The organism is Corynebacterium pseudotuberculosis, assembly GCF_002155265.1.
In the GTDB taxonomy this organism is placed as follows: domain Bacteria; phylum Actinomycetota; class Actinomycetes; order Mycobacteriales; family Mycobacteriaceae; genus Corynebacterium; species Corynebacterium pseudotuberculosis.
Window position 1 is genome coordinate 2,187,637 of sequence record NZ_CP021251.1, and the last position, 115,343, is coordinate 2,302,979.

The following is a 115,343-nucleotide window of genomic DNA, read 5'->3' on the forward strand; positions in this document are numbered from 1 at the left end:
CGAGGCCGGCAAAAGGCTCATCTAGCGCGATGACGCGGGGGTTCCTAGAGAGGGCGCGGGCTAAGGCTACCCGCCGCTGTTGTCCGCCGGAAAGCTGATGCAGGCGCTTTGCGGCAGTATCCACGGTCAAGCCCACGCTGTGCAGAAGCCCTGGTACATCCGCTGTGGGGGCCAGCTCGGTAAGCATCGTATGGACCGTCATAAGTGGCGGAAGCTCTGCACCTGGGTCTTGTCCGACAAAGGCAACTTGTTCACGGCGAAAGCGCGCAAGTTCAGCAGCCCTTAGGCTTATGGGATCGACTCCGCATACAGAAAGCTTTCCAGTCACCGTAGATCCGGCTGGCACTTCACCGATCAAAGCAAGCAAGAGAGTGGTCTTTCCACATCCGCTAGGGCCAATGAGTGCTGTGATGCTGCCAGCTTGAGCCTGTACCACAGTGGCAGGAACGAGCTCGATAGCGCCCAGCGTCACCTTAATGTCTGCTTGGATAAGAGGACCGCTTGTTTTCATTGTCACCGGGCCTCCTTCTGCTTTATTAAAGCCATAACCGCGATAGACGCCACTGCAAGCATTGCCGCCGGGGCCAGTACGGCAAGGGGATTGAGCGTGATGCCCCCGGCATTGTCACGCACCATCGCGGACCATGCAAACTCGCCCAGCTTGGCGCCAACGCCAAGGAAACTTGCTACAGCCAATAAGTGCAACGCCTCCACAACTCTCAGCCCCCATACTGAACGCAAAACTGTAGATATGTTGGGGAGGATGTCGCGCATAATCACGGAGATATCGGAAGCCCCCGCATTACGCGCAGCTTGGACATAACCAGAATGAGCTACCGGGTACGCCGCAGCAGCGATCACTCGCGCGGCGTAAGGTGAGCCAACTGCCACGGCTACTACCACTAAAAGCCAGAGGCCAGAATTCGGATAGAGCACAGAAACAAGGAGCAATACTATAACGGCCGGAACGAGTATCGTAGCGTCGGCGCAGGTCTCTACAACAAATCCCATTTTTGGCCTTAAGACGCCAAAACATCCCACGATGGCTCCCACCACAGTGGTTAACGTGCCCGCTGCCAAGGCCGTGAGGATAAGCGCTTGCCCTCCGTGTAATACAGCGCTAACTACGCTACGTCCTAGATGATCAGTACCCAGCAATGCGCCGTTTCCTGCTGTATCAAAAGGCAGTCCCGCCGCCGCATTTGGAGTGGGAAGCTGAAAAAGCTGGGCAACCAACGGCCCACATATAGATATAGCTAATACAAGCAGCGCAAATATTTTTCGTGTCATACATTCACTTTCGGGGTGCACACGATTTTGAGAATATCCGCCATCGTCAGTAGGAGGAGAATAAGCGCACCAGTAGCCGCAAGGACTGCAAGAAGCACAGAAACATCGCGCTGAGAAACTGCAGTGGCAACGAGTAATCCCACACCCGGATGATTAAAGAGTGCCTCTACTGAGACTGTGCCAGCAATTAAAACGCCCGCCGATGTTGCCATTGAGGTAGCAAAACTAGGGATTGCCAGCGGTAATACGTGCCGTCGTAACAGGCTTGTGCCCGTGACACCAGCAAGCATGGCACTTTGTACGGGTCGAGTGGCGGTGGCGTCGATAAGCGCTGCGCGTAACACTCTGGAATTCCATGCTACCTGGGGTATTACAAGTGCTAGCACGGGTAATATGTACATGGTCGTCGAGCTGGGTAGACCGCCGTCGATAATCGTCACGGCCGGCAGCACGCCCAGCCCTAGCGCAAACACTGCCACCAAAAAGACACCGATCACAAATTCTGGGAGCGCAATGATGCTTGTCGACGCCCACTCTAGTGTGCGAGACATCCCCGACCGCGGTGACCTCTGAACCCACCAGATAGAAGTGAGAATCGATAAGACCGCGGTGAGGATAAAAGCAATTCCCGTTGTGGTTATGGTTACCGGCAAAGCCGTGGCCAAGAGCTCAACAATAGGTCTGCCATGAACGGATACCCCGAAATCACCAGTCAGGGCATGCCCTAGCCAGTACAAAAATCTTGTCGCGGGGGGCCGATCCAGCCCCAGACTTTGCTCAAGGCTAGCGATAGCCTCAGGAGTACGGTTTGCGCCCAGGAGGGCAGCAGCCGCATTACCTGGAAGTTGATCGATAGCAAAAAAGACAAGACCTAAAACCACGAGCAATGCACCCGCGCGAATAGCGAGCCGTGGGAAAAGCCAGTCACAAGCACGGGAAACTGCTTTTGGCACGCTTTAAGCCTTCTTTACGGTTTCTAGGAGAACACGTCCATAGCCGGGAGCTTTAGGCAAACCGGATAGGCCCTTGGCCGCAATATCCACGCCGTCTGAGGCTCCCCATACCAGGTAACCACCACGCTCGAATTCAATCTTTTGGAGTTTTTTGCTGAGCTGATCAATCTTTGATTGATCGGTAGACGCCAGCAATTCAGCATAAACCGCATCGAACTCAGCATCATGGAAGTTGGACTCGTTTGATTTAGCTGCACCGTTGAGCACTTTTCCAGCGAAGAAGAGCACTGAATCATTGGTTCCCCAGTAGCCGCAGTATAGGTCCGCTTTAGTCCAGGTGTTGTCATAAAATTGGCCAGATTCCTGCTGCACCACTTTAATCTGCACGCCTATCTCACCCAGTTGTTCAGCAATAACTTTCATAGCTTCAACTTGACCAGGCGCCTCTGGAGTAACAAAAAGATCATATGTTTTAGAGGTATCAAAGTGGGCTTGAGCTAGCAGTTGCTTTGCTTTTTCTACGTCACGGTGGCGCATCAGGGAAGAATCAATATTAGGGTCACCGGTACCCAGAATGTCATACGCAACAGTGCCGTATCCCGATAATGCTCGCTGTACTACCTGCTCACGGTCAACACCCAACCGCAGCGCTTCACGGACTTTCGGATCAGCAAAGGGACCGTCAGAGGTGCGCATAATCAGTGGGATTACGGAGTCATGGGAGCGCTTAATAATCTGCACATTTGCGTTGTTTTCCGCAGACCGTGCTGCAATAGGCCCTACGGCTTGAGCAAGATCAATTTGCCCAGCAAGCAATGCATTAGTCATCGCTGTGGTGTCTTCAAAAGGAACCACGTGGACTTCCTCAAAGCCGGCAACCGTGCCATGGTAGTCGTCGAAACGCTGCAGCTTTGCAGAGCCGTTATCCCAGCTCATCAGCTTAAATGGCCCTGATCCTACAGGCTTTTCTGGTGAGGACCCCTCCTTCATCACAAAGGTCATCAAACGCGCAAGCATAGGCAGTTGACTGTTAGGGGTCGCCGTCTTCATCTGCACGGTGCGCTCGCCAGAAGCAACGATGGACTTGGGATCCACGGGGAGCCTAAAGCCGTTGGCCTCATCTGAAAGCATCTTAGTCAGCGACCACACCACGTCCTTAGGGGTGACCTCTGAACCATCATGGAATTTTGCGCCATCAGCGATAGTGAACTCCCACTCCATCGGATTGAGCTGTTTCCACTGCTTCATCAGACGCGGGGCAACAATTTTGTCTTCACCAGGGACGGTTAGAGCCTCCCAGATAAGGGAGCAAATGAGCATGTCAGAATCATTTGGCAGCAGTTTATAGGGGTCACGCTGTGCGCTTGCAGCCTTACCCAGTGCGCCAACCTTAAGGACCTTTCCTGAGGCCTCCGAAGTCTTCTCGGACGAGCCATTGCCTGAGGTGTTGCCCGAGGTGCAGCTTGCTACAGCAAAGGTACCGAGACCGAGCGCCGCAACGCTGGTTAAAAACTGGCGACGAGAAAGGTTGCTCATTTTCCACCCTGATTATTTCGAAATTACGACAAGTATTTTTAATTTGACTTAAAAGAACCGGAAATCATCTTCCCATGTTCAGAATGACCTGGCAAGGCTGTCCTAAATCTACCCGTCTCACCAGCAAAGTTGGAAATAAATCTCATTTAAGACTTTACGCATAGCTCTAAAAAGGTTAGCCTCACCTCCATGCAAAAAATCTTTATGGATGAAGCACTATCGCACCGATTAATTAAATCCGCTGACGAGCTCGCAGCAGTCTCATCAGTTAATGATCCCGAATCTGCCGCCGCTATCGATGCACTTCTCGAGGGTGAACTCGCCGATCTCCGAGACGTCATCTGCCCCGATCCGCGTCAACACGCTACCCTCATCGCTGGGCTCCCCTTCCCCGCAGTCAACGGGCCCACCCCTGCTTCATGGAAAGAATGCCGTGGCAAGGTCCGCACGTGGCGATTCATGCTTGCCATAGTGACATCCGTCGTGGGACGCCCCTTCGGATGGCTCGGCCAACAAGAAGGCCGGCTCATCACAGATCTCGTGCCAACCAAAGGACAAGAAGCACAACAGGTGGGCGCGAGCAGTAGCACTCCCCTCACGCTGCACACCGAAGATGCTTTCCATCCCCGGCGTTCTACCCACTTTGCATTGTTTGGACTCCGTAATCCCAAAAAAGTTGGGACAACTTTAGCCCCTCTCGATCAAGCATGGAAACATCTAGATTCGGATTCTCGTAAGGTCCTCATGACTCCCGGCGCGGTGATTCTGCCCGATGATTCTTACTCTGATTTTGAAAACTCCGCCCCGGAATCCATGACCGCCGTCTGGGAGCGCGAGCATGGCTTAGGATTGCGCTTTGATCCCTCTTACACGGATCACTCAACTGGGTCACAGCGTTGGTGGCGAGCCTATGAAAAACTCGCCGCAGCACTCGATTCAGTAACGTATTCAGTGCCCATCGCACCAGGACAAATAGTGATTATTAATAATGACACCTGCGTGCATGGTCGTGTTCCCTTCACTGCAGACTACAACGGCACTGATCGTTGGATGCTCCGTATTAATATGATGGAACAGGATACCCAGCGCTTGAGCTCTGAATTAGCGGAACCAGGCTATGGGCAACAGATCCGTTGCATCGATGGGCAGGTCCTATGATCAGCTCACTCCGTATACTCCGCAACGCGGACCTCTCTCATGTTGCAGTCGCTCCCCAATCAGTTCTCAACGCCGTACGCACTGCTCTCACAGAGCTGGGGCATGGAGCCGCCGAATGCCCCGAAAAGATCACGGTCAAAGTTCCCACAAGCGTGAACTATTCAATGCTAGGCCGCAGCTCAGCATTGTCCACTGTGGGATTTAAAACATCTTTTACCCACTGGGGGCCACACAACGCAGAGGGACACCGCGAAAAATCGTACGCAACCACCCTCACGCTTTATGACGACACCACTGGTGCGCCTATCGCCATGATGGATGGTGCTCCTATCGGCGCGTTAAGAACTCCTGCTGTATCTGCAATTTTGGCGCAAGCAGTCGGTTGCAATCCCACGACCGCACTAGTTATCGGCTCAGGAGTCCAAGGGCAGCAAGCTGCGCCCTTCCTTATCACGGAATTTCCCGCATTGTCCCGGCTCATACTCTCTGGAAATCACCCAGAAGGTTTGGAAAAGGCAAAGGATCTTGCGCTCAAGACAGCGGCAAGATTGGGAAGGGAGATCGTCATTGATCTGGTCCGCGATCCTGCACCAATAGCATGCGAATGTGACCTTATTATTGGGGCAGCCGGGCCCGATACCTCAGCTGTGGTTACTGCACATGATCTCAAAGAAAATGCCACCGTTGTGGTTGTGGGCTACGGCATCGATGCCAGCGTATGCCATCAAGCAGAGCGGGTTGTCACTACAAGTAAGCAGCAGATGTATCTCACCGGAACAGATTTTGCAGATGCTCAGGGCATTATGCCGGAAGTAACTGCAGAGCTCCCCGCGCTTTTGGCGGCACAAACCCCCTTGCGGGCGTCGTCAGGCATTACTTTCTGTTACAACAGCGGCCTTGTCCTTACAGACATCGCAGTAGGTTCTGTCTTTGCAGCCGCAGCCATAGAACAAAACCTCGGAGTGGAGGTGGATCTGTGGTAGCTGCCCCCCTGTGCCGTATGCCAATCCCACATTGGCAGGAAGAATTAGCACACTCATCAACATTGGAAAGCATCGCCCATGCCGCCCGCGGTCCCTTCCACGTTCTGTATCCGCAAAATTTCACGGATACAGCGAGACTCTGGCTTGATACCGCCGCAGATACGGGAATCACCTTTGGGCTGCGATTTGGCAAGAAGTCCAACAAAGCTGGATGCTTTGCGCGGAACCTCGCCGATTTATACGCGCAGGGGAACAACGCTGGAATCGACGTTGCCAGCACCGATGAACTACGTGCTGCACTATGCGCAGGACTGCCTGGAGAACAACTCGTGGTTACGGGTCCTACCCCTACCGCTGAACTCATCCGGCTGGCTTCTTATCACGGCTCTCTTATCACGATCTCCCGCCCCGAAGATATTGACGTTATAGCCGGGACCATCTACAACATAAAGCCAACAAAAAGTCTCAGGATACTGCTCCGTCTTAGCTCGGATGGTGTACATACGCGCTTTGGCATGAGCCTCGAACAAAGTTACGCCGTGGCACAGACGTTGGAGTCTGGTCGCTATCAAGATCTTCCATTAGACATCGCTGGTGTGAGTTTTCATTGCAATGGCTATGACCTAGACGAGCGCATCCGGATGGCCCATAAGGCGACAGATGCTGTGCTAAAACTCCGAGAATGGTCTTCGGCCTCCATCGTATCTATCGGTGGTGGTTTTCCCACGTCGAGTATTTCTCCGGAGTTATGGAACGCCGTGACCGAGCAACTTACGCCTTCTATGTTTGTCACCGGCAGAGTTCCTGGCGATCAATATCCGTTTGCCGCAAATTGCGCAGGCGCAGAAGCACTCCGCTACATCTTGACTCAAGGAACAACGAGCCTGAAAGATAAGGCGATTTCTCATGGAATCACGATATTGGCTGAGCCGGGGAGAAGCTTGTGCCAAGCAGCCGGAGCAAGCTATTTTCCAGTGCTTTCATGCCACGAACTCCCTAATACTGAAGGAAACGTAACCGTTGTAGAAGGCACCAGTCTTAGCTTGTCTGAGCAGTGGTTTGACTCAGAGTATTACCCGGACCCATACCTCATCCGCGCAGGCAAGATCCTAAGCCAAGGTAATCCCACTGATTCCGCTGTAGCAGGGTCTACTTGTTTGGATAGCGATTATCTGAGCAGAAGATTTATCCGTTTCCCAGATCGCCCCCAACCCGGCGATATCCTGGTTTATCCCGATACTGCGGGCTATCAAATGGATTCCAACGAGTCCTCGTTTCATGGCAAAGAGCCTCCCAAAAAGTTTGTCTTTTCCACCACCCCACACCATCACTTCACTGAGGATTTTTCATGACCAACACCGTTGTTACCCGCGTATCACAGCTCATCGGAAATACCCCGCTATTCGAGCTCGTAGCCACGCCTTCAGGAAGCCGAGTGCTGCTCAAACTCGAGCAGTTTAACCCATCAGGAAGCGCAAAAATTCGCATGGCCGAGTCCATGATTGACGCAGCAGAGGCTGACGGCAGACTCCAGGCTGGAGGTACGATCGTAGAATCAACCTCAGGAAACACTGGACAAGGCCTGGCTATCCTTGCGGTCGAGCGCGGTTATGAATTTGTGGCTGTCGTGGATAATCACTCCTGCAAAGACAAACTCAATGCCATGAGTGCAATGGATACCAAGCTCGAATATGTGGCTGCAGAAGGTGATGATGCGCTTGCCACCTCGGCTCGCGAGGATTATGCCGAAGAACTGGGACAACAACCCGGATGGGTATTTATGAAGCAGCACGATAACGAGGCCAACTCCAAAGGCTACTACCCAGCCGCAGACGAAATCATAGAAACATTGGGGCATTGCCCGTCTCACCTGATTAGTGCCGTAGGCACAGGTGGAAGTCTCTTCGGTGTTACGGAACGCCTTAATGAGCTGGGCTATCGACCACACACAATAGGAGTAGAACCTGAAGGCTCTATCGCCTTTGGTGGCCCGGCGCATGATTATCGACAATCAGGCACCGGTACTCCCGAGGGAGCCGTTATCGGAACTGCAGTGCGCTATGATCTACTCGATCTGGGAGCAAAGGTCTCTGATATCGCTGCCTTTGCAGCTTGCCGGACAATAGCAAAACACACTGGACTCTTACTCGGAGGATCTGCCGGTGGTGCCGTTGTTGCCGCACTAGAGTTGCTTCCTACATTGCCTGCTGGCTCCACATCAGTAACTATGGTCTGCGATGGCGGCGAAAAATACTTGGATACTGTTTTCAATGACTCGTGGATGCGATCGCATAACCTGCTCGATTCCGACCTTGAGGAACAAATCTGGAAGCATATAACGACGTTGCGTGAGGGTAGAACTCCCACTCCTCTCAAACTCACCCGTATCTCTTGGTCAAAGGAAAAAACGTGCGTCTAATTAGCTCTGGTTCACAAGATCTCAGCTCTTTACACAGACAGCTTCTCCGGCTTTCACTCCCGTTAGCGGGAACCCAACTGGCCAACATTGCGTTATCCGCCACAGATACCATCGTGATGGGCTACCTCAGTGTTGCAGCACTAGCAGGTGGCGGCCTGGCCGTGATCTGGTTTAACCAAATTCGCACGATGGCAGTCGGGCTTCTCACTCCCCTGGGAAACCGTATCGCGCAAGTTCATGCACAATATGAGCAAAACCCCAGCAGTGAATTGCAGCAAGACATCCGCAACCTCACACGTACAGGGCTGTTCTTGGCAACGGCAAGTGGCATCATCGGTGCAATTCTTCTGGTTCTGATTAGCTACGCGCTACCGCTCTTTGGCCAGCCGTCAGAAGTTACCGACGCCGCTATCCCCATGATGTGGGCCTTAGCCCCTGGGCTTATTCCGTGCTTGTGGTTCCAAGTGTCAAGGCAATTTTGTGTAGGCCTAGGCAAACCACAATCGCTACTGGGAATTACTCTCGCAATGGTAGTTGTCAACGCCTTGCTAAACTTCGTTTTTGCCTTTGGGTATGGGCCTTTCCCAGAGCTTGGTCTCGTAGGTATTGGGTTATCCACAACGCTCGTGCACTGTGCATCTGCTGCGGCCTATTTTGTTTTAATCAACAGAAATCCTGAAATTAACGAGTTCCATGCCATCGACTTTTGGCGTCGCGACGCAACCGCCTTCCGTTCCCAACTCCTTCCGCAGCTGCGTACTCAACTGCGTTTAGGTGCTCCGGTCTCAGCCACGTATGGCGCGGAAGCCGGCATGTTCTCGGTCTTAGCCCTCATCATGGGGTCTTTCGGCGCAGATGCTCTTGCGGCTCACAATGTTGTGTATCAAGTTACGTTCATCGTTTTCCAAATCGGAATCGGTTTTTCCCACGGAAGCTCAATATTAGTCAGCCGTGCATACGGGCTTCACGACATCCCACTCTCCCGCCGTATCGGACTACAAGCGCTAACCATCATGATGGTCGTGGTTTCTGTGGCTGCGATTTTCTTCCTTTTCACTCCCGAACTAGTACTCCGGCCATTCATGCGTGATGCGACCCCCGAGGCGCTGGCGCTCGCCGTGTCTTTGCTGATGATCGGCGCGCTCATGGAGTTTGTAGATACTGGACAAAACCTGGCTATCGGTGCTTTGCGCGGTATCAATGACACGTCAACAGGGCTCAAGGCCTCACTCTTGGGCTATTGGGTTGTAGGACTTCCCGCTGCTTTAGCCTTTGCCTATGGGTTTGATCTCGGCCCCCATGGAATCTGGTGGGGTTTAGTCACTGGGCTAGCAACGTCAGCGTTCCTTTTATGGGCCACCTTCCTGCGGAAAACCCAAGATCCAGAAAGTAATAGATTAAGTACTTAGCAAGTATCCATAACCCAAGATTGGTAGCTGTCCTTTTATATCAGGGATAGCTACCAATCTTTTTGTTCCCATCACCCCAAAAAATTACGTCTAAAACCCCAACACATTTCAGCTAAAAAATTACCATTTGAGCTGGTACAGGCCATATATTTTTCTTTTTTTCGAACAATCCATCGTAAGTCGCGCAGCCAATGTCACGGGGGCTTCATATCTTCTATATCAGATAAGCACCGCAGTCCAGAATCTTGCGGAAACCGCGACCTATACCTTCCGCGGATACTGTGCTTGCGGTGCTTGTCGCCCCTCATAGTCTGATGTATTCCCTCATAGTTCATATTCAAAGGAGCAATGATGCCCGAGCCCACCCCTCAGCCAACGCATAACCCGTACCCTCAACAACTCCCCGCAAAAAAGAAAGGCGGGTGCTTTAAGTGGGGCGCCATCGTGGGAGGCTGTCTTCTCGTTCTTCAAATTGCTTCCATGCTGGGCGACGGCGATAGCACCGATATCTCTGCGGTATCCCCCACAACTCAGCAGCAAGCCATAAAAAACATCGCTGCGGCTCCACAGGAAACCAAGGCCGCAATTACTCCTTCGCCCGCCAACGCTGCAACTACTCCCAGCGTCCCTCGTGAATTCAAAAATGCATTGCGCAGCGCCGAACAATATTCAAAACTCATGCATATGTCTAAGGCCGGTATTTATGATCAGTTAACATCTGAGTACGGGGAAAAGTTCAGCGCGGAAGCCGCGCAGTATGCAATTGACACGATCAAAGTCGATTGGAACAAAAACGCGCTGGAGTCAGCAAAAAATATCAAGATTCTATGGCGATGTCTTCTGATGCAATTTACGACCAATTAGTCTCCGAATACGGAGAAAAATTTACCCCTGAGCAGGCCAATTATGCTATTAGCAACCTTCCACAATAAGATGTGTAGGTGAGGTAGTAGCCCGGTATAGAGCCACCTTGTCCAGACAATAGTCTTTTGGGCAAGGTGGCTCTACCATTTACCTCATGTTGTACGCTTCTTCCGCGTCTTCTGCGGAGATTATTTTGGTGTCTGAAGTAAACCAGACCGACACACTTGTGTCCTTCGTATGGATCATGGCAGCCGCACTGGTAGCCCCGCTGATTTCCTATGCCACTGGAAAACGTATCCCCGCCGTCGTGCTTCTTATTGCCTTCGGATGTCTCATCGGCCCCCACGTGCTGGGGCTAGCATCTGAAGCCGGAGGCGTTGGATTAATCAAAGAAATCGGCCTAGGCATGCTCTTCCTTCTTGCCGGCTATGAGATTGATCCGGAAACGCTCCGAGGAAAGGAAGGACGCTCCGGCCTTTCCACGTGGATTATTTGTGCGGTGTTGAGCTTTCTCGGAGCTTTTGCCATCTTGGGCTTTGATAACTCTTCCACAGCAATCGTGCTTGCCATCGCAGTTACCTCCACAGCGATCGGGACGCTGCTACCGATTATGAAGCAACAGAACCTGCTTAACACTCCTGTGGGATCCTCCCTTATGATCCACGGAGCGATCGGAGAGATTGCGCCTATTCTGGCTATGGCTTTATTGCTATCCGCTCGCTCAACCTGGATGACCGCCGCTGTCTTGTTTGCGTTCTTCCTCGTAGCCATAGTGGTAGGGATTCTCCCCAAGACCGTTAAATTATTTCTCCCGTGGATGGGACGGGCAATGGTTGATGGAGCTGGGTCAACCAACCAGACAGTCCTTCGTCTCATCTTGTTAATGCTGGCCATCCTGATGGCTGTTGCAGCAGTTTTTGAATTAGATGTGGTGCTTGGGGCCTTTGCAGCAGGGTTTATCCTGCGACAAATGGTCCCCCAAAAGTATCGAACAGCGTTAGAACAGCGCCTAGATGTTGTTGGCTATAGCCTGCTTATACCCGTATTTTTCATTTGCTCGGGTATGTCCATCAACCCTGCGGCGGTAGCAGAAAAACCCTGGTTCCTCCTGGTTCTTATCCCGCTCATCTACATCACGCGCGGCCTTCCAGTCTTCCTCCGGGAGATGTTCTTTAGTACTGGCTCAGGACTTAAAGACTGGAGAGAAAAATTGCAGCTGAGTTTGTTTGCAGCAACTGCCCTACCAATCATCGTGGCAGTTACGGAAGTCGCCACGGCTTCCCACATTTTGAGTCATGAGAATGCATCGATCATGGTAGCTGCCGGCTCTATTACGGTTCTTCTCTTTCCTCTGCTTGCGAGTCACCTTAAGCCAGCAAAAGCTTATATGGAGTCAGAGCAACAGGGCCCGGATGCCTCACGGCCCTAGCTAGGGCCCACTTCTAGCGGAGAAAAGCTACCTCGATTTATAAAACCCCTCGTCCTTCATCGCCTAAGGTGTTACTGTAGTTAAAACTATTGCCTGTAGCATCAAAATTCACCTCATGAGGTTTAAACACACCCAAAAGCCTCACTTGTATCATGTGTCCGAGTTTTGCTGCCGCCTGCATCTCTCCAATCGACCCCAGCACTTGCGCGCTGTTTTAAAGACAGGAAAGTCATTTAGCATGCCCAATTTTGATACTCCTATTTCCAGACGTAGGTTCCTCAAGGCATCCGCTGCACTCATGAGTGGCGCTGCTGCACTGGCCGTAGCGCCTACCGCCTCTGCTACACCCGGCCCAATCGTGGGTACCGTCATCGATTTTGCTGCCGGAGTTCCCCGTGCACACGACATCAAAGCGGCAGGCCATATTGGAGCTGTTCGATACGTCTCTCAACGTCGTCCCGGTACCGAAGGTTGGATGCTCGGCAAGCCGGTCACGCTTGCAGAGACCAAGGCAAATGCTGATTTAGGACTCGCCACTGCGTCCGTTTATCAATTTGGTAAGGATGCCACTGCGGACTGGAAGCAAGGAGCCGCCGGTGCAGTAGTCCACGCCCCACAAGCTATTGCGCTCCACATCGCTGCAGGCGGCCCTAAAGGACGCCCCATCTATGTGGCTATTGACGATAACCCAACGCGCGCCCAATACGACCATCAGATCCGCCCATATTTGCAGGCTTTTGGTACAGCCCTTAACGCTGCTGGATATAGCCTCGGCATCTATGGCAACTACAACGTCATCGACTGGGCTCTTGCTGATCGCCTTGGTTCTTTCTTCTGGCAGCATGATTGGGGTTCCAATGGCCGGATCCACCCACGCACTACGATCCACCAAAAAGCTGGGTATGCAGGAAAAATCTCTGGGGTTGGAGTAGACATCAACAACGTGTACGCATCGGATTGGGGCCAGTGGGTCCCCGGCGTAGCCCCGGCAGCACCGCCTGTATCTCCAGGAAACCCGGCCCCTGTAGTACCTGGCCTCCCCGATCTTCAGCAGCTCTCATCTCAACTTCCTGCCAATATTCCTACGCCAAGTCAAGCGCAAATTAATGCTGCGCTGGACTTGATCAAAATGTTTAGCCCTCGCTAGGAAAGACATGAAGCGGCGACCTTGTACGAGGTCGCCGCTTAGCTATTTTCCCAAGAATTGGTGTTGAACCAGATCAGTCAAGTCTTTTTGTGTTCCCACCACAGCTGCCGCTACAACAAAATCAGAGCCAAAAGACACCGAGGAATGCAGTTTAGCGTCGTTTGACCAGCCAAGTTTGGTACCTTTCACCCCAGGGAGCGTGTACGTACCAAAATCCTGCACGGTACCGTCGCTCGCTTTGTTTGCAACAGATCTCATGGCGGAAAGAACCTTAGACTCGGGATTCTCCCTTAGCAGTTGCACAATAAAATGAACCACATCATACGTTGAGGTATATGAGTAGCCCCAACGCCCAACAGTTTTTGTGGCCTCTAAGCCGTATTTCCGGGCTGTTGCATCTATGCATTCCGGATAGGCGTCGAAAAGCTCGTCCGCTATGTCATCGTCCGATTTTTGGATCATCCGCACAGCTTTTATTCGTTCTCTGCGCGATCCATGCTCAAAAACATAGTCGGCGATATTACAGCTTGCTCAGGCTCAGCGCCGGACGTGCGGTTCTTTCTGCCGCAGTCCCACGATGCTCGCCTGTACGCACATTCACATATGTCACTTGATCCCGCAGCCAATCAACGCCCGGCGATTGCAATGGCTCCGCCGTATCAAATACCAGCGAAGCACGGGGAATACCTGCTGCTGAGGCCTTTGGCTGGCCTAGAGAGGCAAGAGCCGAATCACCAGAAGGTCCCTCCCCCGATACGAGGGGAAGGGACACGAGAGCCGCCGTGGAAACAACTAAAGGCAGATACTTCCACCGTGGTAGATACGGCGCGCAATACTCTCTCGCACCCGAATCACTATCCATGCGGACAATAATAGTGTCCGACGCTGATCACTCAACGCCGGACACCACCAGATACCCCGAACACCGCGGCAAGCTCTGGTGAGGACTCACCACGGAGGTCTAAAACGGAAATCCGTTAGTTTACGGGGACGCGACTAGGTTCGGGACTAGTGATCCACTGGGGCTTCAACGCCCACGCCGGTGAGAGAGCGAACTTCCATCTCCGCCTGCAAGTCATCAAAGTTATCGGGCTTGCCCACCAAAGTTCCGATATAACCAGCCAGGAAGGCCAGCGGGATCGAGACGATACCCGGGCTGGTGAGCGGGAACCAAGCAAAGTCAACACCCGGGATCATCGACGTAGGCGACCCCGATACTGCTGGGGAGAAGACAATCAGCAACAGCGCTGCACCGAGCCCCGTGTAGATCGAGGCAATGGCACCTGTGGTGTTGAACTTCTTCCAGTACAGCGAGTACAGAATGGTTGGCAAGTTTGCCGAAGCAGCGATAGCAAAGGCAAGAGAGACCAAGAAGGCCACGTTTTGCTGCATTGCCAGGATGCCCAGAGCGATAGCCGCGACACCAATAACGATGACAGTGATGCGAGAAACACGCACTTGCTCTTCCTCGGTGGACTGTCCGTTGCGAAGCACCGCATCATAAATATCGTGGGCCACCGATGCAGAAGCTGTGATAGCCAGGCCAGCTACCACGGCGAGAACCGTAGCAAAGGCAACTGCAGAGATTAAGGCCATGAAGACAGGACCTGCGAGTTCTAGAGCCAGGAGTGGGGCTGCCGCGTTAGCCGTACCCGGCGCGGACATAATGCGGTCAGGACCAACGAGAGCAGCTGCACCGAACCCGAGAACCAGAGTCATCAAGTAGAAAGCGCCGATCAAGACGATTGCCCAGGTGACTGAGCGGCGCGCCTCCGTTGCGGTAGGAACCGTGTAAAAACGCATCAAAACATGCGGAAGGCCAGCGGTTCCCAGGACCAACGCAATACCCAATGAGAGGAAGTCAAGTTTGGAGGTTGCAGTAGCGCCATATTTCAGTCCTGGTTCCAGAATCTGAGAGGCGTCGTAACCTTTCTTGGCCAAGTAATCGGAAGCTGCGTGTGTGGAAACAGCCTGATCGAAGAGATTTGAGAAACCACCCTTTACCATGACAAAAACCAGAACCGTCATGATGGTCACGCCACCGACAAGGAGCACCGCCTTGATCATCTGGACATAGGTGGTGCCTTTCATGCCGCCGATCAAAACATAGACGATCATGATAACGCCCACGACGGCAACCACGATCGACTGCGCTGCCTTGCTGTGCAGATCAAGAAGCACGGAGACCAAGGCACCAGCGCCGGCCATCTGGGCAATCAAATAGAAGAGGGAGACAAATAAGGTGCCAAAGGCCGCAGCCACGCGAACTGGCTTCTGCTTAAGTCGGAAGGAAAGAACATCGGCCATAGTAAACCGGCCAACGTTACGCAGTGGCTCTGCAACCAGGAGCAAAGCGACGAGCCAAGCAACGAAGAACCCAATGGAATAAAGGAACCCGTCATAACCGCTGAGTGCAATAGCCCCGACAATGCCTAAGAAGGAGGCAGCCGAAAGATAGTCGCCCGCGATAGCCAGGCCGTTCTGTTTTCCGGAAAATGTTCCGCCACCGGTGTAGAAATCGGAGGCTTCTTTTGTGGTTTTTCCGGCACGCAGCACAACAGCCATCGTAATCACGATAAAAGCGACGAAGACAACGATATTAAGGACTGGGTTTCCCGCAGACGATTCCGCTGCTACATACGAGGTAGTCATGGTTTAACCCTCCATTTCTTCGCGAATCGCACGTGCACGCGGCTCGATGTTCTTATTTGCGTACTTGATATAAATCCACGTGATCACAAAGGTGGTCACAAACTGCGTTATTCCTAGAACCACTCCTAGGTTTATCGAGCCAACTACTTTCGTCCCCATAAAATCTGGAGCATAGGTAGCTGCAATGACGAATACGAGGTACCAGACGAAGAACGCGATGCTCATCGGGAAGGTGAAGGAACGATACGTTCGCTTCAATTCCTTGAACTGGGGGCTCACTTGCATGGCGCGAAACTCTGCAGCAGTTGGCTGCCGTACGCCATGCGCCTCAGTTGGTGCACTCATCTCGAATGCTCCTTTCCTCTGAAGTGTTCGGGGGTTTCAGACGTTGAGAGTCCAACCCGTGAGAGGCGGGTCACAAACTCAATGGGTAAAAGTTACCCAAGTCACAAGATATTTGGATAGTGAATTTCCTGAACCCGCTCTTTTTTACTGCACAGCAGCTACCCCCTAATGAGACTTACTGCAGTAATGCCTTCACAGTTCCACCCCCAAATTTGAAGCAGTCAGGATTTTGCAAATTTTGTTAATCACACATCCGCAAGTTTTCGCGAGTTTTATCTCTGCTATTTCGCCTTCCCAAAGACATATCTCACCAAGATTCGCCATCATTTTTCCGGCAACAAAAAAGACAGGCTCACTATAGGAGCCCGTCTTTACACAGCATTTCAATGTTTATCCCAGCTTTATCGCCCCTTAAATTGGGGAACTCGTTTCTCCAGTCTCGCCTGTCGTGCTTCCCGCATATCCTGGCTAGACCAACACTGGGAAAATAAGGATTGCGAGCGCTCATCCAGCGAGTAATTAGCTTCCCCCTGGTTAAGCGCCGACTTGAGCTACCGTACAGAAAGAGACGCCAATCCGGCAACTTCATGAGCAAAAGCAACTGCTGCAGCATGGTCGCCCCGGATTGCAACAAAACCACTAGACAGAGCCGCATCCGGGGTCAATGATGCACCGGCAAGCAACAAATTCCTAGCAAAAGCACCGCCACAGAGTTTTTGAGCACGCCCTATAGTCCATCCATCCAGCGCAAACCCCAAAGAAACAGCGGGGACTTTAAACCATGCAGACTCTCCAACAACACGGAGATCACACGCCAAAGCAAGCTGCATCCCAGCACCTACCGCAGCCCCTTGCACATTAGCTATTATCGGCACCTCTGCCTGAATAATCGAATGCAACATAGCAAAGAGCGCATCATGGAAACCGGCGCCATACACCGCCCCATCCGAGGAATGTTCCCCACCTTCTCGCACAGACGACCCCAGATCAGCACCTGCGCAAAAGGCTCGTCCTACTCCGCTAATCATGATCGCACGCACTGATGCATTATCGACGGCCGCAGCAGAAGCTTCAGTCACGGCGTGTGCGATAGCTCGGCACATATCACCCGAAAGAGCGTTCCGGCGATCATCTCTATCCAAAACGATATGACGCACAAAACCATCGGAGGATACCTTGACAGTTTCTATCTCTTTCAAAGCCCGCGAGGCATCATCGTCTCGAGTTTGTTCAAACAATCCCGTCTCTCCTCTTCCCGACTTTTCACCTTCACAGCACGTATCTGGCGAGCACTTAAAAATACCTAGCCTTTTAAACCTGGCCATTCGCGAGGATCAGGAAACAGCCTCCCACCAGTCTCATCCAGTGCAGTCAGCGCCTTGAGTTCCTCCTCGTTGAGCTCAAAATCAAAAATATCAATATTTTCACGCTGCCTATCGGGGTGAGCAGACTTAGGAACAACTGAGCACTCCAGCTGAACGAGCCACCGCAGGATAACCTGAGCGGGAGACTTGCCATGGTTCTTCGCAATCGCGACCACCGTAGGTTCACTCAAAGATTCCCCGCGCCCCAATGGTGACCATGCCTCCGTAAGTACCCCAAGCTTGCGATGAACCTCTCGTTGATCAGGTTGAGAAAATCCCGGATGCAATTCAACCTGGTTCACTGCAGGAGCAATCCCCGTCTCGCGGGTTACCTCTTCAAGCACTTCAGGGTGAAAATTAGCCACAGCCACCGATCGCAGTTGTCCGAGGCCTTGCAGTTTTGCCACGGATTCAAACGTCTCCACATACAGCCCCTTCTGCGGACACGGCCAATGAACCATATAGCAATCGACATAGTCGAGACCAAGTCTCGTGAGGGAATCTTGGAATGCGCGCTGCACCTTATCCGCGCCATGCATGTCATTCCATGCCTTAGTGGTGATAAATAGCTCGTCTCGAGTCACATCACCGGAAGCAATCGCATCATGAATAGCTCGCCCCACCTCCTGCTCATTTTTATAAAGCGCGGCGGTATCTATATGGCGATATCCCAAATCAATTGCGGTACGCACTGCAGTGACGGCACCCTCGCCACGCAACTCCCACGTCCCGAGACCAATAACAGGCATCTCGGTGGCATCATTGAGCGTCACGGTAGGAACGGATTGTGCATCAATCATCATCATTCACCTCTCAGGAGTGGCACAAGCTCAAACGTTAAAGACGTTAATCAGCGGCTCACCAGAGGACCGCCCGTTTAGCGTCGCAATACTGCCTTGAAGCCGATCTTAGGGAAAACCTCGAGTCTTCGCTTAGCATCCATCCAATCTTTAGCGCATCCAGAGCCAATTACCATGACCTAATCGATCGCCCTCTTTCCAATGCTTTTACCTATATTTTTTGACATTCATCTCAGCCTTTAAAAACTTTCTTGACAATAAAACCCCAGTTCAAGACCCTACTTTTTCAACATAGCGCCATTAAAGCAATGGGTAATATATATACAATTCTCAGTTTTCGCTACAATGTATCCAACAGCTATCGCGCACGCGCATACTGTCTTACTAACCACAACCCTGGTTAGGCCTTTAATAGGTAATTTCCACGAAAGGAAAAACATGTCTCGCACATTGGCACTCCGCGCTGCAGTAGCACTGGTCGGAGTTTCAAGCATCGCAGTCCTGAGCGCTTGTTCAAGCTCGACAACAACAAAGGACTCCGCAGACAAAGCCATGACTTCCGCGGCTTCTACAGCATCCAACTCACATGCTTTTGCCACCGCCGAGCTCAAGAATCAATCCGGCGAAGGTGTAGGCATGGTCGAGTTCTCCAAGACCGCCGCGGGCACCAAAATTACAGTAGATGCTAAAGGTCTTACCCCTGGCTTCCATGGCTTCCACGTTCATGACAAGGGGGTCTGCGAAGGTAACTTTAAATCTGCCGGCGGACACCTTCACGGTAAGAACCAGCCACACGGTGATGGCTACCACCCACATGCAGGCGACCTTCCTTCCCTGCTGGCTAACGCAGACGGCACAGCGCATCTTGAGGTAGTTACAGATGCTGTTGATGAGGATCTACTTTTTGGCGCAGATGGCACCTCCCTGATTGTTCATGAAGGCCGCGACAACTACGCCAACATCCCACAGCGCTACGCCCCTAACGGCCCAGATGAGGAGACTCTCAAGACCGGCGATGCCGGCGCACGCTTTGCCTGTGGTGTGATCACCAAGAAGTAAAACTTCTCGCCTCGCGTTCTGCCCCAGCAGCAAGCCCGTGTACAGGACTTCCCCGTTCTCATGTGTGCACGGGCCTTCGCGTACCCAATCCCATTCCGCTGCTGCTTCTATCACCCCCGGTAAATTTTTGCCTGTATTCACGTCTCCTTTCCTTTTTAAAACCGTTATCGTGGTCACATGACGCGCACATCTGCACACCAGTTGATTACTGATGTTTTAGACCACAACTCTTTTTGTTCTTGGGATACTCCCCCACGTTATGGAAAAATTTCCGCAAGTTATCAGCAGGCTCTGGCTAACGCATGTGAAAAATCTGGTGTAGATGAATCAGTTATCACGGGAGAAGGGACCGTCCACGGGCATCGTGTCGCCGTTATTCTCAGCGAATTTTCTTTTCTCGGTGGTTCTATCGGCGCGGCCACCGCGCGCAGAATCATCAATGCCATCAATCGTGCTACTGCTGAGCGTCTCCCTCTTCTGATTTCTCCGTCTTCAGGAGGAACACGGATGCAGGAGGGCACTCCGGCTTTCGCGCTTATGGTGTCCATCACCACTGCGGTCTATCGCCACAAAGATGCGCATCTTCCGTTTTTGGTGTATTTGCGCAACCCCACCACCGGCGGAGTAATGGCTTCGTGGGGATCCGCGGGGCATTTTACTTTTGCCGAACCAGAAGCTCTCTTGGGTTTTCTAGGCCCCCGGGTGGTAGAGCTCACCACAGGAACACCGATCCCCAAAGGGATCCAATCTGGAGAAAACCTTGCGGCTAAGGGCGTTATAGATGGAGTAATCTCTCCCCAGCAGCTGCGAGCAGCGCTTAATAAGATAGTTAACGTACTGCTCATCCCATCCACTAACAGCAGCCATTCTCACCCCCCAATTTCCAAAGAAATCCCCATCCCCAGCGCTTGGGAAGCTATCACAGCTACCCGTAAGAGAGACCGCCCCGGGATTCAGGCATTGCTCTCTGCGATAGGTGATGCAAATTATATTGAGTTATCCGGAAGCGGCGACGGAAGGATCTCGCCGTCCGTTGTCGTCGCGTTAGCCCGAATTGAAGGGCGTACGGTGGTGATTGTTGGGCAAGACAGGCACTCGCAGCCCCCTTTCGCAGACTCTCAGCTGGGAACAGAAGCCTTAAGATTTGCCCGGCGGGGCATTCAACTAGCGCACGATCTCCAATTACCGCTACTTTCAGTCATTGATACTCCTGGAGCCGAGCTTAGTGCTCATGCTGAAGAAACCGGTATGGCCGGTTCAATTGCACGCACGCTGGGAGAAATCGTCTCCGTTGATGTTCCCACGGTCTCCGTTATTTTGGGCCAGGGGTGTGGTGGAGGGGCACTAGCGCTGCTTCCTGCAGATAAAGTTTTGGCTTCTAGCCATGCCTGGCTGAGCCCGCTGCCTCCCGAAGGAGCATCTGCCATTATTTATCGCGATATTGACCATGCTCCTACGATGATGGAAGAGCAGGGGGTCTCCGCCTTCGCATTAGCAGCAACAGGCATCGTCGACGCAATCATCCCCGAGTTGCCAGACGCAGCTGACGAACCTCTTTTGTTCTCTGAACGGGTACTTCGTAGTATCTCCGACGCCTTCACAGAACTACAACTCGCACCCCAGAGGGTAGGAAGAGAACAGCGCCTACGCCACTATGAAAAGCTTGCCGACGCCCTCAGCTAATACCCCATAAACAAAACCGCGCTGTCTCTTAAAACAGCGCGGTTTTGTGTTTTCAGCATCTATGCAGAAGGGATTACCCAACGTTGAGCAGGTCAATCATAAACACCAACGTACGTCCGGACAATGGGTGTCCGCCGCCCGCTGGGCCGTACGCTGCCTCTGGCGGGATGGTGAGCTGACGACGCCCGCCCACTTTCATCCCAGGGATTCCTTCTTGCCAGCCTGCAATCAGACCAGACAACGGAAATTCGATGCTTTGACCACGATCCCACGAGGAATCGAATTCTTGGCCGGTTTCAAAGTCCACACCCACGTAGTGAACCTCGACGAGTCCACCAGGCTGCGCTTCCGGACCATCACCTTCGACGACGTCAAGGATGACAATGTCCTCTGGCGCCGGACCTTCGGGCACCTCAATCTGGGGCTTTTCCATGGATCTCTAACTCCTAGGATCGTTGAATGGGGATGACTCGGGTTTCACGTTTGCCTCGACCATCTGAGGACAGGACGAGACACGCGAAAACCGAGCGCGTTTATTCCACTTTACTGGGAATTCGCGCGCTCGGCCTCAACATGCAGCTCAGCAACCTTTGTTGCTAGCGGGTTATGCGTCGCTTAGCGCTGTTCACGTGGCGTCACTTTGCGCAAAGTCTCGCCGGTGTAGATCTGACGAGGACGGTTGATCTTAGTAGTGGTTGCCAGCTGTTCACGGTACTGAGCGATCCAGCCTGGGAGGCGACCAATGGCAAACAGTACGGTGAAGAAGTCCGTTGGGAAGCCCATAGCCCGGTAAATTAATCCAGTGTAGAAGTCCACGTTGGGGTAAAGCTTACGGGAGACAAAGTAGTCATCAGAAAGCGCAATCTCTTCCAGCTTCATAGCCAGATCCAGCAACTCGTCGCCGCCTAGGTGCTCCAGGATCTCATGTGCAGTTTCTTTAACGATCGCAGCACGCGGATCGTAGTTTTTGTATACGCGATGGCCGAAGCCCATGAGGCGAACGCCTTTTTCTTTATTCTTCACGCGGTTCATAAAGTCGGTCGCATCGCCGCCGTGATTCTGAGCGATATCGTCCAACATTTCCAACACGGCTTGGTTCGCGCCACCATGGAGTGGGCCAGAGAGTGCGTTGATGCCACCTGCGATAGCAACGAACATGTTTGCCTGCGCAGATCCAATCATACGGACTGTCGATGTGGAACAGTTTTGCTCATGATCCGCATGCAGGATAAGAAGTTTATCCAGGGCCTTAGCCACAACTGGATCGACCTCATAGGGTTCTGTGGGATAACCGAACATCATGCGCAGGAAGTTCTCACGCGCATTGAGAGAGTTATCTGGGTATAGGTACGGAGCGCCTTTAGAGGCACGATATGCATACGCCGCGAGCATCGGAACCTTAGCCAGCAAACGAACCGTTGCTTTATCAAGCTGAGCTTCATCCAATGGATCCAGCTGATCTTGATAATAGGTAGAAAGAATATTCACCGACGATGCAAGAACCGACATTGGGTGGGCATTCCGTGGGAAGATATTAAATTGTGCTTTGAAATCCTCATCAAGGAGGGTGTGGTGGCGGATCTCAGAGTTAAAGCTGTGGAGCTCATCTAGGGTAGGAAGATGGCCTTTAATGAGCAAATAAGAAACCTCATTGAAAGTCGCGTTCTCCGCGAGATCCGCAATGTCATAGCCGCGGTGGCGCAAAATACCGTTGTCGCCGTCAATGTACGTAATTTTCGACTCGGTCGAACCGGTGCTGACGTAACCGGGATCGAATGTAACGAGACCGGTCTCAGAGAGCAGTTTGTCTAACACAACGCCGTCGTTACCCTCGGATGCGTGAATGAGATCCATCTCATACTCGCCACCCGGGTAGTGGAGTACAGCTTTGTCTTTGTTGTCAGTAGCCACAGCTTCCCTTTCAATTTGTACTTAAATTAACACGCCTATTCAGGTGTAGAAGGACGCCGCATTAATCGTTCAAGACGAGACGCCGTTGCCCAAAACTATAATCTTTTCGGACTTTTAATATCAGCACGGTGTCTCCTTATACGACGGCTGGAAGGTATTACTACCCCCATTCAACACGTAGTGTCCATCGGGAAAGCATCCAAATAGGTGCGGTTTAACACACCTAGTTAGAGCAATCTAGCGCTAGGTTCCATCACTTCTTTCATGAAATAACTTCACCCATCCCAGCCGATCATCAGCCAACAACTGAATATATAAAGTTGATTTTATTCATTACCTCATTAATAAAGATATTGGCTAGCTTTACAGCTTTTCGGTCGAGCACTTCACAGCTTAGCAAATTTTGTGACTCACCCTACATCGAAGCATTTCACCCCCAACAACAACCCCTAACATGCTGCAAAAATCACTTAATACACCCCCTAATTCAACCCCACCCCACCACACGGCTGCAATGATGCAATTTGCTAATCATTAAACCTAATTATCAACAGAAAAGATCTAGTAATTTATGCACATTATCGGTACTATTCCGACTAGCTGTGACATTCAACTCACATGATTCCGTGAGATGCCAAGGCAGCTTCCAATCTTTAGAAAGCGTGAGCATGAGCGAGTTCCCCGTATTACCTAGTGACCTTATCCCCAGTGACCCCAGATTCGGATGCGGACCATCAAAAGTCCGCACAGAACAACTCCTAGCGATCACCGAAAAAGGTCGCACTGTTATGGGAACTTCACACCGTCAACCAGCGGTTAAGAACGTCGTGGGCAATATTAGGGAGGGACTCGCATCACTGTTCAACCTCCCCGATGGGTATGAAATCATCCTTTCTCTCGGAGGCGCCACTGCTTTTTGGGATTGCGCCGCCTTTGGCCTGATCCAATCCAAATCCGGACATCTAACATACGGTGAATTCTCTGGAAAGTTTGCCACTGCAGCAGCCAAAGCCCCCTGGCTGCAAGACCCCACTATTATTTCCGCAGAACCCGGCGATGCCCCAACCCCCGTTGCCTTAGATGGCTGCGACGTCCTAGCCTGGGCACATAATGAAACTTCCACGGGAGCTATGGTTCCGGTAGTTCGCCCAACTGGCTCTGAAGGGCAGTTAGTAGTTATTGATGCGACCTCAGGGGCAGGAGGACTTCCCGTAGAACTCGACCACGCTGATGTTTATTATTTCTCACCTCAAAAATGCTTTGCATCCGACGGCGGACTCTGGTTCGCGGCTATGAGTCCAGCGGCTTTGGAACGTATCCAAAAGATCAATTCTTCCGACCGATTCATCCCGGACTTTTTAAATCTGCAAACAGCCGTGGATAATTCCCGCAAAAATCAGACTTACAATACACCTGCCGTGTCTACTCTGCTCATGCTAGAGCAGCAGGTTCAATGGATGAATAACCAGGGTGGTTTACCTGCCATGGTGCAGCGCACAACGGCTTCTTCCGATGTCCTTTATCAATGGGCCGAGGCCCGCCTGGAAACAACTCCTTTTGTTGCCGCACCAGAAAAACGCTCTCTGGTCGTAGGAACCGTTGATTTTGATGATTCCATCGATGCCGCACAAGTGGCTCGGATTCTCCGCGCACATGGGATACTGGACGTCGAGCCATACCGTAAGCTTGGACGCAACCAGCTACGGGTCGGTATGTTCCCCGCTATCGAGACTTCCGACGTGCGAATTTTGACATCCGCAATCGACTACATCTTGGATAACTCACTCGCTCTTGCTTCATAGCAGCAGCTCTCCGGGGAGGGCGTCGAAAAGCCTAACCACGCAGCCCCAAACACCCTAGCTTTCCTATGCATCCCCACAAGCATTCGCCCCACATGCCGGCCAAGCGCCGGCCTTTGGGGGCGTTGCTGCGTTAAAGTAGAAGATGGTTATGTCCATCATCACAGCAAAGGAGTACTGATGCAGGAGCTCGTTCTCATACCAAGCGAGTCCACGAAGACATCTCTTGTCTTCCACGCCGCTGAGTCCCCTGAGGATCAGTACTTCCTCGTGGTAGACGACTCCTTGCGCGCGGCTCTGCTAGGAAAAACCTCCGAGGACTCCTCCCCTATGCCTGCGCCCCCGGACAGCGCTGCAGATAATGCTGAAACAGATTCCCAAGTGGATAAGGTAGAGCCTCCTTGCGAATCAGAGGAAGCGCACCCTGCTGATAATGCTGTAGCTTCCATAGCTCCAGGCGCAAACGGGCAACGAGAACTGCGCACCAAGGAAATGGATCCCCGACTCTCCACACCATTAGCCATGCGGCCACGAGAAATCCAGGACCGCATCCGTGGAGGGGCAACCGTGGCCCAACTCGCAGAGGAAAACGGAGTCACAGAGTCTCGTATTGAGCCCTACGCTCATCCAGTCTTATTAGAGCGCGCACGCATCGCGGATATGGCTAAGCAATCGCATCCCGTACGCGATGATGGACCGGCGCGTCTTACATTATGGGAAGTATTGGCCACGGCTTTTGCGGCTCGCGGCCTTGACCTATCCACAACGCAATGGGATGCCTATCGCGATGCATCCGGCCAGTGGATTGCTACGGTGTCCTGGAAATCTGGGGTCAGCGATCTCACCGCTGAATGGTCTTATCATCGCAATAGCATGTCTTCCACCACCGCGATCGCTCGAAACGGGATTGCTGCAGACCTCATCGACCCCGATTTTATCCAACCTGTGCGGACCATCTCCCCCGTGGGAAGGCCACGTGCAGTCGATGTCTTTGAAAACACCCAAGACTTCGAGCCAACCAAGGAAAAACACGCTGAATCAGATATAGAAAAAACGCGTGATGATCTTCCCCCAGTCACAGAAGTACAAGAGCCCCACCGAGAAGTCTCCGCTCAAGACTCCTTAGAGGTTTCTGGAGAAGAATTCCTCCAGCATCCGGACCAACAGCCCAAGGCTCCCTCTAAACGTCGCCGCAAAGCTGTAACTCCGCATTGGGAAGATGTTCTGCTTGGTGTACGCACCAATACAAAACGACCTCGCTCTTAGTCATTCCCACTCCGTTTTATCGCTTTCCCTGTTTATTTCTTTGCGTTAAGGAACGGTTCTTATGAACGCACCCGATTATGGAGATCCCTCAACTCCGCGTCACGACGCCGTAGTGACGTTGTGGTTTGTCACAACCGCAGACCCCGGCGCGGTCATAGCAAAGCAGCCCCGAGCCGACCGGGGGTTTGGCCGAAAGCTGTTAGCCCAACTCAATCCGCGCTGGCCGATTACTCCCATCGGTCAGTTTTCTTTGAATCGTTCGGCTCAGGCTTCCCCACAAGAATTTTATATTGCAGGTTTTGAGGGGCTTTCGATCATCCAAACAGGTGTAGCAGACGCCACTAGGCTATCCGAGCTTAATCCAAAGCTTCATTCTTGCATCCCCGCGGCAGATGTCTACGCCTTTGCTATCAATGAGGAAACTGGGCTAGGTGCTTTTGCACATTGGACTGGCGATACCTTGCGACGGTCCTTTTCCGCCCGCAGAGAACGAGTGTATGAGGACTTAGGGCTTCCAGAGCCCTTTGAAAATCCCTATTGGGCAGGAGAAAAAGCAGAGGACAGTGGAGGAATTACTCTGCCTTTCTGGCCAATTGAATTGGTGCGCGAGGCTCAAAGACAATGGCTCGGTTTTGATGTAGAAGGGGCATCTGACATCAATGTGGCGGCCTTTGCGATTGATGGAAGGCCTGAGCCGAAGCTTGTGGATCATCCTTCTGATCAGAAAAAGAGCATTCAGTCTTTAGTCACTACGGCGTCTTCCAAACTCGGTTTGGGAGAGTCTCGGAGTGACTATGACGACTATGAACAGCATGGCTCCGAGCCAACGGTCGCTGCAGAACTGGCTCGTTACGCAGAGGTATCAAAGGATGTGGCCCAGAACCTCGCCGTTACAGCGGGAAAAAAGATTCGGGTATTTTCTCATAAGCTAGCTGAGAAGCTGCGTCATACCGACCGCCCTTAATTATCTAAGCGACCTGTCACGCTCATAGAAAGCAATCGCTGCAGAGGTAGCAAGGTTAAGCGAGTCGGTTCCAGGTGCCATAGGTATACGAGCTCTCACATCAGTTGCACGCATAGCGTGTTCGGTTAGCCCAGGACCTTCGGCGCCCACCAAGAGCGCCACTTTGTCATACGGCTGCCCGGTAGCGTCGACAAGCGCATCAGCAAGGTGCACGGCCTCAGGGTGCGGCGTAAGGGATACCAGGTGAAAGCCAGCCGCTTTTAGTCCCTCTAGTTCTCGCTGCCACGTGGTTCTTTTTCCGCCGAAATGCGCAAATGGTGTTCGAAGCACGTGCCCCATGGAAACACGTACTACCCGGCGGTAGAGAGGATCTGCGCAACCATTGCCAAACAAGATGGCGTCAACGCCCATTCCTGCAGCATTACGGAACATCGATCCGATATTCTCATGGTCACCTACCCCCTCGAGTATCGCAACGGTACGCGCTGTAGACACTGCTTCTTCAATGGATAGCCCCGCCACGCGGTCAGCCGCCGCAAGCAGTCCCCGGTGCATGTCAAAGCCAGCCACACTCGCCAATGTTTCCCGGTCCAAGGAGTAGACGGGGATGTCCCGCACCAGCTCGGCCATCGCCGGATCGCTAAGAAACGACTCAAGTTTGGCGGGAAAGCCAATAAGACACCGAACAGGAAAACGCGACTGTAAAAGCCTGCCAACCACCAGCGGCCCCTCAGCGATAACCAGGCCTTTGCCGCCAGGAAGATCTGGTCGATTATCGGAATGATTCAGGTCTCGAAAATCATCCAGGCGCGTGTCTTCAGCGTCTGCGATGTGCACGATGTTAAACGCCGGTGGAGTTGGTTGTTCAGTCACACATTACATGTTAAAGCAAGGCTCCCGATCGGGCAGAGATATGCCGCAATCGGGAGCCTCAGAGGGACAAAGCTATCCCCTAACGATTAGCCAAGAGCCGACATGATCGGGTCTATGGAGAAGTACACCACGAACAACGCAGAGACCAACCACATAATCCAGTGGATTTCTTTGGCTTTGCCTGCAAATAGAGTCATCAGTGTGAAGGCAATGAATCCTACACCGATACCATTAGCGATCGAATAGGTAAATGGCATGATGACGATGGTAAGGAAGGCAGGAAGAGCAATGTTGAACTTTGTAAAGTCAATCTCGCTCACCTGTCCGATCATCATCGCGCCAACCACAACAAGAACAGGTGCAGCTGCTTCAATCGGCACTACCTCATACAACGGGGTGAGGAACATTGCCAGTAGGAAGAGAAGGCCGGTTACCACGTTAGCCAAACCAGTACGAGCACCGTCTGCGATGCCAGCAGCAGAGTCAACGTAGACCGTCGCGGAGGACGCCGAGGCACCGCCGCCGATAATTGCGCCTGCGCCCTCAACAACCAGTGCTTTCTTCATATCTGGGAGTACACCATCGTCGTTGACCAGGCGTGCCTGCTTTCCCAGCGCTGTCATAGTACCCATCGCATCAAAGAAGTTAGCCAGCACGAGGGTAAACAGCAGCAAGGTAGCAGCCAGAACGCCAACTCGGGCAAAAGCCCCAAAGATAGAAACGTTACCGATGAGAGACAGGTCTGGTATTCCACCAAATCCCTCTGGGATCATCGGGATTGCTAGGCTCCAGCCCCCGGTGGGATTGTTCACGGAAGAGCCCGCACCAGTCAGGGCCTCTACGATCATGCCGATAATCGTGGTTGCCACGATGCCGATAAAAAGGCCACCACGAATGTTGCGGATTACCATGAAGCCACAAATCAGCAGGCCAATGATAAAGACAAAAGTGGGCCACGAAGCAATCGAACCATTAGTGCCCAACCCAACCGGGACGGTAGTGTGCGCGGCATCTGGAAGGCGGCGTACAAAGCCGGCGTCGACAAGCCCGATAAGCGCGATGAACATTCCGATACCAACGCTCATGGCGGCGATCATTGGCTTGGGAATGGCATCGAACACCGCCTGGCGGAAACCGGAAATCGCCAGGATGACGATGATCACACCATCGAGGACTACTAGCCCCATTGCTTCTGACCAGGTCAGCCCCTCGGTTGCAACCATAGAAACCGCGACAAGGGTGTTAATGCCAAGGCCAGCTGCGATGCCAAAGGGATACTTGGCTATAACGCCAAAGAGAATCGTCATTACGCCGGCCACAAAGGCAGTAGCTGCGGCCACCTGCGGAATACCAAGTACCGTTCCCTCGGAGTCCGGACTCGTCCCTAGGATGAGGGGGTTAAGGATGATGATGTAGGCCATCGCAAAGAACGTGACCACGCCTGCACGAACTTCGGTTCCAATTGTTGAGCCACGCTCACTGATCTTGAAATAGCGATCGAACGCGCCGCGAGACTTCTCCGTCTGTTTCGGCGCTGCTTGATCAGAAATAGGCATAGAAGCCATCTGATTCGCTCCAAATGTGTAAAAGAGGGATACCTCGGAAAAACTTCCGCAAAAAGATATTCCCACTCAGGAGCAATTCGATCAAACCGAAAATAGCCGCCACACAGCGTTTTCATCCCCGCAATGAGTTATTTTTGTCGTTTCTTTCATCCCCAAAGGGATAAAATTTGCGGTAAAGCCGCTGCCCAGGGGTGGGGGTTAAAACCACCATATTTATTGGTTAGCACCAGATGGAAAAATTTCTGGTTTTTCATCATCAAAGGGGCTATTTTCCACTACTCCAAGTGGCTCAGCAGGAGGCGTATCGGTATGAGCGCCGCACCCATAAGTCGTATGCACCACGCGTCCATCCGCTGAATATTCGTTAACACATACGCCAAAATCTTTTCCTACAGGCTCTGCAAGCGGAAAATAAAACGCACATCCGCCACAATTGTGCACGGCTTTTCTTGCATACTCCGACGAGGGGCCAAAGGCGCCGTCCTTCCACCGTTCTGAGGCAGTCTGAATTCCCACCTTTGTCAGCTTCTTCAGCGTCCCAAAATCATAGGCGGCCTGATCCGAATCATCAGTGAGGCGGGGATCATCTGGACGGGGTGGCATGAAGTCATTTGGGCCGAGGTCTCCCGGTTGAACCCGTTGGTGGTACGGAACCCAATCAGGCGCCCGTAAGGCTTCTTGTCCAGGTAAAAGAGCAAGTTCGCTTACAGTCACCCAGCGAGAACCACTCGCGCATGCGAGTACCACGTTCCATTCCCACCCGTTATACCCGGGTAGGTCGGCAACAAAACGATGTGTCGCGGAGGTTTCATTAACGTTTCTTACCCCAATGTGGGCTCCGACTTCGCCCTCCCCCAGTTCTTCTAGAGCATGTCGTGCGATTGAAAGCGCCTTGGCACTCAATAACGGGCCGGACTGGCTATTTTTAGTATTACGTCTGTTCGGCACTCCTCTATTATCCAGTATCTACCCACAATCAACACATTGAGGGCACAATAACTGCCATGCGATTGCACCGTTTCGCCCGCGCGATGAGTTCCTTTAGCCCCCTGCTGGCTCAGATACGACGACCACATACTCTGCATAAAAACAGAATCAGTATCAAGGTTTTTTCGGTTGGTTTTCTATCCATCACATTCGGTATTACGGCGTGTGCTTCTCCCCCTAAGCCTTCTCAACAATCCGAAGAACTATTAGAGCGCCCAGTGGAGCTGCAAGCCGAAATAATCTCGCGCCATGATTTCGACGCACAATCTTTTACCCAAGGACTCGAAGTAGACGGCGAGGGGTTAGTCGTGGGAACAGGAGGATACGGAACTAGTTCGATCTACCGGACTTCTGTGGACAATATCCAGGCAACACGCACACAACTTCCCGAGTCTTTTTTCGGTGAAGGCATTACGGTAACTAAAGGAAGTTCACGGAAAATATGGCAGCTTACATGGAAAAATAATGTTGCAATCCAACGAGACCCGGACTCCTTAGAAGAAATCACACGGGTAACGTATCAGGGCGAAGGTTGGGGGTTATGCGCGTTTTCAGATCGCTTAATCATGTCTGACGGCACAAGTGATCTACGCGTTCTCAACCCCGTGACTTTTCAAGAGATAAAACGAATCCCCGTTCGTATGATCAACGCCCAGGGACGACCTATGCCAGTAGAAGGAATCAACGAGCTGGAATGTGTTCCTTCCGGCCCAGGAGCACAAACCGATACCGTTTATGCAAATAGGTTCTTGTCCACAGACATTTTAGGCATCGATGCAGCCAGCGGGAGCGTCAAAAAGCTTATCGACGCCTCCCGTATTCCTAACAACGCCCAACCGGATATTGACAACGTACTCAACGGCATCGCCCATATACCGGGTACAGACAATTTTTATATCACTGGCAAACGCTGGCCTGATCTCTATCGTGTCCGGTTTGTCCACCACGTGTCCCCGTAATTCTCCAGGAGAGGTAATATTGCTCACCATGGCTAGTCGCAAAACTCGACGCAGAAACCTCATCCAGATTGCTGCCCTTATCGCGGCCGTAGCAGTAGTGGTGGCAGGGTCGATAGCATTCCAAACTTGGTGGAATAAACGTCCGGAAAAAGAACCACGTGATATCGCGATCGAGTTTTCCTCCCCCACAGCTAGCCAAGAGGTTTTCCCTTTTAGCATCTGCGAACCAGGCGTCGAATGCCCGGAAAACTCAGTTCCAGTTATAACTATGAGCGCGGATCAGGAACTTACCGTTAAAGTTCCACCACAAGTTTCCGACCACGACTGGTCTTTATTGAAAATTTACGATGATCCCGCCGCAAACGATCAGTCCTTTTACGCCGCACACGACGCGAACGAGATAAAAGTTTCGGGTTCGGCATCCTTGAAAAAGGACGCTCAGTCTCTTGCAAAACTTGTTGTCGTGGAGGTCTCTTCAGTACTGATCGGCCATGACGATAAGGGCGACGAGACCCCTTACACCGTTACCTGGTCTGTACACGTCACGGTCACTTAAAAACTTCTAAATGCACAAAACCGACTATAAAGGCATCCGTTTCTTTATAGTCGGTTTTGCTTGTGTGCCTAGGAATCGAGTTCCTTTGCCACCGCACGCAGGATTCCAGCAATCTGTCGGCCATCTTTACGCTCTGGGAATCGCCCGCTTCTCAGGCTGGGCTGCACCTTAAGTTCCAAAATGGTCACAAGGTCCGACACCATGCCGTGAAGTTCTTCAGGACTGTGTTTGTGTCGATGCTGTGGCCTACGGGTCTTGGGAGTCTCAAGAATTTTTATACGCAATGCCTGGGGTTTCTTCCCCACAGCCGCAAAATCAAACTCAATCCGCTGACCTTTTTCAAGCTTATCGACGCCCGCCGGCAACACATTCTTACCTACGTAGCAGTCTTCGTCTCCAGGATTAGAAACGAATCCGTAGCCCTTTTCGGGGTCGTACCACCGAACTCTGCCAATCGGCACGACAAGACTCCTTCCATATTTTATCTACATGATCCTCATGGTTATCTTGCGATATTCGCACACAAAACCGCAGCAAATCACGCAATTAAACACTCAGAGTCAAGTATGACAGGTACCTAGTTTCACTGACTCCCTTATCAGGCGTTATGCACTGATCCGAGATTTATCGCACGTTTTCCGCTGGATTTAACAATAAAAGAAACCACCGCAACTGATTGTTATTCCTCAGATGATGCGGCGGCCTATGCACTGTTTTTCCTAGGGAAAATCCGAGACAGTAAACTTCAAAGTATAGCTCATTTTAGAGTCCACTCAATACCGTGTCACATCTACCTCACGCGGCCACAATAAAAACAACGATAAGGTGCAGATTTCCGCAAAACGCCTCATTTTTCACCCACTGTGAGAAAAAATTTCTTCCTCGCAACAACATGCAATGACCAGGCTTTTTTCAAAAACTCACCCGGATTTTCGCCACCAAAAAGAAAGAAAAACGTGACACAACCGTTATCAACCAGTACCGTGGTCAATCGAGCACCGCGTAGGCCACCGTCCGATATCTTCGCCAGCCCCTGTCTGGATATCGAGCCGGTCTACGCACAAGGTGCAGAGGAATTGCCCGTTCGCGGTTGAGCTCTTGAGCCCAACCAACTACAAACAACTCACTCAGCAGACAGGGGCTCGTGGTTAACTGCCACGCTCGATGCATATAAATCGAGCGTGTGGTTCCTTCCGCCAAACATGGTTGTCCAAAAACGGACTACGCCACACGTTTTGCGCTTATCACGATTACTCGGCGGCACAACGAGAGGAAACTTTCTTTAATGGCACGTCACGCTCGTAAGTCCGCTTCTGCACTGGCAAAGATTGCAGCTTCCACTGTCGCAGTCGGCTCAGCAGCCACCTTGTTCGCCCCCGCAGCATCCGCTGCGCCAGATTCCGACTGGGATCGTCTTGCAGGCTGCGAATCCGGTGGTAACTGGGCAATCAACACAGGCAACGGCTACTACGGTGGCATCCAGTTCTCTGCAAGCACGTGGAAAGGCTTCGGCGGTGGACAGTACGCACCAACCGCAGATAAAGCTACCCGCGAGCAGCAGATCGCCGTCGCAGAAAAGGTTCTTGCTTCTCAGGGCTGGGGCGCATGGCCCTCTTGTTCTGCAAAGCTAGGACTTAACTCAGCACCAACGCCGCGTGACTCTGTCGCATCTGCGCCAGCGCCGCTGCAGCAGATCGTTGACGACGCTCAGAATTACGCAGCTGCTTCCGGCCAAAACGCCGATAAGCTTGCCGTTGATGCTGTATACAAGGCCGTCAAGGATCGACTCGCTGGTTACGGCATCGGAGTTCATCCTGAAATCGACGCCTTCTACCAAGCAAACAATAACAACTTTGATGCTTTCTACCAGGCAAATCGCCAGGTAATTGATACCGCCATGGGTATGTAAAATACATCTCAAAGATAGGTCCCGCTACCGCTGAGTTATTCAGCAGCAGCGGGACCTATCTTTTGCAGGAACAGACACAATACCGGTCCCCCCTGGTCTGAAAACAAGCCTTGGAGACAAATACGGCGCCTTCTCTTGTTACACAAGGAAGACGCCGTACGTAGTGGAGCTACAGACTATTTATTCACCCGGGTATAAGGATGGACATAACCGGTCTCTTCTGCAGGAACAGGTAGTTCAATGTCGCCCCACGGGCTATTAGCACCGGCGACTTTAGCCACAAGCTCGGTCACAGCGTGCCCGCCGCCCGGGACGTGCGCAGGCCAGCCCGGATCAACGTATCCTTTTTTCTCCATGTTTGCCATGTGCCCTATTGTTTCAAACTTTAAGGGTAAAAGTCATCTGAAAGAGCAACTAAACTGGAATACCATCATGTGCTCTTCTCCTGCCCCTTATAAGTGGCCCATCAATTTCCGGGAGTGGCTAAGTTCACTCAACGAAGAAAACCTCACGGTCATCCTGAAAAATAGGCCCGATGTCACCCATCCAATTCCTCCCGGAATATCCTCATTAGCTGCCCGTTTACAGTTGAGAGCTTCATTGGCACGTGCGTTGATGTCCCTCAATGCATTTGAGCTTTTGACGCTTGAGGCAGCCAGCTTCCTTGGCGCAGAACTCGAACCTGTGATTGCCCCCAATCTGGTGGATGCACTACGTCAATATCTTGGCGCGCAGACCCCAGACAATCTTGATCTGCTCGTCGAAGAAGCTGTTTCTGAGCTTTTATCGCGCGCACTCCTGTACGGTTCCACCGTATCTTTTAAAGTTGTTCCTGAGGCAATAAATGCCCTCCCCACTGGATGGCAGTTATTTGGGGTAAGAGCGCAAGAAGAAACTGATTTCCAGCACGCCTTGGCTTCAGTCGATGAACGTGACAGGAAGGTCCTCAACACTCTTGACCAATCCGGCGGTACGGGAATAACAAAGGATGCTGCCCCTGATGCTGATCCTCAACGACCAATACCTAGGATGATCGCACAGGGGCTCCTTATACGAATTGACGATACAACCGTCCGACTCCCTATGCCCGTGAGGTATCTCCTCAGAGGCCAACAGCCACCGCTCATTCCTGTGCTGCCGAACCCCCGCGTGGAGTTCTCTGCGTCCAGCAAAAATGATGAGAACAGCGCTGGGAATGGTCTAGAGATAGTACGTCTCATGAGGATACTTCTGCGTGGCCTCGGGCATGATCCCATGCCGCTTTTAAAAGATGGAGTTCTGGGAGTGCGCAGTGTCACTGCACTCACCCGGATTCTGGATTCCAACGAGCTCACGGCTCTCCGGGTCTTGTCGCTGGCGTTGTCCTGCAACTTGGTCGCCCGCGGAGTGCCGGACCCGCTTCCTAGCGACGACACAGGAGGCGACTATCTTTGCCCCACCCACCACGCCGATACCTGGCTCGTTTCTCCGCTATCTCACCAATGGTCGCAGTTAATATACGGTTGGTATTTTCATGGGACCTTGCGCCCCTGGGTAGTCAATACCCTGGACGATAGGGGAAAGCCTCAACGCTTTCTTTCTCCAGCCACGTGGAATGAAAAGCTACCGACGCTGCGCAAATTAACGCTGAGTACTGCAGCACAGCATTGTACGTCTTCAGGCATTTCTGATCATTCACTCCGCGCGAATATTGGCTTTGCCGCCCCACTGCGGGTGTCTAGGGTCTCTCCTGAACATATTGACCAGCTTATTGCAGAAGCCCGTTGGCTCGGCGTACTCACTGCGAATAATGGCACTACTTCTGTGTTGGATGCCTTGGTCAAAGAAACTGAAGCTACTGCGCTTTCGCGCCTTGATCAGATAACACAATCATTAACTCCGGCAGAAGTCACGCAGCTGATCCCACAGGCCGATATGACGATCCTCGCACCAGGTCCCTTGCCTCAGCTCCTTATGCAGGAGATGACCCTCGTGGGAGAGGCTGAGTCGATGGGTTTAGCTAGCGTCTATCGCATCACGGAATCAAGCATACGGCGTGCATTAGATGCAGGGCGTACGCCTGAAGAGCTCACGGGTTTTCTCAAAGCCCATGTCCTTGGTGAGCTTCCGCAGTCTATTGCATACCTCATCGCTGACGTTGCGCGTCGTCACGGCTCCTTAAGAGGCGGGCCCGCTATGAGTTATTTACGATGCTCCGATGAGGCTTTGTTACTAGAGGCAAGTAGAACGCCCGCTGCAGAAATAATTGGGCTTAGACTCATCGCGCCCACTGTCGCTGTGTCACAGGCCCCTCTGGTTCGAGTACTCCAAGCGCTGCGTGAGGAGGGCTTCCATCCCGTTGCTGAAGATGCCAACGGCATCAGCATCGATATTCGCCCCGCCCCCTCTCGTGTGTCCGCGACTCTTCCTCAACAGCATCCAGATAAAGACAATGAATCACACATTGCCGCTGCCATAGCTTCTATTCTTCGGCATGATGCTGCCAAGGAAGCCGCGGCGACGGGCACAAAGGCTACTGTCCATGATTCAGGAGTCCTAAGCGCATTACAATCGGCGATCCGCGCTAAACGCACAGTCACACTGGGTTTTGTAGACAAGCATGGCCAAGCGGCGCAAAGAGTGGTCACCCCTATCACTGTTTCTAGTGGCCAGCTTTCTGCCGTAGATCCTATCGATGGTGCGATGCATCGCTTTACTATCCATAGGATCACTGAGGTAGTGATCAATCAGCCTGAGTAGTAACTCAAACTATCGCCCCAAAGCGTAGTTCCTGCATAAAAACTGGGACGCCACGAAGCCCCAAGGCCATAATGGACAGTCTGTATTTACCTTGAGGGTTTAGGAGTGTTTCCCTGTGGCATTTGGTGACGGACCGCTGATCGTTCAGTCGGATAAAACCGTTTTGTTAGAAATCGATCACCCCCAAGCAGACCCAGCACGAGCGGCGCTAGCGCCCTTTGCGGAGCTTGAACGTGCACCAGAGCACATTCATACGTATCGGATCACTCCTTTAGCTTTATGGAATGCACGCGCTGCAGGCCACGATGCAGAAGGCATTGTTGATGTATTAGAGACTTTCTCGCGTTTTCCCGTTCCCCAGGCTTTGCTTATCGACGTCGCAGAGACCATGTCTAGGTACGGTCGAGTGCGCCTGCACAAGCATCCTGCACATGGTCTCATTCTTGAGTCCGCAGAACCGGCAATTCTCGCCGAGCTGATACGCCATAAGAAAATTCGTCCCATGCTAGGCGCACAAATCGACGAGGAAACAATCGTTGTGCACCCTTCAGAAAGAGGGCGTCTCAAGCAAGAGCTTCTCAAGGTTGGCTGGCCGGCCGAAGACCTTGCGGGCTATGTGGATGGCGAGGCTCACCCTATTGCGTTGTCTCAAGAACATGAGCATTGGGAGCTCCGCGACTATCAAAGGATGGCGGCGGATTCTTTTTGGGAGGGAGGAAGCGGCGTGGTTGTTCTCCCCTGCGGAGCTGGAAAAACCATGGTGGGAGCCGCTTCTATGGCCCGGGCGCAAGCTACCACCCTTATTTTGGTTACTAACACAGTAGCCGGACGACAATGGCGCGATGAGCTACTGCGACGCACAACGCTAACGCCAGAAGAGATCGGCGAGTATTCCGGGGAGAAAAAGGAGATTCGACCAGTTACTATCGCAACGTATCAAGTGGTCACACGCAAAACCAAAGGAGAATATCGAGCTCTTGAGCTCTTTGATTCTCGCGACTGGGGACTCATTATTTATGATGAAGTCCACCTGCTTCCGGCACCGGTCTTCCGGATGACCTCAGATCTCCAGTCTCGCAGACGCCTAGGGCTTACCGCGACGCTCGTTAGAGAAGACGGTCGGGAAGGCGATGTATTTAGCCTGATTGGCCCCAAACGCTATGACGCCCCGTGGAAGGACCTAGAGCAACGCGGATTTATCGCTACCGCGGAATGCACTGAAGTCCGCACCACCATGACGCACGAAGAGCGCATGCTCTATGCCACGGCAGAGAACCAAGATCGGTACCGCATTGCCGCCTGCGCGGAGTCCAAGCTTCGTGCCGTCGATACGCTATTACACCGACATCAAGGCTTACCCACGCTCATCATTGGTGCATACATTGACCAATTAGAAGAACTCGGCGCGCGCTTTGATGCCCCTGTGATCGAAGGAAAAACAAGTAATAAAAAGCGTGAGGAGCTATTTAACAAATTCCGCGCTGGCCACATCACCACGTTAGTTGTAAGCAAAGTGGCTAACTTCTCTATCGATTTGCCAGAAGCCGCCGTAGCTATCCAGGTCTCGGGCACCTTTGGGTCACGGCAGGAGGAGGCGCAAAGGCTAGGCAGACTATTACGTCCAAAGGCTGACGGCTCAGAGGCGCACTTCTATAGCGTTGTAAGCCGCGACAGTCTCGATAGCGAGTATGCGGCACACAGGCAACGATTCCTGGCCGAACAGGGCTATGCATACCGGATTGTTGACGCAGCCGACCTAGGCTAGATAGTTAAGCTTAGAAGCGTCCAGGGCTGCTTTTCACGTACTTTCTACCAAGGAACCTGACTCATCATGCAAAAGTTTTCTTTTCCCATTAACGCCGATTACGCCAAAAAGAACAATGAGTTGTTAAAAGACACCAAACGTCTACAGCTTTCAGCTGGTCTTTTTGGGCTAATACAGGTCCTCATCGGCGTCGCCTTATTCCTAGTCCTAGGCGGAATCTTTGGTGGAATAGTCTTTACTCTTTTTATTGTCATGGCTCTGATTAGCTTTGCGATGATAGCTATCATCCCTAAAAAAGTGGGAACTGCAGAAAGTCTCTACCAAAATTACCCTTTAGCGGCAGGAATGATCGCCGAAGTTAACCCTCGTGATTTTGTTGTCATGGCACTAGTCAACGCAAATGTTGACGAGCAAGCCCCTCCCGCATGGGCGTTAGCCACTCGGAGTATCACCAATCTTGAAGGCGTAGAACGCGCCGTGGGCGTGCGTATCCCCGTAGTGGCGGTTGCAGGGCAACGATCTGTACATAGCCAAGACACTTGGGATCAAATTTCTCCCATGCCTATCGGATGGGCTACAACTGACCCCACCGTTGTTGAGCGCGCTATCGAGGAGATCCCTGATGAGCAGTGGAAGATACTAGAAAAAAACCTCACTCGGTTGGAAGATGTCAAAGAAACCAAATTTGATTTGCTGGTGATCGACTAATGAGACACACTCCCGGCGTACAGCGCCTTGATCAATTCGGCCAGACCATCTTTGCCACGATGAGCGCAAAGGCAGCAGAATTTCAGGCTATCAATCTCGGTCAAGGTTTTCCTGAAAGCAATGGTCCTTTAGCCATGTTGCAACGTGCTCAGCAAGAAATAGCTAAAGGCAACAACCAATACGCGCCGGCCCGCGGTATTCCTAGTTTGCGTCAAGCCATCGCCCGTGCCCGCGAACGGAACTTCGGTGTCTCCTACGATCCCGATACCGAAGTACTTGTGACGGTAGGGGCTACCGAAGCAATTTCCGCCACAATATTGGGACTTGTAGAACCAGGCGAAGATGTCCTGGTCTTTGAGCCTTATTATGACTCTTATGCTGCTTCCATAGCACTTGCAGGAGCACAGCGTATAGCTGTTCCGCTCATTCCAGACGGACGCTCGTGGACACTTGATCTAGATGCTTTTGCAGCTGCAATTACGCCTCGTACATCAATGGTGATTATCAACTCACCGCATAATCCAACGGGAACTGTTTTTGATGAGCAAACACTCAAGGCCTTCGCCGCCATCTGCGCTGAGCGTGATCTCCTTGTTCTTTCTGACGAGGTTTATGAACACTACACCTTTGCCAGCCACCCCATGTGCCGATAGCCAGCCTTCCAGCTATGAGAGAACGCACCATTACGGTTTCCTCCGCAGCAAAAACATTCAATGTAACCGGATGGAAAACTGGATGGGCGCTAGCACCTGCCCCGTTGCTCGAGGTGGTATTTAAGGCAAAGCAGTTTATGAGTTATGTTGGCGCGACCCCGTTTCAACCAGCTATCGCCTACGCTTTAGAACACGAAGAAGCTTGGATACGAAAAACCGTCGCAGATACCGAAGCTAAAGGTATCTGCCTTTCCGACGGCCTACGCCAAGCCGGATTCGATGTCTATGACACTCACGGCGCCTTCTACGTTGTCGCCGATATTTCTTCTGTTACTGACAAAACTGGCAACCAATTCTGTCTCGACCTCCCCCGAGAAAAAGGCGTAGCTGCTATCCCTATAGAACCGTTTACAGATTCTTCTCCTGAGTGGAACAGCATGATTCGTTTTGCGTACTGCAGAGACCAAGAAGAGATCCTTACAGCAATTGAACGCCTCATTGCGTCTACGCGCTAAAAGGTTTTCTGTGGGGTGCCCCCTGTTTGCTAGCAGAGGGGCACCCCACCACCAACACCCTATAAACGCAAAAAGGGGAGGGTGGGTGAATGAAAACACACGTTCTCATTCACCCACCCTCACCAATATCAAGTTTTGTGGTTGGCGGCGACCTACTCTCCCACACCCTCCCAGGTGCAGTACCATCAGCGCAATCGGGCTTAGCTTCCGGGTTCGGAAAGGGACCGGGCGTACCCCCGACACAATAACCACCAACACATCCATACAACACAACACATCACATGTCATGTCAGACACTGCACAGTGAACACAAGCAACAACACAAACACTCTTTTTTCAAACGCTCCAGGCACAACACATCCACACACAAATGGTTGTTTATCGGTAAATTAGTACCAGTCACCTCCAAGTGTTACCACTCTTCCAGATCTGGCCTATCAACCCCCTCGTCTCGAGGGAACCTCAAAAGAAACCTCATCTTAAAACAGGCTTCCCGCTTAGATGCTTTCAGCGGTTATCCCTTCCGTACGTAGCCAACCAGCCCTGCCACTGGCGTGACAACTGGCACACTAGAGGTACGTCCGTCCCGGTCCTCTCGTACTAGGGACAGCCTTCTTCAAGTTTCAACGCGCACGGCGGATAGAGACCGAACTGTCTCACGACGTTCTAAACCCAGCTCGCGTGCCGCTTTAATGGGCGAACAGCCCAACCCTTGGGACCTACTCCAGCCCCAGGATGCGACGAGCCGACATCGAGGTGCCAAACCATCCCGTCGATATGGACTCTTGGGGAAGATCAGCCTGTTATCCCCGGGGTACCTTTTATCCGTTGAGCGACACCACTTCCACAAGTAGGTGCCGGATCACTAGTCCCGACTTTCGTCCCTGCTCGACCTGTCAGTCTCACAGTCAAGCTCCCTTGTGCACTTACACTCACCACCTGATTGCCAACCAGGCTGAGGGAACCTTTGGGCGCCTCCGTTACATTTTAGGAGGCAACCGCCCCAGTTAAACTACCCACCAGGCACTGTCCCCAACCCAGATCATGGGCCAAGGTTAAGGTGCTCAATCCGATCAGAGTGGTATTTCAACTTGCGACTCCACCACACCTAGCGGCGCAGTATCACAGTCTCCCACCTATCCTACACAAACCGAACCAAACACCAATACCAAGCTATAGTGAAGGTCCCGGGGTCTTTTCGTCCTGCCGCGCGTAACGAGCATCTTTACTCGTACTGCAATTTCACCGGGCCTGTGGTTGAGACAGCAGGGAAGTCGTTACGCCATTCGTGCAGGTCGGAACTTACCCGACAAGGAATTTCGCTACCTTAGGATGGTTATAGTTACCACCGCCGTTTACTGGGGCTTAAATTCTCCGCTTCGACCCCCAAAAGAGATCTAACAGGTCCTCTTAACCTTCCAGCACCGGGCAGGCGTCAGTCCGTATACATCAACTTCCACGTTTTCGCACGGACCTGTGTTTTTAATAAACAGTCGCTTCCCTCTATTCTCTGCGACCACCATCAGCTCCATCAGTCTGTCACCAACAATGGTCCCCCTTCTCCCGAAGTTACGGGGGCATTTTGCCGAGTTCCTTAACCACAGTTCACCCGATCGCCTTAGTATTCTCTACCTGACCACCTGTGTCGGTTTAGGGTACGGGCCATAATGACACTCGCTAGAGGCTTTTCTCGACAGTACAGGATCACCAACATCCCCAAAAAAGGGTACGCATCACGCCTCACCCTTACAAGCAGCACGGATTTACCTATGCCACGGGCCACACGCTTACACCACAATCCAATAAGTGGCTCGGCTACCTCACTGCGTCACCCCATCACTTGGCTACTACCAACGAAGGTCCCACGCACAACCACACACACCCACACAAAGTATGAACACATGCAATTAATGGGCGGTTAGTACCACTGATTCACCACTTGTCGCATCACCACGGGTACCAGAATATCAACTGGTTATCCATCGACTACGCCTGTCGGCCTCGCCTTAGGTCCCGACTCACCCTGGGAAGATTAGCTTAACCCAGGAACCCTTAGTCATCCGGCGGAAAAGTTTTCCACTTTTCATTCGTTACTCATGCCTGCATTCTCACTCGCACACACTCCACACCCGGTCACCCAAATGCTTCACCACATGCACGACGCTCCCCTACCCAACCAACAAAAAGTTGACTGCCGCGGCTTCGGCGGTGTACTTGAGCCCCACTACATTGTCGGCGCAGAACCACTCGACCAGTGAGCTATTACGCACTCTTTCAAGGATGGCTGCTTCTAAGCCAACCTCCTGGCTGTCTTCGCGATCCCACATCCTTTTCCACTTAGTACACCCTTAGGGGCCTTAACCGGCGATCTGGGCTGTTTCCCTCTCGACCAACGGAGCTTATCCCCCGCAGTCTCACTGCCACGCTATAACATTACCGGCATTCGGAGTTTGGCTGACATTGCTAAGATTGTAGTCCCGCTCAACCAACCAGTAGCTCTACCTCCAGCAAGAAACACGCAACGCTGCACCTAAATGCATTTCGGGGAGAACCAGCTATCACGGAGTTTGATTGGCCTTTCACCCCTACCCACAGCTCATCCCCTCAGTTTTCAACCTAAGTGGGTTCGCGCCTCCACAAAGTCTTACCTCTGCTTCACACTGGCCATGGGTAGATCACCCCGCTTCGGGTCCAGGACATGCCACTAACAACACCCTCGTTAGGATTCGCTTTCGCTACGGCTACCCACCAAAAGGTTAACCTCGCGACATGCCGCTGACTCGCAGGCTCATTCTTCAAAAGGCACGCCATCACCCCACAAAAAAGGCTCTGACGGATTGTAAGCACACGGTTTCAGGTACTATTTCACTCCCCTCCCGGGGTACTTTTCACCATTCCCTCACGGTACTCATCCGCTATCGGTCATCACAAGTATTTAGGCTTACCGGGTGGTCCCGGCAGATTCACAGCAGATTCCACGAGCCCGCTGCTACTCGGGGACATGCACAACCAGCGCACACATGCTTTCACGTACAGGACTCTCACCTTCTACGGCAGGCGTTCCCACACCACTTCCGCTAACACATGCACAAACCAGCAAAAAGATGGCAGCCTTTTCACGCACACACCCCACAACACCACACACGCAACCCCTGCCAGGTATCACACGCACATGGTTTAGCCTCATCCACGTTCGTTCGCCACTACTAACGGAATCACAATTGTTTTCTTCTCCTACGGGTACTGAGATGTTTCACTTCCCCGCGTAAACCCCCACAACAGCTATGAATTCACTGAAGGGTAACCACACATAACTGCAGCCAGGTTTCCCCATTCGGACACCCTCGGATCAACGCTCTATTGGCAACTCCCCGAGGCCTATCGCGGCCTTACACGTCCTTCATCGGCTCATAATGCCAAGGCATCCACCGTGTGCCCTTAAAAAACAACACACAAATATGCAAACAAAAAATACCAAGAACTAAAAAGAATAAAGATTATTACTCGCGTCCACTATACAGTTCTCACACAACACAACCACCCACCACACCAACAACAACCCACACAGGATCACCACCAGCACAACAAGCAGCCACAAGAATCAACACCACAGTGCATCATCCCAGACACCCAACAGCATGCCAACACAACAAACAACACTTCCCACAATCAACACAACACACAACAACACACCATCACACAACCATGCACAGCCACCAACTGTTAGCAGCACACAATCACACACAACACCGATCCACCCGGATTAAAAAAATAAACAACAAACACCAACCAGTGCCCATTGAAAAACAAAAACTCCTTAGAAAGGAGGTGATCCAGCCGCACCTTCCGGTACGGCTACCTTGTTACGACTTCGTCCCAATCGCCGATCCCACCTTCGACCACTCCCCCCAGAAACTGGTTGGGCCATGGGCTTCGGGTGTTACCAACTTTCATGACGTGACGGGCGGTGTGTACAAGGCCCGGGAACGTATTCACCGCAGCGTTGCTGATCTGCGATTACTAGCGACTCCGACTTCATGGGGTCGAGTTGCAGACCCCAATCCGAACTGAGGCCGGCTTTCAGCGATTCGCTCACCCTCACAGGCTCGCAACGCGTTGTACCGACCATTGTAGCATGTGTGAAGCCCTGGACATAAGGGGCATGATGATTTGACGTCATCCCCACCTTCCTCCGAGTTAACCCCGGCAGTCTCTCATGAGTCCCCACCATCACGTGCTGGCAACATAAGACAAGGGTTGCGCTCGTTGCGGGACTTAACCCAACATCTCACGACACGAGCTGACGACAACCATGCACCACCTGTATACAAACCACAAGGGAAAACGTATCTCTACGCCGATCTTGTATATGTCAAGCCCAGGTAAGGTTCTTCGCGTTGCATCGAATTAATCCACATGCTCCGCCGCTTGTGCGGGCCCCCGTCAATTCCTTTGAGTTTTAGCCTTGCGGCCGTACTCCCCAGGCGGGGCGCTTAATGCGTTAGCTACGGCACGAAAGTCGTGGAAGACCCTCACACCTAGCGCCCACCGTTTACGGCATGGACTACCAGGGTATCTAATCCTGTTCGCTCCCCATGCTTTCGCTCCTCAGCGTCAGTTACTGCCCAGAGACCTGCCTTCGCCATCGGTGTTCCTCCTGATATCTGCGCATTCCACCGCTACACCAGGAATTCCAGTCTCCCCTACAGCACTCAAGTTATGCCCGTATCGCCTGCACGCCCGGAGTTAAGCCCCGGAATTTCACAGACGACGCGACAAACCACCTACGAGCTCTTTACGCCCAGTAATTCCGGACAACGCTCGCACCCTACGTATTACCGCGGCTGCTGGCACGTAGTTAGCCGGTGCTTCTTATACAGGTACCGTCACAAAAAGCTTCGTCCCTGTCGAAAGAGGTTTACAACCCGAAGGCCGTCATCCCTCACGCGGCGTCGCTGCATCAGGCTTGCGCCCATTGTGCAATATTCCCCACTGCTGCCTCCCGTAGGAGTCTGGGCCGTATCTCAGTCCCAATGTGGCCGTCCACCCTCTCAGGCCGGCTACCCGTCGACGCCTTGGTAGGCCATTACCCCACCAACAAGCTGATAGGCCGCGGGCTCATCTCGTACCGAAAAAACTTTCCACCACACACACTAAAGTGCGGTCCTATCCAGTATTAGACCCAGTTTCCCAGGCTTATCCCAGAGTACGAGGCAGATCACCCACGTGTTACTCACCCGTTCGCCACTCGAGCACCCCCGAAGGGGCCTTTCCGTTCGACTTGCATGTGTTAAGCACGCCGCCAGCGTTCGTCCTGAGCCAGGATCAAACTCTCCACAAAAAATCAGTCCAATAAAAGACCAACCAGGCTTCGTGAAAAGCCCAACCAAAACTGGCAAAAAACAAACAACCAACAAAAAAAAACATTTCATTGATCATTCAACAAAAAACAATGAAAAAAGTACAACAAAACAGTGACCATCGATGCCTTGACGAGACAACACAACAATCACCCAACACCCACACCACAACACCCCAAGCACAACACCCAGAGCATCACAGCACAAGCATCACACGTTTCCACAGCCACCAACACCCACACAACACAACATCATGCACGCATCAGCACCATAACAACGCCTCATGTCAACAACATTTTTTCCACAAACAGCACAATCTTTTACAAGCAAGCCACACTTGCCGGTCGATACTGCACCATCGTGATCATCACACAACCATGTAACAAAACATATTGCTGCCACTACACAACGTAGCTACCGCCATGTCAACCATAAAAAATATTATAAGTACATTGGCACACTATTGAGTTCTCAAACAACACACCCACACCCACACACACCAACCACAAAGCCAGCATGTACTGAATGTAAGAATAATTTTTGTTTATCGCCTGCTCGTTTTCCTCTCGCCTTACACTCACTAATCAACAACCACTGTGTGGTGTTTGCCTCTGTGAGGGGCGCTGTCGGTCGCGGCGACTCACATAAAGTTACACACCCTCAACACAACACACAAATCCCCAGGCCGCCATGTCAACCATAAAAAATATTATAAGTACATTGGCACACTATTGAGTTCTCAAACAACACACCCACACCCACACACACCAACCACAAAGCCAGCATGTACTGAATGTAAGAATAATTTTTGTTTATCGCCTGCTCGTTTTCCTCTCGCCTTACACTCACTAATCAACAACCACTGTGTGGTGTTTGCCTCTGTGAGGGGCGCTGTCGGTCGCGGCGACTCACATAAAGTTACACACCCTCAACACAACACACAAATCCCCAGGTCAGAACACTTTTTTTAGACAAAGAGTTAACTACTTAATCCAAGAAAGCGTTCCACCGCACCCTGTTGTGGCTCTGCCCGTCGGATAAGTATCCAAGCCAGGATCAGAAGGACACCCACCATCAGAAGGCTTATGCCGATGATCGTCGTCGAGTTAAGAAAGTAGATCGCCGCTCCGATACCAATGCCCACGCACAGCAGAAGCAACGTGCTCTTCCACTCGTTAAGAGGGGAAGCCATGACGGCGACTACTGGAGCTAGTAACCCGATCACCACAATTAGTGCAACTGGATGCAAGACCATCCCGGGAGCCACTCTCTGCAATAGCCACACAAAGACAGCAGCAGGAAGGATCTGTACCAGAGCCGCACACACCAGAAGTCGCATCCATGCGAATCGAGGCAGTCCTAAAGCCAGCCATTCCCGGAACCCGGTTCGTATCTGCCATGAGTCCAAAGCCACCATGGCAACTCCGGAACCAACAAGCCCTACGAATCCCGCTGTACTTTCAAGAGAAAAGAAACTAAAGCTGATCCATAGCCCGCCAAGCGAGATAAAAAGAATTGCCCAGGTAAGAGCAAAAATGCCAAACGCCCATCGGATAAAAGGCATCCATACTGAGGAAATCCGGCTCGACCTTTGCACCTTCTCACTATCGTCCTCGGGCCCTTGAGATAGCCATTCTGCGTAATGACGCAAGGTAGATGTAGGCGACAACAAAATTACAGCAGCTAGCACCACGGTCACCAGCGCAAGAATCCAAGCGAGCGGGTGGGATTCCCTGCTCAAGATGACAGCACTGAATGCGAGGTTTAAGGCGGCCACCGGAGCTGCAGTTATCCGCAGGTCGCGTCGCCATGCAGCCCCACCCAAGTTAAACACTTGGTAGGTGGTGATAACGGGACACAGGGTTAGCTGCCAGATAATCCCGACGACTTGAAAAAGGAGAAGGAGCACGATCTTCCAAAGATCTGCGAGAGCCCCAGTTATCGCACCGATATAGAAGAGCCCAGCTAGCAGAAGGTCAAGCTTTTTCTCACCAAGCCAGAGATACCTCAACCGAGTCTTAAACATCATGAGCCTCCGTGAAAACAGCTTGTTCTAGCGTCACTCGTTGCACACGTATGCCATGCAGTTCGCCTATCCGCGCAACCTCGTTGCGTGTTGCCCTCACCAAGGCTTTTGTCACCCCAGATACGGTTTTTTGCATAATCACTTCCACGTTGAGCTCACTAAGAGCCAGGTCAATGGCCGTGGTTGTACCCATGAGCTCCACCACGGATTCTGCGATGTCCTCTGCTGCTCCACTATCTGCGATCGCACCGTTACGCAGAATGAGAAGCTCGTCGAAAAGCCCGGCAGCTTCATTGAGGTGATGCGTGGACAAAATGAAGGTGCATGGATGTTGTTCCTGCTCGTGACGCAGCTCTTGGTAGAAGGCTTTGCGCTTGTATACGTCAAGCCCCAGGTAGGGCTCGTCGAGAAGCGTTAATTCGCAGCGTGCCGCAAAAGCCATGACAATACCCACGGCAGATTTTTGCCCTCGAGAGAGCGAGGAATAGCGCTTAGTGAGGGGGATTTCAAAGATCTCGATAAGTTCTTCACAGCGCTTCTGATCCCATCGCGGATAACGGCATGCGGCAAAAGCGAACAGTTTCCGGGGGCTCCAAGACTGCGGAAGCGGTGCGTCGATACCCACCAGGACGGTTCTGTCCATGACTTTTTGATTATCAAAGGAGGGCTCACCAAAGATCTCCATGAGGCCCTCGTGCGGAATTTGCCCCGCAATGATTCTTAAAAGTGTGGTTTTACCAGCAGCGTTAGCCCCCACTAGACCATGGATGCGCTCGCCCTGCAGCTCAAAGTTAAGCCCGGCAAATACGGCATGTTTGCCATAGCTCTTCTTCAATTGAACACATTTAATAACAGTGTCTTGATAAGTCATGCGTAGAGTCCTCGGCTTTCAGCCACTCGGTCGATCAAGTTGTGCAGTTCAGCTCTGGGGATATCCAGCTTGACGGCTTCATCCACCAGCGGGGCAAGAAAGATCGCGGCAAATTCCTCCCGCCTCCGCCTCCGAATAAGGTCGGCAGCCCCTTCCGTCACAAACATCCCCAGGCCGCGCCGTTTCTCCAGAACGCCTTCTTCCACCAGAATCGTGAGCCCCTTGCGAGCAGTCGCAGGATTAATGGAATGAAACGCGGCAAGTTCGTTGGTGGATGGCGCACGCTCCCCCGCAGCAAGAGAGCCATCCACAATCGAATCTTGAATGAGCACGGCTATCTGCTTGAACAAAGGTGCCGTTGTCTCATCCATTCAGTTCCCCCTCATGCAAGTTGGTTCATTACTCATGTAACTAACCATACAACTAGCCGTCGGCAGCCGCCACCCATACACACCTAAAAGCAACGACAGCGTAAAGCGACATCTGCCGAAAAAATCCCACACCATACCGCGACGACCTCGACTTTTGCAAAGTTGTATCGACTAATTAGGTGGACATGATGCACACTAGAAGCACAAGACTTTTAAATTTTTAGAACAATGAAACGGATAAAACAGGAGCCATGCTTGAACGTACACAGGTCTTCGTCGATACCTCTTATCTACTCGCGAGCTTTTATAACTCGTGGGAAATCGGCGCTAGAGCCCAATTAGAAATCGATCTTCCCGAGGTTGTGGCAACCCTGGGAAGTATGATCCAAAGCCAATTAGGACAACCCGTACATCGTCAGCTGTGGTATGACGGCATCCCGGATTCCGGCCCCCACCGCTATCAGCGGGCATTACGCACCTGCGATGGAGTCCAGCTACGTGCCGGCCAGCTCATTGAGTGGGGGGAGCGTCGTACACAAAAAGGCGTGGATACCCGCCTAGTAGCAGACATGGTGCTTGCGGGAGCGCGTCGGGAGTTCACCGACATCGTTCTCGTCTCTGGCGACGCTGACATGATTCCAGGGGTACAAGAAGCCGTGAATGCCGGCGTTCGCGTTCACCTCTACGGGTTTGGATGGGATTCCATGTCCTCAGCACTGCGTCATTGCTGTGACTCCACGACCATCCTCGATCCCCGCGAAGACTTCACCGACTGCATGCAGTTGGAGATCCTTGAGGGCCCCTTACCGCCTGTTGTCCGCACCCAGAACGATGAATTGCCAGATGAAGGCAACGAGCACGCGGATACCGTGGCAGCTCACGACGATAATGCAGCCCCAGTTCTTCCAGAGAGAACTCCCGAGACCAACGATCTCACGGAGACCGCAACGCCACCGCCATTCCCCACAGGCTCCGCACTTCCGCATCGCCCCGGCGAGCCAGTTCTGTCCGTTGAGGACTGCCTTGCGGAGACTCCAGAGAAACGCAGCAAGCCTATAGATCATGCCGACTACATGCCGGACAACGACCGTGACAAGGGCAGCGTTAGCCACAAAGCTAACGACAAACCAGAGGTCATCAACGCCACGCCACCAGCCCCACCAAAGCCCGGCGCGCATCTAGGCGGAGACAGTGCCTCTATCAAGATAACCTCTACCGTGGAGGAATCCGTAGAGGTAACACTCGAGCGCACATCTGCCGAGTCCGAGGAAAAACCCTCTTCACCTCGACCAACCCCCAGTCCATCCATGATGGCGCCACGACGGAAGCTTCGTTCCCGATACGTCCCCCTTCCCAACGAGGTATGGTCCTCGGCCGGCTACCAGACCCCCTACGACGTGGGACGTCAATATGCCCTATGGTGGTACGACAATGCCGCGACTCCCGAGCAGCGCGATTCCGCACATCTTTTGTCAGGGGGCGGACTCCCCCCAGAGATCGACCGGCCGCTTCTACAGTTCGCGTGCGAAACCCTCCATGAGTACACGCTCACCGAGGCCCAACGCGTGGGACTACGCGACGGATTCCACTCCGGCATCCGAGGGCTTCTGATCAACAATCAGAAAGAAAGTTAACAGGGGCTAGCTCATAGAAGCGAAAGGGGCCCATACTCTCTCGCAGTGGAATTCTGCTGGAGTATGGGCCCCTTGGTTGCATTAAGGAGAGTTACGCCCGATAGGCTCGATGAGAATTACTCAGCGGATTTTTCCCCTTTGTCGCTTTCTTTTTCGCCTTTTTCACTAGTCGAAGCGGCTTCTTTGGAAGCCTTAGAGGCTTCATCCTTAGGAACCTCGTCCACCACTGGTGTTTCCGCGTCCGGTTCTCCAGAGTTCAGCTCTTTCGCCGGTTGTTCCGCACCGTTTAGCTGTCCACGCATTTGAGCCCGGATCTCCTCTAACTTGGCAGAAGCACGCATATCTGCCCCTGCCGCATCAATTTCCTGGATCCGGTCTCCCATGGTGTTGTGCATAAGTTCTTGAGCGCCAAGAGCGTCAGCGTAACGTCGCTCGATCTTTTCACGAACCTGATCCAAGGATGGCACATCGCGATCCGGATCGAGCGCCGTGATCTGGTCCATCGCCTTGGTCGAGGCCTCTTGCATCTTGGTTTGCTTCACCTGGCTAGACAATTGATCGATCTGTCCAAGCTGCTCGTGGAGGCGTGCCTCAGACTCCTTGACCTGCCTAGTCGCCTGCTCAGAAGCAGACACCGCCTGGGTGTGTAGAGCTTTGGTTTCCTCTATCTGCTGCTCAACGCTCACCAGCTGAGTCGCATAGATCTCCGCAACATTGAGCGATTCTTGCTTTTTTACCGGATCGGCCTCATTATCGCTCACCTGGATAGCATTGCGAGCTTTTTGCTGCAGATCCTTCTGGTCTGCAAGCAGGCGATTGAGCTTCATTTCCAGCTGGTTTTTATTGCCAATTACAGCGGCAGCTTGCTCACTAATCTTCTGATGCTGTTCTTTAGCAGCATCAGTGGCCTGCTTAATTTGCACCATCGGATCGGCATTTTCATCGATCTTCTGGTCCAAGGATGCAGTCAAGTACTTCCAACCTTTAGCGAATGGGTTTGCCATGGAGTGCTCCTAGTCTGTTCCTCGGGTAAAAGAATCGTTTGTGAAAATGTGTGCGCTTTCAGCGAAAGCCAGATCGTCTAGACCTTTGCTTATCGACGTCAACCAGCCACACGTTACGACCACCCTGCCTCGTCCCGCAGGGTCGGGTACACTCCCCAATTCTAGGTAATTCTTAAAACTCCCGCCGGCCGTTCTCCAAGAGAAACCATCAGCTCACCCCCACTAAAAGACATCTTTTTGAATATATTTGTGAAGATAACGGGCATTTTCCGGAAAAGCATTTCCCAAACTTGAGTTTTACATTAAAAATTCCAGCACCGGAAAAACTACAGGGCATTCGATATTAAAAATTATTTTCAACCCTTTAAAAAAGAAGAATTTATATAATAAATATAGGTAAATTAAGTTTTAAATTGCCGTAACTTTCCCCTTACCCAACACGTGATCAGTGACCTTCGCCTCCCCACGATCACCAAAGCCACCTCTAAAGCAAAAGGTCTGGCCCCTCCGAATTCTGGGGACCAGACCTTTTACTTTCTCAAAGAAACACCGGGAGGCTGCCACGCTACAAAATCGCGCGCTCTCCTAATTATTATTATTCTGTTCAGCGACCTGACGCTTCACGTCTTCCATATCAAGCCCCTTCACCTGCCCAATCAGATCTTCCAAGGCAGCCGCCGGAAGCGCACCGGCTTCTCGGTACACCAAGATACCCTCGCGGAAAATCATGAGCGTAGGAATAGACTGGATCTGCAAAGCAGCCGAGAGTCCCTGATTTGCCTCTGTGTCGAGCTTGGCAAAGACAACATCAGTGTGGTTCTCGGAAGCCTTCTCAAACGTCGGCGCAAATGCTCGACAAGGACCACACCACGATGCCCATGCATCGACGATGACAATCCCGTCCGTGGTGACTGTCTGCTCAAATGTGTCTTCCGTTACATCAATCGTTGCCATTGCAATAACTCCTCACGGTTATTTGTCGTGTTCTAATGAAAGCCAACGAGTATCAATTCAACAATATTCCAGTCGGGTCTTGTTGAAGCAAAGCGCGACAACACTTCTTAGGTAGCCTGGAAAGAGTGGCTCGTCCTCTCAAGCAAAGCCACTAAAGATGCGCTTTATTAGAAGATAAGGTGAATATTCAATGACCAAGAACTATTTTGTTGAAGGCATGACCTGCGCACATTGTGTTGCTTCCGTCACCGAGGAGGTCAACGAGATCCCAGGAACCCAGGGTGTTGAGGTTGACCTTGAGACCGGCCGCCTTACCGTTACCGGTGAAGATTTTACCGACGCCGATGTGGCCGCAGCAGTCAAAGAAGCCGGATTTTCCATCAAAGAACAGTAATCCCGCGTTATCCCCGGCGACATAGCACTCACCACCCGCTACGTCGCCGGGTTTTAATGTTTATGCGAATAGGAATAGGCAAGCCTCCCCAGTCATTGAATAAAACATCAGGGCATAGAAACGAGGTTAAGCATCCAGAAATGACTAGCACCACCCCTATTTCACCCGTCACCATCGAGCTTGGCGTGACCGGCATGACATGTACATCCTGTTCAGGACGAGTACAACGCAAGCTCAACAAGCTAGACGGCGTGGAAGCCAGCGTGAATTTTGCCACGGAGACGGCTCAGGTGAGCTTCGACCCCTCTGGAGTGACGTCGACACAGCTTATCGACGTCATACGCGGCGCCGGATACGATGCTTTTATACTCGCAGAAAACCAGGATAGCGTTGAAAATGCTCCTCAAACCGCAATAGACGCCACCGAAGCGGCCCGCGGGCATCACGCTGAAGAGCTTAAAAACCGGCTCGTCTACTCTGCCGTGTTAGCTATTCCAGTGTTTGCAATGTCTATGATTCCCGCACTGCAGTTTGATAACTGGCAATGGCTCTCCTTTGCGCTTGCCTCACCAGTTTTCTTCTGGGGCGGGGCGCCCTTCCATAAAGCCACGCTGGCAAACCTCAAGCATGCTTCCTTCACCATGGACACGCTTATTACCCTCGGAACAAGCGCAGCGTACGCATGGTCGGTATGGGCGCTCTTCGTGGGCAACGCTGGCGAACCTGGAATGCGGATGCACATGAGTTTCTCGGCTCATGCACACGGCGGCATGGATGAGATTTATTTGGAATCCGTAGCTGTTGTAATCGTGTTCCTATTGCTAGGGCGCTGGTTTGAAACACGAGCAAAAGGCCAGAGCAGCGCTGCCCTGCATGAGTTGCTTTCTATGGGTGCAAAGGATGCCGCGGTGCTACGCGATGGGCACGAGGTACGCGTACCCATCGGAGAGCTCGCCGTCAACGATATCTTTGTGGTACGTCCCGGCGAGAAAATCTCCACAGACGGCGTGGTTGTGGAGGGCCACTCCGCCGTAGATGAGTCGATGCTCACCGGTGAACCTGTCCCCGTGGAGGCGCTCCCCGGGGCAACAGTGACTGGAGCAACCCTAAACACCTCGGGTCGACTACTGGTCCGCGCAACACGTGTGGGAACGGAGACCACTCTGGCTCAAATGGGACGGCTCGTTTCCGATGCTCAGGCCCGCAAAGCTCCGGTACAAAAGCTTGTAGATCGTATTTCCCAAGTTTTTGTTCCCTGCATCGTAATCATCGCCCTAATCACTCTGGCAGTCCACCTATGGATAGGGAACCCCACGGCAGATTCTTTCGCCGCAGCGGTAGCAGTCCTGATCATCGCCTGTCCGTGTGCACTAGGGCTAGCCACACCCACTGCCTTATTAGTAGGCACTGGCCGAGGCGCACAGCTCGGGTTGCTCATTAAAGGACCCGAAATCTTAGAATCCACACGCAAAATAGACACAATTGTCCTGGATAAGACAGGAACGCTGACGCAAGGCAAGATGGCAGTCACGCACGTCTCTCCGGTAGGTCAGTGGACCTCCGAGGAAGTCCTGCGGTTCGCTGGAGCCGTAGAAAATGCTTCAGAGCATCCCATCGCCCGTGCGATCACCTCAGCCTCCCAGCAATCTATTGCAACACCTCTCCCCACTGTCTCCAATTTCAGCAGCACCCCCGGCTCGGGAGTCCAAGGTTTGGTTCTGGATAGAGAAGGTGTGGAACGTGAAGTGCGAGTAGGCCGCCTTGAAAACGTAACTCCGCAAAGCTCGAAAGAGGTCCTCGATCTAGTGGTAGCCGCGGAATCTGCTGGTGGAACTGCCGTGGTCGTTGCTGTGGATGGACAACCCAGTGGAGTTATTACGGTCAAGGATGAGATCAAAGAAAGCGCAGCGGAGGCCGTCGATAAGCTAAGAAGCCTAGGCCTTACTCCCGTGCTCTTAACGGGAGACAATCCGGGGGCGGCCAACGCAGTAGCAAGTCAGCTCGGAATTTCGAAGGTTATCGCTGGAGTACTTCCTGAGGGCAAAGTGACCACGGTTCGCACACTGCAAGAGCAAGGCAAAGTGGTGGCTATGGTCGGTGACGGTATCAATGACGCCGCCGCCCTCGCCCAGGCCGACCTGGGCCTTGCCATGGGCACGGGTACAGACGTGGCTATTGAGGCCGCGGACATCACTCTTATGAACAGCGATCCCCGCGCCATTGTCGACGCAATACTGCTATCCCGCGCAACGCTTGGCACTATCAAAGGCAACTTGTTCTGGGCTTTCGCTTATAACGTGATACTGGTTCCAGTTGCTGCATTCGGTCTGCTCAACCCACTCTTCGCAGGAGCAGCGATGGCATTCAGCTCGGTGTTTGTAGTGAGTAACTCATTACGTTTGAGATCCTTCCGAGGAAGCGTGCACTGACTTTTACACTGTTAAACAGCAGTTCTCCACCGCAAATCCCCACATCATACAATGTGAAAGAGGCAATAAGAGGCAAGGAAAGTGGTAAAAATCTCCGGCTTGCTTTCCTTATAGAACTTGTATCGCACCTCACACTGTGGTGTTGTGGGAAATAATGTGACCACTGCATATCTACTGGATGCAGCGATCATCCTTTTCTCACAAAAGCGGATACCCTCTTTTTCTCGTGCGCCTGGAGAACACACCTATGCCAAGCTCAGCTTCCGTCTCTGCAGATAGTCTGACTAGAAACGACAGACTCGATCGGCTTCCTTTCACCCCTCAGCACCGCCGGCTGCTCTGGGGATCCGGCGTTGGTTGGGCGCTTGATGCGATGGACGTCGGTCTCATCTCGTTTATCATGGCAGCTCTCGTCGCCCACTGGGGTTTGAATCATACGCAAACATCATGGTTGGCATCTGCAGGATTCATCGGGATGGCAATCGGCGCTACTTTTGGTGGTTTGCTAGCAGACCGCTTTGGTCGCCGACATATTTTTGCTATCACTTTGTTGGTTTATGGTCTTGCTACCGGTGCTTCGGCATTATCCATGAGCCTGGGTGTGCTCATCGCCTTCCGTTTTATCGTGGGATTAGGTCTCGGCGCAGAGTTGCCTGTGGCATCCACGCTGGTTTCCGAGTTCTCCCCACGGGTTATCCGGGGACGGCTCGTCGTGGCTCTCGAGGCTTTTTGGGCACTCGGCTGGATTGCCGCGGCTTGCATCGGCGCCTTTGTAATTAGTGGTTCCGCCAATGGCTGGCGCTGGGCCTTAGCCCTAGGGTGCGTCCCCGCTCTCTACGCTATCTATGTCCGCTTGGGACTACCTGAATCAGTCCGCTTCCTAGAAGCTAAGGGGCGCCACGCTGAAGCCGAGCAGGTTGTACGTTCCTTTGAGCAAAGCGCCGAAGAAGACGGCTGCGAGATAGCAAAGCTCAAGGCTCTTCCTCACCCCGATAGAGAAGACGACGCGGGAGAAAAGCAGGGAATTTTTTCCGGCAGATATCGGAAACGCACCGCTGCATTGTGGATTATTTGGTTCTGCATCAACCTCTCCTACTACGGTGCCTTTATTTGGATCCCATCGCTTCTGGTTTCTAGTGGCTTCCCCCTGGTCAAATCCTTTGAGTTCACACTGATCATTACCTTGGCTCAGCTACCGGGTTATGCCGTCTCCGCATGGTTGATCGAAAAATGGGGTCGCCGTTCCACCCTTGTGCTCTTTCTCATTGGTTCCGCCTGCGCCGCAGGGTTCTACAGCGTATCCAGCACAGAGACCATGATCATCATGGCGGGGTGCTGCTTGTCCTTCTTCAACCTTGGGGCTTGGGGCGCTCTCTACGCCATCGGCCCCGAGTTGTATCCGTCTCGTATGAGAGGCGCAGGCACTGGCGCTGCTGCCGGCTTCGGCCGCATCGCTTCTATCATCGCGCCTCTTATAGTGCCGCCTGTTGTAGCTGTCGGTGGCACGATGGCGCTCTTTGTCCTTTTCGGAGCTGCTTTTGTTATCGCAGCTGCCGCCACCCTTGTGCTACCAGAGCAAAAGGGTAAGGCGCTCGCTTAGGAAGCAAGGCTAGCCGCGAGCCATATCTACAAATCGTGAGTAATGCAGCTGGTGGGCTACCTGTACGGTATCAATCGGCCCACCACGATGCTTAGCCAGGATAATGTCAGCTTCCCCGGCGCGCTCGTTGTCCTTGTCCTGTGAGTCTGGGCGATAGAGAAGCATAACCATGTCCGCGTCCTGCTCCAGAGAGCCCGATTCACGGAGATCTGCGAGTTGTGGCCGCTTGTCAGTTCGGGACTCAGGGCCACGGTTGAGCTGGGAGATGGCGATCAAAGGCACGTCGAGCTCTTTAGCCAATAGTTTTAACTGACGGGAAAATTCCGAAACCTCTTGCTGGCGCGATTCCACCCGACGTCCGGAGCTCATAAGCTGAAGATAATCCACGACGATCATCTGCAAGTCGTACTTCTGTTTTAGCTTTCGCGCTTTCGAACGTATCTCCATCATGGTGAGGTTGGCGGAGTCGTCGATAAATATGGGCGCCTGCTCGATCTGCCCCACGCGAATGGCCAATTTAGACCAGGCGGCGTCATCTAGCTTGCCCGAGCGCATGTCGGAGAGTCGGACTTCCGCTTCCGCCGAGATCAGACGCATAGCAATCTCAGACTTTGACATTTCTAGGGAAAAAATCACCGCGGCTTTTTCATGCTTGATCGCGCAGGAACGAACAAAATCCAATGCCAGAGTGGATTTACCCACACCGGGTCGAGCCGCAACGATGATCATCTGACCGCCGTGCAGACCATTGGTGAGGCTATCGAGGTCGATAAAACCAGTGGGAACACCCATAGCCAGGCCACCGTGAGCGGAAATATCATCCAGTTCTTCCATCGTGGGGCCAATGATGTCTCCCAGCACCGCGTAGTCCTCAGCGCTACCCTTCTTATTGACCTTGAAAACCTCTTGTTGCGCCAGATCAATTACGGATTCAATCTCGGCGCCCTCAGTACCTTCATATCCCAGCTGTACAACGCGCGTCCCGGCGTCGACAAGCTGACGCAGGAGAGCCTTCTCCGCGACGATTTCCGCGTAATAGCGGGCATTAGCTGCAGTAGGAACAGAAGAGATCAGGGTATGCAGATATGGCGCACCACCCACCCGCTCCAAATCATTGTTACGGTCAAGACGAGCAGCAACGATAACCGGATCGATCTCCTTGTTGTCCGAGAACAAGTCGATCATCGCAGAATAAATCAGCTGGTGCGCCGGGCGATAAAAATCTTCCGGAGTTAAAACCTCCACGATTTCTATTACTGTTTGGGGGCTCAAAAGCATAGCCCCCAGCACGCCTTGTTCGGCCTCCACATCATGCGGAGGCTGCCGGAACTCACTCGTGGGGGAGGACTCTTGACGCCTAGGGGAATAGGAGCGCCCCTCTCGATTCGGCGTACGCGGCGCATATACCTCTACGTCATTGGGCGCGTCCTCATCACTGGGAGGAACGTAGGCATCATCATCAAAACTTGGTGAGATTCCCGAGGTCATGGAGCTATACCACCTATTCCCTGCTCGTTTCCATCGCACACTTAGACGCGACGCTCACCCAACTCTACTATCCCACGATGTCAGTCTTGGTCAGCGCTACCCTTCTTATACCGTTCTATGGCGTCAACAGCCCGAATAAGCCCAAGATGGGAAAAGGCTTGCGGAAAGTTTCCGGCCAATCTTTGCGCCTGAGGGTCATATTCCTCACTAAGCAATCCTAAGTCGTTGGCGTATGCCACAACGCTATCCAAGCGCTCCTGAGCTTCTTGTATCCGACCAGACATAGCGTATTGCTCGATGAGCCAAAACGTGCAAATAAGGAATGGGTATTCATGCCCCGCAAGGCCATCGATCCCGTCATCGGTGAGATACCTGTACACCAGCCCATTGGAATCAACCAGCTGTTTCTCAATTTGGGCAACAGTGCCCAACATGCGTGGATCATCAGCAGCTAAAAACCCGGTGTGGGGGATCTGCAGCAAAGATGCATCCACATGCGTGTTCTCATAGGACTGAGTAAAGGACCCTAGCTCCTCGTTATACCCACGTAATAACAACTCATCCCGCAGGCTGTCACGGTGATAGCGCCAAACCTCAGCATCGCCGTCTAATCCATATTCTTCTACTGCCCGAATCCCCTCGTTAAACGCGGCCCACATCATCACCCGACCATGAGTGAAATAGTGTAGATCCCCGCGCATCTCCCAGATACCGTGATCCTTCTGATGAATATTGGTGATCGTATAATCCAAAAGTTTCTTTTGCAGTCCCCAGGAAAACTCATCCTCGGGGTAGCCGGCATCACGCAGCTTGGCTAACGCAAGCATGACTTCCCCCACCACGTCAGCCTGATACTGCCCCGCTGCCCCATTGCCAATGCGTACCGGGCGCGAGTTCTCATAGCCCGCTAAATGATCAAGCTCGAGCTCCTCTAGCTCGCGTTTCCCTCCAAGGCCGTACATAATCTGCAGATTTTCCACATCGCCTGCGACTGCTCTTAAAAGCCAGTCTCGCCAATTAGTTGCGCCTTCTACAAAACCATGGGCAACCATCACCTCAACAGTCAGTGCAGCATCGCGCAACCAGGTATAGCGGTAGTCCCAGTTGCGCTCCCCACCAAAGTCCTCAGGAAGCGACGCGGTGGGGGCCGCCACAATGCCACCAGTATCCGAGTGCGTGAGCGCGCGCAGGACCAAAAGCGAGCGACGCACAAGCTCACTGCGGGTATCCCCTACATCAAGATTTCCTATCCAGTGTTGCCAGAATTCCTTGGTAACTTCAAAAGCTTCCTCTGCTTTCACCGGCACCGGCGTTTCCTGCCAGGAGGGGAACCAGGTCATAGACCAATCCAGTTTCTCCCCCGCTTTCAGAGCAAAATCACCGACCAGCCGAGGAGCTACAGTCCCCTGTTCCAAATGCTCGTGGTCCTCATCGGGCTCAGTTGTGTCATAGAGCAATGGGCCAGCGAGGAGCAGCCCATCAGGACCCGCAACACAGAGCAACGCAGGGTCTCCCGTCTCGGGGAGGTTTATGTGCCTAAACCACGGCAAAGCGCGAGCATAGCTAAAACGTACGCGAAGATCATGGGAGACTGTCACTTCCCCCTCCAGACATTCCACACTCCGGATGAGATCTGCTTGCACTGTAGACGGCGGAAGATAGTCCAGCACCCGAGCCTTCCCCGTCGGGGTCTCCCATACGGTCTCTAAAATAAAGGTGTCCGGAATATATGACCGCGATACCACTACGCCATTGCGTATAAGTAGCTTCCAACGCCCGTCATCAGGGGTTCCCAATAACGCCGCAAAAACTGAAGGCGAATCAAACCGAGGCAGGCACAACCAGTCAACGCTCCCGTCACGAGAGACCAGCGGACCGGTCTGAAGGTCAGAAAGCAGTGCGTAATCCTCAAGAGGCGTGGATCGATACCTATTGCGGCTTATCGCATGGTGTTTTTCCGCAAAAGCCAGTTCAGAATCCAGCCCTTTTTTGTGTGACATATCGTGTGCCTCTGGTTGGTTATGGTCTTCCCTAGCAATGTTCATAGTTCCTTATTTACCTATGCTGCGTCCCTCCCCGCTTTCTTACCTGATTCTCCCCATGGAAAATATCTCTCAGGTTTCACTTACCGCTTTATTCCAGCTACCCCCGCGAGTGGTGAATTGTGCAGCATTATAACCAAGTTATCCACAGGGTTATTCACAGCCTCTGTGACTAGAAGAAAGAATCACTGCTCAGTTATCCACAAGCGCTGTGGACAGGTTGTGTATAACTTTCACCTCACACTAAAAGATTTTAGAAAAATAGCAGTTCAAGGCATGTTTTTATCCCTGTTAATGTTTTACATAACAAAAATAAATCCGGTGTATAACTCCCCTAACCTGCATGTTTGACACGAGTTATCCACAGCATATAATAGGGTGATTACTTGCCTGAGCTGGCAATTTACTGTGAATGTTTTCCACAGCTATACACAGCGCCAGCAAGCGGGGGTATTTTCTCGCGTTATGCAATGCATAAGCAACAGTTTTCAGGGCGAATAAATATCTGCAAAGGCCATCATTGGCAGCATATTTGCTACCTGTGAAATCTAAAAAAAGCCTACGGGCCCCGTCCCATCCATAGTGGATGAAGCGGGGCCCGCAGGTTGCTGTTGTCGTTGGGCTAGCCAAAACTAGCCGTCGTCAGGCACGCTTATTAGGCGGCGACGACCTCGAAGTTAACCGTTGCTGCGATGTCGGAGTGCAGCTTAACGTTCACAGAGAACGTACCGATGGACTTAACCAGTCGCTTCGGCAATTCAATGGAACGCTTGTCCAGGTTCGGACCGCCAGCCTTTTTAACGGCAGCGGCAATATCCTCGGCGGAAACGGAGCCGAAGAGCTTACCCTTCTCAGAGGTCTTCACTGCCACGGTGACACCCTCAAGTGCCTCGAGCTGTGCTTTGACCTCACGTGCATGGTCCAGATCGCGAATAGCGCGAGCTTCCTGGGCACGCTTGATGCCCTCAATCTGCTTCTCTGCGCCGCGGGTGGCTACGATAGCCAGGCCGCGAGGAAGCAGAAGGTTACGTCCGTAGCCGTCCTTAACCTCAACGATGTCACCAGGGACACCGAGGTTTTCAACGGCAGCGGTGAGGATCAGCTTCATGATCCCTGCCTTTCGTGGTACTAACCGAGTCCCGATCCCAAGAGACCGAAGCGGCTCGGTGAAGTGTGATTAAAGTTGATATGTGGTGTTGAGCTGGCCTTAGAATGGCGGCTCAGCGTCAGCACCGCCGAATCCACCTGCTGGCGGAGCGCTGCTCCACGGGTCATTAGCCGGTGCGGAGTTTTGGTTGCCCTGCTGGCCCCCGCCGAACCCACCTTGGGATCCGCCGTTGCCACCAAAGCCACCGCCTGAATTCCCACCGAAGTTTCCGCCACCATAATTTCCGCCGTTACCGCCCTCACGAGGGTTGCGGTTAATGCTTGCCGACGCATACCGCAAGGATGGGCCGACCTCATCGACCTCAAGCTCCATAACAGTACGCTTTTCGCCCTCACGAGTCTCATAAGAGCGCTGGCGCAAACGCCCGGTAACAATCACGCGCATGCCCTTAGTCAAGGACTCTGCGACGTTCTCTGCTGCCTGGCGCCACACGTTGCATTGTAGGAACAAGGCCTCACCATCTACCCACTGGTTTGACCGAGAGTCATACCGGCGTGGAGTCGAGGCGATACGGAAATTAGCAACCGCCGCACCCGCTGGGGTGAAGCGAAGTTCCGGGTCAGCAACCAAGTTGCCAACGACCGTAATGTTGACGTCTCCTTGAGCCATTGTCAGCCTTTCTTTACAACGTCAGCGCATGAAATATGTGTGACGTTTTGGTGTTCTTCTGTGGAAAGCGGGATTCGCTTGCGCTAGATGAAACTTTCTGCGCGAAGAATAATCTGCTCAGCAGCTAACAGCTGCCAACCGGATTACTTATCGCCACGCAGAACCTTGGTGCGAAGAACGCCATCGTTCAGGTTCAACACGCGGTCGAGCTCCAGAACGGTTGCAGACTCGCAGTTGAGGTTGAGAACAGCGTAGATGCCCTCTTCCTTCTTGGCGATCGGGTAGGCCAGACGGCGCTTACCCCAGATATCAACCTTTTCCACGGTGCCGTTTTCTTTGCGGACGATCTCGAGGAACTTGTCCAGGGACGGGGCAACAGTGCGTTCATCCTGGGAAGGATCCAGAATGATCATGACTTCGTAGTGACGCACGGACCTCATCACCTCCTATGGTCTTGTATTTTTAAGTTCGGCCACACCCCGGTTGGATGTAGCAGGAGGGTCGTTGCGTCAGCAACCGTTCAAAGATACCCCACCGACTACCAAAAGTCGATTCTTTTCAGCAGTTTTGTGGCCGAGGCCATCGCTAAAGGGAAACGTGAACAGAAAATAATTGCTAGGCACAACGAGCCTGTAGTTAGCAAACACTTTCAGTGCTTAAACCAACCTTGACAGCCTAGCCTCTCCGAAGCCGTTACGCAGAACCCGCCACGATCGTGTTTGTTTTACACCGCAACTGAGATCGCAAGGACGACGGGGATAACAGTGATGAGTAAGACTGCCACAGCAAAAAGCGACCAGGTTAATCTCCCTGGTTTGCCATAGGAGTAACTGGTAAAAGCGCCGGTAAAGAATGCGAAGCCGAGGAATACGCTCGACATGGTGGCAATCATGATGGCAGTAGGCATCAGCTCTTCAGCTCCTTTCCCTCAATTTTATTACCAGATTGGGGATGCTTTGATCCTGATCCACATCTATCCTGGCAGCCAAACGGCCCCGCTAGTGGATCGCGTCCAGCGTGATCTCGGCTCACCTTATCCACCGACTTTCCGAGCATCTGACGGATCACCAAGACCGCAATAATAATGATCAAACCATCTCGACCAAGAATAAAAAGATCGAGCAACCATGCCGGAGCCCCCTTGTTCTCGGCTCCCAGAAGGTGCCACATCAGAATGGGCCAGGTGGCAGCGTCGATAAGCCCCCAGGCAAAGATCAACCGCCAATAAGGCAGAGCTAAGGCTGCGAATGGCACCAACCACAAGGAATACTGCGGGCTCCACACTTTATTAATCAATAGGAATGCCGCAACTATAAGAAAAACAAGCTCAGCGATCCTGGGCTGTCTACGCACGCGCAGCCCCAAGACAGCAATACCCACGCACGCCGCGATGAACAGCAGCAAGGTCACCATGTTGAGATTTGTCGGGGCTACTCCCGCGGGGTCCAGACCAGACCATCCAAATTCCCGAGAAAGCACGGCATAAATGGTGGTCCATTCCCACCCACGCTGGGAGTTAAGCCGCAAAAACTCACCCCAGGCATCGGGATATGTCAGCATCACGGGGACATTAATGATCAACCAAGCGGCCGCCGCCCCCGCAGACAGGACAAACCAAGTCCGTAGTTTTTTGCTCCGCAGCGCCACGATAAATAGTGCGCCCAGGAGAAAAACTGGCCACAGTTTGAGGGAAGTACCCACGCCGATCAACACGCCCGCTGTAACCAGGTGGTGGCGTCGAAAAGCTAAGAGTGCCCCGATGGCGGCAGCGATTGCAAGAATATCCCAGTTGGTAAACGCATGGACGATAACAAGGGGCGACGCAGCGACCAACACCACATCCCACACACGATTTTCTGCCAATTCTGCGAGCATTGCCACCACTGCCGCCCACAGCAACGCCATGACCAGTGCAGTAACGGTAAAATAGAAAGAAACTTCAGGGACACCGGGAAAAACAGCTTGAATGACCGGATATCCCAGACGCGCAACCGTTGCCATGATCCATTGGAAAATTCCCGTCAAAACGGGATACTCCATGTATCTAGTAAGGCCATTTTCCTGCCAGGAATATGCGTAAGGGAAACCAGGTCGGTCCAATCCGCGCCCGCTGTAGAGCGGAATAATATCGGAATAACAGGCAGAAACATACTGCTTGTTACCAGACCAATCCAGCTGCGCTACGCCCGCGATCTCGTTTCCGTGGAGACAGTTGGCCTTTGCCATATAGCCAAGGCTGAGAAAGCTCAGGGCAATGGTCACAAGCAGGCGCAGTGGCGTCCACCACCGTTGCGTTCCTACCTGCGAGAATCTCCCCAAGGGCCCGCCCAGAAACTCTATAAAACTACGAGCTATGGGCTCATTGCTGCCAGGGGAAACCCGATAGCGCGAGTCGCCGAGTTTCAGGCTTCCTCGCCTAGCGTCTTTTCGCTCCTTAGTCATCGCTGATATGGGTTCCCTTCGGAAAGAATGTCTTACAGAAAACGCGGCCTACGCCATACGTATTTATATAAATAATCGTGATTATCCCCCAACGGTAGTGCATTGTCGACGCAGACCTGCATGCATGTGAGGCTTCTCCGCATACAACAACTCTCCACCGCGATCCGCACTCATTGTGCAAACCATTGCGATGGAGAGTTATTCCGCGCACTACTTAGAACTTACCCACCTAGCAGCGGAAGAAGCAGATCCGGAAGGATGCCTCCACCTGGGGCTGCGGGGTCCTGCCCATCGGGATTCCCTGGCACTGCTGGAGCGCCAGGCGTTTGGCCATCAGGGGTTGGTACTTCTTTCTGGTTTAGGCTCGTTGCGGCGCGTAGTAGCCACAGGAGGCGGCGCATAGGTGTACTTTGCGCTAGCCCAACCGATGGATTCTGCAGACTTGAATTTCTCCACGCTCTTGCCTTGGAGAGAGTTATCCTCAATGTCCTTCCACAGCTCTGCCGGAAGATTTGAGCCGTACATCAGGCCGCCCCAAGAATTAAGCAGCGGAGAATTGTCAGAGGTGCCAGCCCATACTGCCGTAGCCAACTGCGGAGTGGCCCCCACCATCCATGCATCTTTGTTGGAGCCGGTATCGCCGAGCTGCGTAGTACCTGTCTTGGCTGCAGAGGGACGGCCTCCTGCAAGACTATTGCCATTGGACCACGCTGCAATTGGAGCCATGGCGTCAAGGACGTTCGTGGCTACCTTTTCAGAAACTCGGCGTTCACCTTCGGATTTCTCGTGCTGGTACAGGACTTTGCCGTCCACAGTTTCAATTTTTTCCACAAAGTATTCTTTGTGCCAAACACCGTAATTAGCCAAGGTAGCCATGGCGTGAGCCATGTCTAGGGGACGCGACTGATACTGGCCCAGAATAACGCCCTCGTAGGGCTGGTTTCCGTTCTCAGTCAGTGTTTTTTCAATCCCCGGCAGCGAGCGCGCTACGCCCAGCGCATGGGCCATATCAGCGGTATCCTGGCTGCCGTTTTTCAGGTCTCCCTGCAGACGAAGAAAACTGGTGTTATAGGACTTTTTCAGAGCTTCCTTGATGGTACAGCTGCCGCAGCCCTTATCGACGTTTTTCACGGTGATGCCACCAGGCAGAGTGAAGGGTTCGGAGCTGTAATAGGCCGACGTGGGGATACCTTGCTGTAGTGCTGCCGCGAGCCCAAAGATTTTAAAGGTTGAGCCAGTTTGCAGCGGAGCGTTGGCATAATCATATCCACCGGCGTCTTCTCCACCGTAGTATGCACGCACCGCACCAGTTCCAGGCTCAACGCTCACAGCCGCCACACGAGTTTTTGCCTGCTCGTCTGCCAGATTCTTTTTTACTGCCTCGACGGTAGCCTGCTGAGCCTTCTGATCAATGGTGGTGGTGATACGTAGGCCCAATGTTTGGACCTCATCTTCTGTAATTCCAAGACTTGTCAGTTCCGCCATCACCTGATTCTTAACCAGCCCGTTTGTGCCATCAGCCTCGGTGTATGCCTGGTTGAGGGCTGGGTCAATGGTCTCTGGATAGACCAGCCCGGCGCGCTCATGAGGATCAAGCCAACCGGAGCTCACCATGCCGTCGAGGACATAATTCCAACGCAGTTCAGATTCTTCGCGATTGGTCCAGGGGTCAAGTTGACTGGGTCGCTGGATGGCTGCGGCAAGTACTGCAGATTGTGCAACGTTGAGATCGGAAGCGGGGATCCCAAAGTAGGCACGTGCTGCAGAGTCGATGCCGTAGGCGTTACGTCCAAAGTAAATGGTATTGAGGTAAGCACCTAAGACCTCGTCTTTACTCCATTCATTAGCCATTTTGACGGAATAGACGAGCTCTTTTACTTTGCGCAGATAGGAATAATCATTGCCCACCACCATGTTCTTCACATACTGCTGGGTGATTGTGGACCCACCGCCTGCCGATGGGTTTCCAGTGAGCTGGCCGATAATAGCGCGCCCAAAACCAGTAAAAGAGAATCCTGAGTTGGTATAGAACTCACGGTCTTCTGCCGCCAGAACAGCATGACGCGTTACTTCCGGTACCTGGTTGATGGGCACCTGAGTACGGTTGCCGTCTGGCGGGACGATCTTTGCCAGCTGGGTTTCGCCGTCAGAGGCAAAAATCTGAGAAACCTGCTTGGTTACCAGCTCGCTTGGCTCCGGCACATCGGTGACTATATAGGCCGCCGCGAAAGCCACAAATGGTGCGACGATGAGCGCCGCAATGCCGGTCAGAACCGTGGGTTTTACCCATGCGGGCCGGGCTTGCTGCTTGGATTTTTTGGGACGCGAGCTACGAGCGCGTGCGCCAGCAGTTGCTTTACCCGCGGGGCGCCCAGGCTTCTTTTTTTGCGGCTGGCCAGAGCGGCCTGCGGGGCGCTTGGCTTTAGCGTTACCCTTGCTGGCACCTGATGAGCCGTTGTTCGACTTCCGCGATGCCTTGTCCTTATCTGAATCTGCCAACTGACTTGTGCTTCCTTGTTATTTATCTTGGTGCAGTAAAACTGTTAGTCACGTTATTCAAACTTTACTGCCCATTCTGCGCTATCACTAGGTCCCACACGTACGCGGCGTCCAGTGACATCGCACGGTGAGTGGACAAAAGAGTGTGTTCTCCCAGCCAGACTTTGCTATTTGATTCCCCCCTCAGCGGCATTTGACCAGGCATTTGCTCATTCTTCACTATTGTCTACTGCAGTCACAGAGCGCAACAAGTGGTTCCACTTACATTCTGCGCAGACTTCTACGGTGTGTACCGTAAATTCCTTTCCTTGTGCAGCAAATTCGCCGATTTCCTCAAGATTTCGTGCACTCCCGGAAGCCCGTCCTAGTTCATCGCCATACACCCAATAGACAGTTCTAAGGTCAGCATCTTCACAAATGGGACAGGGGCGGTGTGCCGGTTCTCCATGAAATCGTGCAGCAGCGACCAGAAGGAAGTCGGCGTCGCATAGCGAATCTCTGGTGATCGCGCCTTGTTTCCACAGACCAAGGCTGTGCCGACGATCCCATTGATGCGATACTTCGTTTCTGAAGACAAGCATCGCGCAATTCTAGCGCAGTTTTCTCACCCTCACGGGTGTTCTAGCTCTAACCCCGCGCATGCACTTTCGAATGCGAGAACAAAAGTCTCTTACGTGCATATATAAGAAGTTACACAAGAATTGTCTCTATGTTTGCAACCATGCAACGGGTGTGACTCGATGTGTTTGTTGCACAAAGTATTTGGTGCTTATTACCACCAAACTATTTTTCAGTAATTAGAATGCTTTTTATGACGTCACAGACTCCTTACGAACTTGCAGAAAAGATCCGTCCGGCTCTTACCCAGCTTTATGTGCTGTACTTCCGAGTCGCAGAGCAGTCTGATCTGACGCAACCTCAGCTCACCATCATGACGCGCCTGGCAAACACCGGACCAGCACGCATTAGCCATATCGCCCAAGCGGAAGGCATCCGTATGCCTACCGCATCCAATGCGCTTCATCACCTGGAAAAACGTGGGATCGTCGAGCGTATTCGGGATGAGTCTGACCGTCGTGGCGTCAAAGTGCAGCTCACAGATTTTGGGCAAGCTGAACTTTTACGAGTGGGAGAAGAACGCACTCAATACCTTGCAGACATGCTGGCTACTTTGCCGCCCGAGGAATACGCCCAGATGGACAAGGTTGCGGACGTCATTAATAAGCTCTCCACAACATATACGTCATCCATGTTAGAAAATGAGAAGGATTAATCTCCAATATCTCATGTAGGAGACTCCTCTTCTTCGAGTTTCTCCGCTCACGCGCTAAGCAATTCTCTCATGCTGCGGTAGAGTTTTGAGGCGATGGCAAAGAAGTCAGATAGTTCTAAGAAGTCCTCCCCCACGGGCTTCGCGCACAACCCAGTCCGTGTCCTCGTCGCATGGACTCCTAATTCCACGGGTTCAGCGGCCCTTGACTGTGCCGCTTGGTTCTCCCGGACTACCAATGTGGAAGTCCGCTGCGTGACCACTTTCCTCCGTCCTTGGCCTTCCCGCACAGGTAATAAACTAGGGACAAAATACAAAAAGTGGTTCAAAAAGGAAGCCGCTGCCTGCGAAGAAGCCGTAAAGCGCGACCTTATCCGGGCAGATATTGCTCAAGAACATTGGAGCTCAACCGTCTCGGTCTTCCGTGACGGCACCAACGAGGCGGCACTGCTTTCCGACGTTGCCGCAGATTTCCGCGCAGACATAGTCATCCTGGGGTCTGATGCAGCAGCCCCCAAAGGGCGTTTCCTTGCCGGATCAACCGCCGATGCTTTGCTGCATTCTTCCCCTAACCCGCTAGCGCTTACGCCACGTAAACCAAGTCTTTCTAAGAGGGGTGTCACCAGGGTCAACTTCGCTTACACCGGAGATGACACCGATAACCAAGCGCTCGTTCGTGCCGCGGTTCTTGCCGCTGCATGGAACGTACCACTGCGCGTTCTTGCGCTCTCTCCTAGCGGTTTTGGTATCCCTCCGATCCCAGATTCAGTGGAGTTGCCTCGCGATATCGCTCTTGAATGGCGAGAAAACACTCTTGCAGTGCTCGATCGCGCCAGAGATACCGTGCACAAGGAACAGCCGGAGGTCAACGTGGAAACACACATCGGGTCCGGGGCCGGATGGCAGGGGGCCATAGACGCGGTGAAGTGGAAAAAAGGCGATCTTCTGTGCTTTGGCTCTACCCCTCTCGGGGCTTTTGAGCGAGTTTTTATCGGGTCTCAAGCAACAGAGATTCTCCCCTACGTTAGCGTGCCGGTTTTAATGATTCCGGCGACGAGCAAATCCTCAAAGTAGCCTGGGCTCCAGGAGACCCCAACGCTGGCCACACGCAAGAAAGGTACGTCATGAGTCGCTGCGCAGTAGTTACAGGAGCTAGTCAAGGCGTGGGTTTAAGCATTACCCAGTTACTCCTCGAACATGGCTGGACCGTCTACGCTCATTATCGAACCACCCCCGCCCCCGTCGATCATCCCAATGTTCACTGGTGGCAGGCAGATTTTTCCCAAAATCTCCCCACAGAAGCGATCTCTAGGCTAACTCAGATCGGCCCTATTGATGCCCTTATCCACTGCGCCGGCGTCGCTTCCCTAGGAAAAGTCTCTACCGTTGAGCGCCGCGACTGGGAACTGCACATGTCCGTCAATCTCCACGCTCCGGTAGAACTCACCGCCGCACTGTTGCCGCAAATACGATCAGCTTCTGGTCATGTTGTTTACATAAACTCAGGAGCTGGAATGCGAACAAACCCACATTGGGGGGCATATTCCGCTAGCAAATTCGCAGCACGAGCTTGGTGTGATGCACTTCGCCATGAAGAGCCTATGATTTGTGTTACATCCGTGTTTCCGGGGAGGATCGACACAGGAATGCAACGAGGCATCGTCAAGCAAGAAGGCGGCGTTTATAACGGGTCTGCGTTTATCGCCCCTGCCTCCGTGGCAAAAGTAGTGCTCACCTCTCTAGAAACAACCGCGGATGCCCACATACCCGAGATCATTATCCGGCCGCGTTAACGCGTAGTGCCGGAAGGACAAGAGAGTTCTTTATGGCTAAGCACCTCGAACATCCAGAAAACGACCTCCAGTCCGACGCAGACTATGCCAATAGGCACCGACCAGAGCCCACGAGCTTTGACGAGCTAGCTAACGCCCCCGATCCTCTCCACCAAGCAATGCTCAATCAACGCTCTACAAAACAGGCTGTGGCCTGGTCTATTGGCACCCCCATTGCCACTGGGATCGTGGCATTTATTTTGGCGGTTATCTCCCGAACAATCGGTGGACCACTCTGCGATTCCGGCCATGCCACCTGGATCTGCAGCCGTTCTGCAGAAATCTGGTGGCCATTACTCACTAGCCTTATTCCCCTCGCCGGCACTATTGGCTGCGGCATCATCCTATGGCGCAAATACATCACGTATACCCGGTGGCGTCCTTGGATGGGCACGTTCTGGGTGCTTGTTCCCTGGATGATGCTATGGATGGTCACCGTGTTCCAGATGACCATCGTGGGGCATTAAGCTAGCGCTGCTTCCTGTGCAACCTCCACGCAGTGATCCCGACCACAGTTTCTGGTAGCAGGGTTCTCATAGCATTCCGGGCACATCAGCACGAGATCGCGGCATTCATCCTCATTAATGCAATGCTCAAACTTATTGGTGGCTTTGCCGCACTGTACGCAGTGTCCTAGCTGGATAAATCCCGGATCTTGCACGCCATTGCCAAACTCCATATGCATGCGCTTGTCAAAGACATACAGGGAGCCTTCCCACAGGCCGTCGTTGCCATATTTTTCGCCATAACGCACGATGCCACCATCGATCTGGTACACCTCTTTGAATCCGCGATTCTTCATGAGCGAGGAAAGGATCTCACAGCGGATACCACCAGTGCAGTAGGAGACGACCGGCTTATCCTTCATCCAATCGTACTTGCCGCTTTCTAGCTCACGAATAAAATCGTGCGTGGTATTTACGTCTGGCACTACGGCATTTTTAAACTTACCGATCTGCGCTTCCATCGAATTACGACCATCGAAGAAAACGACGTCGTCGCCACGCTCTTCAACGAGCTTATTAACTTCCTCCGGCTTCAAGTGAACGCCACCGCCGATCACACCGCGTTTGTCCACTTTGAGTTCGCCGGGCGCACCAAAGGCCACAATCTCATCGCGAACTTTCACGCTGAGCTTGGGAAAGTCTTCTGCTCCTCCATCAGACCACTTGAATTCTGTTCCGCGGAAACCGGGGTATTCACGGAATTTCCGGATATAACGCTTGCAGGCTTCCATATCGCCGCCAACGGTTCCATTGATTCCATGCTCAGAAATAAGGATGCGGCCTTTAAGACCAAGCAGCTCACACATGTCGCGCTGCCATAGCATCAATGCCTTGGGGTCTGCGATGGGAGTGAACTTGTAATATAGAAGGATTTTGCTTTGGGACACAAAGGTCATCGTACTCTGTAAAACAGAAGTAGAAAAAGCGAAAATGGTGTTTAATGAGGCGCAATACGCCATGCACATCGCCAACGCATCTTAACAACCAGCCGAGAGGTTCGTTTTTCACGATTAATACACAGTGTATTCACATGGATTTAGCCACTACATAGGGCTAGAGTTTGCAAGGCTGATTGTTTTTGATGACACCTCAACAATCCGCAACTACATTTCTTTAGTCACCGAGAGGCTCGCCGTGACCGATTTCCTCCATATGCTCCACGATACGCAGGGGCTTCTTGCTAGCGTTGGGCTCATCGGCTTAACACTGATCATCTTCGCCGAAACCGGCATCTTGCTGGGATTTTTTCTTCCCGGCGATTCACTCTTATTCGCGGCTGGGATGCTGGCCAATGGCGATAAGCCTCTCGCACCCTTGTGGGTCGTGTGCCTCACCGTAGGTATCGCCGCATTCGTAGGAAACGAAGTCGGCTACTTTGTAGGAAAAAAGGTCGGACCGGCGGTTATGAACAGTTGGGCCGGACGAAAGATTGGAATAGAGAGGCTACACTCCGCTGAAGAATTCTTTATACGCCGTGGAGCCGCTGCAGTATTCCTGGGCCGGTTCATACCGATAGTGCGAACGCTTGTCCCAGTACTAGCAGGCATGAACAAGATGAACTACAAAAAGTTCTCCTTGATCAACCTAGCCGGCGCCATAGTATGGGGTATGGGGGTTCCGGTTCTTGGCTATTTGCTCGGCGGCATTCCTTTTGTTCGCAACAATATTGAGGTTCTTCTCTTAACCGTGATTTTTGTTTCCGTTATCCCGGTACTCATTGAGTTCCTGCGCGGACGCAAAAATCAGGTAAAAACCATCGCCTCAGCTAAACCGGCAGAGTACCCACAGGTATAGAGCTATGGGCATAGGACAAAGCGCGCCATCCCATATTCTTTAGCTCGGTGAGTATGCGACCCTACGGTTAAAGAGAAAAAGGGTGTTCTCCCAGCACAGAATGGCTGAGGGAACACCCTTGAGAACTACTCTTTACAGGTTCCCATTGTCGTCGACGATGTGCTCACGCACGAACCACTGGAACTTCTCCAATTCAGCGGCTTGCCCGATGTACATGTCCTCAGTAACCGAGTCGAGGTCGCCGGCACTAGCCATGGACTCGCGTACCCCCTCTAGAACCTTGGTATATACCTTGTTGAGCTCAGTGAGGTGATCGTGGGTGCTTGCACTATTGACCGTGTATTCCAGCGGCTTGCGGTTTTCCACGTGGCCTGCCGGTGTGCCAATGGGGGAGCCACCAAGGGTGGCGATTCTTTCTGCTACTTCATCTGCGTAGCCACGCACGATGTCAACCTGGGGGTCGATCATCTCATGAACTGCGATGAAATTTTGACCATGGACATTCCAATGGGCGTGCTTGAGAATGAGATGAAGATCGTTATAGTCGGTGAGCCGCTCCTGCAGGTGATCGATAAGCTGCTTGGCGTCTGCTTCATTGATTCCTGGAACAGTGAAATTCTTCATGATCTCTATAATACACTCTGCTTTTTAATAAGCAAGGTTTGTTAGGATTTCTGTATTTATCTATGATGGACAGCATGCCAGAAGGCCATGTCATCCACCGGCTCGCCCGCGAGCTCAACAAGCATTTTCAAGGAAAAGCGCCACGCGTCACATCCCCTCAGGGAAGATTCGCCGCAGAAGCAGCACTTATCCACGCCGCTCCGTTTTATCAGGCCCACGCATGGGGCAAGCATCTTTTCATTGAATTCGATGCCCCCACGCCAGAACGCATTGTGCATATCCACTTAGGCCTGATCGGAAGCCTGCATTTTGACCCGATTGAAGAGGCCAAGGGGCAGATCCGACTACGGATAGAGGGTGACAAAGTAGCAGCAAATCTACGAGGACCACAGTGGTGTCGCCTTATTACGACGGAAGAGATGGAGGTAGCCGTCGGCAAGCTTGGTGCAGACCCGCTGCGCCCAGACTCAGACCTAAGCCTCGTTTGCCAGCGTGTCGCGCGTTCACAGAGATCGATCGGATCGTTACTCATGGACCAGCGGCTTTTTGCCGGCGTGGGGAATATCTACCGTGCGGAATCGCTCTTTCGCCTGGGGATAAGCCCCTTTACGCCCGGCCGCGAAGTGGAAAATCTTGGCCAAATATGGGAAGACTTGGTTTATCTCATGCAGGAGGGGGTGCGGGTAGGACGCATCGATACCGTCCGTCCTGAACACACTCCTCAAGCCATGGGCCGAGCACCCCGTAAAGACGACCATGGCGGAGAGGTCTATGTGTATCGTCGATTGGGCCAGCCCTGTTATGTGTGCGGCACACCTATCAGCGGGCAAGTAATGGAGGGTCGAAACCTCTTCTGGTGTCCCACCTGCCAGCCTCGACCATAGCGGCATTGGGTCCACGCAACGCGGACTATCCTCTGAATCATGCATGCTTATTCCGTCGCAGACATTCGTGCAGCAGAGAACCCTCTTATCCAAGCCGCCGCGCCTGATGCGCTGATGCGCCAAGCAGCACAAGCGGTCGCCGAAGCCGCCCTGTGCATGCTTCCTCATGACACATCAAAAATACTGGTTGTGGCGGGTAGCGGCGGCAACGGTGGCGACGGGCTTTATGCTGGCGCGCTGCTCGCTCAGCTCGGCCACACGGTTCACGCAGTCTTAGCTTCTTCCTCAGCGCACGCACCAGCACTTGCGGCCTTTGAACAAGCAGGGGGAATACTAGCGCCCCTCGAGGAGGCGGATCTTGTGATAGATGCAATCATGGGATTGGGAGGAACCACCGAACTGCGGGATACAACGTGGAACCTCTGGCAGAAAGCAGTGGCAAAGGCTCCAGCGGTACTCGCTGTGGATGTCCCTTCCGGCATAAATTCAGATACAGGATCAAACCGTCCAGGTGCCGCCTGTGTGACAGCAGATGCCACCATAACCTTTGGAGTCGCCCGCATTGCGCATGCCGTCTCCCCACATTGCGGCGAAGTTCTGGTCGCAGATATCAATGCTGGCCAGTCACTTGCCCAGGCTTTCTCAACCAAAAGCCCTGCCGTCGATTTTTTCCAAACAGTTCAAAGGAGCCGTTTCTCCTGGCCGGATCATTTCCTCCGCACTGACCCGCTTCACATCATAGAGTCCCTAGAACCAGCGGCCGAACATAATAAATACAGCGGGGGAGTAGTCGGTGTTATTGCAGGCTCCGAAACCTACCCGGGCGCGGCCGTTCTCACCGCCACTGCGGCAGTACACGCCACGCCTTCCATGGTGCGTTTTGTCGGCTCGTGCGCGCAGGATGTGGTTCGAGCGCGCCCCGAGGTAGTAGCCACGGAATTGCTTATCGACGCCGGCCGCGTCCAAGCCTGGGCCTATGGGCCCGGCGCGGGTGACACTGATTGGTTGGCTGATCTACTCCAGCGACCGGAACCGCTGGTTATCGATGCCGATGGGATCACCCAATTAGCCCAAGAGCCCGAGCTGCGGGGCCTGCTTGCCCGCCGTGGCTCGCATGGGTGGCAAACCTTGATCACTCCCCACGAAGGCGAGTTCTTGCGCTTAGCCGCACGATGCGCCCCCATCCGCGATATCCATGAGGATCGGATAGGCGCAGTCCGCGATCTGGCAAGGGCGTTAGGCTGCCAGGTGCTCTTGAAAGGCCGGATCACGATCATCGGCTCAGCCGATTCCGCAGTATGCATCAATGCCGGCCATTCCTGGGCCGCAACTCCCGGTAGCGGCGATGTGCTCACTGGTCTCATAGGCGCCTGGGTCGCTCGTTCCGGGCTAGATGCTGTCCCTCTTTGTGTCTCCATCCATGCCATGGCTGCATGGCTCTCTGCGCAAACGGAATACGGTCCGGCTTCCACGTGGGCCGCAAAGATTGCTGATTTTATTTCACAAGCAACGGCTGCCTTAGCCTCCCCACAAAACAGCTAAAAGACGATAGAAAGTATCATCTCTGCAAGGATGCACAGAGCACCCACCAAGAAGAATGTGACCACAAGGCCGCGTCCGCGGGACCCTAGGATTCGGGCAAAGCATGCCCCCATGAAGGCACCTACCGTGTTGCATAAAACATCATCTAAGTCCGTGTATCCAATGGCATAGACATACTGGGTGGCTTCTATCCCCACGCTCATGAGGAAGCCAAGCATTGTGGAAAAAATTATGGGGGCCTTCCAATGACCAGCGAGTATTGTCACCAGAAGAAAACCAAAGGGGATAAAGAGTGCCACGTTTCCCACAGCATCCAACCAGGGCGCATACCAAAGCGTGGGGTTGTTCCAGGCGTCGAAAAGCTGCAGATCAATAGAACGGTTTCTGTGGGCCTCGGTGCTCCACAAACCGCCAAATGAATAGGTTCCCTTCATCAAAGTCAGCGCAAATACCACAGCCAGCGCCGCCACAAGCGTCGCCGACGCCGCCTTCACAGAACCCATTCGTTGCAAAACCATGCCGGCCACCCTAGGCAGGGAGTCTGGCAATAGGCTGGCCGTTTCCTTGCTGCAACCTTGGCGCTATTTCTTTGCAGCTTCAACCATGCCCACTACCTTGTGCAAACGTTCTTAGCTTCCTGAATACAAAAACTGGCAGAGTGTGCAAGCTCTGCCAGTTGATTAAAATCCTACTTTTTTAGACCAGCGCAGGTTCTGGGGTCTCAGTCGAGGAATCCTTACCATGCTCCTCGCGCAGCTTCTTCACACGCGCAGAACGAACCACAAGAGTGATAGCCAGTGGGATAAGGGTGAAGGCCAGAAGCACCAGGATAGCTACGCCGTAGGAACCATTCAGTTCTCCCTGTGATGCCTGAACAAAGGCATTACGCGCATAGGTCATCGGGGTGATCGGGTGGAAGACCTGGAAGAAGGAAGGAACTGTGGCCAGCGGCCAGACACCACCAAAGGAGAACATGCCAAAGGCAAAAGCCGCCAGGATAGCTATGCCGCCAGTAAAACGACCGAGCAAGGCCCGCAGCATCTGGTTAGTTGCAGCTGCTGCAGTGGCTGTGAGCAAGAAGCCCAGGGCTATACCTGCAATAGAAGCGGGTTTCCATCCCACCAGAGAGGCTCCCATAGCGAGCACAGCAAGAGTAATCACTCCGACTCCCGCGAGGCCGGCGAAAGACTTCAATGTAGGGCCAACAAAAGCGGAACGACGATCAGTGCCAAAGACATGGGGGATAAGGATCGCCGCCATAGCCATAAGGAGGAAACCAAAAACCATAACGATTAGCATCGAAGCACCGCCGGAGAGGGACTTGACCGTGGGATCCTTGGAGTCCACTACGGTTTGCACCGGGTTAGAGTTGTTCTCTTTATAGATGATCGGCACGGCAACCTGCTTTGCGGATGCCTCTACATTCTTGGCATTTGGGGCGTTAGAAGCACCTGTGCCAAGCTTTCCAGCCAGTTGCGAGGTTCCGTCCTTCAATTTCAGGGAACCGTCATGTAATTGCTGAGTGCCGTCGGCAAGCTTGCCTGCGCCCGTATTGAGCTTGATAGCACCGGTATTGAGCCGTTCAATGCCATCTTTGAGTTTGAGAACGCCACCGTAATACTCAGAATTAGGATCGCTGAGCATAGTTGCTAGGGTAGCGGTACCATTTTTCAGCTTGTGTAGTTGAGCCACCTGGTTATCGGGATTATTGGCATCAAATTTAGTAGCCAGCTCTTGCACCTTATTGGCTTGCTCCACAGCCCCGATGGCCCGGAGCGCATCTGCCGCCTGCTGTAGTTGCGGTGCAGCCTTCTGCGCGGTGGTCAGCACAGGGATGAGAGTATCCGTAAGCTTGCCGACGCCCGCATCGATCTGTTGCGCACCATCACCCAAACGAGCGGTGCCTTGTGCTAGGCGTCCAGCACCAGCAGCTAGTTGGGAGGTGCCATCGGCAAGTTGATGAGCACCACCGTTCAATTGCTGCGCGCCAGACATACCCTTGGCCAAACCTGCCTGCAGCTTACCCGCGCCCTCATCAAGCTTTGCCGAGCCATCAGCAGCGCGAGTCAGACCACCACCGAGGTTATTCACACCGGTGAGGAGTTTTTTGGCATAGGACTCAGAAATTGAGGCGGACACTGCTTGCTGAATCTTAGGCACGAGTCCACCTGTGAGGACTGAGCCGTTAGTCCCGTTGAAGTCGTTATAAGAGATCGTAATCTCTGGGTTGGTCGGCTTGTCTGCCAACAAAGTGTTGACGTTAGCCGAGAAAGACTCAGGAATGGTCACGGTGAACAGATACTTACCGCTGTCCAAGCCCTTCTTTGCCTCGTTGGCGTCGACTTCACGGAAGGCCAGGTAGTCGCGGGCCAAAAGCCCCTTGACCACCTTGTCACCATAACGCTCAAATTCACCATTACGAGTAGCCCCGGCATCCTCATTGACCACAGCGAGGTCTACCGAACGCAGATTTTTAGTGGGATCCCACATGGCCCACATATAAACAACTGAAGCAACCACGGGGAGAAGCAGGAATACCACGGCACACAGCCGCTTCCAGCTGAAGTGTCTCGTGGCCTGAGACGTAAGTTGAGACATGAGGGAATCCTCCGGTTTTAGAATTAAATACCGGACAATTATTGCCTATGCGGTTTTGTATCTAAAACCAAACCCCGAAGGAACAGTCAAAAAAGTACCCCCGCAACACCCCTAAACTGCACGAAGATATCGGTCCCACCAGATATTAAAAACCAATTAAATTGGCCTTAAGCTGCGACAATATCATTAAAATGCCAACGCAATCCCCTTAGCCTCAAACAGCTCGCCACCCCTTATGAGTGACGGCAATTACACCCCCTGAGACGCCCTAAAAGGATCCCGATATTAAGCAACCTTTTAAGAAAAGGCGGAAACTACGGCAAGGATGCTTCACTTTAAGCTTGTTTTCTTTGTTAATTCTTTGCCAACAGCACCCTAGGACTCCACAAGTACCCATTATCAGCCTTGTGAATACCGTTTTCAGATAAAAATTTGAGTCGACTTAGCGCGATACGTCTATTGACTAAAAATGCTCATTTAACTGCATAAACTCCGAAGAATTCGGATCTGCAGAACCCCCGCCCGGAGCAATCACACGGGCCCGTTTTGATAAAGATTTGGTGAAAAACAAAAAATCGAAGTTAAGTATTGCATAAGCATTACTTAACCTGTTAGCTTACAGATAAGACATTTTAAGAAAGTAAAGGAGGAGGGATCATGGCCGGTATTAACACAGTTACTGCAACACTGAACGTTATCGCATCTGTCTTGGGCATTGTCATTGCTTTCCTCTAGACAATCACTTTTCTGAGCGCACCCACTACGCTGCAGAACACGGGAAGTTCTCAGTGTTAGGCAAAAGTTTTTAATATCCAAATTTTATAGTTTTCAAAAATGTAGCCACACACTACATAAGTTTTCTATAAAATATTTAAAAACTTTTGCCAGGGTGCGCGAGGAAAAACAAACAACGACTAATCTTTAGTTAGATTTCCAAACGCTCAGGCATAACACTGGATATTATAACCATACTCAGCGCAGTTTTTCAACCTTTTGACATAATTTCCAGAATTTTGGTTCTTTAACTACTTATCTAAGCAGGTAGAGTGCTTTCCGTTGGCTAGTGGGCCACTATGATCCCACTAGCCAACGGAAAGCACTCTCCTTTTATAACGGAAATAGCGCTCAGGCGAATCAGGCGATAATCCCAAACTCGCTGAGCTACTCCCTAACCTGGACTACTTAATCACAAGGTTAACCATGCGCCCCGGCACAACAATCTGCTTGAACAGGTTCTTACCTTCAAGGTGACTTTGCACCGTAGGTTCTGCGAGCGCAATCTCTACGATCTGATCCTGTGTAGCGTCGGCAGGCACCATAATGCGAGCGCGCACCTTACCGTTGATCTGAATAGGCATTTCTACTTCATCATCAACGAGCCATTTCTCGTCATAATCCGGGAAAGCAACGAATGTGATAGTCTCCTCGTGGCCGAGACGCTTCCATAGTTCTTCCGCGATGTGTGGGGCAACGGGGGCAACCATGATCACCAGCGGTTCTACGGCGGCGCGAGGCGCACCCTTGGCATAGTTCTTGGTCAAGTAGTTGACGTACTCGATGACCTTAGCAACGACGGTATTAATGCGCAGGCCCTCATAGTCATCACGCATGCCCGCAATAGTACGGTGCAGTTGCTTGAGGTCGTCGTCGGCAAGTCCCGCATCCGTGACCACAACGGAGCCGTCGTCTTCAGAAACAACAAGGCGCCACAATCGTTGCAGGAAGCGATGCGCACCAATAACATCTTTGGTTGCCCACGGGCGAGACGTATCCAAAGGCCCCATCGCCATCTCATAGACGCGGAGAGTATCGGCACCAAAATCAGAGCAGATCTCATCCGGAGCCACGGCATTCTTCAAGGACTTACCCATCTTGCCGTATTCCTGATTCACCTCTTCGCCTTGGTAGAAGAACTTGCCGTCCTTCTCTTCCACCTCAGCAGCAGGAACATACACTCCGCGACTATCGGTATAAGCAAAGGCCTGAATATATCCCTGGTTAAACAGGCGACGATAAGGCTCACCAGAAGTAACATAGCCAAGATCAAAAAGCACCTTGTGCCAGAAGCGTGAGTAGAGCAAGTGCAGAACAGCGTGCTCCACGCCTCCCACGTACAGGTCCACGCCGCCGAGGTCATTCTCCCCGCGTGGCCCTGTCCAATAGCGTTCATTCTCTATATCGCAGAACTGCTTGTTATTGGTGGGATCGATATAACGCAGCTGATACCACGAGGAACCTGCCCACTGTGGCATAACGTTAGTGTCGCGGGTGTAAGTCTTTAGGCCATCGCCCAGGTCGAGCTCCACCTGGGTCCATTCCGTGGCCTTAGCCAACGGTGGCTGCGGCTCAGAATCGGCATCGTCCGGATCAAAAGAGACAGGCTTATAGTCTTCAACCTCGGGCAGTTCCACCGGCAGCATAGACTCAGGAAGCGCATGAGCAACGCCATCTGCGTCGTAGACTACGGGGAACGGCTCGCCCCAATAACGCTGACGCGCAAACAGCCAATCTCGCAGCTTGTATTGGATCTTCTCAGAGCCTTTTTGCTTGTCCACGAGCCATTCAATAACCCGAGCAATCGCTTCCTGCTTGTCCAGGCCATTAATATCTAAGCCTTCATCGTTAGCGGAGTTCACGGCTACGCCCGATTCCGTGTAAGCCTCTTCCGCAACATTGCCACCAGCAACGACTTCACGGATAGGCAGGCCAAACTCGGTGGCAAACTCATAGTCACGTGTATCGTGCGCAGGAACAGCCATGATCGCACCCGTGCCATAACCCGTTAGAACATAGTCGCCGATAAATACCGGAATGCTCTCACCGTTGACGGGATTCACGGCATTTACACCGAGGTACACACCCGTCTTTTCCTTGTTCTCCTGGCGCTCAAGATCACTCTTAGCTGCAATAGAAGCGCGGTATGCCTTTACGGCATCGGCAGGGCAGGACTGTTCAAAGGTCCAGCGAGGATCGACCCCGTCGTAGGAGTTCGTACCGGCGGCCACCAGGGCGTCGACAAGCTCATGCTCAGGCGCAAGAACCATATACGACGCACCGAACAACGTGTCTGGGCGAGTGGTAAACACTGTGATCGTGTGCCCAAGGACATCAAAATCCACCTCGGCACCACGTGAACGACCGATCCAGTTACGCTGCATGCTCTTGACTTTGTCCGGCCAATCTAGCGCATCAAGGTCATCAATAAGGCGATCCGAATACGCAGTGATACGCATCATCCACTGCGAAAGGTTCTTGCGGAACACAGGGAAATTCCCGCGCTCCGATCGTCCATCAGCGGTGACCTCCTCATTAGCCAGAACCGTACCCAACCCAGGGCACCAATTCACCATCGAATGAGAACGGTAAACCAAGCGGAACTCATCAATGACCTTGGCCTTTTCTACCGCATCCAACTCCGAATAAGAGTTAGCAGAACCTTCAAAGCCCTCCGGCAATGCCACCTCGCCAGACTCCAGAAGTGGAATCAACTCAGAAATAGGGCGGGCCTTTTGCTGCTGGGTATCAAACCAGGCATTGAAAATCTGCAAGAAAATCCACTGCGTCCACTTATAAAACTCAGGGTCAGTGGTAGCCACACTACGGCGAGGATCATGCCCCAAACCCAACGCACTCAGCTGGCGCTGCATATTCGCAATATTGGACATGGTGGTCGCACGCGGATGCGTACCCGTCTGAATTGCATACTGCTCCGCCGGCAAACCAAAGGCGTCATAGCCCAAGGTATGCAGCACATTCTTACCCAGCATGCGGTTAAAACGCGCAAAAACGTCCGTCGCGATATACCCCAAGGGGTGGCCCACATGCAGACCAGCACCGGAAGGGTAGGGGAACATATCTTGAACGAAGAGCTTGTCCTCTGGAAGCTCTTGTCCAGCGACAGCTAGGTCACCCACTGGGTTAGGCGCATTAAAAGTGCCATTGTCGATCCAGAATTGCTGCCACGTACGCTCAATATCCCCGGCCAGCTGCGCGGTATACCGAAACGCAGGACCAGTAGTGCTCTCGCTCGGATTAGTCATAAAAATACAGTGTAATAGCACCTAGCAACGCTTCCCCCATCAGAGCCATCACCGGACGCCTGGTACGCCTCCGCAATTCTTTTTACACAATTCCTAGGGAGCCTCAATATATTTCCCGCCGGCCATAATTTCCCCCCGGTTAACCCCATAAACCGTTTTATCTCTTTTGCCTATAGTGCCTGACTACCCATGACAAATACATAAGCAAGTTAAAAAATTTTTATTCTTAGACACATTCCTTTCTTGTCTTACCCAACCCTTGCTATCCTATAAGCAATTCTTTTCACTTCTACTGATTGGATTTAATTATGTCAGCTGAACTTCTTTCCAGCCTGTCTAACTCTAGCCTCTCCACCGTTGTTGAGCTCCTCAAGTCCGTCACCAAGATCCTGAGCCTCTTCACCAAGGTCACGGGCATCCTTTCCTAAACTCACACTTTTATAGCGGTCTCCAACCGCTCATAAGTAATAAAAACCCACTACAGCAGTCTTAGCTGTAGTGGGTTTTAGTCTCCCATGTAGCAACGGACCCTAGTCTGCCAAACCGGAGCCCGTCGAGAGCCGAGAAAGAATAGGCCACTAAGGTGGCGGATCAACGCAGACCTTCGCTTCTAGCGGAAAGCTCCCCGAACCCCACTGCACATCTAAGCTCCGTCCAGGCAAAAGATGTGCTCGAACAGCCTTAACGTTTCGCATAAGCATGAACCTTACTTTTATATTTTATCGGTAAATTAAACACCCTAGACCTCGCTCCACAATATGGAGCTAGTTGCAGCAGGTCACAAGGTTTCCACTCTCGTGGGAAAAGTTTTCACATTATCTACTAGAAATAGTTCGGGACTATTCGGTATTGATTAACAAAAATCTCCTGTAGCAGGGTTTCTATATAAGGCAACCGACCCCTTTCGCTTTTCCTAACTAGATCCAGCAGCTCTTTGCTGCCGTTAAACCGAAGCTAACCTCATGAACCGCTTCAAAACAAGCGCATGAGCATCACAAAGTCCGCCATCTCCATAAATATATGAATTTACTGAGAAGTGCCGTTTTGAAAACCGGCTGGCCAGCCTTGCAACAAGGTCACTATAGCAGCAAAAACAAAACAATGTAAGTAAATACTGTGAATAGTGTCAGGATTTCATATCTTTGACTATCTTTCGGCAAAGTATGCCTGCCAAGGGCACACAAAAGCCTCACAAGTAGAGAGTGATCCCTTGCAGAGTTGCAGGAATCTCCACCTGTGAGGCCAAGGGAGTTTACGTAATATTCAGATGTTTTAGTCTTTACGGGCGCCGTCGATAAGCTCCACAACGTTGTCGGCATAAGAAAGCTGGCTCAAATCGTGGGTCACCATCACCGTGGCCACATCAAACTCCTTAGTGATCTCAGAAAGCAAAGACACAATTTCCACGCTCATGCGGCGGTCCAATGCGGAGGTAGGCTCATCGGCGAGCAAGAGTGCAGGATTCCCCATGAGAGCACGTGCAATATTCACACGTTGCCGCTGACCACCAGAAAGCTGCGCAATCTTACGGTTTTCCTTGCCTTCAAGGCCCACGCGCGCCAGCAGCTCATCAGCACGATCATAACGAGCCCGTAGCTTTGAGCCGCGTATACCACGTACGTGATCCGTGACCAAAAGCTGCTCCCGAGCATTGAGAGAACCAAGAAGGTTTGCCTGCTGGAAAACAAAACCGATCTTCTCACGACGCAACTTGGCACGACCGGCATCATCCAAGGTTTGAATATCTTGCCCTGCAACCATTACCGTGCCCGAAGTCGGAGTTTGGAGTGCCCCCGCCACAGACAGCAACGTGGACTTACCGGAGCCGGATTCGCCTACCAACGCAAGCAACTCCCCAGAACGAACTTCCAGGTCAACGGCATCCAATGCCGTAACCGTAGACGAACCATCGGGATAAACAACACTGGCTTTTTCAAGAGAGAGAACGGGAATCATGCTGCAGCTCCTAGCGCAATATGCGGATCAACCTTAGTAACATTTCGGACCGCCACAAACGATCCCACTAAACCAAGCAGCCAAATTGCTGCTGCCGGACCAAGAACACTCAACACAGACACCTCAAACGGTACGGCCTGAGAAACAATCCACCCCAGGAGCGCTCCGATACCAGCGCCAGCGATAACACCCATCGCAAGAACGATTGCCGCTTGACCGATCGCATCCTTAAGTAGGTATCCCTTGGACGCACCCAAGGCAGTCAAAACTGCAATATCGCGGGTGCGCTGCAGCGTCCATACGGTGAGGAAGGAAATAGTAACCAAAGCAGAAATTGCGTAGAGGAATCCCTGCATATTCTTAAGCGAGGACTGCTCAGACTTATAAGAAGCCAGAGCATCAAATGCTCCCTTGAGGTCAGTGACCTGCTCATTCTTCATGTCCTGCGGCTGAGCATCACCGCGTACGAGGAGCAGCGTAGCAATTCCGGGGCTGTGGCTTTCTTTCTTCCAGACCTCAGAATTCACCCAAACCACAGAGGAGTGGCTGTAGTACGTATCTTCCACTACACCGTCCACTTTTACGGCAACGCCACCGATATTGAGGGTGTCTCCCGCCGCGACCTCAATCTTGTCTGCAATGGACTTAGGTACAAGAGCACCTTCACCTATCGTTTCAGACGAGCCTTCTACCGAGGTCCCCACGGGAAGCCCCATCACAGCTGCAGAATCGGCTCTATCATTTGATTCAATTCGCGTCTGGTTCACACCTACTGGAGTCACATTCTCCGCGCCAGCAGCGTCTTTCCACTTATCCAGGATCTCCTGGCTTATCTCCGAAGAACTAAATGAGGCCTCGCCTGTAGGGGCGGTAAAAACAAATTTGGCACCATCTTTGGCCAAGTATTCCAGCGCCGCGGTATTCCGCGCGCCCAGCCCCTGCGTCAAACCAGTAAGCATCACGATCAAAAGAGTGATCAAGCCCACCACAGAGGCAATCAAAGCGAAGCGACCGCCCGCTGAACGAATATCACGTAAACCGAGAAACATCTTTTCTCCTTTCCGCTATCAATTCTCGGCGTTCCGGAGACTTTTTCCATCGGTGGCCTAGGTGAACCTTGAATCAACCATGTGGTTGATCACAGATCCATGAGTTGCCTGCGTTTTATAACTACGGCAACTCTGCGGGCGGTTGTTGAGCCTGACCTATAGATAACGCGGTAGCTAGCGAGCTTCTCGACGCAACCTCGCCCACCCAAGCACCGCAAAGCCAATACCAAACGCAAGCATGGCAAGGGGCACGAGCCACTCCGCATCCGCGCCTGTCTGCGCCAGAACTTTCTTTACAGTATTTTTACTCGGTGTTTTGGCCTCCGAGCGTTTCAGAGCCTCGGCCTTAGCCGCTGCATACACAGCATTAGGATGCCTAGGAGAGTTAGAGGAGCTACTCACGTTACGTGCAAGGCTCTTAAGCTTTATACCGGTGCATCCTCACGGCTAGCTGCCTTGGAGGATGGCTTAGCGGGCGTAGAGATCTTAGCGTCTTTACCCACTAGGAAGGTCAGCGGCTGGGCCTCAGTCAAGACCTTTTCCTTCCCATCCTTCCCCATACCTATCGCCTGAAGATACAACTTATAAGTACCTGGCTTGGTAAAAGACCAGGAACCATGCAGATGCGTGTGCTTAGTAGTCTTCATCTCCTGATGCTCAGAATCATCGGTATCAAAGTAGCGGGTAGGCGCCCCGCCGATATCTCCTGTGAAGAACACAGCACGTCCGCCCTCGGGTACCTCTGACTTTACAAGTTTGAAAGAAACTCCCTTTGCATAGTCTGGCTTTGTATAGTCAAGGCTTTCCGTACTAAAACCAGGCCATGGCTTTTGCAGCGCCTCCACCTGTGGCAAAAGATAGAATTCTTCTCCCATCTTTCCCAAGAAATCCAGCTCCGCATCCTCGAGCTTCTGAGTACGCTTCATCTTTGCGTTTTCGCCTACCCGAATCGCTGTTTTTTGGATAGGACGCACAACCGAGGGACTTGGTTTATCCACCTTAAGAGCCACAAACGGTTCTCCCGAGTCGTCGGCCAGCCGAATGTCCATGTGACCTTCAGAGAACTCAACAATTTCCGAATCAAAATCGGATCGTTTAATAAGGCCAGTGTCCGCGTTTAGCTCACGCCGCGGTGCCAAAGGCCGGGAAGGGGGATTGTCTTTTTTGAGTTCCTCTTCCTCCGGCTCTTCAACTTCAGGGTCCGCGCCTTCTTCCTCCTGAGCTCCCTCTTTAGAATAGGGGTTCTCATTTTCGTCGCCTGGCTTATAGCCATTAAATTCTTCTGCGATTGGCAGCTCTTCTTTAGTTTCAGAGAGCTTTAGGGAGAACTTGCCCTCTTTGCCACTCATCAGATCGATCTCTTTTAGCTCATCTAAGGGCTCCGCATTGAGCAGTGGATGCGGTGTAATACGTAGCCTTAAAAACTTATCGTCTTTGCAGGCAGAGAGGTCAACTTCTTTTTCATATCTTCCCTCTGAGTCAAACTCTCCTTCGAAACTGCAGTTAGCGTACCCTCTCGCCCTTTTTTGTTGCTGCAAAAATTGTTCTTCACTGCTGTATAAACCGATGACAAAGTTGCCTCGCATATTTTTATCTTTTGCTTCAAGCGTTAGCTTTGTGCCAGAAGAATCAGTCTGCTCAGCTTTAAGGGTTATCGCGGAGTCAGCCAAAGAAACTGGCTCTGCGGTAGTGAAATGCTCTGACGTTGTCGGCTCAGTGAGCTCCTCAGCCTCTTCTGTTACCGTGACGGCTTCGCCGCCAGTCTGGTACTCAATTTCCTTGGAGAGCCAGGGGGAAGAGCTATCCGACTCATCTGGAATAAAAATAGCTTGGTACGTGGAGCTTTCCGAGGCCAAATACGTGGTAGTAGTTGCTTTTCCATCTTTGACCTCTAGCTCGTCAAGAAAGTGCCCCTGATTAGTAAGGATAAGGCGTCCGTTCCCATTACCGGCGAAGGTAATGTTTGTAAACGCCCCGTCAGGCTTAAAAGCTATCGACGCCTCTTGGGAAGCGGTGTTCTTTTCTTTGGCGGCTTGGTACTCCCCAGCAAAGTCTAGAATTTTTCCGTTTTTAGGATTTTGCCCGCCCACCTGCCATGCCAGCTTCATAGGCATTGTAGGAATCGGGGTTCCATCTTCCTTGTACCCTATTGCTTGATAAGTAAAGACGTAGCGGCCCGGTTTAGAAAAAGTAGTATGAAAATGCGAATGCCTGGGCTGGATGAGGGAGCGCAAAGAGGTATCAGTACTTGAGTACACCCGCCGAACACCCGTAACTGTTTTAGTGAACACTTCCACATCACCGGGTCCGCTTACTCCAAGCAGATCCAAGGAATAGTTGCCGTCTTTGAGCATGTCAGTATGGGACTGCAATGAGCTATCTGTGTTATACCCAAAATAAATGGGGAGCTGGCTCATATCAACGTTCTGAGGAGCTTGCCAGATCCCCTTATCTTGTTTCCCAAGAAACTCTGTGTCAGGGGTGGGGTAGAGGTAGTAGTTTCCAGTCATTGGAACCCACATGACCGTAGCTTGTGCCGGAATTGATTCGGACCCCGCTCCAGTAACCACCCCCAAAGCTTGAATATCATTCCCTTTCACACTAGCCGCTGGTGAAAGGTCTACATGCGTGCCATAAACAAGCTTTTTGTTTTGATCCGGTCCTGCCAGCGCTGGGCTCGCGCCAGTCGCAGCAACAACAAAACAAGCAGTAGCAATGCCAAACGCTCTATGAGAAAAGAGGCGCATAAGTAGCTTCCTTATTGATATTGGGTTTTATTTTCATAACTTAAACCCAAACAATTCCTTTAGCAAGCTCTAAGTTCAACGCACTGAGCTTTAGGCAAAGGTTTACATGAATAAATGCATCCCAGAATTCTGTATAAAAAACTTCGAGGTGTGGATACTTGCACCCCCGTATTAGATTCAAGGGCATGAGACCCCACGTGATTCAGATCCTTACGTTGCTCCGCGTCAGTTTGCACCTGATGTTCGCCGCACTGCTTGGCTTTGGAATTATCCGTTTCACCCTTAGCCCGGACTCCGAATCACCATGGAAATTATGTATCACCACCTTAGCCCTAGGCCTTGGCGCTTTTTACATGTTTGGAACCGCCTGGGAGAATCGGTTTGCCAGGGGAGACAACATCAAAGATCCGATGCCCCTCAGCGGCTGGTGGATGCTAGTAATCACATTGATGTGGGCGATTCTGATGGGAGCGTCGGGTAGCTTCACGTGGCTGATGTTCCCCCTAGTCCTTATTGCGCTCAACCTGCTTCCCGGAATCCGCGGCATACTGAGTGTTCTACTGCTATTAGGAATTGCTACCATCATCCCCTGGCTAGCACGGCCAGAAGATCGGGTACTAGGGCAATTACTCGGTCCTATAATTGGGGCCTGCTTCAGCGTTGCAATCTATTACGGTTACTACGTCTTAAATCAGGACGCCATGCATTACCGCCAAGTAGCCGCCGAGTTGCTGGCCGCCCAACGGGATTTGGCAGCCTCAGAGCACCAATCAGGGCGTCTTGAGGAGCGAGAACGGCTATCAAGAGAAATTCATGACACCGTAGCGCAGGGGCTTAGCTCCATCGTGTTGTTATCCAGAGCAGCCCACAGACACTGCGAACACGGAGATCTAGAAAACGTTCAGCGACAGCTGGCTATCATCGAAAAACAAGCAGGGGAGAGCCTCGCCGAAGCACGACGCTTTGTTCGCGATCTCGCAGCTCCAGCATTGGGGGAGTCACTCCCCATTGCACTCCAAGGCGTTATCGACGGAGTCCGCGAAAAACAGTCAGCGCTCGGATGTCCCCTTGATGTTCACCTCGAGCTCGTGGGAGATATGGAAACAAGCCTTCCCGAACCAGTTACTCGTACTGCATTACGAGTGGCTCAAGAGGGGCTTAACAACGTTGTCAAACATGCCCATGCCAACAAAGCAGTGGTCACGCTTGGGATATGGGAGGATGAAGTCAGCATTGATGTAGTAGATAATGGCTTGGGATTTAACGCCGCGCGTCTTACTACCGCGACAGATCAATCAGAAGGGGGATTTGGGCTCGGTGGCCTTAAAAAACGCATCGCCACCGTTGATGGCAGTCTCGTGATTGAATCAGATGAGTACGGCACCGCCTTGGTGTGCCGTATCCCGCTCACCAGCCGTAGGGAGGCACAATGATCCGCGTCATGCTTATCGACGACCACCCCGTCGTGCGAGCAGGGTTGCGCACAATCCTCGATAGCTTTGAAGACATTTCCGTTGTTGCGGAAGCCAGCAACGGCGCCAACGTTAACACCGAAGGAATTGACGTTGTTGTCACAGACATCCAAATGCCAGGAACCGACGGTATCACTCTTACTCGCGCACTAGCCTCCGCTGGCGGCCCTCCTGTACTCATCTTGACTACCTATGACACAGAAGCCGACATCCTCGCAGCTGTGGAGGCTGGAGCCATGGGGTACCTCTTAAAAGATGCGCCCGAAGCAGCTCTTCATGATGCAGTGGTGGCAACATTCGAAGGCCGGCGCACACTAGCCCCAGAGGTGGCTAACGCACTCATGCAGCGGGTGAGTAAGCCGCGACAGGCCTTATCTACGCGAGAAATAGAGATCCTTCAAAACTTAGAGCAAGGCCTGTCTAATCGTCAGCTAGCAGCAAAACTCTTTATCTCTGAAGCAACGGTAAAGACCCACCTGGTACACATCTACTCAAAACTAGGCGTGGATAATCGAACCGCCGCCATCACCGCAGCCCGGCAGCAACGCCTTATTTAGGCCGCGCTGTTTCTCCACCAGCGACGGGGATAAAAGATACCGACAAAAAAGCGGGGTGCCGTGAAATATCACGGCACCCCAACAACTCATGTCTTAGAGTTGTTCTGCGTTTTTCATTCGACGATAACCAATCGCCGCAAATCCAACGCCAACAAAGAGCATTGCCAAGGCAAGAGCCACCTCAGGAGAGGCACCCGTGTTTGCCAACAAGCTCTTCACGCCTTTCTTAGGGGCATTGTCGTTTTTGGTCAGAGCAACTGTTTTAGAACCTTGCTTACCTTTAGCTGCTGCAGTAACCCCTTGTGCACCCTGGGAGCTAGTGCCGGAAGTAGCTCGAGCAGCTTCCCCGGTTCCTACCTCAAAGACGATCGTCTCCCAGTTTGTTGCAGTTTCACCGCCGGCCACCAAACCGATGTTGATCTGCTTGCCATCAGAAGTCATGGCTTGTGTGGATGTACCCGAGTCCTGAGCCACTGCTCGCATCTTAATTTTGTATGTACCTGGCTTAGTAAAGAACCAGTCAGCGTGCTCATGGAATGGTTCGCCCTTATCTATCACTGACTTGCCGCTGGAATCCGCAAGCTTGATCAGATCATTGGACAGGCTCGGTAGATGCCCAGCCCACCACTTTGCGCCATCCGGCATGGATTCCGGCTCAATTTCAATGCTCATTCCCTTAGGGAACTTATTGCGCACTTTGTTGGTATCAAACCCCGGCCACACCGCGTTATGATCCTGGGTGTTGGGCAGATAGTAAACGTGATCGCCCTTCTTTCCTAGGAATGCGGTGTCATCATTCTCGGGAATACCACGGTTGCCTTTCTCTCCGATGGTAAAGCGTCGATTCTCTCCAACAACTAACGCAACCTTATCGGGATGAGCAAGATTGTGACCATCATCAGAAACCGCATCATGCTCACGCTTTACGTCAACGCCGACGTAGAAGCCCAGCTTTCCGTCCACAAACGCCGGGCCGAAGTCTAGGTGGCCGTCGACAAGCTCACGACGCCCATCGTTTCGGTCCTCTTTAGCCGTGGGTTTAGCAGTAGGACGCTCTGGGGAATCCTTCTTAGTGGGGGCACTGGTTGAGTTGCCATCCTTATTTGGATTGCTTGGTTTCTGCGCTTTAGAACCTTGGGAATTACCGGCAACGGAATTCGAATCACGCACGTCAAAGGTAAGAGTTGCAGGCTTGCTGAGTTCATCCCACGTATCTTTGACCACTACCTCCATCGTGTACTTGCCCGGCTTGGTAAATACCCAGTTGAGATGACGATGCGTCGATCCCTCGGCTTTATACACGTGTTCTCCGGAAGAGTCCCCGATCCGGTTCTCAGATGAGCCAGCATCACCACTATATGCGACCCACTTTCCGCCTTCAGGCGTGTGCTTCGGCGTTATGGTGAACTCATAATTATCCTCAGTCTCAGCATAGATCTCCTCGGTGCTAAAGCCCAGCCATACTAGACCAGTCTTTTGCACCTCAGGAAGCATATACACTCGATCACCCTTTTTAGCGATGTCCTTGATATCGCCTTTAAGCAGGGTCTTGGAAGACTGCGGCACCACAAACGTCACCGAATTGGGATCGCGCAAAACTGCCTTGGGATCATGCTGGCCGCTCTCGTCTTTAATCACCAGGGCCAAAGAATCATCGATCTCTTTGGGAGAAATATCCACATGGCCTTTGGAAATTTCCACCTTTTTTGTATTCAGAACGCCTGAAGAGGGCTCAGTCTCCTTGGAATCTTTCTTTTTTTCAGGAGTCTTAGCTTTATCCGGCTTGCTAGCCGTGGTCTGTTCGCTGGTTTCCTCGCCGGTCTCTTCCCCGGGCTCTTCGGTCGCTTCCGCTGGAGTTTGCTCGGATTCCTTCTTGGGTTTCTTGTTGCCCTCTCCGGGCTCCTCACCCTCCGAGGGGTCCTCGCCTTCCGCGGGTTCCGCACCTTCCGATTCCTCAGGATCCTCCGCAGCTTTTCCATTACCCAGCTTGACGGTGGTTTCCGCTAACGGCTGGTATTCACCCTTACGAGACTCCACAAAGGTTGCTTTACCTGGAGCTATAGTCCTGGAGCTTGGAATGATATCCAACAGCAGCTGATAGTCTTCACTATCGCAGCCGCCGATTATCTGCAGGCTGGTTCGGTTATTAGGGGCACTGGTAAATGCAACGGGACACGTGGGAGCATGATCCTTAGGAACGCCCGTAAACTCCTTGCCAGACTCCTTCTCATAGAACCCGCCCACTGCCTTTACAGTCAGGTCTTTATCTTTAGGGTCTATGGTGAGGTCAAAGCTTCCAATATCTTTGTCCATCTTGCCCGTTGAGACGGCAACATCTAGGCTCTTTGGCTTGATGTCTTCTAGGTCGAATTCTTCCAGTTCCTCATCCTTCTGAGCCTCTGGGAATTCGCCCGCGTCGCTTGTCTTTTGCTCTTTCCCGCCCGTGGTGTGCTCAAGTTCTTCAGACACCCACCGGGGGCTCTGGGAATCCTTGCCCGGGATGTACACAACTTGGAACTTGGAGTTTAGGCCGCCGATCATCTCAACCCACTCGGCTTTGCCCCCTTTCACGGGGACTTCGGCCAGGTAGTAGCCATCGATATAGAAGACGGCATGACCGGAATCTTTAGCGTTTCCGGTGTTAAAAGCCAGCTTGGTCAGAAGATCCTTATCACTACCGCCGGAGCCGCCGGCATAAGGGGACATCATAAACTCAGGCTTAAAGTCTTCCGACGAGTCCTCATCTTTGGAATCCGATGCCTCATCATAGGCCTCTTTTATATTCCCAAGCTTTGCCTCCGAGGGATCGGGGCCGCCTACTTGCCAAATTAGCTTCTGCGGCTCAGATGCAATGAGCTTTCCGTCTGTGCCACGGGCAGAAGCGCGGTAGCTGATCTCATACCTGCCGGGGCGGGTAAAAGTGGTGGCGTTGTGCGTGTGGGTTCCTTTTTCCACCCATGTAGAACGGTACCCGGTATCATGCGACGACCATAGGCGCTGCAGCGGCATCTCCTCGTCGCTATACGTGAAGAGTTCCATCTTTCCGGGACCCTCAAAACCAACGATGTCTAGGTTGAAGGACTCATCACGGAACTTCTCAGTGGGCAGATCAATGGCAGCGCCAAAGCCCGCCCAGATCGGCATGCCGTCAGTAGGGGAGCCGTGCGCAGGGCCCCCGTAGTACATGAGCTGCCCTTTTTCCCCTAGGAATTTGAGACGGTCATCATCTGGAACATTCCATGCATAGAGTCCACGATCAACTTTTCCTCTACTTACCCAGTTAATTGTTTTCTCAATAGGAATCATTCCGCTGCTCTTGGAAACCAGGGAAAAATTATCGTCTTGCCACACCGCGTGCGGTGAATCAACGTGCACTTGGGTACGGACGGTGAGGGAATCGTCCGAGTCCGTATTTGCGGAGGCAACGGGAATTACGCTTGAAGCGATAAGCCCGCCAACGGCTAAAAAGCCCAGGCAGGCCGCCGATATTCTTTTAGGCACAAGGGATCCTTTGTTGAATTATTGAAAATAACACTCTTTAATCTAATGAGAATCATTTTCTATGTCAACACCCTCCCCTTAGTAGGGAGAGAACACTATAAATATCCAGGTTTACTACCTTCACCAAACAGCTCCGTAACCCCCAAACCGTCGCACCTTCCCCCTTGCGCAATGCCAATAATTGACAATAAAAGAGCACTCTCCACCCCGGATACACTCATTGCCACAAAGACAATAAGCACTACGCCTTTTAGATTGTGCACAATTACTTCAAAACACCTAGCAAAACACCAAAAAACTTAAAATAGGAGAGACATTACTAGCCTCTCCTACGTTATTTTCTCCGCGCTCAACCTGTACCGTCCCTTAATAAAGAGACGGCTTCTACGGATAAACGGAGAATGGTTCTATCTTCGATGTACTTTAAAATTTTTGCCATTCTGGTTTATGCGCCAATGCATAGTTGTAATACTCGATGTTCTCTAGCTTGCTAGCGGCAGCTTCATCCAGGATCACAGTCACGTGCTTGTGCATCTGCAAGGCCGAGGCTGGAACCATAGCGCTGACAGGCCCTTCTACCATGGATTTAACCGCGTCAGCCTTGTTCTCCCCAAAGGCCAGCATCACAAGATGACCGGCTTCGCAGATCGTGCCAATCCCCTGAGTCATCACGTGATGCGGCACCTGAGACTCGTCATTATCAAAGAAGCGCGAGTTATCTCGTACGGTATCCGGATGCAAAGTCTTGATACGAGTCCGACTTACCAGTGACGAGGTCGGCTCATTAAACGCGATATGGCCATCAGTTCCAATACCTAAAACCTGAATATCCACGCCACCGGCATCCCGTATTGATTGATCATAAGCTTCGGCAGCAGCGCTTGGGTTTTCCGCCGTTCCATCAGGGCTGTGAACAGCGGAGTCATCAATATCCACGTGAGACGTGATCTCTCGGCGAATAGTCTGGTAATAAGTCTGCTCGTGCTCTCGAGGCAAACCTACATACTCGTCGAGGAGGAATGCCTGACATTGAGCAAAAGACAGGCCTTCTTCCCGATGCCTGCGCACCAACTCGGCGTAGGTGCTTCCCGGCGTCGAGCCAGTGGCTAAACCTAAGGTCTTCCCCTGCCTGATATACCCCTCAAAAATGTCCGCAGCGATTACCGCCGCCTCTTTGTGGGTGGGAGTAATGATGATTTCCATGGTTACCGTCTCCTAAAAGTTGAGCTTTTGTCCGTTTTCGTAGACCGCGACCACTTCAAAGTCATTGCGGCATACAACAAAGTTTGCTTTTTTACCCACGGCAATATCACCGCGATCACTGAGCCCCAAAAGGCGATTTCCGCTGGTGGATGCTCGAATCACATCGACCATGTCATGGCCTGCTCCCACTTGTCGCCGTACTTGATCAATCACCCGGGATGTTCCGCCCGCGATAGCCCCCTGCGAGCCGTCCTCTGTGCTCAAACGTGCAACGCCGTCAATAACCGTGACAGCCAAAGCACCGAGAATGTACTCTCCGTCGGCTTTACCTGCGGCCCCCATTGCGTCGGAAACAAAAGTGATATTCTCCGAGCCCACAGAATCCAACACCATGCTCACCGTATTGTCATCCAGATGCACACCATCGGCGATAAGCTCAACGTGTGCCAGGGAGCGAGCAGCAGCGCTCATTAGAGCTGCCACGGGACCCGGCGCGCGGTGGTGAAGCGGAGGCATGGCATTGAACAGGTGCGTCGCGGTGACCACAGCCCCGCGCTGTTCCGCATAGCGGATCATATCCATGGTGAGATCAAAATCGGCATCTGTGTGTCCCAACGACACAACCACGTTGTGCTCCGCGCACATGTCAACCAATTTCCGCGCGTGAGGCGTCTCTGGCGCAAAAGTCATCGAGCGTAAGAAACCGCGTGAGGCTTTGATCATCTTTGCAAAGAGCTCTGGGTCACCCCCAATAATCGCGGCGGGATCCTGCGCCCCACAGCGACAGCTATTAACAAACGGCCCTTCTGCATGGATTCCTGTTATTTCTCCGTCGCTAGCCAGCTCGGAAAGCAGACTAAGCTGCGGTAACAATACTTCTTCTCGCATAGAGACTGTCGACGCAAGCAGCGTAGTGGACCCGTGAGCACGGTGATGCCGTGCGGCCGCTATACAGCCCTCACTCCCCGAGGTGGGAAAGGATTCTCCGGCGCCTCCATGATTGTGAATATCGGCGAGGCCCGGAAGGATCATCAGATCGTTGTTTAGCTTTTTATCCGACGCCGGGGTAATCGCTGTGATTGTCCCCGTTGCGTCATAGTCAACACGGTGACCTTCTAGCACGCCGTCAACCGTTACTACGGTTCCTACGATGAATCCGGTCATGAGCGCCACTCCTATTTAGCTGCTGCAGCAAACTGCGTAGTGATCCACGCAGTATCCGTGATCGCGGTTCCTACGATCAGTGCGTCCGCTCCTGCTTTTCGACCCTGCTTCACATGCTCGGGGGAGTGGAACCGACCCTCACCGATAAGGAATACATCTGGCCCCAATGCGGCGCGGATTTCTCGGATCAACTCCAGATCTGGCCCATCGGTTTTTTCCCTGTGCTCCGTATACCCGGCTAGGGTCGTCGAGATAATATCGGCGCCTGCCTCATGCGCTGCTACGGCTTCGTCGGCAGTCGCAATGTCCGCCATCGCCAATCCACCCAGCGCGTGAACTGCTGCCACTTGATCGGCAAAGGTAGATCCGTCTTGGCGCGGCCGGAAGGTGGCGTCAATAGCTGCGACAGTCGCACCCGCTTTAATCACGTCTTCTGCCGACTTCACTGATGGCGTGATGTATACGCCCGTGTCTCCTTCTTTGGTAAGCCCAATAACGGGGACAGACACAGTATCTACGATCGCCCGGATGTCTTCGAGACCACCGTAACCGCCACAGCGTATCGCCGCCGAGCCACCATGCTCAGCAGCTTTGGCAAGGAAGACCATCGTGCGAGTATCACGTAGCGGATGACCGGTAGGCGCCTGCGCGGAAACGATAAGCCTATTCTTCACCTGTTGAATAAAGCCCTGCAGATCCATCATGAGAGTTCCTTAAATTAAATAGATACTTTGTTGATTTAGTCTTGGGTCTTCCCCAGATATGCGGCTCCTACGATGGGAGCATCGGTTCCTAGCTGTGCCTGGATAACTGGTACTGCATCGAGTGGAGGGATGGCGCCTTCTTTTAGCCCACGAGCAAAGGGGTTAATAATGGCATCGCCAATATTGCCCACGCCACCGCCGACCACCACAGCATCCACGTCAATGGCACTAATAAACCCGCCGATAGCAACCCCGCACGCAAAGAGATGTTCCTCAATAACACCCCGCGCATATTCTTCACCCGCGTGGTATCGAGCCATAATCTCGTGGAGATCCACGGCTGGGTGCTCCGCATACGCGTTATAGGAGTCAACGAGTCCAGGACCAGAGGCGAAGGACTCTAAGAGGGCAGCGGATCCATCGGGGAGCCGTCCCCACAGGCAACGCAGCTCTCCAGCGGTACAGTGAGGCGAGGCAACAAGCCCACCATCACGCACAAGTGCCCCGCCCACGCCAGTGCCCAGGCTGACAAAAAGAATATTGTTAAAGTCCTGACCAGCGCCATAGATGGACTCGCCCAGCCCCATAACGCGGACGTCGTTATGCACGGCAACGGGAACCGGGAATTGTTCCCTCAGCGTATCCGCGATCTTAGTTCCCGCCCATCCCTGCATGGTCGGCCCCGAGGACACTACGTTGCCTTCTATGGGATCAATGACCCCTGGAGCACCGATTCCTATGCTCGAAACCGCGGTAGGGGAGACGTCTATAAGCTCTTGGATAACGCCAGCGACCTCTTGTATCACATTGCTCGCGGGCGTAGGCCGACGACGATACTCAATAACGGTGGTGGGGTTAGCATCCGCCACCAGGCCCGCCGCGATCTTGGTTCCACCAATATCCACGCCAATGCGTACGGGGGTTTGCACTTTATTGCCTGCGCCAATCATGATGCTCGCTCCTTATCCGCTTCCTTATCTATGTCAGCAGAATTGGCATTCCGGGCAAGATCCTGTTGCTCTCTTTTCTTCTTAATCACACGAAGAAGCGGACCATAATGTTCACAGATCAGTGCGCAATAGCTGTCTGCGTCGCCACTATGAAGCGCTCGAATCATTTTCGAGTGCGCCTCCACGGTGTCTTCCATGTCCTCCGGATCGCCCAGCCCCAGAACCGGAACCACTTTGGTGTGTATCTCCCAGAGGGCCATCGACATTTCTCGCATCAACGGATTGGATAGCTTCTCAGAGATCACTTTGTGGAATTGCCAATCCTCTTCCACAAAAGACTCCTCGCGTAAATACTTTTCCCTCATTGCTTCCACAATCCGGTCTAGCACCTCGGTGGACTGCCCCTTATAAGAGTTAGCCAGCTCCTCCGCATTGGCCAGGTCCAGCGCGATGCGCATATCCACAACGTATGAAAGGTTTTCTAGAGCGAGCTCTTCATTCAAGGTCAGACGCAGCACCATTCCATTAATAAGAGGTGCGAGCGACATGCTTCCCACAAATGTTCCGTGCCCATGTCGAATCTCAACAACGTCAAGAGAAGCGAGCGTCCTCATAGCCTCGCGGACTGAGGAACGTGATACCGAAAGACGCTCACATAGCGCCGCTTCCGAGGGGAGAAGGTCCCCCGGAGAGAGATTATTATCACGGATGTAATCTTCGATTGCCGCCGCGGTAGGGCTCTTTCCTACCGCCGGACTCACATGTGAATTCATATTTTCTCCTGTTCATCTGCGGCCGACTGAGCATGTTGATGGACCGAAAAACATGCCTCTTGACTACCAAAACAGCTCTTATCTGCAGCTATTCGGAATGAGAGATTTTTAGGTGTTGGTTGCTATGTCCTGCATTTTCCCTAACAGCAGGGGATACGCCCACCTCCCACACATGGGGTAGAAAGCGAGGAGAAACAGGCATGGTCACGGTGCTGTTTGGCAACTTCGATTGAAATCCTAACACAAAACCTAGCGGACGTCAGACGTCTGATGTATTCTTTGGATTGACCCGCGACACGGCATTTGCCACCTATCCAAGCTGGTCGCCGCAGCAAGACATCTTGTACGCACACTTGGGGAAAGGAATAACCCATGAGCAATGCTTCAGAAAAAAAGTACACTCGCCGCGATTTCTTTAAGATCACTTCCGCTTTCGGCGCAGCGGCTGGTTTTGCAGCCACCCTCTCTGCTTGCGCCCCTAAGGGAAATGACACCTCGAGCCCCTCGGCAGGCGCGAGTGCCGGTTCACTGAACAAAGATGGCACCATCACAGCAGCCATCTCTTATGAACTCGGAACCAATGGCTTCGATCCCATGCCCACCACTGCAGCGCTAACCGTTGCAGCAAACTGGCACACTATGGAAGGCCTGACGGAGCTTAATCCCGCAAACGGCGAACCCTACGCCGCGCTAGCAAAGGAACTACCCAAGGGCGACGGCAAGTCAATCGACGTTATGCTTCGCGACGGCGCAAAGTTCCACGATGGCACCCCCGTCACCGCCGATGACGTTGTCTTTTCCTTCGAGCGCGTCCTAGATAAGGCAAATAAGAGCCTGTATGCCTCCTTTATTCCTTTTATCGAGAAGGTCGCAAAGAAAGACGATAAGACCGTCACCTTCACCCTCACCGAGGAGACTGGCGTCCTTGCCAGCCGTCTCGCAGTGGTCAAGATCGTCCCCAAGGCTGCAGTCCAAGCGAACCTGGATAAGTTCGCCGCTAATCCCATTGGATCCGGCGCTTATAAGATGACCGATAACGGTGGTACCTCTAAGACCATCAAGTTCGAGCGATTCGAGGACTACAACGGTCCCAAGCCAGCGCTTGCTAAGAACATGGTTTGGCAGATCATCCCCGATGCATCTACCCGCACCAATGCTATCCAGTCCAAGACAGTTCAAGCTATCGATTCCATCCCTTATCTCTCCATCGAGCAGCTGAAGTCCAGCTCTTCCGTGGAATCTGTTCAGGGCTTTGGCCTGCTGTTTGCCATGTTCAACAACGATAAGTCGAACCCCTTCAGCGATGTAAAGAATCGCCAGGCATTCCTCTACGGCGTGAACATTAATCAGATCATCGAGACAGCCCTCTTGGGCCAGGCCAGCCCTGCCACCTCGTTCCTGCACAAGGAACATCCGCAGTACCACGAGGCAAAGGTTCAGTATGCTCACGACGCAGAGAAGGCAAAGAAACTCTTTGCAGAAACTGGGCTCAAAGAACTACGCATGCTGTGCACAGACCATGACTGGGTAAAGAAGTGCACCCCGCTGATCCAGGAGTCCCTCTCTGCTATCGGCATCAAGGTTGACTTCACTGAGAAGAAGTCTTCCGACGTATACAACACCATCGACGGAAAACCAGAGGCATACGACGTGGTCATCGCCCCCGGTGACCCCAGCGTCTTCGGCCTTGACCCCGACCTACTCATGCGCTGGTGGTACTCCGGAGACACCTGGACCGAATCCCGCATGCACTGGAAGGGAACGCCTGAATACACCAAACTTCAGGAGGTCCTGGATGCGGGTCTCAAGTCCACAAATGCTACTGAGCAGAAGAATAAGTGGAACGAGGCACTCGATCTTATTTCCGAGACTGTTCCGCTCTATCCGCTGTTCCACCGCAAGGTGCCTACTGCATGGGATGCCTCCTCGCTTGTCGATTTCAAGCCGATCTCTCTGACCGGCCTGAACTTTGTCGGCGTTGGCTCCACCAAGTAAAAACATTTTCTCCACGTCCCAGCCAGCTATGAACCGTCTTTAGCCCAGGCTAGAAAAGTCACGCTGGCTGGGGGAGAAGCCCCTTTTGCCCAGTGTGTTTAGTGGCAGTAGCGCTTCATACGCGCTATTAATCACTGCAATTGGACACACAATAATTACATAGCGTTCCACCCATCAAGTACACAGCTCACGGGAATAAATGCAGGGTCTCACACTCAATTATCACAAGCCGAGGCCTTAAATAGTCCCAGCTTTAGGCCATTAAAGGCCGCAAAAACCTACGGCGCTACAGACAAGTCTCTCTGAGTACCTACTTTTCCGCGCCAGCTTATAAAGATGAGGCTCCCTCCCATCCGGTTGAGCCTTTGCACACGTACATCGCACGAAAGTCAGGACATTTACTATGTCTAATCTGCTACGACTGATCGGTCGGCGCCTGATTGCGCTACCCATCATGATTCTTGGCGTGACCTTCTTGGTGTTCTTCATCATGTCCTTCAGCCCTGCCGATCCTGCTCGCCTCGCGCTAGGGGAGACGGCCTCGCTGGAGGCGCTCGAAGAATACCGTGAGACCCACGGCCTCAACGACCCTCTGTTGATGCGGTATTACCACTTCCTCGTGGACATGCTCCACGGCGATCTTGGTACCACAACTGGTAGCGCCTCTGTCACAGACGTTGTTGCTAAGGCATTCCCGATTACGCTGCAGCTCACCTTCTTAGGATTGATCCTCGCTGCGGTATTCTCCCTCGTCTTTGGCGTCATCGCGGCCCTCTACCGAGACAAATGGCCTGACCAATTGATCCGCGTCGTCTCTATTGCGGCACTGGCCACCCCTTCTTTCTGGTTGGCTATCCTGCTCATTCAGTGGCTGGGAACAATCCCCGGCGCGTGGGGGCTGTTCCCCGCATTGATTACCTCGTGGGTGAAGTTCACCGAAGACCCTGGGGTTTATCTCAACAACCTTTTCCTCCCGGCTGTGGCCTTGGCCGTTCCAGTTGCCGGTTCACTCACCCGCGTAGTACGTACCGCCATGGTGGAAGAGCTGGACAAGGATTACGTGCGTACTGCCATTGGATCCGGTATTCCCAAGGCTGAAGTCATCTCCCGTAACGTTCTCCGTAACGCGCTTATTACCCCCATCACGGTTCTGGGGCTCCGCGTTGGTTACCTCATGGGTGGCGCTGTGATCATCGAGATCATCTTCAACATTCAGGCTATGGGTCAGCTCATCCTCGACGGTGTTACCCGCAACGATGTTTACCTCGTTCAGGGCGTTACCCTCACTGTCGCTATCACGTTCATCATCATCAACATCATCGTTGACATGCTTTATGTGCTCGTCAACCCACGCATCAGGAGCATCTAATGCGACGCAACCTGACTGAAAAACTCGAAAACCGCGCAGGGCAACGATTCTCTGGAATTCGTTCTTTGCCCATTGCCTCCAAAGTAGCCCTGACATTCCTCACGTTGGTCGCCCTCATGGCTATCTTTGCGCCACTCATTACTGCTTATGATCCGTTGGCGTCCTCTACACCAGTTCAGCCGCCGAGCGGCGACCACTGGTTTGGTACCGATGCCATCGGCCGCGATATCTTTGCCCGCGTGGCTTATGGCGCCCGCGCATCACTGATCATAGGTCTCTGTGCCACTGGCGCAGCGCTGGTGGCCGCCGCAGTTATTGGTTCTATAGCAGCAACTGCAGGCAAGGTCGTCTCTGAAGTCCTCATGCGCATCCTGGACATTATTATGTCCTTCCCCGGCATCGCTCTTGCAGCTGTGTTTGTTGCCGTCTTTGGCACTTCCATCCCGGTGTTGGTCTTTGCTATCGGTTTCCTCTATGTTCCGCAGCTCTCTCGCATCGTGCGAGCTAATGTGCTCAGTGAATTCGGCGAGGACTATGTCTCTGCGGCCAAGGTTATGGGCGCCCAGATCCCACACATTCTGATCAAACACGTTGCTCGTAACACCATCGCCCCGATTGCAGTCTTTGCCACTGTGCTGGTTGCAGATGCCATCGTATTCGAGGCCTCTCTATCTTTTATTAACGCCGGTGTGAAGCCGCCTTCACCCTCATGGGGAAATATCCTCGCCGACGGTAAGCAGCTACTCCTTACAGGTTCTTGGTGGCCCACATTCTTCCCTGGCCTAATGATTCTTGTAACCGTGCTCGCGTTAAACATCCTCTCCGAGGGGCTTACCGATGCTATGGCCTCCCCACGCATCAAACTCACGGCCAAGGTATCCGATAATGACCCCAGCATCGATACTCGCAATACTCTTGGACAGTCCACTGAGAAGGAAGCAGCCCTCTCGCTCAACACCTCACTCGCGGCTCTCAGAGATGCAGAGATGAGTGAAAATCGCCGTCTTGTTTATACGCGTGGTGAGTCCCCGCTCATCGAGGTCAAGGATCTATCCATTGCCTTCCCCGCAGCACACGGTGATGTAAATATCGTGGATAAGGTGAACTTCACCGTGTCCCCAGGACAGACGATGGGTCTGGTGGGCGAGTCGGGATGTGGTAAGTCTCTGGTTTCTATGGCCATCATGGGCCTGCTTCCTCCCACCGCCAAGATCACTGGTGAAATCCTCTTTGATGGCAAGAATCTCCTAGATCTCAAGCCAGAAGAGCACAATGCCCTACGCGGACATGATATGGCCATGATCTACCAAGATGCTCTGAGCTCTTTGAATCCCTCCATGTTGATTCGCACTCAAATGCAGCAGCTCATTCGCCGCGGCGGAAAGCGCACTGCAGAAGAGCTGATGGAGCTCGTCGGACTTGATCCAGTTCGTACTCTCAAGTCTTATCCGCATGAGCTTTCCGGCGGTCAGCGCCAACGCGTTCTCATCGCTATGGCGCTCACGCGTAACCCACGCCTACTCATCGCGGACGAGCCAACAACAGCCCTCGACGTGACTGTGCAGCATCAAGTTGTTGATTTGCTCAATGATCTGCGTGAAAAGCTCGGCTTCTCCATGGTCTTTGTCAGCCACGATCTCGCTTTGGTGGCCAAGCTGGCTCACAAAATCACGGTTATGTACGCAGGTCAGGTCGTTGAGCAGGGCAACACCCGCGAGCTTCTCTCCAACCCCCAACACGAGTACACCCGAGGGCTTCTGGGCGCGGTGCTATCCATCGAAGCTGGCGCGGATCGTCTCTATCAGGTACCGGGAACCGTGCCGAGCCCTCGCGAGTTTGTGATCGGCGACCGCTTTGCACCACGTTCTAGCCACCCGACCACGGGATTGGATCAACGTCCGTTGCTCCGGCTTGTTGACGGTTCAGAGACCCACTGCTTTGCCGCCACAGATGCGCTGCTCGCGTTGCGTCGCGAGGAAGCAGCCGCCAGCAGCAACCTCGATATTGAAGGTTTAGAAGGTGAAATCCGATGAGTAATCCTCAGATGCAGCAGCGTAACAACCTCACAGGGCACGACAGCGATGCACCCATTATTGAGCTTCGTAACGTCAACGTGATCCACAAAACGCGCACGGGAAAGCTCTTCCGGCCCGAAACCCTTCACGCTAACAAGGACATCAACTTCCACGTAGACCGTGGACAGGTCGTTGGCATCGTGGGGGAGTCTGGCTGCGGTAAATCCACGCTAGCCCGTGTCATGGTCGGGCTACAAAAGCCCACTAGTGGCGAGGTCTACTTCCGTGGGGAGAAAATGACGGGGCGAGGCCGCCAGCGTAAAGAGCTGGGACGCGCTATCTCTGTTGTTTTCCAGGATCCAGCCACAGCCCTGAATCCGCGCATGACGGTCAAGGACCAGCTCCTCGACCCCATGCGCGTGCATAAGATCGATGATGAAGCCGGCCGCCTCAAGAGGGTCCGAGTCCTCCTAAGCTTGGTGGGACTTCCGCAATCCGCTCTTGATGTTCTGCCTCGTCAAATCTCTGGTGGACAGCGCCAGCGCGTAGCTATTGCCCGTGCGCTGGCTTTGGAACCAGATCTGATCATCGCCGACGAGCCTACGTCCGCACTTGATGTCTCGGTGCGAGCACAGGTACTTAATCTGCTCACAGACCTACGCAATGAATTGGGGCTCGGACTCGTATTCATTTCTCACGATATCAACACCGTGCGTTACGTTTCCGATCGCATGTGCGTGATGTACAAGGGCGAGATTATTGAGGAACAACCCACTGATCTTCTCTTCTCTCAGCCCCAGCAGGAATACACAAAGACGCTGCTTGCTGCAACGCCGTCCCTCCTCTAAATACGTTTTAAGAATCGAGTTTTACCATGTCTTCCATCGTTTCCGGCATCGTCCCCCCAGTTCTTACGCCCCTACATGCAGACCGCAGCCTTGATCTTGAATCACTAGCTCGCCTCGTTGAACACCTCATCGATGCTGGTGTTGACGGTTTGTTTGCCCTAGGTTCTTCCGGAGAAGTCGCTTTCCTCAGCGATGAGGATCGCGGCATTGTGATCAGGGAAATTGTGAAGCTAGCCAAAGGCCGCGTTCCTGTGTACGCCGGGGTAATTGACACCCAGGCTAATCGCGTGATCGAACATGTCCGTCAGGCAGAGGCAGCTGGCGTAGACGCCGTAGTGGTCACGGCACCCTTCTATGCCATCTGTGGCCCCAACGAGATCGAAGCACATTTCCGCACTATCGCAGAGGCCACCGACCTCCCCATTATTGCTTATGACATCCCCGTGTGCGTGTACTCCAAGCTGCCCTCAGAAATGCTGGTCAAACTTGGCAAGGACGGCGTCTTGGCGGGCGTGAAGGATTCCTCCGGTGATGATGTTTCCTTCCGCCGCTTGGTCATGCTCAACAAGGCGGCTGGCTCGCCGTTGACCCTGCTGACTGGCCACGAGGCAGTTGTAGACGGGTCCTTCATCGCAGGTGCCGACGGCTGTGTCCCCGGTCTGGGCAACGTCGATCCTGCGGGATATGTTCGCATGTGGAAGGCAGCCCAGTCCGGCGAGTGGGAGACCGTGCGCAAAGAGCAGGATCGTCTCGCCGCACTCTTTGAAATCGTCTTCCAGCCCCGTGGCAAGGTCGGGCCGGCTGCCGGCGTTGGATCGTTCAAGACTGCCCTGGAACTCATGGGCGTGTTCTCTTCAAACTTGATGTCTGCACCACTCGCGCCTATCGACGACGCCGAGTCTCGTGAAGACATCGCAGCAATCCTACGCACCGCAGGTTTGCTGGACTGATAAGCTCCGCCCTTCACCGGGCGGAAACCGGAAAACAAGCTCACCGCCTTCGTGCCTGAAGATTCCACACAGATAGCAGGCAGGAAGGCGGTGAGCCGTTCTATTCTTAAGTCTTATTTAACAGTAGCGTTACCTACTACGCTGAAGTTCTGTCCATCGACGTCAAGAACAACAATTTCACCAGGTTGGACCACACGTCCTGAGGGCAATGTCAGTGTCTGGGTGCCCAGTTCAGTTTCTCCGGTGGGGGAGAAGGGTTCTCCTTTAATCCAGGCATTAATTGCGTCGGCAGACTTCTGAGTTCCGTAGAACTTGTAACCATAGCTATGAATGTAGGAATTGCCTTCAGGCCCGACCTCTCTCTTGAAGTCTGGTGTAGTATTACCGATCTGTCCTTTAACCTGCTCTTCACGAGTAGCAATGGTGGTGGTAGGAGCATCATCGCTAGCATCAGCGGCCATGGCGGTGGCAGGGATTCCGAATGCGATGCCTAGAGCAAGAGCGGCAGGTGCGATGGCGGTGAGCTTTCTCATAAATCAAAAACCTTTCTGACCAAAATCTGGGCCTGTTCTTCTACTTTTTTGGAACTCGCAGTAATTGAAATTTTTGCAAGTAAGAACACCCTAACCAGACTTCCGCATTACGTACACCTCTAAAACCTGTACATTTTCCTGTGAAATTGCCAGAATCGACGCAAAAATAATAGATTTCTATTTATTTGAAAAATAAAATCAAACGGAATAAGCCATTTTCCGCTTGCCCCAACACATAAAGCTGGACTTTTCCTGGAAGAAAGCTGCCAGGTCTCCGGAAAAATATATAGATTTATTTTTAAAATCCTGCAGACAATTGGCAGGAAATGCACCAGCCTACCTTCCCCTCATCCGAGGTCGAAGACCTTGATGTGCAGAAGGCGGTCCAAGAGCTTGGCCAGCTTCTTGAGACCGCCAAAGGTTGTGCCCTACCCCTCTTTCACCCCGTTAAGGAACAGTGGCTCGATGATCTTAAGGATGTTGGGCACCGAGATGTACCGCTGGCCCGCCTCCCGCGAAGAGGATTGGCTAAGGTCCTGGTAATTAACCCATCACGCTGACAGCCAAGAGTCCAATCGCCGAAAGCGAGTTGTTAAAGATATGGGCCAGCATCGCGGCCGCGATGTTCTTTCTAAAAATGAGGTACACGGCGAGCAGGGAAAGGGTGCCGGGGACGTAGAGCAGCATCGCCTCCGGGCTTTCGGAGGCGTGCAGCACAACGAACGCGACGCTCGAGACGATTGCCGCGATAGTGATGGCCACCTTGCCACGTGCCCACCCAATGAAGGCCTCACGGAAGACGAGCTCCTCGATGATCGGGGCAAAAAGCGCAAGAATCAAGACATTCAGCAAAAGTTCGTTCCCTCCGCCCAGAGCTTGTTCCACTCCCGCCTGGTTCTCGGAAGACCCGAACCCACCAAAGAGTTTCTTTCCCAGAGCGATGATGCCGGACTGCACGAACAGTAGGATTACTGTTATCAGGATAAACTTCAGCCACTGGCCTTTAAGGTTGCGGAAGCCCGCGGCAATGCGATCACGGAAAAGAATGACACCGATGACGGCGGATCCAATGATTCCCAGCTGGTTCGCCCGCTCACCCCACTCCGGGCTCACCAAGGAGGGGAGAGCTATCGAGCCAAAAAAGTAGAGCGCGACGACAATCACGCTGATCACAATCTGTCGGGTAAGGTTGCGGCACGGTCGAGTTCGCCGAGGGGGTTGGTGATGTCATGCGCTCTGTTTTCTCCTTCTTCGGGCGCGAATCCCTCGGTCTTTACTACTGCCGAGAGAAATTGTCGTTTAAAGTATACGACGGTTTTCGACGCTCGTAACCACGGACAAGTTTTGCTCCGCAATGTTCCTCGGCTCCGGCATCGGACTCACACCTACCAATGACGCGAGGGCGAAAGTTTTCAATGCCGCCACGAGGGTCTCTGATCTCAACAATGTCTCCCTCATAGATAGGTGCGTCTACCGAGACGAAACCCGAATCGGGTTGGAACATTGGCGGCTCAGGTTTGAAACCAACCAAGCGGCTAAATCGCAGTTCGCGCGCGTTTATATCCAGCGTGGCATGAAAGTTTCACACAAGATCACACCGCCCAGCCAGACATTCACCTAGAAATCGCTTCAACCTGCACAGTCATACCAATCTGTACCCAATCCCACGGCGCCACCGAAACCCCTTAGGAGTCTTCCCCTAGGAGAGCGGGCTCTACACAGACAAAGTTTCGCCATTCCCCAGTGCCCATATCGGACATCTCACTCGCCAGTTTCTCGCCAGGGTTCCACACAATAAAGTGATCAGTCCCTTGCCCTTTAACGGTGATCAGTCCCTTGCCCTTTAACGGTGATGAGACGCTGGCCGTCATCGATAAGCAGAGGCGTGGGAGCGGAGAGGCGAAATTCCTCCAACAAACCACCGTCCGTAGTAAAGGTCTCACCGGGGGCGGTCACGATGGTATCAAGAACGTCAGAGACATAAAAATATGGATGGAACGCCAACTGAAGCTTCCGGCAAACGCTTGAGGCGTTTCTACATTTCAGCATCATGGCAAAACCTCGCGGCGTCGACTGGACTGCCAAACGCAAGTCCCAATCATCATGACTCATTCGAGCGTCGAGCCCACCCGAGGTCTCTAGCACCTCCCATTTCTGCCGGCGCGCCCATCCATGTTGCAGCTCCTTGTGCCCCATAAGTTTGCCAAACCACGGAGCAATAATGGGCACACCACCACGAATGGAACCCCCCAACGCCATATCTGGAATGCTGGACATAAAGAGTATTTCACCGCAGGCAGAGGTACTGGCAGAGATAAGGTGGCCGCGATCTTCGGGCATGTTAAAAGTTGTCGTCATAACCCCTCAGCCTACTGCCAGGCATCAAGCAAAAACAGTCCATGTTTCACGTGAAACTATGTTTCCCATCAGCGCGGCACGGACAGGGTAGGAACATGGCAGACTAGAAGGTATGAATATTGCCGTAGTTACCGGCCGTGTACTCAGCACTCAGTCCCTCCCAGGTCTCCGTTTCAGCAGAGCATTCGCCCCCTCCACCGATTATCGCGCCGCACGAGTCGCGCTTCTTACCGGGCAATATCCCCAACGGAATCCCCTCACACGTTTTGCATCGCTTATCGACGACGTCACCGACGACTTCTCTCTCCCGGGGATCCCCGTCATTGAACGCGCAGCTATCGACGGCACCCTCATCGCGGAGGCATTAGCCTCCAAACGCGCTATCTTTTTCGTCGGACATCCCGAGGACAAGGAACAGATCGCCATGTCACTGCATTGGCCAGGAGTTACAGATTCCAACCTTCCTCATACCAAGAATGCCGATAACTCATGGGAGTGTTCGGAGCTGGTATCCAGCCTTGACGTCGCGCCAACTCTAGCAGCCATCGCCGGATACGACGTACGCCCCAATGCCCGACTTTCCTTTGACGGCATGAATCTAATTCCCGTTGTCCGCTATGGGGCCACAGGGCATGGGGGACTCTTCTTTGAAGACGGCACCATCATCACTCCTACAGAGACCCGCCGGGACACTTCCGACCCGGAATGGCAGATGTGGAAGTCAATCATGGAGATGGGCCCTCTCCAATAACCACCTCTATTTAATGACAATGAGATTGCGCACGATCATTGTGCACAATCTCATTGTGTTTCTTTTACCCCCTCAGAAGAAAACGCATCTGTAGGGGAACCTCAAGAAAAGTTAGCGCTTTTGGTACAGCTTATTCTTTTGGAACTTGGGATCCGAGGTGACCAAGACTCCCAAATTACGGAAAATCCCCTCATCCACAGATCCTAGGATGGTGGTGGTGTGGACGTCGCAGCCCCGTAAATTCTTCAGCTGATCAAGGGCCTTCTGGGCATTCTGATCCGTGGCTGCAGAAACAGATAGGGCAATTAAGACCTCATCTGTATGCAGGCGAGGATTAGCACTACCCAAATGATGCGTCTTCAGCGTCTGAATAGGTTCAATCGCATCGGGGGAGAGGAGGTGGACTTCATCATCAATCCCGGCCAATACTTTCAATGCATTGAGCAGCATTGAGGAGGAGCAGCCTAATAAATCAGACGTTGCCCCAGTGACTATCTGCCCGCTAGGAAGCTCGATAGCGCATCCGGGGAGCGAGGTGTGTTCTGCAACGGCACTGGCAGGCTGTACAACAACGCGCGCATCGGATTTGATGCCAGCTTTAGCCATGACCACCGCAGCACGGTCTGACTGGAGAGAGTCAGATCCCGCGCGAGCTTCATCCACGAGCGCTTTGAAGTACCGGCGGATAATCTCTTGCTCAGAAGCTTCCCGGCACGCACTATCATCAGAAATGCACTTACCCGCCATATTGACTCCCATATCCGTAGGAGACTCATAGGGGCTCTTGCCCAGCAAGCGCTCTAGCAATGTCTTAAGTAGGGGGAACGCTTCCACGTCACGGTTGTAGTTGACGGTTTGTTCTCCATAGGCAGCGAGGTGGAAGGGATCAATGATATTGGCATCGTTAAGATCCACCGTGGCGGCCTCGTAGGCCAGGTTAACGGGATGTTCCAGCGGAAGATTCCAAATGGGGAAGGTCTCAAATTTGGCGTATCCGGCCTGAACACCGCGCTTATGCTCGTGATATACCTGCGAAAGACACGTTGCAAGCTTTCCCGAGCCAGGTCCCGGCGCGGTAACCACAACTAAGTCCCGCGTGGTATCCGCGTACTCGTTGAGTCCGAACCCTTCTTCGGAGACGATACGATCGGTGTCCATGGGGTACCCAGGAATAACCCGGTGCTTGGATACCTTGATCCCCAAACGCTCTAGCCGCTCTATAAAAGCAAGGGCAAGGCGATTCCCGTCTTCCAATTGAGTAAGCACTACGTGTTCTGCCAGGAAGCCGCGATCCCGGAAGACGTCTACCAGCCGCAGGACATCTTCCTCGTAGGAAATACCGAGATCGGCACGAATCTTGTGGCGCTCCAGGTCCTTGGCATTGATGCATACAAGGATCTCTACTTCATCTTTGATGCGGTCAAGCATCGCAATCTTGTTGTCTGGAGTGAATCCCGGAAGGACACGGGAGGCATGCATGTCGTCGAAAAGCTTGCCGCCCATCTCCAGATACAGCTTCCCGCCGAGAGCTTCCCGTCGCTCCCTGATGTGTTGGGACTGCATCTCGATGTATTTTTCGCGGTCGAAGCCGATCCTATTAACCATGGAACCTCATCGTAGCAAGATCATAAACTCTGCCGCGATTCCGGCAGATCATCGGAGTTATCCTTATGTCCTAATTCACATTAATTCACACAGCAGAGGCCTCGCCGTAGCTCAATGCCACAGGCGAAGCCTCCAAAACGTTCTTATTGCCGCTAGCCACCGCATATTTCAGGGGAAACGACGACCCAAGGGGACTAGGTCAAGTCTTTCAGTTTTGCCCCTGCTGCGGCACGTTGTACTGCTTCCGTACCCTTAATAGCGCTCGCTTTAGACTCATAGGCCTCTCCGCTGGCAACGATCTCACCGTTTCCGGCCTTTAGTCGAAAGCGGAATTTACCGGACCTATCTTCATATACTTCGAATGTTCCAGCCATGGGGTCATCCTTTCATCGTATGCAAGGTGCGAATGATTAAATTCTCCCACGCTAAACCCCATAAGAAACCCCTTCTCAGTAAAAGACTATCTTTCATTTATCTTTTATAGAACCAGGTAACCCCCGCAAGCAGCCCCGCAAGCAGCCCCGCTGGTAACCCCCGCAAGCAGCCTCCGACACAAGAAATTAACGCTTTCTCCACACCTAGGAGTTAGGCCAAACGATTGGAACGATCCACCAGCTCATCCCACGAAGCATAAGGCAGGGTAAGCCAGGCAAAGGCCAAAGCTCGCATGCGCACTGTTGCCACTTGAGCTTCCTGCAAAAGCTCACCCGCAATGCTCTCGCCATCCGCCAAGGCCTCACGCTGCGCCAGAGCAAGTCGATCTAGGGAGCTGACATATTCATGCGCCACACAGATTTCCTCCAGGGTCCGATAGCTTGCCGTTTGATACAGCTCCTCAAGGGAACGAGAGAGAAGGCGCTTAGGCACAAACAAGGCCTTGGGATTAACCAAGTTAATGGGATGCGCATGAGCAGTACCAATGCGATCCGCAGGAATATCGTCATCGCCAAGCAGACCCACACACCACGCCAGGGTTTCCACAACAACCGCCTGATCCAGGACCTCCGCCACTGCTGCCATTCCCGATTGCCGCTGTTCTTTATCAAGTGGGGCAATACGAGCAAATAATTCAAAAAGGCGTTGTTCAGAGTCGGTGAGGGTGACCAAAGCCAAGTCATAGCGATCGGCAATAGCCTGCATGTCAGGGTTCTTTCCACGCCACAGTTCTCGAGCACTATCTACAAGCACCGCAAGGCAAATAACGCGATCCACAACGTCACTGGCTGCTGGTAACAGCATTTCCGCAACGTCCGGAACAGGAATAGCCGTGGAGTCCACCAAAAATCCCTGTTTAGACAGCGTATTTCGAATAGATTGTGCACGATCTAATGCACGAGCATTAAGGATCGCGGCAGGGGCTTCCCCGGAAAGAACCTTGCGACGGTGGACGTCGTAAAGCTCCCCGTGCTCGTCCAAGAACAGCACGCTAGCCCCGGCTGCCCATGCTTCGGCGTCCGCGGGAAAATCCTCGAAATCATAGCGAGTGAGGCTTCGTCCTAATTGGCTCATAAATTGCCGCATAGCAAAAGGATCGATGGATGGGTCATCCGCTATACGCTGATTAAGATCGCCCGCCGCGTTAAGAAATTCCTCGCGCAATGCCCTCGATTCCGGGGTTCCGGCATACAACGGACGCGGCTCGGGACCGCCAGTCAGGGGAGTATTTTGTGCAGAATAAGCGATGAATTTCATAAGTTCCTCAGAGACCAGACGATAACGCACAAAGACAGTGAAAATATACGGATTCTAGCCATTGCCACCGTCTTCTGGGTGTCGCGCCGCGAGGGACTAATTTATTAAGCTCATAACTTCTTTTGTCCGCTCCAAAATATCCAACCGTTCAGAAACGCTGCTTGTTGGCGGTACCTGTACTTTGACGCCGTAGTAGGAAGCATGTCCTCGTGCCGCTTCCACGCATTCAACAACCCGATCAGGGGTCAGCCAGGAAACCGGTTCGGTCTCCACCAACGGCAGATGAGTATCCGCCCAGCCAGGACCATAAACGCTATCCTCGCCGCCGGCACCAGAAATCATCACGCCCCCAAGTACCCCAGCAGCAACGAGCTTTTCGACGTGCTCACGTGGACGGCCAGCATCTCGACTCTCAATGACGCTACGTCCCCAGTTGACGGTCACCCTTAGCCCTAACTCCCGGGCAATGCGGGCCTCTGTTTCAAGGGTCAAAAAGCGTTTCTCCCCGGGGTATTCCGGCACATACGCATCGCAATGCTCAATCACCAGATCCAATCCCAATCCGCGATCCTTGAGTTCACTCAGCGACTGCGCAAACGCGTCTTCTTGAGCAGTCACGGAAGGCGCAGAATGTACATGGAGCGTAGATATGGTTCGTTGGCCAGTGAGATCATTGAGCCGATGGGCTCTCTCCACAGCTATCAACGCATGATCAATAGCTGCTTGCCTTCCTTCGGCGACAGGAGAGGCAAGACCAAAAGTGGGGGAGGACCCTAAACGTTGCATTGTTCCCGGGATCAACGTGAGAACTGAATCCTCAAATCTGTGGGTAAAGTGTTCCGCCTGCCATTCAATGGGGTCAAAGAGGTCTTCCCGAAAAGGAATTTCCAGAGCGGATGCGATTCCCCGGTCAGCCAGTCCTGCATAAAACTGCTCTTGTTCGTCTCTTGCAGAAGGCACTGCCGCATAAGCGCCCACTACAAAGCGACGCGTAGTTTCCTCAATTGCCATACCCACATTTTAGTTGAGAAACCAAAGACGTAGGACGTCTGATGTCAAATTTTTTAGAGATGATTACCACGCATAATAAAGGGCCGGGCCAACCACACACGGCCAGCCCAGCCCTTTATTTAACAGGAGAAATTTTACGCTTAGCTCTTCCTAGCAGACTCCACCCCAGTAGCGGATACGCTATTGCCTGCGGCATCGTCCGCAAGTTCCTGCACAGGCTCCTTAGAGTCAATGCCCGCAATGGCTGCCGCAAGACCAAGATCATCAGCGTCGTCCAGATCGTGGCGGGAGATAGATCCCTTTGCAAATTTATCCACCACCATCGCAATAGCACCGTCACCAGTAACGTTACAAGCAGTGCCGAAGGAATCAATAGCAATATAAGCAGCGATCATGAGAGCCACTTGGTCATCATTAAACCCAAGGCTGGAGGACAAAAGCCCAACCGCAGCCATGATTGCACCGCCGGGAACGCCCGGCGCTGCGACCATCGTAACGCCCAACATCAAAATGAACCCGAGTGCGGTTGCTAAAGGAATATCCATACCGTTCATAAACATGATGGCAAACGCGAACAACGTAATTTTCATCATTGAGCCGGACAAATGGATAGTCGCGCACAATGGAATTACAAAGCCCGCCACCGACTTGCTCACACCATTTTTCAGGGAAGACTCGTAGGTCACGGGGATAGTCGCAGCGGAAGATGACGTACCCAGAGCCGTAAAGTAAGCCGGCATCATGTTCTTAAGGGAGCTCAGCGGGTTCTTTCCGGCAATGGCACCCGCAAAGAAGAATTGCAGGACAAGAAGCACAAAACTCATAAAGATCGCCAGAACCAAGACCTTGGCAAAGGCCGTGAGAACATTGGCAAGATTTCCGTTCATCCCCAGGGAAAGGAACATGCCAAAGATATAGATAGGCAGCAGCGGAACGATAAAGGAGGAGATAACCTTCATCACCACGCGACGCAAATCTGCCACGCCAGAATAAAGCGTGTCGGACTTAACCGAAGTCATAGCTACGCCCACCACAAAGGCGAGAATTAAGGCAGTCATCACGGGCATCGGGGCAGGCATTTCCACGCTGATATAAGGAGACAAAGCGCCTTCTTCAATATCAGACGCCTGCACATTGTGCTGACCGGCCAAAAGCTTCGGATAAACGGAATTGGCCACACCCCAGGAAATCAGACCAGAGACGAGCGCAGAACAATAAGCAATTCCAGTGGTAATCGCTAGCCACTTACCGGCGCCACGCCCAAGACCTGCAATGGCAGGAGTAATGAGCGAGAAGATCAGAACCGGAATGAAGAACCCCAAGAAATTTCCAAAGAGGCCATTGAAGGTCACAAAAATTCGAGCTACCCCGTCAGGGAAGAAAAAGCTGCACACAATGCCCAGGATGATCGCCACGATAATCCTGAACAGCAGCGAGGAAGAAAGACGCTTTATGTTCATAAGTTTGCCTACACTATGGAAGGAGGTACGAGGGACATACTGTTCCCTGCGCGACTGGCGTGCCGCCTGGGTTGTGAACTAACTTACGCGGTTACCGATGGAATTCATATTTTCCATAGGTCTCATATATCAAAATTTTTCCTCAGTGTCGTTGCAGAAAATCGCGCAAAATTCCATCCACCTGCCACTTTTATGTAAATTTTCAAAAAAGCTGCGTTGCCCCATCTAGCGCTTTTCGGTTTTTCCAGGTTTCACGTGAAACATAGACTTCCGCCATTCCCCTCACATGAGGGAACGTGGGCCATACGTCGCAACATGCTAGCTTGAAAAAATTTTAAACTTGCCAACGCTTCCACGGCACCCGGCCGGCAAAGTATTCAGCCGGACCGAGAAGCTAGAAATATGCCGCATTTATCAATGGACCGTACGCCAGCAGCCA

The 115,343-nt window shown here is 52.6% G+C and carries 90 protein-coding genes, 3 rRNA genes and 4 pseudogenes (1 of these 97 running past the window's edge); 40 read left to right on the plus strand and 57 right to left on the minus strand.

The features are described 5' to 3' along the window. The 4 genes in view from CpATCC19410_RS10090 to CpATCC19410_RS10105 are tightly spaced (at most 3 nt apart) and all read right to left on the minus strand, a layout consistent with a single transcriptional unit that may run on beyond the window. Positions 1-511, minus strand: the beginning of a protein-coding gene (locus tag CpATCC19410_RS10090) for an ABC transporter ATP-binding protein (protein WP_013241485.1). The gene continues 932 nt to the left of window position 1, outside the view; 511 of the gene's 1,443 nt are visible here — the first part of the coding sequence; it begins with the start codon at positions 509-511; its stop codon lies off the left edge, out of view. Between the two features lie 2 nt (positions 512-513). Continuing rightward, entirely contained in the window at positions 514-1,290 is a 777-nt protein-coding gene (locus CpATCC19410_RS10095) for an ABC transporter permease subunit (protein ID WP_013241484.1), read from the minus strand. Beyond that, positions 1,287-2,243, minus strand: coding sequence for an ABC transporter permease (locus CpATCC19410_RS10100; protein ID WP_014401060.1), 957 nt, complete (start codon positions 2,241-2,243; stop codon positions 1,287-1,289). The genes CpATCC19410_RS10095 and CpATCC19410_RS10100 overlap by 4 nt, the downstream gene beginning before the upstream one ends. Positions 2,244-2,246: 3 nt before the next feature. Continuing rightward, a complete protein-coding gene (locus CpATCC19410_RS10105) occupies positions 2,247-3,779 on the minus strand; it encodes an ABC transporter substrate-binding protein (RefSeq protein WP_013241482.1) in 1,533 nt (510 codons plus the stop codon). Positions 3,780-3,968: 189 nt separating this feature from the next. Between CpATCC19410_RS10105 and CpATCC19410_RS10110 the strand changes: the two genes are divergently transcribed. From CpATCC19410_RS10110 to CpATCC19410_RS10145, 8 genes and pseudogenes are all read left to right on the plus strand, one after another. Then, positions 3,969-4,937 (plus strand): TauD/TfdA family dioxygenase, encoded by a 969-nt coding sequence (locus CpATCC19410_RS10110; RefSeq protein WP_013241481.1) that lies wholly within the window; start codon positions 3,969-3,971, stop codon positions 4,935-4,937. Then, on the plus strand, positions 4,934-5,920 hold the full coding sequence (locus tag CpATCC19410_RS10115) for an ornithine cyclodeaminase (RefSeq protein ID WP_013241480.1): 987 nt from the start codon (positions 4,934-4,936) through the stop codon (positions 5,918-5,920). Before CpATCC19410_RS10110 ends, CpATCC19410_RS10115 begins: the two co-directional genes overlap by 4 nt. Next, positions 5,914-7,272 carry a type III PLP-dependent enzyme domain-containing protein gene (locus CpATCC19410_RS10120; protein ID WP_014401057.1) on the plus strand — a complete coding sequence of 453 codons (1,359 nt, stop codon included), beginning with the start codon at positions 5,914-5,916 and terminating at the stop codon, positions 7,270-7,272. The genes CpATCC19410_RS10115 and CpATCC19410_RS10120 overlap by 7 nt, the downstream gene beginning before the upstream one ends. Continuing rightward, the gene (locus CpATCC19410_RS10125; protein WP_013241478.1) at positions 7,269-8,339 is read left to right on the plus strand and encodes a cysteine synthase family protein; all 1,071 of its coding nucleotides are present in this window, start codon (positions 7,269-7,271) and stop codon (positions 8,337-8,339) included. The genes CpATCC19410_RS10120 and CpATCC19410_RS10125 overlap by 4 nt, the downstream gene beginning before the upstream one ends. Further along, positions 8,330-9,748 (plus strand): MATE family efflux transporter, encoded by a 1,419-nt coding sequence (locus tag CpATCC19410_RS10130; protein ID WP_013241477.1) that lies wholly within the window; start codon positions 8,330-8,332, stop codon positions 9,746-9,748. Before CpATCC19410_RS10125 ends, CpATCC19410_RS10130 begins: the two co-directional genes overlap by 10 nt. Before the next feature lie 351 nt (positions 9,749-10,099). Further along, positions 10,100-10,680: pseudogene (locus CpATCC19410_RS10135) on the plus strand (Ltp family lipoprotein). Between the two features lie 86 nt (positions 10,681-10,766). Then, positions 10,767-12,041, plus strand: coding sequence for a cation:proton antiporter (locus CpATCC19410_RS10140; RefSeq protein WP_014300556.1), 1,275 nt, complete (start codon positions 10,767-10,769; stop codon positions 12,039-12,041). 238 nt (positions 12,042-12,279) lie between these two features. Further along, entirely contained in the window at positions 12,280-13,188 is a 909-nt protein-coding gene (locus CpATCC19410_RS10145; RefSeq protein ID WP_013241474.1) for a DUF1906 domain-containing protein, read from the plus strand. 42 nt (positions 13,189-13,230) lie between these two features. Here the strand turns inward: CpATCC19410_RS10145 and CpATCC19410_RS10150 are convergent. The 5 genes and pseudogenes from CpATCC19410_RS10150 to CpATCC19410_RS10170 form a co-directional block, all read right to left on the minus strand. After that, positions 13,231-14,050 (minus strand): annotated as a pseudogene (locus CpATCC19410_RS10150) (hypothetical protein). Positions 14,051-14,196: 146 nt separating this feature from the next. Further along, entirely contained in the window at positions 14,197-15,840 is a 1,644-nt protein-coding gene (locus CpATCC19410_RS10155) for a monocarboxylic acid transporter (RefSeq protein ID WP_013241471.1), read from the minus strand. Between the two features lie 3 nt (positions 15,841-15,843). Then, positions 15,844-16,185, minus strand: coding sequence for a DUF485 domain-containing protein (locus CpATCC19410_RS10160; RefSeq protein WP_014366690.1), 342 nt, complete (start codon positions 16,183-16,185; stop codon positions 15,844-15,846). 551 nt (positions 16,186-16,736) lie between these two features. Beyond that, on the minus strand, positions 16,737-17,423 hold the full coding sequence (locus CpATCC19410_RS10165) for an enoyl-CoA hydratase-related protein (protein ID WP_014522370.1): 687 nt from the start codon (positions 17,421-17,423) through the stop codon (positions 16,737-16,739). Positions 17,424-17,488: 65 nt separating this feature from the next. After that, entirely contained in the window at positions 17,489-18,349 is an 861-nt protein-coding gene (locus tag CpATCC19410_RS10170; RefSeq protein WP_013241468.1) for an aldo/keto reductase, read from the minus strand. Positions 18,350-18,787: 438 nt separating this feature from the next. Here CpATCC19410_RS10170 and CpATCC19410_RS10175 point away from each other — a divergent pair, with 438 nt between their 5' ends. Further along, entirely contained in the window at positions 18,788-19,408 is a 621-nt protein-coding gene (locus CpATCC19410_RS10175; RefSeq protein WP_013241467.1) for a superoxide dismutase family protein, read from the plus strand. Between the two features lie 177 nt (positions 19,409-19,585). Further along, complete coding sequence (locus CpATCC19410_RS10180) at positions 19,586-21,091, plus strand: carboxyl transferase domain-containing protein (RefSeq protein WP_013241466.1); 1,506 nt, start codon at positions 19,586-19,588, stop codon at positions 21,089-21,091. Positions 21,092-21,164: 73 nt separating this feature from the next. Here the strand turns inward: CpATCC19410_RS10180 and fkpA are convergent, their stop codons facing one another. Together fkpA and CpATCC19410_RS10190 are read right to left on the minus strand one after the other, a co-directional pair. Beyond that, complete coding sequence (fkpA, locus tag CpATCC19410_RS10185) at positions 21,165-21,524, minus strand: FKBP-type peptidyl-prolyl cis-trans isomerase FkpA (protein WP_013241465.1); 360 nt, start codon at positions 21,522-21,524, stop codon at positions 21,165-21,167. Between the two features lie 182 nt (positions 21,525-21,706). After that, positions 21,707-23,002, minus strand: coding sequence for a citrate synthase (locus CpATCC19410_RS10190; protein ID WP_013241464.1), 1,296 nt, complete (start codon positions 23,000-23,002; stop codon positions 21,707-21,709). Between the two features lie 668 nt (positions 23,003-23,670). Between CpATCC19410_RS10190 and serC the strand changes: the two genes are divergently transcribed. The 3 genes from serC to CpATCC19410_RS10205 all read left to right on the plus strand — a co-directional run bounded on the left by serC (position 23,671) and on the right by CpATCC19410_RS10205 (position 27,031). Continuing rightward, a complete protein-coding gene (gene serC, locus CpATCC19410_RS10195) occupies positions 23,671-24,804 on the plus strand; it encodes a phosphoserine transaminase (protein ID WP_013241462.1) in 1,134 nt (377 codons plus the stop codon). Positions 24,805-24,981: 177 nt separating this feature from the next. Continuing rightward, positions 24,982-26,067: a septation protein SepH gene (gene sepH, locus CpATCC19410_RS10200; RefSeq protein ID WP_013241461.1), complete on the plus strand. Its 1,086-nt coding sequence runs from the start codon at positions 24,982-24,984 to the stop codon at positions 26,065-26,067. A gap of 61 nt (positions 26,068-26,128) precedes the next feature. Then, complete coding sequence (locus CpATCC19410_RS10205; protein ID WP_013241460.1) at positions 26,129-27,031, plus strand: DUF6928 family protein; 903 nt, start codon at positions 26,129-26,131, stop codon at positions 27,029-27,031. On the opposite strand, the gene CpATCC19410_RS10210 is transcribed toward CpATCC19410_RS10205, so the two are convergent. The 3 genes from CpATCC19410_RS10210 to CpATCC19410_RS10220 all read right to left on the minus strand — a co-directional run bounded on the left by CpATCC19410_RS10210 (position 27,032) and on the right by CpATCC19410_RS10220 (position 30,417). Then, the gene (locus CpATCC19410_RS10210; RefSeq protein WP_013241459.1) at positions 27,032-27,904 is read right to left on the minus strand and encodes a TrmH family RNA methyltransferase; all 873 of its coding nucleotides are present in this window, start codon (positions 27,902-27,904) and stop codon (positions 27,032-27,034) included. It lies immediately after the preceding gene. 86 nt (positions 27,905-27,990) lie between these two features. Next, a complete protein-coding gene (locus tag CpATCC19410_RS10215; RefSeq protein ID WP_013241458.1) occupies positions 27,991-29,469 on the minus strand; it encodes an NCS2 family permease in 1,479 nt (492 codons plus the stop codon). 213 nt (positions 29,470-29,682) lie between these two features. Then, positions 29,683-30,417 (minus strand): DUF3027 domain-containing protein, encoded by a 735-nt coding sequence (locus CpATCC19410_RS10220; protein WP_013241456.1) that lies wholly within the window; start codon positions 30,415-30,417, stop codon positions 29,683-29,685. Positions 30,418-30,473: 56 nt separating this feature from the next. On the opposite strand from CpATCC19410_RS10220, the gene CpATCC19410_RS10225 reads away from it, so the two are divergent. Next, positions 30,474-31,415: a glutaminyl-peptide cyclotransferase gene (locus CpATCC19410_RS10225; RefSeq protein ID WP_013241455.1), complete on the plus strand. Its 942-nt coding sequence runs from the start codon at positions 30,474-30,476 to the stop codon at positions 31,413-31,415. A 28-nt stretch (positions 31,416-31,443) separates the two neighbouring features. Beyond that, positions 31,444-31,971: a DUF2771 domain-containing protein gene (locus CpATCC19410_RS10230; protein ID WP_013241454.1), complete on the plus strand. Its 528-nt coding sequence runs from the start codon at positions 31,444-31,446 to the stop codon at positions 31,969-31,971. A 68-nt stretch (positions 31,972-32,039) separates the two neighbouring features. On the opposite strand, the gene CpATCC19410_RS10235 is transcribed toward CpATCC19410_RS10230, so the two are convergent. Next, positions 32,040-32,432 (minus strand): cold-shock protein, encoded by a 393-nt coding sequence (locus CpATCC19410_RS10235; RefSeq protein WP_013241453.1) that lies wholly within the window; start codon positions 32,430-32,432, stop codon positions 32,040-32,042. 824 nt (positions 32,433-33,256) lie between these two features. Here CpATCC19410_RS10235 and CpATCC19410_RS10240 point away from each other — a divergent pair. Next, entirely contained in the window at positions 33,257-33,880 is a 624-nt protein-coding gene (locus CpATCC19410_RS10240) for a resuscitation-promoting factor Rpf1 domain-containing protein (RefSeq protein WP_013241451.1), read from the plus strand. A gap of 176 nt (positions 33,881-34,056) precedes the next feature. Here the strand turns inward: CpATCC19410_RS10240 and CpATCC19410_RS10865 are convergent, their stop codons facing one another. Beyond that, positions 34,057-34,245: a hypothetical protein gene (locus tag CpATCC19410_RS10865; RefSeq protein ID WP_014836117.1), complete on the minus strand. Its 189-nt coding sequence runs from the start codon at positions 34,243-34,245 to the stop codon at positions 34,057-34,059. A 67-nt stretch (positions 34,246-34,312) separates the two neighbouring features. Between CpATCC19410_RS10865 and CpATCC19410_RS10245 the strand changes: the two genes are divergently transcribed. From CpATCC19410_RS10245 to CpATCC19410_RS10260, 4 genes and pseudogenes are all read left to right on the plus strand, one after another. Further along, positions 34,313-36,619, plus strand: a complete 2,307-nt coding sequence (locus tag CpATCC19410_RS10245) for a helicase-associated domain-containing protein (protein ID WP_014522802.1) — start codon at positions 34,313-34,315, stop codon at positions 36,617-36,619. Between the two features lie 115 nt (positions 36,620-36,734). Next, positions 36,735-38,384 (plus strand): DNA repair helicase XPB, encoded by a 1,650-nt coding sequence (locus tag CpATCC19410_RS10250; protein WP_013241449.1) that lies wholly within the window; start codon positions 36,735-36,737, stop codon positions 38,382-38,384. A gap of 66 nt (positions 38,385-38,450) precedes the next feature. Next, positions 38,451-39,092 carry a DUF3239 domain-containing protein gene (locus CpATCC19410_RS10255; protein WP_013241448.1) on the plus strand — a complete coding sequence of 214 codons (642 nt, stop codon included), beginning with the start codon at positions 38,451-38,453 and terminating at the stop codon, positions 39,090-39,092. Continuing rightward, a pseudogene (locus CpATCC19410_RS10260) lies at positions 39,092-40,260 on the plus strand (pyridoxal phosphate-dependent aminotransferase). The gene CpATCC19410_RS10255 and the pseudogene CpATCC19410_RS10260 overlap by 1 nt, the downstream one beginning before the upstream one ends. Positions 40,261-40,399: 139 nt before the next feature. On the opposite strand, the gene rrf reads toward CpATCC19410_RS10260, so the two are convergent. The 6 genes from rrf to CpATCC19410_RS10295 form a co-directional block, all read right to left on the minus strand. Beyond that, positions 40,400-40,516: ribosomal RNA gene (gene rrf / locus CpATCC19410_RS10265) — 5S ribosomal RNA — on the minus strand. A 113-nt stretch (positions 40,517-40,629) separates the two neighbouring features. Next, positions 40,630-43,712: ribosomal RNA gene (locus CpATCC19410_RS10270) — 23S ribosomal RNA — on the minus strand. Between the two features lie 369 nt (positions 43,713-44,081). Further along, a 16S ribosomal RNA gene (locus CpATCC19410_RS10275) occupies positions 44,082-45,601 on the minus strand. Together the 16S, 23S and 5S rRNA genes form the textbook arrangement of a ribosomal RNA operon. Before the next feature lie 998 nt (positions 45,602-46,599). Next, positions 46,600-47,646: a hypothetical protein gene (locus tag CpATCC19410_RS10285; protein WP_013242875.1), complete on the minus strand. Its 1,047-nt coding sequence runs from the start codon at positions 47,644-47,646 to the stop codon at positions 46,600-46,602. Continuing rightward, positions 47,639-48,517 (minus strand): ATP-binding cassette domain-containing protein, encoded by an 879-nt coding sequence (locus CpATCC19410_RS10290; RefSeq protein WP_014522779.1) that lies wholly within the window; start codon positions 48,515-48,517, stop codon positions 47,639-47,641. The genes CpATCC19410_RS10285 and CpATCC19410_RS10290 overlap by 8 nt, the downstream gene beginning before the upstream one ends. Then, positions 48,514-48,888, minus strand: a complete 375-nt coding sequence (locus tag CpATCC19410_RS10295) for a GntR family transcriptional regulator (RefSeq protein ID WP_013242877.1) — start codon at positions 48,886-48,888, stop codon at positions 48,514-48,516. Before CpATCC19410_RS10295 ends, CpATCC19410_RS10290 begins: the two co-directional genes overlap by 4 nt. 251 nt (positions 48,889-49,139) lie before the next feature. Between CpATCC19410_RS10295 and CpATCC19410_RS10300 the strand changes: the two genes are divergently transcribed. Further along, complete coding sequence (locus tag CpATCC19410_RS10300) at positions 49,140-50,522, plus strand: NYN domain-containing protein (RefSeq protein WP_013242878.1); 1,383 nt, start codon at positions 49,140-49,142, stop codon at positions 50,520-50,522. 116 nt (positions 50,523-50,638) lie between these two features. Here CpATCC19410_RS10300 and CpATCC19410_RS10305 read toward each other — a convergent pair whose 3' ends face one another. Next, complete coding sequence (locus tag CpATCC19410_RS10305; protein ID WP_014301032.1) at positions 50,639-51,526, minus strand: PspA/IM30 family protein; 888 nt, start codon at positions 51,524-51,526, stop codon at positions 50,639-50,641. Positions 51,527-52,111: 585 nt separating this feature from the next. Continuing rightward, positions 52,112-52,480, minus strand: coding sequence for a thioredoxin (trxA, locus tag CpATCC19410_RS10310; RefSeq protein WP_013242880.1), 369 nt, complete (start codon positions 52,478-52,480; stop codon positions 52,112-52,114). Positions 52,481-52,670: 190 nt separating this feature from the next. On the opposite strand from trxA, the gene CpATCC19410_RS10315 reads away from it, so the two are divergent. The 3 genes from CpATCC19410_RS10315 to CpATCC19410_RS10325 all read left to right on the plus strand — a co-directional run bounded on the left by CpATCC19410_RS10315 (position 52,671) and on the right by CpATCC19410_RS10325 (position 56,903). Next, positions 52,671-52,874 carry a heavy-metal-associated domain-containing protein gene (locus CpATCC19410_RS10315; protein WP_013242881.1) on the plus strand — a complete coding sequence of 68 codons (204 nt, stop codon included), beginning with the start codon at positions 52,671-52,673 and terminating at the stop codon, positions 52,872-52,874. A gap of 140 nt (positions 52,875-53,014) precedes the next feature. Then, positions 53,015-55,303 (plus strand): heavy metal translocating P-type ATPase, encoded by a 2,289-nt coding sequence (locus tag CpATCC19410_RS10320; RefSeq protein WP_014401465.1) that lies wholly within the window; start codon positions 53,015-53,017, stop codon positions 55,301-55,303. A gap of 247 nt (positions 55,304-55,550) precedes the next feature. After that, the gene (locus CpATCC19410_RS10325; RefSeq protein ID WP_013242883.1) at positions 55,551-56,903 is read left to right on the plus strand and encodes an MFS transporter; all 1,353 of its coding nucleotides are present in this window, start codon (positions 55,551-55,553) and stop codon (positions 56,901-56,903) included. A gap of 9 nt (positions 56,904-56,912) precedes the next feature. Here the strand turns inward: CpATCC19410_RS10325 and dnaB are convergent, their stop codons facing one another. From dnaB to CpATCC19410_RS10380, 9 genes are all read right to left on the minus strand, one after another. Then, positions 56,913-58,391, minus strand: a complete 1,479-nt coding sequence (gene dnaB / locus CpATCC19410_RS10330) for a replicative DNA helicase (protein ID WP_013242884.1) — start codon at positions 58,389-58,391, stop codon at positions 56,913-56,915. Between the two features lie 80 nt (positions 58,392-58,471). Further along, entirely contained in the window at positions 58,472-60,436 is a 1,965-nt protein-coding gene (locus tag CpATCC19410_RS10335) for a glycoside hydrolase family 15 protein (protein ID WP_013242885.1), read from the minus strand. Positions 60,437-61,088: 652 nt separating this feature from the next. Next, entirely contained in the window at positions 61,089-61,541 is a 453-nt protein-coding gene (rplI, locus tag CpATCC19410_RS10345; RefSeq protein ID WP_013242886.1) for a 50S ribosomal protein L9, read from the minus strand. A 99-nt stretch (positions 61,542-61,640) separates the two neighbouring features. After that, complete coding sequence (locus tag CpATCC19410_RS10350) at positions 61,641-62,210, minus strand: single-stranded DNA-binding protein (protein ID WP_013242887.1); 570 nt, start codon at positions 62,208-62,210, stop codon at positions 61,641-61,643. Positions 62,211-62,353: 143 nt separating this feature from the next. After that, complete coding sequence (gene rpsF / locus CpATCC19410_RS10355; protein ID WP_013242888.1) at positions 62,354-62,641, minus strand: 30S ribosomal protein S6; 288 nt, start codon at positions 62,639-62,641, stop codon at positions 62,354-62,356. A gap of 293 nt (positions 62,642-62,934) precedes the next feature. Then, entirely contained in the window at positions 62,935-63,117 is a 183-nt protein-coding gene (locus tag CpATCC19410_RS10365) for a hypothetical protein (protein WP_013242890.1), read from the minus strand. After that, a complete protein-coding gene (locus CpATCC19410_RS10370) occupies positions 63,117-64,652 on the minus strand; it encodes a glycosyltransferase family 87 protein (protein WP_014401468.1) in 1,536 nt (511 codons plus the stop codon). The genes CpATCC19410_RS10365 and CpATCC19410_RS10370 overlap by 1 nt, the downstream gene beginning before the upstream one ends. Positions 64,653-64,985: 333 nt before the next feature. Further along, the gene (locus CpATCC19410_RS10375) at positions 64,986-67,151 is read right to left on the minus strand and encodes a transglycosylase domain-containing protein (RefSeq protein WP_013242892.1); all 2,166 of its coding nucleotides are present in this window, start codon (positions 67,149-67,151) and stop codon (positions 64,986-64,988) included. Positions 67,152-67,360: 209 nt separating this feature from the next. Continuing rightward, the gene (locus CpATCC19410_RS10380; protein WP_013242893.1) at positions 67,361-67,732 is read right to left on the minus strand and encodes a DUF5318 family protein; all 372 of its coding nucleotides are present in this window, start codon (positions 67,730-67,732) and stop codon (positions 67,361-67,363) included. 230 nt (positions 67,733-67,962) lie between these two features. Between CpATCC19410_RS10380 and CpATCC19410_RS10385 the strand changes: the two genes are divergently transcribed. The 4 genes from CpATCC19410_RS10385 (at position 67,963) to CpATCC19410_RS10400 (ending at position 70,720) form a co-directional block, all read left to right on the plus strand. Beyond that, positions 67,963-68,424: a MarR family winged helix-turn-helix transcriptional regulator gene (locus CpATCC19410_RS10385; RefSeq protein WP_014401469.1), complete on the plus strand. Its 462-nt coding sequence runs from the start codon at positions 67,963-67,965 to the stop codon at positions 68,422-68,424. Positions 68,425-68,517: 93 nt separating this feature from the next. Then, the gene (locus CpATCC19410_RS10390) at positions 68,518-69,495 is read left to right on the plus strand and encodes a universal stress protein (protein WP_013242895.1); all 978 of its coding nucleotides are present in this window, start codon (positions 68,518-68,520) and stop codon (positions 69,493-69,495) included. Positions 69,496-69,545: 50 nt separating this feature from the next. Continuing rightward, entirely contained in the window at positions 69,546-70,214 is a 669-nt protein-coding gene (locus CpATCC19410_RS10395; protein ID WP_013242896.1) for an SDR family oxidoreductase, read from the plus strand. Positions 70,215-70,246: 32 nt separating this feature from the next. Further along, complete coding sequence (locus tag CpATCC19410_RS10400; RefSeq protein ID WP_013242897.1) at positions 70,247-70,720, plus strand: hypothetical protein; 474 nt, start codon at positions 70,247-70,249, stop codon at positions 70,718-70,720. Here CpATCC19410_RS10400 and trhO read toward each other — a convergent pair. After that, complete coding sequence (gene trhO, locus CpATCC19410_RS10405) at positions 70,717-71,646, minus strand: oxygen-dependent tRNA uridine(34) hydroxylase TrhO (protein WP_038616407.1); 930 nt, start codon at positions 71,644-71,646, stop codon at positions 70,717-70,719. The two genes, CpATCC19410_RS10400 and trhO, sit on opposite strands and share 4 nt — an antisense overlap. Positions 71,647-71,893: 247 nt before the next feature. On the opposite strand from trhO, the gene CpATCC19410_RS10410 reads away from it, so the two are divergent. Further along, positions 71,894-72,553, plus strand: coding sequence for a DedA family protein (locus CpATCC19410_RS10410; RefSeq protein ID WP_014801164.1), 660 nt, complete (start codon positions 71,894-71,896; stop codon positions 72,551-72,553). A gap of 132 nt (positions 72,554-72,685) precedes the next feature. Here the strand turns inward: CpATCC19410_RS10410 and dps are convergent, their stop codons facing one another. Continuing rightward, the gene (gene dps / locus CpATCC19410_RS10415; protein WP_013242900.1) at positions 72,686-73,177 is read right to left on the minus strand and encodes a DNA starvation/stationary phase protection protein Dps; all 492 of its coding nucleotides are present in this window, start codon (positions 73,175-73,177) and stop codon (positions 72,686-72,688) included. Positions 73,178-73,239: 62 nt separating this feature from the next. Here dps and CpATCC19410_RS10420 point away from each other — a divergent pair, with 62 nt between their 5' ends. Beyond that, positions 73,240-74,061 (plus strand): Fpg/Nei family DNA glycosylase, encoded by an 822-nt coding sequence (locus tag CpATCC19410_RS10420; protein WP_013242901.1) that lies wholly within the window; start codon positions 73,240-73,242, stop codon positions 74,059-74,061. A 39-nt stretch (positions 74,062-74,100) separates the two neighbouring features. Next, positions 74,101-75,603, plus strand: coding sequence for a bifunctional ADP-dependent NAD(P)H-hydrate dehydratase/NAD(P)H-hydrate epimerase (locus CpATCC19410_RS10425; protein WP_013242902.1), 1,503 nt, complete (start codon positions 74,101-74,103; stop codon positions 75,601-75,603). Here the strand turns inward: CpATCC19410_RS10425 and CpATCC19410_RS10430 are convergent. The 7 genes from CpATCC19410_RS10430 to CpATCC19410_RS10460 form a co-directional block, all read right to left on the minus strand. Further along, positions 75,600-76,121 (minus strand): VanZ family protein, encoded by a 522-nt coding sequence (locus tag CpATCC19410_RS10430; RefSeq protein WP_013242903.1) that lies wholly within the window; start codon positions 76,119-76,121, stop codon positions 75,600-75,602. The two genes, CpATCC19410_RS10425 and CpATCC19410_RS10430, sit on opposite strands and share 4 nt — an antisense overlap. Positions 76,122-76,299: 178 nt before the next feature. Continuing rightward, positions 76,300-78,201, minus strand: a complete 1,902-nt coding sequence (locus tag CpATCC19410_RS10435) for a YhgE/Pip domain-containing protein (RefSeq protein WP_013242904.1) — start codon at positions 78,199-78,201, stop codon at positions 76,300-76,302. A 1,178-nt stretch (positions 78,202-79,379) separates the two neighbouring features. Further along, positions 79,380-82,241 carry a leucine--tRNA ligase gene (gene leuS / locus CpATCC19410_RS10440; protein ID WP_014401472.1) on the minus strand — a complete coding sequence of 954 codons (2,862 nt, stop codon included), beginning with the start codon at positions 82,239-82,241 and terminating at the stop codon, positions 79,380-79,382. Positions 82,242-83,513: 1,272 nt separating this feature from the next. Continuing rightward, positions 83,514-84,197 carry an ABC transporter ATP-binding protein gene (locus CpATCC19410_RS10445; protein WP_013242907.1) on the minus strand — a complete coding sequence of 228 codons (684 nt, stop codon included), beginning with the start codon at positions 84,195-84,197 and terminating at the stop codon, positions 83,514-83,516. Beyond that, positions 84,194-85,246 carry an ABC transporter permease gene (locus CpATCC19410_RS10450; protein WP_014301049.1) on the minus strand — a complete coding sequence of 351 codons (1,053 nt, stop codon included), beginning with the start codon at positions 85,244-85,246 and terminating at the stop codon, positions 84,194-84,196. Before CpATCC19410_RS10450 ends, CpATCC19410_RS10445 begins: the two co-directional genes overlap by 4 nt. Positions 85,247-85,420: 174 nt before the next feature. After that, positions 85,421-85,648, minus strand: coding sequence for a hypothetical protein (locus CpATCC19410_RS10455; RefSeq protein ID WP_013242909.1), 228 nt, complete (start codon positions 85,646-85,648; stop codon positions 85,421-85,423). A 23-nt stretch (positions 85,649-85,671) separates the two neighbouring features. Next, entirely contained in the window at positions 85,672-87,993 is a 2,322-nt protein-coding gene (locus CpATCC19410_RS10460) for a choice-of-anchor M domain-containing protein (protein WP_014401475.1), read from the minus strand. 185 nt (positions 87,994-88,178) lie between these two features. Between CpATCC19410_RS10460 and CpATCC19410_RS10465 the strand changes: the two genes are divergently transcribed. Then, on the plus strand, positions 88,179-89,426 hold the full coding sequence (locus CpATCC19410_RS10465; protein ID WP_013242911.1) for a sensor histidine kinase: 1,248 nt from the start codon (positions 88,179-88,181) through the stop codon (positions 89,424-89,426). Next, the gene (chrA, locus tag CpATCC19410_RS10470) at positions 89,423-90,022 is read left to right on the plus strand and encodes a heme-responsive two-component system response regulator ChrA (RefSeq protein WP_013242912.1); all 600 of its coding nucleotides are present in this window, start codon (positions 89,423-89,425) and stop codon (positions 90,020-90,022) included. Before CpATCC19410_RS10465 ends, chrA begins: the two co-directional genes overlap by 4 nt. 93 nt (positions 90,023-90,115) lie before the next feature. On the opposite strand, the gene CpATCC19410_RS10475 is transcribed toward chrA, so the two are convergent. The 6 genes from CpATCC19410_RS10475 to CpATCC19410_RS10500 all read right to left on the minus strand — a co-directional run bounded on the left by CpATCC19410_RS10475 (position 90,116) and on the right by CpATCC19410_RS10500 (position 98,317). Continuing rightward, on the minus strand, positions 90,116-93,523 hold the full coding sequence (locus CpATCC19410_RS10475; protein ID WP_014522491.1) for a choice-of-anchor M domain-containing protein: 3,408 nt from the start codon (positions 93,521-93,523) through the stop codon (positions 90,116-90,118). 423 nt (positions 93,524-93,946) lie between these two features. Continuing rightward, positions 93,947-94,726, minus strand: a complete 780-nt coding sequence (gene nagB, locus CpATCC19410_RS10480; RefSeq protein WP_013242914.1) for a glucosamine-6-phosphate deaminase — start codon at positions 94,724-94,726, stop codon at positions 93,947-93,949. A gap of 12 nt (positions 94,727-94,738) precedes the next feature. Further along, positions 94,739-95,890 carry an amidohydrolase family protein gene (locus CpATCC19410_RS10485; RefSeq protein ID WP_013242915.1) on the minus strand — a complete coding sequence of 384 codons (1,152 nt, stop codon included), beginning with the start codon at positions 95,888-95,890 and terminating at the stop codon, positions 94,739-94,741. An 11-nt stretch (positions 95,891-95,901) separates the two neighbouring features. Further along, complete coding sequence (locus CpATCC19410_RS10490) at positions 95,902-96,591, minus strand: N-acetylmannosamine-6-phosphate 2-epimerase (RefSeq protein ID WP_014401476.1); 690 nt, start codon at positions 96,589-96,591, stop codon at positions 95,902-95,904. Positions 96,592-96,629: 38 nt separating this feature from the next. Further along, positions 96,630-97,544: an ROK family protein gene (locus CpATCC19410_RS10495; protein ID WP_014401477.1), complete on the minus strand. Its 915-nt coding sequence runs from the start codon at positions 97,542-97,544 to the stop codon at positions 96,630-96,632. Continuing rightward, positions 97,541-98,317 (minus strand): FadR/GntR family transcriptional regulator, encoded by a 777-nt coding sequence (locus tag CpATCC19410_RS10500; RefSeq protein WP_013242918.1) that lies wholly within the window; start codon positions 98,315-98,317, stop codon positions 97,541-97,543. The genes CpATCC19410_RS10495 and CpATCC19410_RS10500 overlap by 4 nt, the downstream gene beginning before the upstream one ends. 372 nt (positions 98,318-98,689) lie before the next feature. Between CpATCC19410_RS10500 and CpATCC19410_RS10505 the strand changes: the two genes are divergently transcribed. The 5 genes from CpATCC19410_RS10505 to CpATCC19410_RS10525 all read left to right on the plus strand — a co-directional run bounded on the left by CpATCC19410_RS10505 (position 98,690) and on the right by CpATCC19410_RS10525 (position 105,494). Then, complete coding sequence (locus CpATCC19410_RS10505) at positions 98,690-100,312, plus strand: ABC transporter substrate-binding protein (RefSeq protein ID WP_013242919.1); 1,623 nt, start codon at positions 98,690-98,692, stop codon at positions 100,310-100,312. Positions 100,313-100,715: 403 nt separating this feature from the next. After that, positions 100,716-101,681: an ABC transporter permease gene (locus CpATCC19410_RS10510; RefSeq protein ID WP_014401478.1), complete on the plus strand. Its 966-nt coding sequence runs from the start codon at positions 100,716-100,718 to the stop codon at positions 101,679-101,681. After that, on the plus strand, positions 101,681-103,714 hold the full coding sequence (locus CpATCC19410_RS10515; protein WP_014401479.1) for a dipeptide/oligopeptide/nickel ABC transporter permease/ATP-binding protein: 2,034 nt from the start codon (positions 101,681-101,683) through the stop codon (positions 103,712-103,714). Before CpATCC19410_RS10510 ends, CpATCC19410_RS10515 begins: the two co-directional genes overlap by 1 nt. Beyond that, complete coding sequence (locus tag CpATCC19410_RS10520; RefSeq protein ID WP_013242922.1) at positions 103,711-104,544, plus strand: ABC transporter ATP-binding protein; 834 nt, start codon at positions 103,711-103,713, stop codon at positions 104,542-104,544. Before CpATCC19410_RS10515 ends, CpATCC19410_RS10520 begins: the two co-directional genes overlap by 4 nt. A gap of 26 nt (positions 104,545-104,570) precedes the next feature. Continuing rightward, positions 104,571-105,494, plus strand: a complete 924-nt coding sequence (locus CpATCC19410_RS10525) for a dihydrodipicolinate synthase family protein (RefSeq protein WP_014401480.1) — start codon at positions 104,571-104,573, stop codon at positions 105,492-105,494. Positions 105,495-105,607: 113 nt separating this feature from the next. Here the strand turns inward: CpATCC19410_RS10525 and CpATCC19410_RS10530 are convergent, their stop codons facing one another. Beyond that, positions 105,608-106,027, minus strand: coding sequence for a hypothetical protein (locus tag CpATCC19410_RS10530; protein ID WP_013242924.1), 420 nt, complete (start codon positions 106,025-106,027; stop codon positions 105,608-105,610). 326 nt (positions 106,028-106,353) lie between these two features. Here CpATCC19410_RS10530 and CpATCC19410_RS10535 point away from each other — a divergent pair, with 326 nt between their 5' ends. Then, the gene (locus CpATCC19410_RS10535; RefSeq protein WP_013242925.1) at positions 106,354-106,587 is read left to right on the plus strand and encodes a hypothetical protein; all 234 of its coding nucleotides are present in this window, start codon (positions 106,354-106,356) and stop codon (positions 106,585-106,587) included. Here CpATCC19410_RS10535 and CpATCC19410_RS10540 read toward each other — a convergent pair. From CpATCC19410_RS10540 to CpATCC19410_RS10550, 3 genes and pseudogenes are all read right to left on the minus strand, one after another. After that, positions 106,571-107,200, minus strand: coding sequence for a CPBP family intramembrane glutamic endopeptidase (locus tag CpATCC19410_RS10540; RefSeq protein ID WP_014301058.1), 630 nt, complete (start codon positions 107,198-107,200; stop codon positions 106,571-106,573). The two genes, CpATCC19410_RS10535 and CpATCC19410_RS10540, sit on opposite strands and share 17 nt — an antisense overlap. A 103-nt stretch (positions 107,201-107,303) precedes the next feature. Continuing rightward, positions 107,304-107,531 (minus strand): hypothetical protein, encoded by a 228-nt coding sequence (locus tag CpATCC19410_RS10870; RefSeq protein WP_171010421.1) that lies wholly within the window; start codon positions 107,529-107,531, stop codon positions 107,304-107,306. 109 nt (positions 107,532-107,640) lie between these two features. Continuing rightward, positions 107,641-108,385: pseudogene (locus CpATCC19410_RS10550) on the minus strand (aldose epimerase family protein). A gap of 112 nt (positions 108,386-108,497) precedes the next feature. Here CpATCC19410_RS10550 and CpATCC19410_RS10555 point away from each other — a divergent pair. Beyond that, positions 108,498-109,136, plus strand: coding sequence for a hypothetical protein (locus CpATCC19410_RS10555; RefSeq protein WP_013242928.1), 639 nt, complete (start codon positions 108,498-108,500; stop codon positions 109,134-109,136). A gap of 111 nt (positions 109,137-109,247) precedes the next feature. Here CpATCC19410_RS10555 and CpATCC19410_RS10560 read toward each other — a convergent pair whose 3' ends face one another. The 5 genes from CpATCC19410_RS10560 to CpATCC19410_RS10580 form a co-directional block, all read right to left on the minus strand. Next, the gene (locus tag CpATCC19410_RS10560) at positions 109,248-110,741 is read right to left on the minus strand and encodes a DUF1846 domain-containing protein (protein WP_013242929.1); all 1,494 of its coding nucleotides are present in this window, start codon (positions 110,739-110,741) and stop codon (positions 109,248-109,250) included. 194 nt (positions 110,742-110,935) lie between these two features. Further along, on the minus strand, positions 110,936-111,115 hold the full coding sequence (locus CpATCC19410_RS10565) for a YegP family protein (protein WP_013242930.1): 180 nt from the start codon (positions 111,113-111,115) through the stop codon (positions 110,936-110,938). A gap of 211 nt (positions 111,116-111,326) precedes the next feature. Further along, the gene (locus tag CpATCC19410_RS10570) at positions 111,327-112,433 is read right to left on the minus strand and encodes a DUF4272 domain-containing protein (RefSeq protein WP_013242931.1); all 1,107 of its coding nucleotides are present in this window, start codon (positions 112,431-112,433) and stop codon (positions 111,327-111,329) included. A 96-nt stretch (positions 112,434-112,529) separates the two neighbouring features. After that, positions 112,530-113,444 (minus strand): DUF4862 family protein, encoded by a 915-nt coding sequence (locus tag CpATCC19410_RS10575; RefSeq protein WP_014401484.1) that lies wholly within the window; start codon positions 113,442-113,444, stop codon positions 112,530-112,532. A 140-nt stretch (positions 113,445-113,584) separates the two neighbouring features. Next, complete coding sequence (locus CpATCC19410_RS10580) at positions 113,585-114,904, minus strand: dicarboxylate/amino acid:cation symporter (protein ID WP_013242933.1); 1,320 nt, start codon at positions 114,902-114,904, stop codon at positions 113,585-113,587. Positions 114,905-115,343 lie beyond the last annotated feature (439 nt).

Bases quoted from the DNA above. Each gene is read 5' to 3' on its own strand.
- CpATCC19410_RS10095 (WP_013241484.1), bottom strand. From the start codon at position 1,290: ATGACACGAAAAATATTTGCGCTGCTTGTATTAGCTATATCTATATGT.
- CpATCC19410_RS10105 (WP_013241482.1), bottom strand. From the start codon at position 3,779: ATGAGCAACCTTTCTCGTCGCCAGTTTTTAACCAGCGTTGCGGCGCTC.
- CpATCC19410_RS10110 (WP_013241481.1), top strand. From the start codon at position 3,969: ATGCAAAAAATCTTTATGGATGAAGCACTATCGCACCGATTAATTAAA.
- CpATCC19410_RS10115 (WP_013241480.1), top strand. From the start codon at position 4,934: ATGATCAGCTCACTCCGTATACTCCGCAACGCGGACCTCTCTCATGTT.
- CpATCC19410_RS10125 (WP_013241478.1), top strand. From the start codon at position 7,269: ATGACCAACACCGTTGTTACCCGCGTATCACAGCTCATCGGAAATACC.
- CpATCC19410_RS10140 (WP_014300556.1), top strand. From the start codon at position 10,767: ATGTTGTACGCTTCTTCCGCGTCTTCTGCGGAGATTATTTTGGTGTCT.
- CpATCC19410_RS10145 (WP_013241474.1), top strand. From the start codon at position 12,280: ATGCCCAATTTTGATACTCCTATTTCCAGACGTAGGTTCCTCAAGGCA.
- CpATCC19410_RS10155 (WP_013241471.1), bottom strand. From the start codon at position 15,840: ATGACTACCTCGTATGTAGCAGCGGAATCGTCTGCGGGAAACCCAGTC.
- CpATCC19410_RS10160 (WP_014366690.1), bottom strand. From the start codon at position 16,185: ATGAGTGCACCAACTGAGGCGCATGGCGTACGGCAGCCAACTGCTGCA.
- CpATCC19410_RS10170 (WP_013241468.1), bottom strand. From the start codon at position 18,349: ATGATTGATGCACAATCCGTTCCTACCGTGACGCTCAATGATGCCACC.
- CpATCC19410_RS10175 (WP_013241467.1), top strand. From the start codon at position 18,788: ATGTCTCGCACATTGGCACTCCGCGCTGCAGTAGCACTGGTCGGAGTT.
- CpATCC19410_RS10180 (WP_013241466.1), top strand. From the start codon at position 19,586: ATGACGCGCACATCTGCACACCAGTTGATTACTGATGTTTTAGACCAC.
- fkpA (WP_013241465.1), bottom strand. From the start codon at position 21,524: ATGGAAAAGCCCCAGATTGAGGTGCCCGAAGGTCCGGCGCCAGAGGAC.
- serC (WP_013241462.1), top strand. From the start codon at position 23,671: ATGAGCGAGTTCCCCGTATTACCTAGTGACCTTATCCCCAGTGACCCC.
- sepH (WP_013241461.1), top strand. From the start codon at position 24,982: ATGCAGGAGCTCGTTCTCATACCAAGCGAGTCCACGAAGACATCTCTT.
- CpATCC19410_RS10205 (WP_013241460.1), top strand. From the start codon at position 26,129: ATGAACGCACCCGATTATGGAGATCCCTCAACTCCGCGTCACGACGCC.
- CpATCC19410_RS10215 (WP_013241458.1), bottom strand. From the start codon at position 29,469: ATGGCTTCTATGCCTATTTCTGATCAAGCAGCGCCGAAACAGACGGAG.
- CpATCC19410_RS10225 (WP_013241455.1), top strand. From the start codon at position 30,474: ATGCGATTGCACCGTTTCGCCCGCGCGATGAGTTCCTTTAGCCCCCTG.
- CpATCC19410_RS10230 (WP_013241454.1), top strand. From the start codon at position 31,444: ATGGCTAGTCGCAAAACTCGACGCAGAAACCTCATCCAGATTGCTGCC.
- CpATCC19410_RS10240 (WP_013241451.1), top strand. From the start codon at position 33,257: ATGGCACGTCACGCTCGTAAGTCCGCTTCTGCACTGGCAAAGATTGCA.
- CpATCC19410_RS10865 (WP_014836117.1), bottom strand. From the start codon at position 34,245: ATGGCAAACATGGAGAAAAAAGGATACGTTGATCCGGGCTGGCCTGCG.
- CpATCC19410_RS10245 (WP_014522802.1), top strand. From the start codon at position 34,313: ATGTGCTCTTCTCCTGCCCCTTATAAGTGGCCCATCAATTTCCGGGAG.
- CpATCC19410_RS10255 (WP_013241448.1), top strand. From the start codon at position 38,451: ATGCAAAAGTTTTCTTTTCCCATTAACGCCGATTACGCCAAAAAGAAC.
- CpATCC19410_RS10285 (WP_013242875.1), bottom strand. From the start codon at position 47,646: ATGTTTAAGACTCGGTTGAGGTATCTCTGGCTTGGTGAGAAAAAGCTT.
- CpATCC19410_RS10290 (WP_014522779.1), bottom strand. From the start codon at position 48,517: ATGACTTATCAAGACACTGTTATTAAATGTGTTCAATTGAAGAAGAGC.
- CpATCC19410_RS10295 (WP_013242877.1), bottom strand. From the start codon at position 48,888: ATGGATGAGACAACGGCACCTTTGTTCAAGCAGATAGCCGTGCTCATT.
- CpATCC19410_RS10300 (WP_013242878.1), top strand. From the start codon at position 49,140: ATGCTTGAACGTACACAGGTCTTCGTCGATACCTCTTATCTACTCGCG.
- CpATCC19410_RS10305 (WP_014301032.1), bottom strand. From the start codon at position 51,526: ATGGCAAACCCATTCGCTAAAGGTTGGAAGTACTTGACTGCATCCTTG.
- trxA (WP_013242880.1), bottom strand. From the start codon at position 52,480: ATGGCAACGATTGATGTAACGGAAGACACATTTGAGCAGACAGTCACC.
- CpATCC19410_RS10315 (WP_013242881.1), top strand. From the start codon at position 52,671: ATGACCAAGAACTATTTTGTTGAAGGCATGACCTGCGCACATTGTGTT.
- CpATCC19410_RS10320 (WP_014401465.1), top strand. From the start codon at position 53,015: ATGACTAGCACCACCCCTATTTCACCCGTCACCATCGAGCTTGGCGTG.
- CpATCC19410_RS10325 (WP_013242883.1), top strand. From the start codon at position 55,551: ATGCCAAGCTCAGCTTCCGTCTCTGCAGATAGTCTGACTAGAAACGAC.
- dnaB (WP_013242884.1), bottom strand. From the start codon at position 58,391: ATGACCTCGGGAATCTCACCAAGTTTTGATGATGATGCCTACGTTCCT.
- CpATCC19410_RS10335 (WP_013242885.1), bottom strand. From the start codon at position 60,436: ATGAACATTGCTAGGGAAGACCATAACCAACCAGAGGCACACGATATG.
- rplI (WP_013242886.1), bottom strand. From the start codon at position 61,541: ATGAAGCTGATCCTCACCGCTGCCGTTGAAAACCTCGGTGTCCCTGGT.
- CpATCC19410_RS10350 (WP_013242887.1), bottom strand. From the start codon at position 62,210: ATGGCTCAAGGAGACGTCAACATTACGGTCGTTGGCAACTTGGTTGCT.
- CpATCC19410_RS10365 (WP_013242890.1), bottom strand. From the start codon at position 63,117: ATGCCTACTGCCATCATGATTGCCACCATGTCGAGCGTATTCCTCGGC.
- CpATCC19410_RS10370 (WP_014401468.1), bottom strand. From the start codon at position 64,652: ATGACTAAGGAGCGAAAAGACGCTAGGCGAGGAAGCCTGAAACTCGGC.
- CpATCC19410_RS10380 (WP_013242893.1), bottom strand. From the start codon at position 67,732: ATGCTTGTCTTCAGAAACGAAGTATCGCATCAATGGGATCGTCGGCAC.
- CpATCC19410_RS10385 (WP_014401469.1), top strand. From the start codon at position 67,963: ATGACGTCACAGACTCCTTACGAACTTGCAGAAAAGATCCGTCCGGCT.
- CpATCC19410_RS10390 (WP_013242895.1), top strand. From the start codon at position 68,518: ATGGCAAAGAAGTCAGATAGTTCTAAGAAGTCCTCCCCCACGGGCTTC.
- CpATCC19410_RS10395 (WP_013242896.1), top strand. From the start codon at position 69,546: ATGAGTCGCTGCGCAGTAGTTACAGGAGCTAGTCAAGGCGTGGGTTTA.
- CpATCC19410_RS10400 (WP_013242897.1), top strand. From the start codon at position 70,247: ATGGCTAAGCACCTCGAACATCCAGAAAACGACCTCCAGTCCGACGCA.
- dps (WP_013242900.1), bottom strand. From the start codon at position 73,177: ATGAAGAATTTCACTGTTCCAGGAATCAATGAAGCAGACGCCAAGCAG.
- CpATCC19410_RS10420 (WP_013242901.1), top strand. From the start codon at position 73,240: ATGATGGACAGCATGCCAGAAGGCCATGTCATCCACCGGCTCGCCCGC.
- CpATCC19410_RS10425 (WP_013242902.1), top strand. From the start codon at position 74,101: ATGCATGCTTATTCCGTCGCAGACATTCGTGCAGCAGAGAACCCTCTT.
- CpATCC19410_RS10430 (WP_013242903.1), bottom strand. From the start codon at position 76,121: ATGGTTTTGCAACGAATGGGTTCTGTGAAGGCGGCGTCGGCGACGCTT.
- CpATCC19410_RS10435 (WP_013242904.1), bottom strand. From the start codon at position 78,201: ATGTCTCAACTTACGTCTCAGGCCACGAGACACTTCAGCTGGAAGCGG.
- leuS (WP_014401472.1), bottom strand. From the start codon at position 82,241: ATGACTAATCCGAGCGAGAGCACTACTGGTCCTGCGTTTCGGTATACC.
- CpATCC19410_RS10445 (WP_013242907.1), bottom strand. From the start codon at position 84,197: ATGATTCCCGTTCTCTCTCTTGAAAAAGCCAGTGTTGTTTATCCCGAT.
- CpATCC19410_RS10450 (WP_014301049.1), bottom strand. From the start codon at position 85,246: ATGTTTCTCGGTTTACGTGATATTCGTTCAGCGGGCGGTCGCTTCGCT.
- CpATCC19410_RS10460 (WP_014401475.1), bottom strand. From the start codon at position 87,993: ATGCGCCTCTTTTCTCATAGAGCGTTTGGCATTGCTACTGCTTGTTTT.
- CpATCC19410_RS10465 (WP_013242911.1), top strand. From the start codon at position 88,179: ATGAGACCCCACGTGATTCAGATCCTTACGTTGCTCCGCGTCAGTTTG.
- chrA (WP_013242912.1), top strand. From the start codon at position 89,423: ATGATCCGCGTCATGCTTATCGACGACCACCCCGTCGTGCGAGCAGGG.
- nagB (WP_013242914.1), bottom strand. From the start codon at position 94,726: ATGGAAATCATCATTACTCCCACCCACAAAGAGGCGGCGGTAATCGCT.
- CpATCC19410_RS10485 (WP_013242915.1), bottom strand. From the start codon at position 95,890: ATGACCGGATTCATCGTAGGAACCGTAGTAACGGTTGACGGCGTGCTA.
- CpATCC19410_RS10490 (WP_014401476.1), bottom strand. From the start codon at position 96,591: ATGGATCTGCAGGGCTTTATTCAACAGGTGAAGAATAGGCTTATCGTT.
- CpATCC19410_RS10495 (WP_014401477.1), bottom strand. From the start codon at position 97,544: ATGATTGGCGCAGGCAATAAAGTGCAAACCCCCGTACGCATTGGCGTG.
- CpATCC19410_RS10500 (WP_013242918.1), bottom strand. From the start codon at position 98,317: ATGAATTCACATGTGAGTCCGGCGGTAGGAAAGAGCCCTACCGCGGCG.
- CpATCC19410_RS10505 (WP_013242919.1), top strand. From the start codon at position 98,690: ATGAGCAATGCTTCAGAAAAAAAGTACACTCGCCGCGATTTCTTTAAG.
- CpATCC19410_RS10510 (WP_014401478.1), top strand. From the start codon at position 100,716: ATGTCTAATCTGCTACGACTGATCGGTCGGCGCCTGATTGCGCTACCC.
- CpATCC19410_RS10515 (WP_014401479.1), top strand. From the start codon at position 101,681: ATGCGACGCAACCTGACTGAAAAACTCGAAAACCGCGCAGGGCAACGA.
- CpATCC19410_RS10520 (WP_013242922.1), top strand. From the start codon at position 103,711: ATGAGTAATCCTCAGATGCAGCAGCGTAACAACCTCACAGGGCACGAC.
- CpATCC19410_RS10525 (WP_014401480.1), top strand. From the start codon at position 104,571: ATGTCTTCCATCGTTTCCGGCATCGTCCCCCCAGTTCTTACGCCCCTA.
- CpATCC19410_RS10530 (WP_013242924.1), bottom strand. From the start codon at position 106,027: ATGAGAAAGCTCACCGCCATCGCACCTGCCGCTCTTGCTCTAGGCATC.
- CpATCC19410_RS10535 (WP_013242925.1), top strand. From the start codon at position 106,354: ATGCACCAGCCTACCTTCCCCTCATCCGAGGTCGAAGACCTTGATGTG.
- CpATCC19410_RS10870 (WP_171010421.1), bottom strand. From the start codon at position 107,531: ATGTTCCAACCCGATTCGGGTTTCGTCTCGGTAGACGCACCTATCTAT.
- CpATCC19410_RS10555 (WP_013242928.1), top strand. From the start codon at position 108,498: ATGAATATTGCCGTAGTTACCGGCCGTGTACTCAGCACTCAGTCCCTC.
- CpATCC19410_RS10560 (WP_013242929.1), bottom strand. From the start codon at position 110,741: ATGGTTAATAGGATCGGCTTCGACCGCGAAAAATACATCGAGATGCAG.
- CpATCC19410_RS10565 (WP_013242930.1), bottom strand. From the start codon at position 111,115: ATGGCTGGAACATTCGAAGTATATGAAGATAGGTCCGGTAAATTCCGC.
- CpATCC19410_RS10570 (WP_013242931.1), bottom strand. From the start codon at position 112,433: ATGAAATTCATCGCTTATTCTGCACAAAATACTCCCCTGACTGGCGGT.
- CpATCC19410_RS10575 (WP_014401484.1), bottom strand. From the start codon at position 113,444: ATGGCAATTGAGGAAACTACGCGTCGCTTTGTAGTGGGCGCTTATGCG.
- CpATCC19410_RS10580 (WP_013242933.1), bottom strand. From the start codon at position 114,904: ATGAACATAAAGCGTCTTTCTTCCTCGCTGCTGTTCAGGATTATCGTG.